Origin of the sequence: [Pseudopropionibacterium] massiliense (assembly GCF_900607225.1) — a bacterium.
Lineage (GTDB): Bacteria > Actinomycetota > Actinomycetes > Propionibacteriales > Propionibacteriaceae > Arachnia > Arachnia massiliensis.
Genome location: NZ_LR027842.1, coordinates 646,088 through 761,430, shown reverse-complemented (window position 1 = coordinate 761,430; position 115,343 = coordinate 646,088). Strand labels below are relative to the sequence as shown.

92 protein-coding genes, 4 tRNA genes and 1 pseudogene (1 of these 97 cut by a window edge) are annotated in these 115,343 nt (G+C 65.0%); 45 read left to right on the top strand and 52 right to left on the bottom strand.

The genetic code is table 11. The annotated features are described in order from the left end of the window. From E0E39_RS03160 to lanKC, 4 genes are all read right to left on the bottom strand, one after another. A protein-coding gene (locus E0E39_RS03160) for an ABC transporter ATP-binding protein (protein WP_165444618.1) crosses the window boundary here: on the bottom strand, positions 1 to 947 show its 5' portion. 754 nt of this gene lie to the left of the window's left edge; 947 of the gene's 1,701 nt are visible here — the first part of the coding sequence; it begins with the start codon at positions 945 to 947; its stop codon lies beyond the left edge, outside the window. 626 nt (positions 948 to 1,573) lie between these two features. Next, complete coding sequence (locus E0E39_RS16550; RefSeq protein WP_281275565.1) at positions 1,574 to 1,708, bottom strand: hypothetical protein; 135 nt, start codon at positions 1,706 to 1,708, stop codon at positions 1,574 to 1,576. Positions 1,709 to 1,973: 265 nt separating this feature from the next. Further along, positions 1,974 to 2,108 carry a hypothetical protein gene (locus E0E39_RS16545; protein ID WP_281275565.1) on the bottom strand — a complete coding sequence of 45 codons (135 nt, stop codon included), beginning with the start codon at positions 2,106 to 2,108 and terminating at the stop codon, positions 1,974 to 1,976. 82 nt (positions 2,109 to 2,190) lie between these two features. Then, positions 2,191 to 4,830, bottom strand: coding sequence for a class III lanthionine synthetase LanKC (gene lanKC, locus E0E39_RS03155; RefSeq protein WP_130873443.1), 2,640 nt, complete (start codon positions 4,828 to 4,830; stop codon positions 2,191 to 2,193). A gap of 1,213 nt (positions 4,831 to 6,043) precedes the next feature. Between lanKC and E0E39_RS03150 the strand changes: the two genes are divergently transcribed. Beyond that, entirely contained in the window at positions 6,044 to 6,355 is a 312-nt protein-coding gene (locus E0E39_RS03150) for a hypothetical protein (protein WP_130873442.1), read from the top strand. After that, positions 6,352 to 6,807 carry a hypothetical protein gene (locus tag E0E39_RS03145; RefSeq protein ID WP_130873441.1) on the top strand — a complete coding sequence of 152 codons (456 nt, stop codon included), beginning with the start codon at positions 6,352 to 6,354 and terminating at the stop codon, positions 6,805 to 6,807. Before E0E39_RS03150 ends, E0E39_RS03145 begins: the two co-directional genes overlap by 4 nt. A 153-nt stretch (positions 6,808 to 6,960) precedes the next feature. On the opposite strand, the gene rpoC is transcribed toward E0E39_RS03145, so the two are convergent. The 5 genes from rpoC to rplJ form a co-directional block, all read right to left on the bottom strand. Further along, entirely contained in the window at positions 6,961 to 10,911 is a 3,951-nt protein-coding gene (gene rpoC / locus E0E39_RS03140; protein ID WP_130873440.1) for a DNA-directed RNA polymerase subunit beta', read from the bottom strand. Positions 10,912 to 11,004: 93 nt separating this feature from the next. Then, positions 11,005 to 14,478, bottom strand: a complete 3,474-nt coding sequence (gene rpoB / locus E0E39_RS03135; protein ID WP_165444617.1) for a DNA-directed RNA polymerase subunit beta — start codon at positions 14,476 to 14,478, stop codon at positions 11,005 to 11,007. A gap of 222 nt (positions 14,479 to 14,700) precedes the next feature. Further along, complete coding sequence (locus E0E39_RS03130) at positions 14,701 to 15,357, bottom strand: YdcF family protein (protein WP_130873438.1); 657 nt, start codon at positions 15,355 to 15,357, stop codon at positions 14,701 to 14,703. Between the two features lie 93 nt (positions 15,358 to 15,450). Further along, positions 15,451 to 15,849 (bottom strand): 50S ribosomal protein L7/L12, encoded by a 399-nt coding sequence (gene rplL, locus E0E39_RS03125; RefSeq protein WP_130873437.1) that lies wholly within the window; start codon positions 15,847 to 15,849, stop codon positions 15,451 to 15,453. Positions 15,850 to 15,923: 74 nt separating this feature from the next. Beyond that, complete coding sequence (gene rplJ / locus E0E39_RS03120; RefSeq protein ID WP_130873436.1) at positions 15,924 to 16,535, bottom strand: 50S ribosomal protein L10; 612 nt, start codon at positions 16,533 to 16,535, stop codon at positions 15,924 to 15,926. 427 nt (positions 16,536 to 16,962) lie between these two features. On the opposite strand from rplJ, the gene E0E39_RS03115 reads away from it, so the two are divergent. The 3 genes from E0E39_RS03115 (at position 16,963) to E0E39_RS03105 (ending at position 21,418) form a co-directional block, all read left to right on the top strand. Continuing rightward, complete coding sequence (locus E0E39_RS03115; RefSeq protein ID WP_425470700.1) at positions 16,963 to 18,705, top strand: ABC transporter ATP-binding protein/permease; 1,743 nt, start codon at positions 16,963 to 16,965, stop codon at positions 18,703 to 18,705. Continuing rightward, positions 18,702 to 20,375, top strand: coding sequence for an amino acid ABC transporter ATP-binding/permease protein (locus E0E39_RS03110; protein ID WP_130873434.1), 1,674 nt, complete (start codon positions 18,702 to 18,704; stop codon positions 20,373 to 20,375). Before E0E39_RS03115 ends, E0E39_RS03110 begins: the two co-directional genes overlap by 4 nt. A 209-nt stretch (positions 20,376 to 20,584) precedes the next feature. Beyond that, entirely contained in the window at positions 20,585 to 21,418 is an 834-nt protein-coding gene (locus E0E39_RS03105; protein ID WP_130873433.1) for a DUF4261 domain-containing protein, read from the top strand. Positions 21,419 to 21,562: 144 nt separating this feature from the next. Here the strand turns inward: E0E39_RS03105 and E0E39_RS03100 are convergent, their stop codons facing one another. Continuing rightward, a complete protein-coding gene (locus tag E0E39_RS03100) occupies positions 21,563 to 22,618 on the bottom strand; it encodes an NAD(P)-dependent alcohol dehydrogenase (protein ID WP_130873432.1) in 1,056 nt (351 codons plus the stop codon). 539 nt (positions 22,619 to 23,157) lie between these two features. After that, the gene (locus E0E39_RS03095; protein WP_130873431.1) at positions 23,158 to 24,126 is read right to left on the bottom strand and encodes a helix-turn-helix transcriptional regulator; all 969 of its coding nucleotides are present in this window, start codon (positions 24,124 to 24,126) and stop codon (positions 23,158 to 23,160) included. 99 nt (positions 24,127 to 24,225) lie between these two features. Between E0E39_RS03095 and E0E39_RS03090 the strand changes: the two genes are divergently transcribed. Both E0E39_RS03090 and E0E39_RS03085 read left to right on the top strand, forming a co-directional pair. Then, positions 24,226 to 24,609, top strand: coding sequence for a VOC family protein (locus tag E0E39_RS03090; RefSeq protein ID WP_130873430.1), 384 nt, complete (start codon positions 24,226 to 24,228; stop codon positions 24,607 to 24,609). Positions 24,610 to 24,758: 149 nt separating this feature from the next. Beyond that, the gene (locus E0E39_RS03085; RefSeq protein ID WP_207302396.1) at positions 24,759 to 26,012 is read left to right on the top strand and encodes an ATP-binding protein; all 1,254 of its coding nucleotides are present in this window, start codon (positions 24,759 to 24,761) and stop codon (positions 26,010 to 26,012) included. A 369-nt stretch (positions 26,013 to 26,381) separates the two neighbouring features. Here the strand turns inward: E0E39_RS03085 and rpmG (E0E39_RS03080) are convergent, their stop codons facing one another. Together rpmG (E0E39_RS03080) and rpmB are read right to left on the bottom strand one after the other, a co-directional pair. Further along, positions 26,382 to 26,549, bottom strand: a complete 168-nt coding sequence (gene rpmG, locus E0E39_RS03080) for a 50S ribosomal protein L33 (protein WP_130873428.1) — start codon at positions 26,547 to 26,549, stop codon at positions 26,382 to 26,384. 1 nt (position 26,550) lies between these two features. Next, complete coding sequence (rpmB, locus tag E0E39_RS03075; protein WP_130873427.1) at positions 26,551 to 26,787, bottom strand: 50S ribosomal protein L28; 237 nt, start codon at positions 26,785 to 26,787, stop codon at positions 26,551 to 26,553. A gap of 84 nt (positions 26,788 to 26,871) precedes the next feature. Between rpmB and E0E39_RS03070 the strand changes: the two genes are divergently transcribed. Beyond that, positions 26,872 to 27,120: a type B 50S ribosomal protein L31 gene (locus E0E39_RS03070; protein WP_130873426.1), complete on the top strand. Its 249-nt coding sequence runs from the start codon at positions 26,872 to 26,874 to the stop codon at positions 27,118 to 27,120. Between the two features lie 395 nt (positions 27,121 to 27,515). Here the strand turns inward: E0E39_RS03070 and rplA are convergent, their stop codons facing one another. The 16 genes from rplA to E0E39_RS02985 all read right to left on the bottom strand — a co-directional run bounded on the left by rplA (position 27,516) and on the right by E0E39_RS02985 (position 36,077). Further along, positions 27,516 to 28,214 (bottom strand): 50S ribosomal protein L1, encoded by a 699-nt coding sequence (rplA, locus tag E0E39_RS03060; RefSeq protein ID WP_130873425.1) that lies wholly within the window; start codon positions 28,212 to 28,214, stop codon positions 27,516 to 27,518. Positions 28,215 to 28,298: 84 nt separating this feature from the next. After that, positions 28,299 to 28,727, bottom strand: coding sequence for a 50S ribosomal protein L11 (rplK, locus tag E0E39_RS03055; protein ID WP_130873424.1), 429 nt, complete (start codon positions 28,725 to 28,727; stop codon positions 28,299 to 28,301). Positions 28,728 to 28,823: 96 nt separating this feature from the next. Continuing rightward, on the bottom strand, positions 28,824 to 29,624 hold the full coding sequence (gene nusG, locus E0E39_RS03050; RefSeq protein ID WP_425470591.1) for a transcription termination/antitermination protein NusG: 801 nt from the start codon (positions 29,622 to 29,624) through the stop codon (positions 28,824 to 28,826). Then, entirely contained in the window at positions 29,602 to 30,075 is a 474-nt protein-coding gene (gene secE, locus E0E39_RS16250) for a preprotein translocase subunit SecE (protein ID WP_130873422.1), read from the bottom strand. Before secE ends, nusG begins: the two co-directional genes overlap by 23 nt. Before the next feature lie 75 nt (positions 30,076 to 30,150). Continuing rightward, a tRNA-Trp gene (locus tag E0E39_RS03040) sits at positions 30,151 to 30,223 on the bottom strand. 89 nt (positions 30,224 to 30,312) lie between these two features. Further along, the gene (locus E0E39_RS03035; RefSeq protein ID WP_130873421.1) at positions 30,313 to 31,335 is read right to left on the bottom strand and encodes a UDP-N-acetylmuramate dehydrogenase; all 1,023 of its coding nucleotides are present in this window, start codon (positions 31,333 to 31,335) and stop codon (positions 30,313 to 30,315) included. Continuing rightward, a complete protein-coding gene (locus E0E39_RS03030) occupies positions 31,328 to 31,741 on the bottom strand; it encodes a MaoC/PaaZ C-terminal domain-containing protein (protein ID WP_130873420.1) in 414 nt (137 codons plus the stop codon). Before E0E39_RS03030 ends, E0E39_RS03035 begins: the two co-directional genes overlap by 8 nt. After that, complete coding sequence (locus tag E0E39_RS03025; protein ID WP_130873419.1) at positions 31,734 to 32,165, bottom strand: FAS1-like dehydratase domain-containing protein; 432 nt, start codon at positions 32,163 to 32,165, stop codon at positions 31,734 to 31,736. Before E0E39_RS03025 ends, E0E39_RS03030 begins: the two co-directional genes overlap by 8 nt. Before the next feature lie 70 nt (positions 32,166 to 32,235). After that, a complete protein-coding gene (gene rpmG, locus E0E39_RS03020) occupies positions 32,236 to 32,406 on the bottom strand; it encodes a 50S ribosomal protein L33 (protein WP_014847298.1) in 171 nt (56 codons plus the stop codon). Positions 32,407 to 32,457: 51 nt separating this feature from the next. Further along, a tRNA-Met gene (locus E0E39_RS03015) sits at positions 32,458 to 32,533 on the bottom strand. A gap of 36 nt (positions 32,534 to 32,569) precedes the next feature. Beyond that, a tRNA-Thr gene (locus E0E39_RS03010) sits at positions 32,570 to 32,642 on the bottom strand. Between the two features lie 140 nt (positions 32,643 to 32,782). Next, positions 32,783 to 33,643 carry an N-acyl homoserine lactonase family protein gene (locus tag E0E39_RS03005; protein ID WP_207302394.1) on the bottom strand — a complete coding sequence of 287 codons (861 nt, stop codon included), beginning with the start codon at positions 33,641 to 33,643 and terminating at the stop codon, positions 32,783 to 32,785. 5 nt (positions 33,644 to 33,648) lie between these two features. Continuing rightward, on the bottom strand, positions 33,649 to 34,647 hold the full coding sequence (locus E0E39_RS03000) for a CPBP family intramembrane glutamic endopeptidase (RefSeq protein WP_130873418.1): 999 nt from the start codon (positions 34,645 to 34,647) through the stop codon (positions 33,649 to 33,651). Next, positions 34,644 to 35,309 carry a DUF3887 domain-containing protein gene (locus E0E39_RS02995; RefSeq protein WP_245988177.1) on the bottom strand — a complete coding sequence of 222 codons (666 nt, stop codon included), beginning with the start codon at positions 35,307 to 35,309 and terminating at the stop codon, positions 34,644 to 34,646. The genes E0E39_RS03000 and E0E39_RS02995 overlap by 4 nt, the downstream gene beginning before the upstream one ends. A 154-nt stretch (positions 35,310 to 35,463) precedes the next feature. Further along, positions 35,464 to 35,856, bottom strand: a complete 393-nt coding sequence (locus E0E39_RS02990; RefSeq protein WP_130873417.1) for a type II toxin-antitoxin system VapC family toxin — start codon at positions 35,854 to 35,856, stop codon at positions 35,464 to 35,466. Beyond that, the gene (locus E0E39_RS02985) at positions 35,853 to 36,077 is read right to left on the bottom strand and encodes a type II toxin-antitoxin system Phd/YefM family antitoxin (RefSeq protein WP_130873416.1); all 225 of its coding nucleotides are present in this window, start codon (positions 36,075 to 36,077) and stop codon (positions 35,853 to 35,855) included. Before E0E39_RS02985 ends, E0E39_RS02990 begins: the two co-directional genes overlap by 4 nt. 287 nt (positions 36,078 to 36,364) lie before the next feature. On the opposite strand from E0E39_RS02985, the gene E0E39_RS02980 reads away from it, so the two are divergent. The 15 genes from E0E39_RS02980 (at position 36,365) to E0E39_RS02910 (ending at position 48,455) form a co-directional block, all read left to right on the top strand. Then, positions 36,365 to 37,060: a DNA alkylation repair protein gene (locus E0E39_RS02980; protein WP_130873415.1), complete on the top strand. Its 696-nt coding sequence runs from the start codon at positions 36,365 to 36,367 to the stop codon at positions 37,058 to 37,060. A gap of 157 nt (positions 37,061 to 37,217) precedes the next feature. Next, positions 37,218 to 38,291 carry an NAD(P)H-dependent glycerol-3-phosphate dehydrogenase gene (locus tag E0E39_RS02975; protein WP_130873414.1) on the top strand — a complete coding sequence of 358 codons (1,074 nt, stop codon included), beginning with the start codon at positions 37,218 to 37,220 and terminating at the stop codon, positions 38,289 to 38,291. Between the two features lie 46 nt (positions 38,292 to 38,337). Further along, a complete protein-coding gene (locus E0E39_RS02970) occupies positions 38,338 to 40,215 on the top strand; it encodes a BglG family transcription antiterminator (protein WP_130873413.1) in 1,878 nt (625 codons plus the stop codon). Positions 40,216 to 40,219: 4 nt separating this feature from the next. Continuing rightward, positions 40,220 to 40,687, top strand: coding sequence for a transcriptional regulator GutM (locus E0E39_RS02965; protein ID WP_130873412.1), 468 nt, complete (start codon positions 40,220 to 40,222; stop codon positions 40,685 to 40,687). Positions 40,688 to 40,792: 105 nt separating this feature from the next. Continuing rightward, the gene (gene srlA, locus E0E39_RS02960) at positions 40,793 to 41,377 is read left to right on the top strand and encodes a PTS glucitol/sorbitol transporter subunit IIC (protein WP_130873411.1); all 585 of its coding nucleotides are present in this window, start codon (positions 40,793 to 40,795) and stop codon (positions 41,375 to 41,377) included. Further along, the gene (srlE, locus tag E0E39_RS02955; RefSeq protein WP_130873410.1) at positions 41,370 to 42,398 is read left to right on the top strand and encodes a PTS glucitol/sorbitol transporter subunit IIB; all 1,029 of its coding nucleotides are present in this window, start codon (positions 41,370 to 41,372) and stop codon (positions 42,396 to 42,398) included. Before srlA ends, srlE begins: the two co-directional genes overlap by 8 nt. A gap of 34 nt (positions 42,399 to 42,432) precedes the next feature. Continuing rightward, positions 42,433 to 42,795: a PTS glucitol/sorbitol transporter subunit IIA gene (locus E0E39_RS02950; protein ID WP_130873409.1), complete on the top strand. Its 363-nt coding sequence runs from the start codon at positions 42,433 to 42,435 to the stop codon at positions 42,793 to 42,795. After that, a complete protein-coding gene (locus E0E39_RS02945) occupies positions 42,788 to 44,116 on the top strand; it encodes a sn-glycerol-1-phosphate dehydrogenase (RefSeq protein WP_130873408.1) in 1,329 nt (442 codons plus the stop codon). Before E0E39_RS02950 ends, E0E39_RS02945 begins: the two co-directional genes overlap by 8 nt. Positions 44,117 to 44,258: 142 nt before the next feature. Further along, on the top strand, positions 44,259 to 44,945 hold the full coding sequence (locus tag E0E39_RS02940; protein WP_130873407.1) for an LppM family (lipo)protein: 687 nt from the start codon (positions 44,259 to 44,261) through the stop codon (positions 44,943 to 44,945). A gap of 55 nt (positions 44,946 to 45,000) precedes the next feature. After that, entirely contained in the window at positions 45,001 to 45,360 is a 360-nt protein-coding gene (locus tag E0E39_RS02935; RefSeq protein WP_130873406.1) for a GntR family transcriptional regulator, read from the top strand. Beyond that, positions 45,357 to 45,746 (top strand): ATP-binding cassette domain-containing protein, encoded by a 390-nt coding sequence (locus E0E39_RS02930; protein WP_130873405.1) that lies wholly within the window; start codon positions 45,357 to 45,359, stop codon positions 45,744 to 45,746. Before E0E39_RS02935 ends, E0E39_RS02930 begins: the two co-directional genes overlap by 4 nt. Before the next feature lie 88 nt (positions 45,747 to 45,834). Then, complete coding sequence (locus E0E39_RS02925; RefSeq protein WP_130873404.1) at positions 45,835 to 46,431, top strand: hypothetical protein; 597 nt, start codon at positions 45,835 to 45,837, stop codon at positions 46,429 to 46,431. Positions 46,432 to 46,492: 61 nt separating this feature from the next. Continuing rightward, positions 46,493 to 47,170, top strand: coding sequence for a hypothetical protein (locus E0E39_RS02920; RefSeq protein ID WP_130873403.1), 678 nt, complete (start codon positions 46,493 to 46,495; stop codon positions 47,168 to 47,170). Then, positions 47,167 to 47,832, top strand: a complete 666-nt coding sequence (locus E0E39_RS02915; protein ID WP_130873402.1) for a hypothetical protein — start codon at positions 47,167 to 47,169, stop codon at positions 47,830 to 47,832. Before E0E39_RS02920 ends, E0E39_RS02915 begins: the two co-directional genes overlap by 4 nt. Next, positions 47,829 to 48,455 (top strand): hypothetical protein, encoded by a 627-nt coding sequence (locus tag E0E39_RS02910; protein WP_130873401.1) that lies wholly within the window; start codon positions 47,829 to 47,831, stop codon positions 48,453 to 48,455. The genes E0E39_RS02915 and E0E39_RS02910 overlap by 4 nt, the downstream gene beginning before the upstream one ends. Here E0E39_RS02910 and E0E39_RS02905 read toward each other — a convergent pair. Beyond that, positions 48,408 to 49,709 (bottom strand): hypothetical protein, encoded by a 1,302-nt coding sequence (locus E0E39_RS02905; RefSeq protein ID WP_130873400.1) that lies wholly within the window; start codon positions 49,707 to 49,709, stop codon positions 48,408 to 48,410. The genes E0E39_RS02910 and E0E39_RS02905 overlap by 48 nt on opposite strands. Before the next feature lie 9 nt (positions 49,710 to 49,718). After that, positions 49,719 to 51,386: a bifunctional metallophosphatase/5'-nucleotidase gene (locus tag E0E39_RS02900; RefSeq protein WP_130873399.1), complete on the bottom strand. Its 1,668-nt coding sequence runs from the start codon at positions 51,384 to 51,386 to the stop codon at positions 49,719 to 49,721. A gap of 97 nt (positions 51,387 to 51,483) precedes the next feature. On the opposite strand from E0E39_RS02900, the gene E0E39_RS02895 reads away from it, so the two are divergent. Beyond that, positions 51,484 to 52,275: a carbon-nitrogen hydrolase family protein gene (locus E0E39_RS02895; RefSeq protein WP_130873398.1), complete on the top strand. Its 792-nt coding sequence runs from the start codon at positions 51,484 to 51,486 to the stop codon at positions 52,273 to 52,275. A 33-nt stretch (positions 52,276 to 52,308) separates the two neighbouring features. On the opposite strand, the gene E0E39_RS02890 is transcribed toward E0E39_RS02895, so the two are convergent. Then, positions 52,309 to 52,959: a response regulator gene (locus E0E39_RS02890; protein WP_130873397.1), complete on the bottom strand. Its 651-nt coding sequence runs from the start codon at positions 52,957 to 52,959 to the stop codon at positions 52,309 to 52,311. A 211-nt stretch (positions 52,960 to 53,170) separates the two neighbouring features. On the opposite strand from E0E39_RS02890, the gene E0E39_RS15665 reads away from it, so the two are divergent. The 17 genes from E0E39_RS15665 to E0E39_RS02810 all read left to right on the top strand — a co-directional run bounded on the left by E0E39_RS15665 (position 53,171) and on the right by E0E39_RS02810 (position 88,604). Continuing rightward, complete coding sequence (locus E0E39_RS15665; RefSeq protein WP_165444614.1) at positions 53,171 to 53,347, top strand: hypothetical protein; 177 nt, start codon at positions 53,171 to 53,173, stop codon at positions 53,345 to 53,347. Between the two features lie 298 nt (positions 53,348 to 53,645). After that, a complete protein-coding gene (locus tag E0E39_RS02885; RefSeq protein ID WP_245988176.1) occupies positions 53,646 to 54,773 on the top strand; it encodes a sensor histidine kinase in 1,128 nt (375 codons plus the stop codon). Between the two features lie 945 nt (positions 54,774 to 55,718). Beyond that, positions 55,719 to 71,645 (top strand): non-ribosomal peptide synthetase/type I polyketide synthase, encoded by a 15,927-nt coding sequence (locus E0E39_RS02880; RefSeq protein ID WP_130873396.1) that lies wholly within the window; start codon positions 55,719 to 55,721, stop codon positions 71,643 to 71,645. Beyond that, the gene (locus E0E39_RS02875) at positions 71,642 to 73,498 is read left to right on the top strand and encodes a polyketide synthase (RefSeq protein WP_165444613.1); all 1,857 of its coding nucleotides are present in this window, start codon (positions 71,642 to 71,644) and stop codon (positions 73,496 to 73,498) included. The genes E0E39_RS02880 and E0E39_RS02875 overlap by 4 nt, the downstream gene beginning before the upstream one ends. Further along, the gene (locus E0E39_RS02870; RefSeq protein ID WP_130873394.1) at positions 73,495 to 73,734 is read left to right on the top strand and encodes an acyl carrier protein; all 240 of its coding nucleotides are present in this window, start codon (positions 73,495 to 73,497) and stop codon (positions 73,732 to 73,734) included. The genes E0E39_RS02875 and E0E39_RS02870 overlap by 4 nt, the downstream gene beginning before the upstream one ends. Before the next feature lie 27 nt (positions 73,735 to 73,761). Beyond that, positions 73,762 to 75,111, top strand: a complete 1,350-nt coding sequence (locus E0E39_RS02865; RefSeq protein WP_130873393.1) for an aspartate aminotransferase family protein — start codon at positions 73,762 to 73,764, stop codon at positions 75,109 to 75,111. Between the two features lie 13 nt (positions 75,112 to 75,124). Continuing rightward, a complete protein-coding gene (locus E0E39_RS02860; RefSeq protein WP_130873392.1) occupies positions 75,125 to 76,108 on the top strand; it encodes a hypothetical protein in 984 nt (327 codons plus the stop codon). Beyond that, positions 76,108 to 76,836, top strand: a complete 729-nt coding sequence (locus E0E39_RS02855) for a thioesterase II family protein (protein WP_130873391.1) — start codon at positions 76,108 to 76,110, stop codon at positions 76,834 to 76,836. The genes E0E39_RS02860 and E0E39_RS02855 overlap by 1 nt, the downstream gene beginning before the upstream one ends. 28 nt (positions 76,837 to 76,864) lie before the next feature. Then, positions 76,865 to 78,241, top strand: a complete 1,377-nt coding sequence (locus tag E0E39_RS02850; RefSeq protein WP_130873390.1) for an MFS transporter — start codon at positions 76,865 to 76,867, stop codon at positions 78,239 to 78,241. Position 78,242: 1 nt separating this feature from the next. Continuing rightward, entirely contained in the window at positions 78,243 to 78,731 is a 489-nt protein-coding gene (locus tag E0E39_RS02845) for a DUF6790 family protein (protein WP_130873389.1), read from the top strand. Further along, positions 78,728 to 81,121 (top strand): ABC transporter permease, encoded by a 2,394-nt coding sequence (locus E0E39_RS02840; RefSeq protein WP_130873388.1) that lies wholly within the window; start codon positions 78,728 to 78,730, stop codon positions 81,119 to 81,121. The genes E0E39_RS02845 and E0E39_RS02840 overlap by 4 nt, the downstream gene beginning before the upstream one ends. Before the next feature lie 11 nt (positions 81,122 to 81,132). Next, a complete protein-coding gene (locus E0E39_RS02835) occupies positions 81,133 to 81,894 on the top strand; it encodes an ABC transporter ATP-binding protein (protein WP_130873387.1) in 762 nt (253 codons plus the stop codon). Positions 81,895 to 82,038: 144 nt separating this feature from the next. Next, positions 82,039 to 82,260 (top strand): acyl carrier protein, encoded by a 222-nt coding sequence (locus E0E39_RS02830; protein ID WP_130873386.1) that lies wholly within the window; start codon positions 82,039 to 82,041, stop codon positions 82,258 to 82,260. Positions 82,261 to 82,269: 9 nt separating this feature from the next. After that, the gene (locus tag E0E39_RS02825; RefSeq protein ID WP_130873385.1) at positions 82,270 to 83,487 is read left to right on the top strand and encodes a beta-ketoacyl-[acyl-carrier-protein] synthase family protein; all 1,218 of its coding nucleotides are present in this window, start codon (positions 82,270 to 82,272) and stop codon (positions 83,485 to 83,487) included. Further along, entirely contained in the window at positions 83,484 to 84,173 is a 690-nt protein-coding gene (locus E0E39_RS02820) for a 4'-phosphopantetheinyl transferase family protein (protein WP_130873384.1), read from the top strand. The genes E0E39_RS02825 and E0E39_RS02820 overlap by 4 nt, the downstream gene beginning before the upstream one ends. Before the next feature lie 315 nt (positions 84,174 to 84,488). Beyond that, positions 84,489 to 86,753: a PKD domain-containing protein gene (locus E0E39_RS02815; protein WP_130873383.1), complete on the top strand. Its 2,265-nt coding sequence runs from the start codon at positions 84,489 to 84,491 to the stop codon at positions 86,751 to 86,753. A 165-nt stretch (positions 86,754 to 86,918) separates the two neighbouring features. Next, the gene (locus E0E39_RS02810) at positions 86,919 to 88,604 is read left to right on the top strand and encodes a PKD domain-containing protein (protein WP_207302393.1); all 1,686 of its coding nucleotides are present in this window, start codon (positions 86,919 to 86,921) and stop codon (positions 88,602 to 88,604) included. 59 nt (positions 88,605 to 88,663) lie between these two features. Here E0E39_RS02810 and rplI read toward each other — a convergent pair whose 3' ends face one another. The 7 genes from rplI to bluB form a co-directional block, all read right to left on the bottom strand. Then, on the bottom strand, positions 88,664 to 89,110 hold the full coding sequence (gene rplI / locus E0E39_RS02805) for a 50S ribosomal protein L9 (RefSeq protein ID WP_130873382.1): 447 nt from the start codon (positions 89,108 to 89,110) through the stop codon (positions 88,664 to 88,666). A gap of 15 nt (positions 89,111 to 89,125) precedes the next feature. Continuing rightward, positions 89,126 to 89,365: a 30S ribosomal protein S18 gene (rpsR, locus tag E0E39_RS02800; RefSeq protein WP_014847330.1), complete on the bottom strand. Its 240-nt coding sequence runs from the start codon at positions 89,363 to 89,365 to the stop codon at positions 89,126 to 89,128. A 101-nt stretch (positions 89,366 to 89,466) separates the two neighbouring features. After that, entirely contained in the window at positions 89,467 to 90,051 is a 585-nt protein-coding gene (locus tag E0E39_RS02795) for a single-stranded DNA-binding protein (protein ID WP_130873381.1), read from the bottom strand. A 99-nt stretch (positions 90,052 to 90,150) separates the two neighbouring features. Continuing rightward, the gene (rpsF, locus tag E0E39_RS02790; RefSeq protein ID WP_130873380.1) at positions 90,151 to 90,438 is read right to left on the bottom strand and encodes a 30S ribosomal protein S6; all 288 of its coding nucleotides are present in this window, start codon (positions 90,436 to 90,438) and stop codon (positions 90,151 to 90,153) included. 92 nt (positions 90,439 to 90,530) lie between these two features. After that, complete coding sequence (locus E0E39_RS02785; protein ID WP_130873379.1) at positions 90,531 to 91,283, bottom strand: SGNH/GDSL hydrolase family protein; 753 nt, start codon at positions 91,281 to 91,283, stop codon at positions 90,531 to 90,533. After that, positions 91,280 to 91,654, bottom strand: a complete 375-nt coding sequence (locus E0E39_RS02780; protein ID WP_130873378.1) for a rhodanese-like domain-containing protein — start codon at positions 91,652 to 91,654, stop codon at positions 91,280 to 91,282. Before E0E39_RS02780 ends, E0E39_RS02785 begins: the two co-directional genes overlap by 4 nt. A gap of 494 nt (positions 91,655 to 92,148) precedes the next feature. Then, entirely contained in the window at positions 92,149 to 92,781 is a 633-nt protein-coding gene (bluB, locus tag E0E39_RS02775) for a 5,6-dimethylbenzimidazole synthase (RefSeq protein WP_130873377.1), read from the bottom strand. A gap of 377 nt (positions 92,782 to 93,158) precedes the next feature. Here bluB and E0E39_RS02770 point away from each other — a divergent pair, with 377 nt between their 5' ends. The 3 genes from E0E39_RS02770 (at position 93,159) to E0E39_RS02760 (ending at position 95,663) form a co-directional block, all read left to right on the top strand. Beyond that, positions 93,159 to 93,983, top strand: a complete 825-nt coding sequence (locus E0E39_RS02770; protein ID WP_130873376.1) for a type IV toxin-antitoxin system AbiEi family antitoxin domain-containing protein — start codon at positions 93,159 to 93,161, stop codon at positions 93,981 to 93,983. Between the two features lie 580 nt (positions 93,984 to 94,563). Further along, entirely contained in the window at positions 94,564 to 95,406 is an 843-nt protein-coding gene (locus E0E39_RS02765; protein WP_207302392.1) for a transglutaminase domain-containing protein, read from the top strand. Then, on the top strand, positions 95,406 to 95,663 hold the full coding sequence (locus E0E39_RS02760; protein WP_130873374.1) for a hypothetical protein: 258 nt from the start codon (positions 95,406 to 95,408) through the stop codon (positions 95,661 to 95,663). The genes E0E39_RS02765 and E0E39_RS02760 overlap by 1 nt, the downstream gene beginning before the upstream one ends. A gap of 447 nt (positions 95,664 to 96,110) precedes the next feature. Here E0E39_RS02760 and E0E39_RS02755 read toward each other — a convergent pair whose 3' ends face one another. From E0E39_RS02755 to E0E39_RS02705, 11 genes and pseudogenes are all read right to left on the bottom strand, one after another. Beyond that, entirely contained in the window at positions 96,111 to 97,004 is an 894-nt protein-coding gene (locus E0E39_RS02755) for a hypothetical protein (protein WP_130873373.1), read from the bottom strand. Beyond that, the gene (locus E0E39_RS15660) at positions 97,001 to 98,584 is read right to left on the bottom strand and encodes an FtsK/SpoIIIE domain-containing protein (RefSeq protein ID WP_165444611.1); all 1,584 of its coding nucleotides are present in this window, start codon (positions 98,582 to 98,584) and stop codon (positions 97,001 to 97,003) included. Before E0E39_RS15660 ends, E0E39_RS02755 begins: the two co-directional genes overlap by 4 nt. Before the next feature lie 1,527 nt (positions 98,585 to 100,111). Beyond that, entirely contained in the window at positions 100,112 to 101,128 is a 1,017-nt protein-coding gene (locus tag E0E39_RS02745; protein ID WP_130873371.1) for a protein kinase family protein, read from the bottom strand. Beyond that, positions 101,125 to 102,387 (bottom strand): protein phosphatase 2C domain-containing protein, encoded by a 1,263-nt coding sequence (locus tag E0E39_RS02740; RefSeq protein WP_165444610.1) that lies wholly within the window; start codon positions 102,385 to 102,387, stop codon positions 101,125 to 101,127. Before E0E39_RS02740 ends, E0E39_RS02745 begins: the two co-directional genes overlap by 4 nt. An 84-nt stretch (positions 102,388 to 102,471) precedes the next feature. Further along, on the bottom strand, positions 102,472 to 103,206 hold the full coding sequence (locus E0E39_RS02735; RefSeq protein ID WP_130873369.1) for a vWA domain-containing protein: 735 nt from the start codon (positions 103,204 to 103,206) through the stop codon (positions 102,472 to 102,474). 514 nt (positions 103,207 to 103,720) lie between these two features. Further along, positions 103,721 to 104,816: pseudogene (locus E0E39_RS02730) on the bottom strand (ISL3 family transposase). Positions 104,817 to 105,436: 620 nt separating this feature from the next. Continuing rightward, entirely contained in the window at positions 105,437 to 105,856 is a 420-nt protein-coding gene (locus E0E39_RS02725) for a hypothetical protein (protein ID WP_130873368.1), read from the bottom strand. A 1,023-nt stretch (positions 105,857 to 106,879) separates the two neighbouring features. Continuing rightward, on the bottom strand, positions 106,880 to 107,800 hold the full coding sequence (locus E0E39_RS02720; RefSeq protein WP_130873367.1) for an aminoglycoside phosphotransferase family protein: 921 nt from the start codon (positions 107,798 to 107,800) through the stop codon (positions 106,880 to 106,882). Positions 107,801 to 108,155: 355 nt separating this feature from the next. Continuing rightward, positions 108,156 to 109,943, bottom strand: coding sequence for an AMP-dependent synthetase/ligase (locus tag E0E39_RS02715; protein WP_245988175.1), 1,788 nt, complete (start codon positions 109,941 to 109,943; stop codon positions 108,156 to 108,158). A 163-nt stretch (positions 109,944 to 110,106) separates the two neighbouring features. After that, the gene (locus E0E39_RS02710; protein WP_130873365.1) at positions 110,107 to 111,348 is read right to left on the bottom strand and encodes an ATP-binding protein; all 1,242 of its coding nucleotides are present in this window, start codon (positions 111,346 to 111,348) and stop codon (positions 110,107 to 110,109) included. 107 nt (positions 111,349 to 111,455) lie between these two features. After that, the gene (locus tag E0E39_RS02705) at positions 111,456 to 112,274 is read right to left on the bottom strand and encodes a MerR family transcriptional regulator (protein WP_130873364.1); all 819 of its coding nucleotides are present in this window, start codon (positions 112,272 to 112,274) and stop codon (positions 111,456 to 111,458) included. An 84-nt stretch (positions 112,275 to 112,358) separates the two neighbouring features. Between E0E39_RS02705 and E0E39_RS02700 the strand changes: the two genes are divergently transcribed. After that, the gene (locus tag E0E39_RS02700; protein WP_130873363.1) at positions 112,359 to 113,720 is read left to right on the top strand and encodes a glycoside-pentoside-hexuronide (GPH):cation symporter; all 1,362 of its coding nucleotides are present in this window, start codon (positions 112,359 to 112,361) and stop codon (positions 113,718 to 113,720) included. Between the two features lie 303 nt (positions 113,721 to 114,023). Here the strand turns inward: E0E39_RS02700 and deoD are convergent, their stop codons facing one another. Beyond that, positions 114,024 to 114,746 (bottom strand): purine-nucleoside phosphorylase, encoded by a 723-nt coding sequence (deoD, locus tag E0E39_RS02695; protein ID WP_130873362.1) that lies wholly within the window; start codon positions 114,744 to 114,746, stop codon positions 114,024 to 114,026. Positions 114,747 to 114,946: 200 nt separating this feature from the next. Further along, positions 114,947 to 115,028, bottom strand: a tRNA-Tyr gene (locus E0E39_RS02690). Positions 115,029 to 115,343: the final 315 nt, after the last annotated feature.

Here is a 115,343-nt window from a genome sequence, read left to right as displayed (position 1 = left end):
CCACCAACCTGAGCATCAACAGGCCTGATCTGGATCCGGGATGCGGGTTGGTCCGTCACCGCACGCAAATCAATGATCCGCCGCAACGCCCCCAAACACTCCGCCATATCCATCACGGTTCCCGCACTCCCGGTGATCGGGGTGATGATCAACATCACATACATGAAAAACGACACCAACTGCTCAACAGACAAAACCCCCGCCTGCACCCGCACCACCGCGATACACACAATCACCAACAACGTCGCCTGCACACAAATCGTCACCACCGGAGACATGAACGCATGCGCCCGATCTCCCCGATTCGCTGCCTCGAGAAGCTCCTGACTCGACTTGTCCAAACGCCGCACAGCAAACTTGTCAGCCACGAAAGCCCGCAACGTCAACACCGAATCCAACGCACGAGTCACCTCCGCGACATACGCCCCCTGAGCCTCCTGCCGATGAAACGAAAAAGACGTCAACCTGTTCGATATCACAATGATGAAAACCAAACACGTGACCGTCAAACCAACCGCCGAAATGGTGAGCACCGGATCCAACACAGCCATCTGGAACAACGCCCCCACCACCATCACAACCCCACCCAAAGCCTGCACAGGCCCCTGACTGAAAACCTTACTCAAATGCTCCGAATCAATACTGCACCGAGCAACCAGATCAGCCGTCGGATGCTGCACCAACTTGTCCGCAGGCACCCGCAACGCAATCGCAGCAGACTCATCCCGGAAAGCACGCACAGTACGATTACCAGCCTTCGCGCCCACAACATTCACAACAGCCGTGACCCCGGAAGCGAAAACAGCCAACCCAGCCAAAACCACCCCAAACGGAAGCGCAGCCAAAAAGCCCCCACCCTGCAACACCCCCACAATCGACCCCGCCAACAAAGGCTGAACCAACGACACAAGAGACGACAACACCGTCCCAACAAAAACCAGAACCAACGCCCCCGGCTCCAACCGCAAAACCCTCACCAAACGACGAAAACCACCCCTCGGCGGATCAGCAAGAAAAGCTGCAACCGGCCCACCACCCCGAGAGCGACCACGCGACCCCTCCTCGGGCGGCCGGACCCGAGAATCCGGAAAATCCCGAGCGATCTCAGGCAAAACCTGTCGCCGAGGCTCCGGCAATGCCCGCCGAGGCACAGCCCCACCATCGGACGGACCCATACGAGACAAATCCGACCGCCTCGCAAAACCCGAAGCCACCATCACTTCCCCCGCCTCCTCACGGCAACCACCACATCCAAACGACTCACCGATAGTGATATCCGCAAAGCCGTACAGCCATCTCCCCCAATTTCTTCAGCCAGAAACCGAATCCCGACAGCACGGGAGAAACAGTCTCTTGCCCCACAGCACCGTCTCGTTCAAGAATCAATTCGAGCGGCACTCATCAAACCAGAGACGGGGTGGTGGGCGACAGACAACCCCCACCCCCAACCCCCCGCCACATACGGGGCCCACCAGAACCGAAGCTCCAGCACACCACCGTCCGAGAGAACCAAGCGACACGACCACCCGGCCCCATCAACCCGATCCCTCAACTCCACAGGTGATGAACCACCTCACCACCACTCGCAGTAGTAGAAGCTCCTGTACGAACCGCCACCACCGCAGGCCCAGCCCCAGCTCCTGAAGGACCACTTGGTTTCCTGGGTCACCTCAACGGCGTCAGACTGAAGGTTGAGAACGTTGGCCATGATTTTCCCCTCCTCCCACATGCATCGACGACCACACAATGGGGTATGCTCTCCAGTGCTGCCTCGTTCAAGAATCAATTTCGAGCGGCACTCATCAAACCAGAGACGGATGGTTGGCGACCGGCGACACCCATCGCCAACCACCCGCCACATACGGGGCCCACCAGAACCGAAGCTCCAGCACACCACCGTCCGAGAGAACCAAGCGACACGACCACCCGGCCCCATCAACCCGATCCCTCAACTCCACAGGTGATGAACCACCTCACCACCACTCGCAGTAGTAGAAGCTCCTGTACGAACCGCCACCACCGCAGGCCCAGCCCCAGCTCCTGAAGGACCACTTGGTTTCCTGGGTCACCTCAACGGCGTCAGACTGAAGGTTGAGAACGTTGGCCATGATTTTCACCTCCTCCCACAGGTTTTCGGTGTTGGATTTGGACAGCTCACCGCACCCCATTTGGTGTTGTGGGGGTGGGGAGCTAGTGACTCGGTACGACCCCGACGAGGTCGCGTGTCTCCGAGCCAAGCTGTGAAACCGCCGGCTGGTGTAGCAGCGCGGCTGTGCGGGTGCCGACCGGCAAACCCACATAGGGGTGCCGTGACCGGTAGGCGTGCAGGGCCAACGCGACCCCGGCAGCACCGGTACCCAGATCAGAACTGAGACGAATCATCCCGTCACCGATCACACAAGCGTTTTCGCCGTGGGTCAGGAGGCTGTCGAGCAGCAGACCCGCTTGCCGATCGGCCTCTGCCCGATAGTGTTCTCCGGCGGCTGTCAGCGTGACCAGGATGCCGGCACGACCGTGATCCAAACCCGGGTAGATGTAGAACTCCGAAGAACAGGCCTTGATGATCCCGTCACGTTCCTGTGGGGTCAGCACCGGTTCACCGGTGATGCGTTCAAGCGCCGAAGCGATCAGCAGCAAACCCGCGGATCCCCACTCGATGTAGGGAAGCACCCGCTTCTTCTCGCGGTCATCAACCATCACCTCACCGGTAGCCATGGTCACGCACGCATCCAGATCCGCACGCACCCGGACCCTTGCCCTGGCAAGAGGTTCCTCAGCGCCGGTGACCGCATGAGCAACCAGGTCCGTCAACGCGACCCCGGTCAATCCCCAGAACAAACCCCGCCGACGACACAACGAAGTCCACGCCGACCCGTCCGGCGTGAGGCAGGCATCCAACCTGCGATACGCCGCAACCGCCCGATCCATCAGCTCTGAGTCCCCGACCGTTTTCGCGACCTCCAACGCGGCCAGGATCACTCCCGCCTGCCCCGCAGCCAGATCCAACCTGCGACGCCCCACAGCCCGCTCAAGCGCCTCACCGGCAGCGGCCACGGCATCCTGGTGGGCGTCCACCTCGCTGAGCGTCAACGCCACCCCGGCCAAACCATCCAACAACCCCGGCGCTTCCTGACCCGGCCACTCCCGAGCAGCCTTCCGCAACGCATCCACATCACTGTCGGCGGGTTGAGCACCGACACGCTGCTGAGCCAACACCACACCAGCACGCCCGGTCGTGATCACCTCATGACTACACGCCGTGAGCTGGCCGATATCACCGGGAAACGCCCCATCCGGACCGAACTGTCGTGACCACTCAATCCCACTCAACAACCCCGAAATCCCGGAATCCACACCCAACCGCCGTGACGGCACATCAACAGTGACATCACAGGCCGTCACCGGACGAATACCAGCCGCATAGCGGCCCTCCACCAACACCAGCTGCTCAGCCGCCCGTTCGCCGTACACCTCACGAACCCTCCGGCGACACCGATCCCAAAACGCCGGCGACACCGCCTCAATCTCAAAATCAGCGTGATACAACATCATGATGCAACGCGCCACCGCGAACCAGTCGGCCTGCACAGCATCCGCCGACTCGTCAGCACAATACTCAAACACCCTGACACCAATTTCACGTTCGGAGTCCACCCTGCTGGCATCCTCCAGATCGAGCATCGTCACCGTCCCGTCATCGGAGACCAACACATTCCCCGGATGAAGATCACCAAACACCCAACCACGCCGATGAATCGCCTCAACAATCGCGATGAGTTGATCCACAACAGCCACTGCCTGACGGGCATACCCCACGGGATCATTCTCCTGCAAATGAGTGTTCTGCACCATCCACGATGACAACGTCACACCGGGAATGTAATCCACCTCCAGGTAGCGGTGCTCCCACGCGGTGAACACCCCCCGAAGCTGCTGCACACCCTTCACCCCGACAAGATCCCGCAGCACCTCCTCCTCAACCAACTGACGCTGCAACGCGCACCGGTTCCTACCGTCCAACCCGGCATGCGGCCTGGCCTCCCGCAGAATCCTGAACTCACCGCCAGGCAACTCCGCACGATACACCCCACCCGCATTACTGAAACTCAACGGTTTGATACTCACGAAATCATCCAACCGGGACACACACGACTGCTGCGACGCCTCATACGCCGACCGAAGAAACTCCGGAACATCCACCCCATCAGGAATCACAACACGCGGGTCACGATGATCAGGTATCAACCGCATGGAACGGGGATCAACAATCGACTCAACCAGTTCATCATCCACATCAGGCATCTGCACACCCATAATCGCTCCATACCGAACGAACACAGGAGCATCCGGGACATACCTGAGATCAGACAGAATATACGGCCCCTCCTGCCCCCTCAACACACCAGCCAACACACCCAGCAACTCCCCCAACTGGTCATCATCATCCGGATAGATCGTGATGAACTTACCCGCCGCGCCACGAGCCTGATTCTTCGACGATGATTCCGTCAACTCCGCCAACGTCGGCAGGAACTTAAACGACACCCCAAAATCCACACACACCCTCGTGGTCCGAGCCAAAGTCTCCACAGCACACCCAGGCGTCGCCGACACATGAACCTTCCACCCCTGCATGCGCGGCTGCCAGTCCCGGGGCGTCCAGCCTTCCCAGCCCTTCCAGGACTGCACCAACCACCCAGCCGGCAACCCCACCGACTGCAACCGCCGATCCACCAAACCACCAGCCTGCAACTCGACAAACGGCCGCGGCCGACCATAAAAAGGCGAACCCTTCCTCAACCCCTGAAAATACTCGATACGCTTCGGCACAGGTTCCTCCCTAGAACACCTCACGGTACTACCGACCAGAATTTTTCATCCCGGATCGGATCACAACATCCACATTTTCCGTGGAAACACTTGGACGGCCAGCACAGAACTCAGCGACGTCCAAGATTTCAAGATTCAGAACGACAGATCAACAGGAGATTCAACACATTATCACCGACCGCGGCAAGCAACACACCGAACCCGCCACTCGGGATCGCGACTTCCCGACAAAGGCATCTCACCCGAGAATACAGATCGATGAGGAATCCCCGAGATACTGAAGGAGTTTTCCGCGTCCACGACACACTTCTTGGCAGCTAACTTACTTGACAGGGTACAGCGAACCTTGGTCCTGCACACATCTCAACTGCATGGTTTCAATGACGAACCCTGCAGTGCATCACACGCAGGATCCCCCGGGCAGCCATGATGGCGACTCACCCAAGAGAGTCAGCACACTACACGCCCAACGCAACTCGCCGCATATTCAATTCTTCATCCAGTTTTATGGTTGACGATTCAGCTTGTTCCATCATCGCGACGCAACGCTCCTGTCGACAGGATTTCAAGCCAAACAATGTTCACAACGGCCACCAAGACCCGTGGACCCCAGGAGGAGTTCCTCGCACTTCAGCTTTCCCCCATAGGAAAACACACCTCACGAGCCATGTCAACCCCTCCACTCCCGTCGCCGGCAAACCCCCGTGAAACCGGCCTTGTATCACACTTGCAAACTCGCGCGACCCCACCTCCGATTGACATTTCATCTTGCACTACAACTGACGCTCGAACCGCATCACAATCATTGAAGATTCACCAGCCATAAAACACTGAGAGTGTCGTATTTACGGACGGCAAGCCAAAGATATCCACCTTTTCGAAAAAACTCCTCCGACTCGCGCTTTCCCCCTAGAATACGCCTCGCAACCGCTTACTGCTCTTAGCAATCACCGGAGCAAACCGACATGCCTTCATGGGCGTATCCACCCGCGAGGTAAACCGCCCAAGGTTTTGTGCCGTATTTATTTGGGTTGCGATTCCTGAGGAGGATTCTGGAGTAACGTGAGTACATGGAGGCCTGCTCCGCAACCAACCCCGCTCTCACCCCGGCCGGGAGAGCTCTACCGGGTGGTCATGATCAGTGAACAAGCCTCATGGTGTGAACCGCATCAAGTTTTGTGCCGGTTCCTTTCGAGCGAGGAAGGATGGCGTCATGCCGAAACGACTCGATCCCGCTGTGAAGAAGCGGGCGTTACGACTACTACGCGGGTACCGTGAGCAGTACCCGTCGCTGACCGCTGCATGCGCCGCCGTGGCCCGTGAGGAAGGAATCGGGGCCGAAACCCTGCGCCGCTGGGCTATTCAGGCCGAGATTGATACGGGTGTCCGAGAGGGAATGACCACTCAGGCACGCGAGGAGATCCGTCGCTTGCGGCTGGAGAACTCCCGCCTGCGGGAGGACGTTGCGATCCTGCAAGCAGCAACAACTTTTTTCGCGGGGGAACTCGACCCCCACAATCCTTGATCATCGCCTTCATCGATGACATGCGACGCGAGGGGATCGCGGTCGAGTCGATCTGTCGGGTCCTGCGGGAGCAGGGATACGGGATCGCCGCAAGAACCTACCGGGCATGGAAAACCCGTAAGCCATCGGCCCGGGCGATCAGCGACCAAAAAGTGCTGGAGGCCATCCGGAACCTGGTCTGGACGACCGATGCCCATGGGCACGCGCGCCTGACGCCCGAAGGTTTCTACGGGCGCCGACGCATGCTGGAAGCGCTGCGACGGACAGGGGTGGATGCAACTCCGGGAGCGGTGGACCGAGCCATGCGAAAACTCGGTCTCAGTGGGACCCGGAGCGCGAAAGCTTCCCGGGTTCCGTATCCCGCCACCGCGGAAGAGACGAGCGAGTCGCTGATCCGCCCCGGAGGCTTGCCGCTACGGCCCGAGAGCAGAACCTCACTCTCATCCGTGTGAGACCTCGGAACAGTCCGCCACCCTCACGCAGAAACTCTCAGGAAACCAGCCGAGCCATCGAAGCCCCCGGCTCCTGGCACCCCGTACACACACCGTCCGACGAACGAAGCCGGGCGGGCATCACCATGATGCCCGCCCCGTGTGAGGGAAGGTTCAGCGAATATCGCCGAAATCGATGTCGTCCAGCGGAACGCCGGGAACATCCAGATCAGAACCGAACGAGTAGTCGTACGGGTCGTAACTGACGGTGTAGGCCTGCGATCGCGCATCCGCGGTGGGTTCCACCCGAATGTTGCGGTAGCGATCCAGACCCGTTCCGGCCGGGATCAGCTTGCCGAGGATCACGTTCTCCTTCAGACCGACGAGGGTGTCGGACTTGCCCTGGATCGCGGCGTCGGTGAGCACCTTCGTCGTCTCCTGGAAGGAAGCGGCCGACAGCCACGAGTCCGTCGCGAGGGAGGCCTTGGTGATGCCCATCAGCACCGGTCGGCCCTCCGCGGGACGCCCGCCCTCGGTCAGGGCCTTGCGGTTCGCGGCCTCGTAGGCCTGCCGGTCCACCAGCTCACCCGGCATCATCGAGGTGTCGCCCGAGTCGATGACGGTCACGCGACGCAGCATCTGGCGGATGATGATCTCGATGTGCTTGTCGTGGATGGGGGCGCCCTGCGTGCGGTACACGCGCTGCACCTCCTCCACCAGGTGCTCCTGGACCTTGCGCAGGCCACGGATGCGCAGCACGTCCTGCGGGTCCACCTGGCCGGCGGTGAGCTGCTGGCCGATGGTCACGTGCACCCCATCGCGGATCGCCACGCGCACCCCGTTGGCGTCCTCGAACTCCAACCGGGTACGACGCGCCACCGGGTATTCGAGGTCGTCGCCGCCGTCATCCCGCACGATGATGATCTTGCGACTGCGGTCGCCGTCCTCAATACGGATGACGCCATCGGCCTCGGCGATGGGGGCCTTGCCCTTCGGCTGGCGGGCCTCGAACAGCTCCACGACACGTGGCAGACCCTGCGTGATGTCATCGCCGGCCACACCACCGGTGTGGAAGGTGCGCATCGTGAGCTGGGTACCGGGCTCGCCGATGGACTGGGCGGCGACGATACCGACGGCCTCACCGACGTCCACGGTCTTCCCGGAGGCCAGCGACCGGCCGTAGCACATGGCGCAGGTGCCGGTGGCGGCCTCGCAGGTCAGCACGGAACGAACCTTGACCTGGGTGACGCCGACGGAGGCGAGCCGCTCGATCTCGGCGTCACCGAGATCGGTGCCCGCCGCGACGAGCACGTTGCCCTGGGCGTCGGTGATGTCGGTTGCCGCGGTGCGGGCGTAGACGGCGGTCTCCACGTCGGGAACGATGGAGACGGACGCCCCCTCCTCCAGCGGTTCCGCCTCCACCTGGACCTTCCTGCCGTCCTCATCCGTGACGATCTTGGTCCAGCGGGCAATGGTCTTGACCAGACCACGCTCGGTCTGGCAGTCCTCCTCGCGAATGATGACGTCCTGCGAGACGTCCACCAGGCGCCGGGTCAGGTAACCCGAGTCGGCGGTCCGCAGCGCCGTGTCGGCCTGCCCCTTGCGACCGCCGTGGGTGGAGATGAAGTACTCCAGCACCGACAGGCCCTCGCGGAAGTTCGACTTGATGGGCCGGGCGATGATGTCGCCCTTCGGGTTGGCCACCAGGCCTCGCATGGCCGCGATCTGGCGCATCTGGGTCATGTTGCCGCGGGCGCCCGAGTTGACCATCACGAAGATCGGGTTGGTCTGCGAGAAGTTGTCCTTCATCGCATCCGTCAGCTCCGCGGTGGCATCGGTCCACAGCTCGATCAGTTCCTGACGGCGCTCGTCCTCCGTCACCGAACCGCGCTCGTACAGGGTGTCGATCTTCGCTGCCCTGGCGTCGTAGGCGGCCAGAATCTCCGGTTTGCTCGGCGGGGTCTGGACATCCGCGATGGAAACGGTCACGCCGGAGCGCGAACCCCACTGGAAACCCAGGTCCTTCAACCCGTCGAGGGTGCGCACGGTGTCGATCAGCGGGTAGCGTTCGGCGAGGTCGTTGACGATCTGGCCGATCTGTTTCTTGCCGACCCGCTCGTTGACGAACGGGAAGTCCGCGGGCAGGGCCTCGTTGAACAGGGCCCGGCCGAGCGAGGTCTCGAGGATGACGGACCCGTCCGCACGCACCTTGTCGGCGTACCCGGCAGGCGGCACGATGCCGTTGAGGCGCAGCTTGATCGGGGCGCCGACGTGCAGGTCGCCACGGTCGTGGGCCATGATCGCCTCGGCCACCGAGGAGAAGGCGTGACCGGCCCCCTTCTCGCCCTCCTGCAGCATCGTCAGCCAGTACATGCCGATGATCATCTCGTGGCTGGGAACGGTCACGGGGCGGCCGTCGGCAGGCTTGAGGATGTTGTTCGTCGAGAGCATCAGCACCCGCGCCTCCGCTTGGGCCTCGGCGGACAGCGGCAGGTGAACGGCCATCTGATCGCCGTCGAAGTCGGCGTTGAAGGCCGCGCAGACGAGCGGGTGGAGCTGGATCGCCTTGCCCTCGATCAGCTGCGGCTCGAAGGCCTGGATGCCGAGGCGGTGCAGGGTTGGTGCGCGGTTCAGCAGCACCGGGTGTTCGGCGATGACCTCCTCGAGCACGTCCCACACGATGGGGCGCTGCCTCTCCACCATGCGCTTGGCCGCCTTGATGTTCTGGGCGTGGTTGAGGTCGTCCAGGCGCTTCATCACGAACGGTTTGAACAGCTCCAGGGCCATGGCCTTCGGCAGGCCGCACTGGTGCAGTTTCAGCTGGGGGCCGACCACGATCACGGAGCGACCCGAGTAGTCGACGCGCTTGCCGAGCAGGTTCTGGCGGAACCGGCCCTGCTTGCCCTTGAGCATGTCCGAGATCGACTTCAACGGACGGTTGCCCGGCCCGGTGACGGGACGGCCGCGACGCCCGTTGTCGAAGAGCGAGTCGACGGCCTCCTGGAGCATGCGCTTCTCGTTGTTGACGATGATCTCGGGCGCACCGAGGTCGAGGAGACGCTTGAGCCGGTTGTTGCGGTTGATGACGCGACGGTAGAGGTCGTTGAGGTCCGAGGTGGCGAACCTGCCACCGTCGAGCTGCACCATGGGACGCAGGTCCGGCGGGATGACGGGAACGGCGTCGAGCACCATCCCGGAGGGATCGTTGTTGCCGCTGAGGAAAGCGGCGACCACCTTCAGGCGCTTCAGAGCGCGAGTCTTGCGCTGCCCCTTGCCGTTGGCGATGGTCTCACGCAGCTTCTCGGCCTCGGCCTGCAGGTCGAAGGTCTCGAGGCGCTTCTTGATGGCCTCGGCGCCCATGTAGCCGGTGAAGTACTTGCCGTAGCGCTGCTTCATGTCCCGGTAGAGGATCTCGTCGCCCTCCAGGTCCTGCACCTTCAGCGACTTGAACCGGTCCCACACCGCCTGGGCGCGGTCGATCCGGCGCTGGTACTGGTTGCGGAGCTGCCCCGCCTCTTTCTGCGCACCGTCGGAGACCTTGCGCTTGATGTCGGCCTTGGCACCCTCGGACTCGAGCTGGGCGAGGTCCTCCTCCAGCTTGGCCAGACGGCTCTCGATCTCCGAGTCCCGATTCTTCTCGAGCTGCTTGATGTAGGCCTCGTGACGGGCCTGAAGGCTCGGGAGGTCGCGGTGGCGGGCCTCCTCATCCACGTGGGTGATCATGTGCGCGGCGAAGTAGATGACCTTCTCGAGATCCTTCGGCGCGATGTCCAACAGGTACCCGAGACGCGAGGGAACGCCCTTGAAGTACCAGATGTGGGTGACGGGCGCGGCCAGCTCGATGTGACCCATGCGCTCGCGGCGCACGTTGGATCGGGTCACCTCGACGCCGCAGCGTTCGCAGATGATGCCCTTGAAACGCACCCGCTTGTACTTGCCGCAGTAGCACTCCCAGTCCCGGGTGGGGCCGAAGATCTTCTCGCAGAAGAGGCCGTCGCGCTCCGGTTTGAGGGTGCGGTAGTTGATGGTCTCGGGCTTCTTGACCTCACCGTGGCTCCACTCGCGGATCTGGTCGGCGCTCGCCAGTCCGATGCAGAGCTTGTCGTAGACGTTCACGTCCAGCATTGGTTCTCTTTCCCCCGCCGCCCCGGCGGGTGCCTGTGCCTGAAATCTGAGAGGTTTTACTGGTGCCGGGTCACCGGCGTGACTGAGTCAGACTCAGACTTCGGTGACGTCGAGGAAGTGGTCGCCTCCGGGACGTCTTCCGAGATCGATGCCGAAGTCCTCGGCGTTGCGCAGGTCGTCCTCCGAGTCCCGCAGGTCGATGACGCGGCCGTCCCCGGAGAGGACCTCCACGTTCAGACACAGCGACTGCATCTCCTTGACGAGCACCTTGAAGGACTCCGGGATGCCTGGTTCGGGGATGTTCTCGCCCTTGACGATGGCCTCGTAGACCTTCACACGGCCTGGAACGTCGTCGGACTTGATGGTCAGCAGCTCCTGGAGGGCCCAGGCGGCACCGTAGGCCTCGAGCGCCCACACCTCCATCTCGCCGAACCGCTGGCCACCGAACTGCGCCTTACCGCCCAGCGGCTGCTGGGTGATCATCGAGTACGGGCCGGTGGAGCGGGCGTGGATCTTGTCGTCGACGAGGTGGTGCAGTTTCAGCATGTACATGTAACCGACGCCGGTCCTCTCCGGGTAGGGCTCGCCGGAACGACCGTCGAACAGCTGGGCCTTGCCGCCGCCGTCGATGAGACGTTCCCCGTCGCGAGTGGTCAGCGAGTTCTCCAGCAGACCGGTGATCTCGCTCTCGTCGGCGCCGTCGAAGACGGGGGTCGCGACCCTGGAATCCGGGTCGACGTGGCCGAGCCCGACCTCGCGCAGCCGATCAGCCCAGGCCTCCTTGACCTCCGTGATGTCCCAGCCGGTCTTGGCGATCCACCCGAGGTGGTTCTCCAGAACCTGCCCGATGTTCATCCGGGACGGGACACCGAGAGGATTGAGGACGATGTCGACGGGGGTGCCGTCGGCCAGGAAGGGCATGTCCTCCACGGGGAGGATCTTCGAGATCACGCCCTTGTTCCCGTGGCGGCCGGCGAGTTTGTCCCCATCGCTGATCTTGCGTTTCTGGGCGACGTGGACCCGCACCAGCTGGTTGACCCCGGGCGGCAGTTCGTCGTCGTCGCGGGTGTCGAAGACCCGAACCCCGATGACGGTGCCGGATTCGCCGTGCGGCACCTTCAGCGAGGTGTCACGGACCTCACGGGCCTTCTCCCCGAAGATCGCGCGCAGCAGGCGCTCCTCCGGGGTCAGCTCGGTCTCGCCCTTCGGGGTGACCTTGCCGACGAGGATGTCGCCGGCCGAGACCTCGGCGCCGATGCGGACGATGCCGCGCTCGTCGAGGTCGGCCAGCATCTCGTCGGAGACGTTGGGGATGTCGCGGGTGATCTCCTCGGCGCCCAGTTTCGTGTCGCGGGCGTCAACCTCGTGCTCCTCGATGTGGATCGAGGTCAGGACGTCGTCCTGCACGAGACGCTGCGACAGGATGATCGCGTCCTCGTAGTTGAGGCCCTCCCACGGCATGAACGCCACGAGGAGGTTCTTGCCGAGCGCCAGCTCGCCCTGGTCGGTGCAGGGACCGTCGGCCAGCGGGGTACCGACCTCGACGCGGTCCCCCGTCGCGACCAGCGGACGCTGGTTGATGCAGGTGCCCGCGTTGGAGCGCACGAACTTCTCGAGCCGGTACGAGGAGTAGGTGGCGTCGTCGTTGGCGATCTCGATGATGTCGGCCGTGACCGAGGAGACCACGCCGGCCTTCTTCGCGAGGGTCACGTCACCGACGTCCACGGCCGCGCGGTACTCCATGCCGGTGCCGACGAACGGGGCCTCGTTGCGGATCAGCGGCACCGCCTGGCGCTGCATGTTCGCTCCCATCAGCGCCCGGGATGCGTCGTCGTGTTCGAGGAACGGGATCAGCGCGGTGGCCACCGAGACCATCTGCCGGGGTGAGACGTCCATGTACTCGACATCGGCCGCCGGGATGGTGTCGACGTCACCGTGCTTGATGCGCACCAGGACGCGTTCCTCGGTGAGACGGCCCTCGGCGTCCAGGGCCGCGTTGGCCTGGGCGATGGAGAACCGGTCCTCCTCGTCGGCGGTCAGGTAGTCGATCTGGTCGGTGACCTTGCCGTCGATGACGCGCCGGTATGGGGTCTCGATGAACCCGAAGGCGTTGACGCGGGCGAACGAGGCGAGCGAACCGATGAGGCCGATGTTCGGGCCCTCGGGGGTCTCGATGGGGCACATGCGGCCGTAGTGCGAGCTGTGGACGTCGCGCACCTCCATGCCCGCGCGGTCGCGGGAGAGGCCACCCGGGCCGAGCGCGGAGAGCCTGCGCTTGTGGGTCAGCCCGGCGAGGGGGTTGTTCTGGTCCATGAACTGCGACAGCTGCGAGGTGCCGAAGAACTCCTTCAACGCCGCCGTCACGGGGCGGATGTTGATGAGGGTCTGCGGGGTGATGGCCTCGATGTCCTGGGTGGTCATGCGGTCGCGGACGACGCGCTCCATGCGCCCCAGGCCGGTGCGCAGCTGGTTCTGGATCAGCTCGCCGACGGTGCGAAGCCTGCGGTTGCCGAAGTGGTCGATGTCATCGGCCTCGACGGGCAGGCCGTTCAGCTCCTCCTTGTGCTCGTGGAGGGCCACGACGTACTTGATGGCCGCGACGATGTCCTCCATGGTGAGGACCTGGCTGTCGAAGGGCAGGTCGAGTCCGAGCTTCTTGTTGATCTTGTAGCGGCCGACCTTCGCCAGGTCGTAGCGCTTCGGGTTGAAATAGTAGTTCTCCAACAGCGCCTGGGCGGCGTCGCGTGCCGGGGGCTCGCCGGGACGCAGCTTGCGGTAGATGTCCAGCAGTGCCTCGTCCTGGGTGTTGACGGTGTCCTTCTCCAGCGTCATGCGCATGGACTCGAACTCACCGAACTCCTCGAGGATGCGGTCCTCGCTCCAACCGAGGGCCTTGAGCAGGACCGTGACGTTCTGCTTGCGCTTGCGGTCGAGGCGCACGAAGACCATGTCGCGCTTGTCGATCTCGAACTCCAGCCAGGCGCCGCGGGAGGGAATCACCTTGCAGGAGTAGATGTCCTTGTCGGATCCCTTGTCCGGGGTGATCTCGAAGTAGACGCCCGGGGAGCGGACGAGCTGCGAGACGACGACGCGCTCGGTGCCGTTGATGATGAAGGTGCCCTTGTCGGTCATCAGCGGGAAGTCGCCGATGAACACGGTCTGCGACTTGATCTCGCCCGTCTCGTTGTTGACGAACTCGGCGGTCACGAACAGCGGGGCGGCGTAGGTGACGTCGCGGTCCTTGCACTCCTCGATGGAGTGCTTGGGCTCCTCGAAACGGTGGTCGCGGAAGGACAGCGACATCGTCTCGTTGAAATCCTCGATGGGGGAGATCTCGGAGAAGATCTCCTCCAGCCCGGAGCGGGTGTTCACGTCGGTGCGGCCAGCGGCCAGGCGCTCCTCGACATCGGCTTGCCAGGCCTCGTTTCCGATGAGCCAGTTGTAGGAGTTGATCTGAAGATCGAGCAGGTTGGGGACCTCAAGCGGTTCGTGGATCTTCGCGAATGAGATCCGACCACTGGGCAAGACGACATTGGTGTTCTTCAACGCAGAGCGCGAGGCGGCCAAGATTCGGTCCTTCCGGGAACGCGGCTGGTTCGTCGCACAGCAAAGGACCCGCGTCAAATCACGGGCACGATTGCAGAGCAGGGCAACAAACCACTATAGGCCACGAAACCTTCGGAAGCAAACGCACGATGCGAAACCACCGCAGTGAACATGGTAGCGGACCAGGGCTCCAGTGCAACGCGGTCGTCCCGGGGCCTGCCGATCCGGTCCGCGAGGCCCGCATCACCCGAACCGGCGCGCCAGCCAACCGCCCAGCACCCGGCCGACAAAACCGGGGGTTTCCCGTCCGGGACGATCCCGGCGCCTGCCCCGGAGCAGACGCAGCAGGTCCCCCACCCCGATGACGGCCGAGAGCACCCGCAGCGGGCCCAGCTCAAGGGGGCGGTAGTCCTGCGCCGCGACGAATCGCTGGCGGATTCCCGGCTCCAGGGCCGCGAGGTGAAGCCGCAGTTTCAGCCCGTGCAACGGGTTGGAGGCGACCGCTACGCAGCGGGCCGGACCCAGCAGCGGCAATACCCGCCGGGCGTTCTCCCACGTGGTTCGCGACTGCGTCTCGGTGATGATCTCGCCGGTGAATCCCCGGCGACGAAGCTCGGCGGCCAGCAGATCCGCCTCCGCCACCCCGACCCCGGCGGGATCCCCGCCCGAGGCGATGATGCAGGTGTCCGGTCCCAGAAGCCCGGCCGTTCGCAGCGCGACACCGACCCGCCACCGATTGACCCCGTTGATCCGCGACGGATCCTCGTTGCGGAAACCGGGGAGCACCACCACGGCCTCCCGGGTGGCGCTCCCCACGAGGCATCGCGCCGCCACGGCTTCAACGATCTCGGCCGCGGCCCACAGACCCACCGCAACACCCCAGGCCAGTCGACATCCCATTCCTCGACCGTACCCGCGATACACACGACAGGAGGCCCACCCCTGACACGGGGCGGGCCTCCTGGGCGATCGAAGCCGGTTTCCCAGCCGGGATCACTTGAGCTCGACGGAGCCGCCGGCAGCCTCGAGGGCAGCCTTGGCCTTCTCCGCGACATCCTTCTCGACCTGCTCGAGAACAGGCTTCGGGGCGGACTCCACCAGGTCCTTGGCCTCCTTCAGGCCGAGGCTGGTCAGGGCGCGCACCTCCTTGATGACGGCGATCTTCTTGTCGCCACCCGAGGTGAGGATGACGTCGACCTTGCCGGAGTCGGCCTCCTCCGCGGCACCGGCGTCGCCGCCGCCTGCCGCGGGGGCGCCGGGAACCACGGCGGCGACCGGGGCGGCGGCGGTGACGTCGAAGGTGTCCTCGAACAGCTTCACGAACTCGGACAGTTCGATGAGGGTCATCTCCTTGAAGGCGTCAAGGAGCTCTTCCTTGGTGAGCTTCGCCATGATGGGCGTTCCTTTCGATCAAGCATCGCAAGCAGTCACGCTGCGACGGATTTCTTTTCCGCAGCGGATGCTGCTCAGGCCTCGTCGGCCGGGGTGACGCCGCCGGCGGCGGCGTCCTCGTTCGTGGCCTCGGTGGCAGGCGCCGAGCCGGCTCCACCGATCAGGTCCGGGTTCTCCTCGGCGGCGCTCTGCAGCGCGCCGAACAGGCGGGCACTCTTCGACAGCGGAGCTGCCAGGGTGCCTGCGGCCTTCGCCAGGCTGCCCTTCATGGCGCCAGCCATCTTGGACAGCAGGACCTCGCGGGATTCGAGGTCAGCAAGCTTGAGGACCGCCTTGGCGTCGAGGAACCTGCCCTCGAGAACGCCTCCCTTGATAGCCAGGAACGGATGTGCCTTTGCGAAGTCGCGCAGCCCCTTGGTCACCTTGGCGATGTCGCCGGTGATGAAGGTGAACGCGGTTGGTCCGACGAGCGTCGACTCGATGCCGTCGATACCGGCTTCCCGGGCCGCGAGCAGGGCCAGGGTGTTCTTCGCAACGGCGTAGGTGGCGTCCCCACCGAGGGACCGGCGCAGATCCTGCAGGTCCTTGACGGTGAGACCGCGGTACTCGGTCAGCACCACGGCGGCGGAATCGGTGAACTTCTGTCCCAGCTCCGCTACCTTGGCAGCCTTCTCCGGCCTCGCCATTGGGTCTCCTTCCATAACTGTTGTCGCCCTCGACCCCAGAAGATGAAGAAACCCCGACGCCGGCGGCGCGGGGCGGGCAGGAAAGATGCCTGCTGGCTTGCGGTCACCTGCGCGGGCTCCCCGTGCGGGGGAATTGAGACTTGCGTCACCTGCGGTCTTCGGCGTGCAAGATTCTAGGCGAGAACCCGACGGGCCACAAATCAGCCTCCGGGACCCCACCGATCAGACGGCACCGGGCCGAACCCGATCATCCGCCCGTCTCGAACACACCTCGTCGACCGGGAGCGACCGGCCACACACCTCGAACGGCGCCCCACCCTCAAACCCCAGAGGCCGCGGACACTCCGAGGTGTTGGCACGAGCGACCACATCGGCTATCTTTGAGACACCGTGTTGCAGGAGGTTAAGCATGCCTAATAAACATGAAATGGGCAATGCATCCGTTTCGAAATCCGGGAAGCGTGCGACGTGGTTGGTCGGCGCCCTCCGGATCGGATCCGCGGCATTCACGGGAACGGCCCTCGTGATCATCGGACAGGCCTGGGGAGATGCGCTCGGGGGACGGCCCGTGGATGCGGCCACCTGGCTGTGGGCCGGGTTGATCGCCTTGGCGGCGGCCTGCTGCGCCTTCGCCGAGGTGGTGTTCGGCGGCTGGTCGGCCCGCCAGGAGGAACGCCGTCTCAGGGCCCGGTTGCTGGATGCCCATTTCCGTGCCGCCGTGCGTCCCACGACCCCGGCCGACGATTCCGCCACGACGGCGCCCCACACCGCCCCCGGCCCCCGGCCGTGGCGCGGCCGCGGGCACCGCCGCCCCGCCCCCGCGGCAAATCCTTCCCCCGCCCAGCTGGTGACCCTCATGACCGACAACGCGGAGCGCATGTCCGAGTACCGCCAGGTCTACCTGGGAGCGACCCTCGCTGCTCTGGCCATCCCCTTCCTCACCCTGGCCTACGTCACCTCCCTGGACCCGCTGCTCGGTCTCGGGATCATGGCCGTCTGCCCCCTGGTTCCCCTGGCGATCTGGGGATTCATGCGGCTGTTCCGCAAGGTCTCGGCGGCCTCCCGCAAGGAACGCGGCCGCCTGGCCGTGCAGTACCTGGACGCGTTGCGCAACCTGATCCCCATCCGCCTGCTGGGCGCTGGCAGGCGGACCGAGGAACGGCTGCGCGCCCAGGGCGAGGCCAATCGCCGGGCCATCATGCGGCTGCTGGCGGGCAACCAGGTGGTGATCATCGTCCTCGACGGCGCCTTCTCGCTGCTGCTGATCTGCTGGTCCGTGCACCTGATCGGCTCCCGCCTCGCGGCGGGCGCGATCACCCCGGGGCAGGGCCTCTCGGTGGCCCTGCTGCTGACCCTGATGCTGGAGCCCCTGGTGCAGGTGGCCGGGTTCTTCTACATCGGCATGGGCGGGGTGGCCTCGCAGCGCGCCATCGAGCGGCAGCTGTCGCACGTCCCCGCCGAGCGTCCCGCCGCGGCCTCCGGGGCCGCGCCGACCGAATCCGCCATCAGCCTGCGAGGCGTCCACCACGACTACGGGCGCGGGCCCGTCCTGAACGGCCTCGACCTCGAGGTGCCCCGCGGGGCCAAGGTGGCGATCATGGGGCCCTCCGGGGCCGGGAAATCGACGCTGCTGTCACTGCTCCGGGGCACCCTGCCCGCCCAGCGGGGAGCGGTCGTGCTCGACGGCCGGGACCTGGGTGCGCTCGAACCGGAGCAGGTCTGCCGCATCTCGGCCTGCGTCGCGCAGTCCACGTGGCTGTTCTCGGGCACCGTCGCCGACAACCTGCGCATCGCGAACCCCGGGGCCACCGATGACGAGCTGTGGGAGGCGCTGCGCCGCGCCCACGTGGCCGAGGATGTGGAGCGGATGCCGCAGGGCCTGGATTCCGACGTCGGCGAGCGCGGTCAGCTGATCTCGGGCGGGCAGGCGCAGCGCCTGTCCCTGGCCCGGGCCTTCCTGTCGGGTCGCCGCATCCTCCTTCTGGACGAGCCGACCAGTCAGGTGGACGTGGTCTCGGAGGCGGCCATCATCGAGGCCCTGGCCGGGATCGGTCCCGAATGGACGGTGCTGATGGTCACCCATCGCCGTTCCCTCCTCTCCATCGCCGACGCGGCCCACGAGCTGCGCGACGGCGTCCTGCTACCCCTCGAAACGGCGGTTGCCCGATGAAGACCCCGAACACCCCTGGACTGATCCGTTGGCTGACCGGCATCACCCGCCCGGTCCATCCGCCGCTGCTGGTTTCCTCCGTGCTGCGCTGCATCAACCTGGGCCTCGAACTGGTGCTGTTCGGGCTGGCCGGGCTGCTGGTCGCGTCCTTCGCATCCGGTCACCCCATCGGCGGACTGCTTTTCTGGATCGTGGTGGTCGCGCTGGCCAAGGCGCTGGCCTACTACGCGGAACAGTTCACGGGTCACTACGTCGCCTTCAAGGCCCTGGAGCTGCTGCGCGGTCACGCCTTCGCGTCGCTGTGGCCGAAGGCCCCGGCCGTGGTGCTCCGGAACCGTTCCGGCGACCTGCTGCCGACACTCACCCGCGACGTGGACCGCATCGAGGTGGTCTACGCCCACACCTTCGCGCCGGTGGTATCGGCCTTCGTGGTGCCGGCCGCCGCCCTGGTGACGGTGGGGTCGCTGGCCGGCTGGGGCCTGGTCGCGATCCCTGCGGCCTGCATCGCGGTCGCGTTGCTGGTGGTGCCGTTCGTGGGGTTGCGACGGTCGCTCCGTTCGACCGCGGAGGGGCTGCGGCTGCGCGGGCAGCTGACCGCGCACGCCACCGATTCCGTCTACGGGATCGACGAGGTCCTCTCCTACGGCCACCAGCGCAGCCGGGTCGAGGAACTCGACGCACTCGGCACCCGGGTGCGCGATGCGGCCCTGCCGCCGCTGGTCTTCAAGGGTCTGCGGCGCGGCGCGAACCTGGCGCTGACCCTGGTCTCCGCGGCCTCGGTCGTGTGGACCGGGATCTCGGCGCACCTCGATCCGCTGCTGGTGGCCGCCCTGGCGGCCGCGTCGCTGCGGTTGTTCGAGGGTCCGCGGGGCGTGGAGGACGCCGTCGGGTACCTCGACCACTCGCTGAGCGCGGCGAGGCGGCTCTGGGAACTGTGCCACGCCCCCGAGGCGGTCTCGGACGGCCCGCGAGAGCTGCGCCTGGACGCGTCACCGAGAATCGAGTGGCGCGACGTCGACTACCGCTACCCGGGTGCCCTGCCCGGCAACCCGGCCCTGTCCGGGGTCTCGGTGACCGCGAACGCGGGCGGGCGGACGGTGTTCGTCGGTGCCAGCGGGTCGGGCAAGTCGACGACCGCGCAGCTGCTGCTCCGCTACGACGAGCTGGCCGGCGGCGACATCCTGATCGACGGAACCTCCGTGCGCGAATACACCCTCGACTCCCTGCGCCGCGCCATCGTCCTGGTGCCGCAGCGCGGGCAGGTGTTGGATGCCACCATCGCCGAGAACCTGAGGCTGGGCGCACCCGAGGCCACTGACGAGGACCTGTGGCGGGTCCTGGCGGGCGCCGAGCTGGCCGACGAGGTGCGGGCCATGCCGCAGGGTCTGGCGACCCGGACGGGCCGCGACGGGCGGGAGCTCTCGGGAGGGCAGCTGCAACGCCTCTGCCTGGCCAGGGCGCTGCTGGTGAACCCGAGGGTGCTGGTGCTGGACGAGTTCACGGCCAATCTGAACACCGACCTGGAGGCCCGCATCCGGACCAACCTGGAGCGCGACCTCCCCGGGTTGACCGTCATCGAGATCACGCACCGCCTGGAGCACCTCGACTCGGCGGACCGGGTCTTCGAGTTCGACCGGGGACGGGTTGCCGCCCGGACCGTACCGCGGTGAACGCTGATCCCTGATCAACGGCCGGCAATGCCCGCCCTGGAGCCCTCCCCGGCCCGCATCTCTCCGTGCCCGGTGGCGCCGAGCAGGGGCAGGGTTCGGGTGATGTGGTCGAGGGGCATGGGCTTCCTTCCGGCCGGGGCAGCATGCCAGCGGTTTCAGCCGGAGGGGTGCGCCACGCCCCGGGACCCTCCATCTGTTAGGAAGGGGGCATGCAGGATTCCCGCCGCTTCCCACCCGACCCGTTCGTCATGGAGGGCATCTACGCAGCCCCACCGGCCATCGACGTGGGCGCCTGGCGCGAGTACCTGTCCCGCGAGTTCGGTCCCACGGATGTCATCGGCGACGGCGGGCCTCCCGTCTTCTTCGCCTTCCCGGAGCACCGCTTCGACTACGCGGACCGGTCGGGAGTTCCGGCGCAGGCCTTCCTCGCCACGTCCAAGGACTTCTCCGATCCCTCCAGGTACGAAACGGCACTCCAGCAGAGCTGGGACTTTCCCGACGTCAAGGACGTGCTGTCCCAGGGCCGTCACTTCCTGTCCACCTTCGAGTTCCTGGCCCGCGCCTTGGCCTTCGAGGACCGGCTACGGCTGTTCCGCACCCTCGCCTCGGCCCTGGTGGAGCTCACCGACCCGATCGCCCTGTACTCCGGCGCCGCCGATGCCTTCTTCGAACCCCGCCGATGGCTGGAGGTCCAGCGCGAGGGCTACACCTACTACGGCTTCTTCAACGTGCGGTTCTTCAGGATCAGCAACGGTGACGACGAGTTCCTCATGGACACCCGCGGTCTGGGCATCTTCGGGGTGCCCGATCTCCAGTGTCATTTCCGGGGGCTCGACCCGGACGGGGTCTCGGGGCTGCTCTACAACACCGGCATCTACCTGATGCGCGAGGGCGACGTGATCGACGACGGCCACACCGTCCCGGGCATCAAGGAAAACAGCCGCTGGCGCTGCCAGCACGAGAAAGCCATGATCGAACCCGAACGGGAGGTCCTGGACATCTGTCCGGAGGCCCCCTACGCCGCCGGGAACCGCAACCCCTGACGGGCTCCGCGGATGGGGCGCCGTCCGCAGAGGACCGGTTGGGCCGACCCGCTGAAACGTGCGGGTCGGACCAACCGGTTTCCGGGGTGCTCGTCTCGGGCCCGGATCGACGGGCTCCGGGAAGCCCCTCGCCGGGAGGGGTCCTCAGACCAGGATGACGGGTTTGATGAGATCGCGCGGCTTGGTGCGCATGAGCTCCACGCCGTCCTCGACGTGCTCGATCCCGGTGAAGCGGTGGGTGATCATCTTCTCGGGGTGGATGCGCCCGGCCAGGACGAGGTTGGCCATCCTGTCCATGCGGTTGCGACCGCCGGGGGTCAGGCCACCGACGAAGTGTTTGTGGCCCATGCCCACCAGGGTCGACTCGCGGCTGATCTTGATGTTCTCGCCCTCCCCCAGGTAGTTGACGTTCGCGACCCGACCGCCCACCTTCAGGATGTCGAAGGCCTGCTGGAAGGTGTCGAGGTCTCCGCCGGCGACGATGACCCGGTTGACGCCCTGGCCCTTGGTGGCCTCCATGATCTGTTCCACGATCCCACCCTCGCGGTAGTTGATGATGTCGGTTGCGCCGTATTCCTGGGCGACCTCGATGCACTTGGGCCGCGACCCGACGGCGAACAGGCGGCCCGCGCCGAGAACGGACGCGCTGGCCACGGACATCAGGCCAACCGGTCCGATACCGATGACGGCGACGACGTCGCCGGGCTCGATGCTGGCGAGCTCGGCACCGTGAAGCCCGGTGGTGACCATGTCGGAGAGCATCGCGCCGACCTCGGGGGAGATCCCCTCCGGCAGGAGGGCCAGGTTTCCGTCGGCATCGTTGACGTGGATCAGCTCGGCGAAGACGCCGTCCTTGGTGTTGGAGAACTTCCAGCCGCCGAGCGGGACACCGGAGTGCATGGCGTAGCTCTCCTGGGCGGCCACCGAGGACCAGTCGGGGGTGATGGCGGGGATGATGACCCGGTCGCCGACCTTGAAGTCCTCGACCATGGATCCCACCTCGACGACCTCACCGACCGCCTCGTGGCCGAGCATCATGTTGTGACGCTCCCCCACGCCGCCCTCGTAGACGGTGTGGATGTCGGAGGAGCACGGCGCCAGCGCGATCGGACGGCAGATGGCATCCATCGGCCCGCACTTCGGGTCCTCCTTCTCGATCCATCCGACCTCGCCGATCCTGAGCATCGCGTAGCCCTTCATTTTGCCTCCTTGCATGGGGTTGGAACGATTTGAACTTCTTCTTCAGCGAGAGGTCGCGGCGACAGGCCCGGTTGCTGTGGCCGCCCTGGTGACGCGCCGGGCCACATCGCCCCGGGGATGCACACGTTCCCGCGCGCCCTTCGTCATGCAACTCTGCCGGTCCACCACCACGACGGTCCCCGCCACACCGCCCCTGCCCGGGAGACCTTCAGGCCCTACCATCATTACAGCGTGACTCCCCGGCGGCAACTCTTTATGGCACATTTTCCGATCGGAATAAGAAATCGGAATGGAAATCTCCGGGGCCGAGGATTACGGCGTCCTCCATGGGACACGATGGGACCCACACGACAAGAACGCCAACCCGGAGGCGTGATATCCCAGCAGTTCACCGAATCGAATCCCGGGGATTGCGTCGATTGGGCGCCGAGCACCCACCGGGCCGCGTTGCCGTCCTTGACCCCGAGGATTCGTGAGAGCCTGATCACAGGCTTTCGGGGAGGGTTCAGGATGCCGACCCGGACGTGCCTCCGGGTGGCTCAGCGATGGTAGAGACCCGCGATCCGGTCGAGATGGGCCAGCAGTTCGGCCCTGATCTCCGACGGCGCTTCGACGCGGATGCCGGGGCCGAGACGAAGCAGGATCGTGAGCGCGTGGAGATCGTCCATGAACTCCAGGCTCACGGGACACCACTCCCCCTCGGGCGGATCGTCACCAGGTTCGGTTTCATCGACACGGATCGCCCACTCCCGGGCATCCTCCCACCGGTCCGCCCGGAGCCACCCCGTCACGACCACCGGTGTGAACCGGTTGAGGAAGCGAACACGATGCCGCTTCCAGGCCGCTGCGACATCCACCGCGTGGTCCGTGCATGGCGTTGCGAGCAGAGTGGCGGTCCTGATGCGGGCCATCTTGAGGAATCGCACGCGTTTGTCGCTGGTCGCGCACAGGTACCAGTCACTGCCCGCGCTCACCAACCCGTGCGGCTCCACCACCAGGTTCTGCACGGCCGCTCGGGAGGACCGGTAGTCGAGGCGCACCTTCTTCCGCGCGAACACGGCCGTCTCCATCGTTGCGAACGCCTCACCGGGTTGCAGGGCATCGGGTTGGGGCAGCCAGCCGTTCGGATCAATCACGATTCGCGACGCCGCGGCCGCCGCCCGGTCGCGATGCGCGTCCGGGACAGCGGCGAGCAACTTGCGAACCCCCGACACGAAGGCTGCGCTCAATCCCATCGCGTCCGCACCCCACGACGAGAGTGCCGCGAAGAGCGCCCGGCTCTCGTCCTCACTCAACGCGGTCACATCGGTGCGATACCCCGGCAGCAACCTGACCCCACCCCCGGGACCGCGCTGGCAGTACACCGGGACCCCGGCAGCCGACAACGCCTCCACGTCCCGCAGGATCGTGCGGCGCGAGACCTCCAGTCGTTGCGCCAGTTCCCCGGTCGAGAGACCGCCGTGGGCGCGCAACAACCAGATCATCGACAACAACCGGTCCGCCCTCATGGATCCGAGACTGTCACACGAACATGACAGGGGATGTCACCCACGGCCCGTACCTTCTCGGACAACCGACCAGCGCCCTGAACGGGAAGGAAACCTCTCATGACCGCATTCGCCCCCACCAGCGTCATCCTCTACGTCGAGGACGTGGATGCCAGCACCGCGTTCTATCGCCGGGCCCTCAGCAAGAAACCCGTCGAAACCTTCGAGGACTTCACGGTTTTCGCCCTGACCGAGGACGTCACCCTCGGCCTGCAGGCGCGTGGAGGTATCGATCCGGCGGCCGTCGGCACCCCGGGCAGCGTCGAGCTGTCCATGAGCCAGGCCACCCGCGAGGACGTCGACCGCCTTCACCGTTCCTGGAGCGGCTTCGGATTTCCCATGGCGCTCGAGCCCACCGAGCTCGCCTTCGGCTACACCTTCGTCGCCACCGATCCAGACGGACACCGCCTCCGCGTCTGCGCCACCGACACGACGAATCTCTGAAGGCGTCGCGACACCCGGTGACCCATCCTCCGGCATGGGATGGCGTACCCCGATGCGCCTCCGAGGGTCCGGAATCGCGCATCACCCGGAGATCCTCATCCTGCTGGATGTCGACTGGATTGCCTGCTGGATGTCGACTAGAGGTGGTCATGTATCTTCGCCGCACCGTGGACGAGCTGCTGGACACGTTCCTTCCCCAAGCGCCCGCCATTGCGCTGGACGGGGCGAAGGGGGTGGGGAAGACCGGCACGGCACTTCAGCGCGCCACGAGGGTTTTCCTCCTGGATCGCCCGGACCAGCGCGCCCTCGTCGAGGCCGACCCCGACGGGATCCACAGGCCGGGAACGACGTTGCTCGATGAATGGTCCCGGATGCCCGAGGTCTGGGATCTCGTGCGCAGGGAGGTGGACAACGGAGCGGATCCGGGCAGTTTCCTGCTCACCGGCTCCGCCACGCCCGCCACTGCGCAGGGGACCCACAGCGGCGCGGGTCGCATCCTGTCGCTGCGCATGCGCCCCATGGCCATCCACGAGCGTGGGCAACTCCTCCCCACCGTCTCGCTCGCCTCCCTGCTGACGGCAGAGCCGCCCTGTTCGGCCGAGATCGGGGGCCACACGTCCTACTCCCTGGTGGACTATCTCGACGCCATTGAGGCAAGCGGATTTCCCGGCATCATGGGCCTCGGCCCCGACCCGCGAACCGAACAACTCGCCACCTACATCCAGCGCGTGATTGATCGCGACCTGCCGGATCTGGGCTATGGCGTGCGCCGACCCGAAACGCTGCGCCGCTGGCTCGCGGCATACGCCGCCGCGTCCTCGACCACCACCAGCTACTCCAAACTCCTTGACGCCACCACCGGCGGCGATGGCCAGCAACCGACCCGGGACACCACCCAGGCCTACCGTGATCGCCTCACCCAGCTCTGGCTGCTCGACCCGGTTCCGGGTTGGAGCCCCAGCCGCAGCCCCTTCGCAAGATTGCAGCAGGCCCCGAAACACCAACTGGCCGACCCCGCCCTGGCGGCCTCGCTGCTGGGCGCGACCGCCTCCTCCATGACCACCCCCCGCCATTCCCACCTCGCCGGCCCCTTGTTCGAGGCCCTCGCCACCCTCACCGTGCGGGTGGCAGCCGAGGCGGCACGGGCCCGGGTGGGTCATCTACGCACCCGCAACGGCGATCACGAGATCGATCTGATCACCGAGGCCCGCGACGGGCGCATCGTCGCCATTGAGGTCAAGCTGGCCGCCTCGGTGACGGACTCGGACGTTCAACACCTCACCTGGCTGCGCTCCCGCCTGCCCGAGGACGTGTCCGACCTGGTGATCCTCACCACTGGCACCACCGCCTACCGGCGGAGAGATGGTGTGGCGGTGATCCCCCTCGCGCTGCTCGGGCCGTAGGCACACCGCCTCACGCCTTCATCCCGAGCACCTGCCCGCCTCTCCCGGCCTCGACGCCGGGCCCATTTCTCACCGGCCACCGGCGAGCCTGCCGAAGCAACCCACAGAGACCAGCAAACCTGCGGGATCAACCACAGCAAAACGACGACCTGAATCACAGCAAACCTGCGGTTTCATCGTCGGTGACGAGTTACCTGGACGCTTTGGCCAGGCTGTTCCTCATGCTGCTCGTGGGGCCGCGGGAGGCCAACACCCGGAACGAGAGATCGGACGGGCGAAGGTCTCCGCACTGGGCTCCGGGCCGGCCGCATGGTTGAGCGACACAGCCGCCTGCACCTTTCGCTCTGGGCAGTCCTGAGAGCCGGGCCGTCAGCGGGTCTCCTTGAACTCGACGTGGCGCCGGACGATGGGGTCGTACTTGCGCAGCGAGATCCGGTCGGGATCGTTGCGGCGGTTCTTCCGGGTCACGTAGGTGTAGCCGGTTCCCGCGGTGGAGCGCAGCTTGATCAGCGGGCGCAGGTCGTTCTTCCTGGCCATCTCAGAATTTCCTTCCCCGGGCGATGAGGTCCGCGACCACCGCGTCGATGCCCCGGGCATCGATCACCTTGATGCCCTTGGCGGAAACCGTGAGCCTGATCCGCCGCCCCAGCGACGGCACCCAGTAACGCTTCTTCTGGACGTTGACGTTGAAACGGCGGTTGGTCTTCTTCCTCGACCAGGGGACGTTGCGACCGAAACCGGGCGCGGCCCCCGTGACCTGGCAGTGACGCGACATGGGACTCCTCGGGTTGCACGAACTAACATCGATAATGATAATGAGTCGCAATAGAACTTCCAATCCGACCCGCGAAGGCCCACGATGAAACCAGGCATCCACCCCGACTACCACCCCGTCGTCTTCCGCGACATCACCACCCGGGTCATGTACCTGATCCGATCGACGATGACTTCCAGGCAGACGATCGAGTGGAGCGACGGCAACACCTACCCCCTGGTCGACGTGGAGATAACCGCCGACAGCCACCCCTTCTACACGGGCAAGGCGCGCAGTCTCAGCATCACGGGACGCGTCGAGAAGTTCCAGCAGCGCTACGGCAGGACGAGGTGACCCCGCCAACCCTCGCGGAGGACACCCCGGCGGCGCACCACGGAACCCGCCCCGAGAGGAACACGCCGACCGGAGCGTCCGTCACCAACAACTCACAGAGCGGTTCGATCAGCTCCTGGACCGGGTGCATGCCGAACTCACGGCCTCCGGCGGCGCCCTGGACTTCGATGCCCTCTACGACCCCGGGACGGGGTTGCCGCGATGATCGTCGACCCGTCTGCGATTGCCGCCATCCTGTTGAAGGAACCGGAGGGCAGCGGCTTCCGTGAGCTGCTGGGCAGGCGTGGCGGTCGATTGTCCATCTCATCCTGATCTTCCCGGCCCGCTCATTTCCTGCCCGGGCGACGGTGAAGGGGCGGACACCGGGTGGTGCCCGCCCCTTCACCGTCAGTGGCTCACTCAACCGGTTTGGTGACCGTGCCGTCGACCAGAACGCTGGGCGACATGGTGGCGGAGATCGCGACCTTCTTCACGTAGCGCCCCTTGGACGCGGCCGGCTTGAGGCGCAGGATCTCCTCCAAGGCCGCGAAGTAGTTCTCGACGAGCTGCTGCTCGGTGAACGAGGCCTTGCCGATGATGAACTGCAGGTTCGCGTGCCGGTCCACCCGGAACTCGATCTTGCCGCCCTTGATGTCGGAGACGGCCTTGGCCACGTCCATGGTGACGGTGCCGGTCTTCGGGTTCGGCATCAGGCCACGCGGGCCGAGGATGCGACCCAGCCGGCCGACCTTGCCCATCATGTCCGGGGTGGCGACGACGGCGTCGAAGTCGAGGTAGCCGCCGGAGATCTTCTCGACGAGGTCGTCGACGCCGACCTCGTCGGCGCCCGCTGCGATCGCGGCCTCGGCCTTCTCACCGGAGGCGAAGACGAGGACCCGAGCCGTCTTGCCAGTGCCGTTGGGAAGGTTGACCGTGCCGCGCACCATCTGATCCGCCTTGCGGGGATCGACGCCGAGACGCACCGCGACCTCGACGGTCTCGTCGAACTTGGCCGAAGCCATTTCCTTGACCAGCTTCACCGCCGCCTCGGGCGTGTGCAGCTGGGAGCCGTCGCGCTTGTCGGCGGCGGCCTTGTAAGCCTTGCTGTGTTTCATCTTCTGGTTCCGTTCTCTGTCGTCAGCCTCGCGGGCTGATCCACCAGTTCTGGTCCGGGATTCGTCTCCCTGCCAGGGGGTGCGTCACTCGACGGTGACGCCCATGGAGCGGGCGGTGCCCTCGACGATCCTGCTGGCGGCCTCGACGTCGTTGGCGTTGAGGTCCGGCAGCTTCATCGTGGCGATCTCGCGCACCTGGTCCTTGGTGAGTTTGCCGACCTTGTTCTTCAGCGGGTTGTCCGAACCGGACTGGATTCCGGCGGCCTTCTTGATGAGTTCGGCAGCGGGCGGGGTCTTCGTGATGAAGGTGAACGTGCGATCCTCGTAGATGGTGATCTCGACGGGGATGACGTTGCCACGCTGGGACTCCGTCGCGGCGTTGTACGCCTTGACGAACTCCATGATGTTGACGCCGTGCGGGCCGAGGGCGGTACCGACCGGCGGTGCAGGGGTGGCGGAGCCGGCCTGCAGGGCAACCTTGACGAGGGCTGCGACCTTCTTCTTGGGAGGCATGTTGGGTCCTTATGGGTTTGGGTTTGAAACGGTCACGCCGGGTTCACCCGGGTCGCGACGCAACGCGCCATTGTAGGGTCCCGGACGGGCGGGAACCTAACCGACCTTCTCGACCTGCTTGAACTCCAGGTCGACGGGGGTCTCGCGGCCCAGGATCTCGACGAGGGCCCGGAACCGCTGCTGGTTGGCGCTGATCTCGGTGATCGTGGCGTGCACCCCGGTGAAGGGGCCGTCGGTCACCATCACGGAATCGCCGACCGCGAAATCGACGATCTCCACCTTCTTCTTCGCGCGCGCCACGGTGGCGGAGGCCTTGGAGGCCGCCTTCGCGACGACGGAAGGAGTCAGCATGCTGACCACCTCGTCCAGGCTGAGCGGGATGGGGGTCTGGCCGTGGCCGACGAAACCGGTCACGGAGGGAGTGTGGCGCACCGTCGCCCACGAGTCATCGGTCAGCTCCATCCGCACCAGTACGTAGCCGGGCAGTACGCAGCGAGTGACTGTCTTGCGGGTGTTGTTGCGCACCTCGACGACCTCCTCGGTGGGAACGATCGTCTCGAAGATGTAGTCCTCCATGTTCAGGGAGGCGGCGCGGGAGTCGAGGTTCTGCTTGACCCGGTTCTCCATGCCCGAATAGGTGTGGATGACGTACCACTCGCCGAACTTGGACTCCAGCTCCTCACGGAGCTTCGCGACGGCCGCTGCGGTGGCGTCGTCGGTCTCCGGCTGTTCGGGCTCGTCCTCCTCCGCATCGTCGGCGAGGGTGATCTCCTCCTGGGGCTCGTTCTCCTCGTCGAGCGGGCCGAGGTCGATCTCGACCTCGTCGCTGGAGGTGGGCAGCTCCCCCAGGTCGATCTCGAAGTCGTCGGTGTTCTCACTCACTGGGGGTTCCTCCAAACAGGCTGAGCAGGGCCCAACCGAAGCCGTTGTCGAGAAGCATGACGTAGGCGATGATGAACAACACGAACAGCAGGACCGCTGAGAACAGCACGGTGAGCTCCCCCCAGCTGGGCCACACGACCTTCTTGAGTTCGGCCGCGGACTGGCGCACGAACTGCACCGGGTTCTTCGCCCTGTAGGGGTCGTGCTCCCCGCGTTCCGAATCTCGCCTCTTCTTGGTGGCGGAGGTCTTCTTCACGGGGGCCTTCGCTGTCCTGCGTGACACCACCTTCGACGTTTTCCCGTCGTCCTCCGCGGACTCGTCCTCCTCGGCGTCGTCGTCCTCCGCGCCGTCCTCGGAGGTCTCCTCGTCGAACTGGTCCTCCAGATCGGCGATCACCTCGTCGTCGGCGACGGGGTCAGCCTCGGGGAGGTCGTCCCCGTCCTGCCGAGTCTTGTCGTCGCTCACGCGCGGTCCCTTTCGGTCAACAAACGAAATGCCTGCCCACCCACTGGGTGGCAGGCGTTGGAAGCATCTGCTTCGCAGGGCAGGAGGGACTCGAACCCCCAACCTGCGGTTTTGGAGACCGCTGCTCTGCCAGTTGAGCTACTACCCTTCGACGCGGCCGCACACCTTGTTCAAGGCGCGACCAGCCTCGCCAGACCCATACCCTACCGCATACCCGGCACGGTCCGAAATCCCTGATCAGATGCTCACCCCGACGAGGTTCACCTCGGGGACCAGGGTGATGCCGAAACGTTCCCGCACGCCGTCGCGGATCTCGCGGGCGAGGGCGAGGACGTCGGCGGTGGTGGCGTGCCCGCGGTTGGTGAGCGCCAGCACGTGCCGGGTGGACAGTCTCGCCGGACCGGTTCCGTGGCCCGCGGGGAATCCGGCGTGCTGGATCAGCCAGGCGGCGCTGGTCTTGATTCCCTCCCCGGCCGGGAAACGGGGAGCCTCCGCGGGCAGGGAGACCGCCTGCTCCGGGGTGAGGACCGGGTTGGTGAAGAAGGAACCTGCGGACCAGGTGTCGTGGTCGTTCTCGTCCAGGACCATGCCCTTCCTCCGCCGAATGGCGAGCACCGTCTCCCGCACCCGGGCCGCGGGGGTGCGCTGCCCCACCTCGACGCCGAGGGCGCGGGCCAGTTCGGGGTAGCGGACGGGTTGCCCCATCTCCCCCAGCGGCAGCTGGAAGTCGACGCGCAGAACCAGGTGGCGTCCCTTCTCTCGCTTGAACCGGGAGTCGCGGTAGCCGAAACCGCACTCGGCGGCCGCGAAGGTGCGGATGACCCCCTCGGCCCGGTCCCAGGTGCGGACCCGCTGGATGAGATTCGAGACCTCGGTCCCGTAGGCGCCGACGTTCTGGATCGGGACGGCCCCCACGGACCCGGGTATCCCGGAGAGGGTCTCCGTCCCGGACCACTGCGAGGTCACGGCCCGGGCGGCGAGATCGTCCCAGACCTCCCCCGCGGCGACCTCCAGCTGGGCCCCGGAACAGTCCGCGGTCTCGATGCGGACCCCCCGGGTGGCGATCTTCACCACGGTGCCGTCGAAGCCCTCGTCGGCGATCAGAACGTTGGAGCCGCCGCCGAGGACCAGGACCGGTTCGCCCCGGGAATCGCAGTCGGCGACGGTGTCGATGAGCTGCTGGTCGGTCTCGGCCTCGACGAAACGCCGCGCGGGCCCGCCGAGCCGGAAGGTGGTGTGGTTCGCGAGCGGCTCAGTCAATGCGCACCTGCGCCTTCGCGGCCCCCAGCACCGCGTCGTCCCCGCACGTGGCGGTGAGGTTGACGGTGGCCACCCCGTCGGCGATGGCGGTGACGGTACCGGTGAAGCGCACCAGTGTGCCCTCGTCGGTGTCGGGAACCACCACGGGGCGGGTGAACCTCACGAAGTAGCGTCCGATGCGGGCCGGGTCGCCGATCCAGCGGGTGACCAGACCGAGCCCGGCGCCCATCGTCCACATGCCGTGGGCCAGCACCCCGGGCAGGCCGATGGCGCGGGCGTGGCGGTCGGAGAAGTGGATCTCGTTGAAGTCGGTGGAGGCACCGGCGTAGCGCACCACCACCGACCTGGTGACCCGGATCTCCAGGGCCGGTAGTTCCTGCCCCACCTGGATCTCGCGTTCAGTCACGGGGGGCCTCCTCCTCGCGGGTGTGCATCAGGGTGGAGCGGGCGTCGCAGACGGCCTCGCCGTCGACGGTCAACGCCACCAGGATCGTGACCACGTCGAGGTTGCCGCGGTTGCGGACCCGTTCGATGGTGAGCCGGGCCACGACGTCGTCGCCCTCGCGCAGAGGACGGTGGAAGTCGAATGCCTGGTCGGCGTGGACTGTGCGGTGCAGGGCCAGGCCCAGTTCCTCGTCGCCGAAGAGGGAGTCCCACGCCTGGGCCGCGATGACGGCGGCGAAGGTCGGCGGGGCGATGGGATGGTCGCCGGAGTAGGCGGGGTTGTCGTCCTGAATGGCGCGCGCGAACTCTGCGATCTTTGCGCGGCTGACGCGATAGGCGGGCGCCGGAGGATAGGTCCGGCCCGCGTGCTCAGCGGAAATCGGCATGGGGGAAGGCTACCGGGAAAATGGTGAGGGCCGCCCCTTGCGGGTGCGGCCCTCACCGGAAGGGTGCGGCTCAGCGGGTCTCGCGGTGCGCGCGGTGGGTGCGGCAGCGCGGGCAGTACTTCTTGAGCTCGATCCGGTCGGGATCGTTGCGGCGGTTCTTCTTGGTGATGTAGTTGCGTTCCTTGCACTCGGTGCAGGCAAGCGTGATCTTCGGACGGACGTCCTGCCCCTTCTTGGCCATGATCAGTTTCCCTCCGTGTCGTGGCGCGGATGCGCGCCGGTCTCGGCTTTCTGGTGACGAGGGCGGGACTTGAACCCGCGACACAGCGATTATGAGCCGCTTGCTCTACCGACTGAGCTACCCCGTCGAATGTTCTCGCCCAAGAGCTCCCGGACAAGAACAGAGCCCCCATGCGGAATCGAACCGCAGACCTTCTCCTTACCATGGAGACGCTCTGCCTACTGAGCTATAGGGGCCAGCCGTCGGCACACTCTACACGGCATTTCTCGAGAAGCACAAGTTAACGTGATGCCCACCAGCTGCTCCCGCGAAGCCCAGACAGGCCGCAGCGGACCGACCGCCGTGACTCGCCCCGCCGCGGGACGTCCCCACCCGCTCAGAACTCGATGACCCGCGGCCGCTGTTCCGGGTCGTGATTGGCGATGAGCGCCCTGACCCGCGGGTCCCCGGCTGCAGCACGCACCCAGTCCAGGGATCGCTGGGCCAGCGCGGCGTCGACGACGACGGAGGGCCGCAGTCCCTGTTCGAAGGAGGGACGCCCGTAGCCGGCGTCGCTGGACAGGATGACGACGTCGCGCGGGTCCTCTCCCAACAGGGAGTCCTCGCCGGGCGACGAGTCCCCGGCTTCTCCTCCCCGGAGGATCGTGGCGCACAGCCCCCATGCGTGTCCGGGGACGGAGACCATCAGGACGGCGCCATCGCCGAAGACGTCCCACGCGCGCTGGACGGGTCCCAGCCTCGTGTTCCAACCGAAGGTCTGCAGATCCACTCCGGCCCATTCGTGGGGAAGATACCGCGCCCGGTCCTTCTCCGCGGCACGCAGCTCTGTGGCGGCGACCATGATCCTCGGGGCGTCCCGCACCAGGCGCAATCCGTCGGCGTGGTCGCAGTGGAGGTGACTCAGGAGCACCAGGTCGATGTCCCGGGGACGCAGTCCTCTGGCCTCGAGCTGTTCGTGAATGGCCTGCCCCTCGGGCAGACGAGCCCTGTTGACCAGGTACTGGTGGCGAAGATTCCTCACCTGTCCCGGCCACGTGCGGTTGTCCGTGTGCCGGCCGGTGTCGATCAGGACCAGACCACCGGGAGCCTCCACGAGGTAGCAGGAGACGGGGACCTCCACCAGATGACTCCGCCCGCGGGCCAGGTGTGTCCAGGCCAGTGCGCGATCAGTCGTCCGGTGATAGGGAAGGGCTTCGTCGACGATCACCGTTCCCGTGTGCAGGATCTCCAGCTTCACGGGTTTCACGGTACGACGTTTCCGCTGCATCTCCCGGCGATCCGGGGAGAGTTTCCCCATTCATCGTTCAATTCCGCTCGTCTCTGACGATCGCCCCGGTGCCCCGTTCCCAGCACGAGGACGGCCAGAGCTCCGAAGAGCACCGCCGCGGGCCATCCGATCAGGCCCACCAGCGCCAGGTCCAGCCCATCCCCGGGCGCCACCAGCATCGCGGGCAGGGCCGCGAAGGTGTTGAAGGCGCCGTGGGTGACGGCGGCCGGGATGACGCTGCCGGAGCGGACGCGAAGCCAGGACAGCAGCGTGCCGAGGCCGGCGCACAGGCATGTGAACAGGGCGATGCCGGCCACCGCCGGGAGCCTGCCGCCGTACTCGTAGCCCATGACGATCAGGGGCGCGTGCCACAGACCCCAGATCGTGCCGGTGAGCGCGATTCCCCTCCCCGGTCCCAGGGGCTCGAGGGCCGACTGGAGCCAGCCACGCCACCCGGTCTCCTCGCCCAGGGCGACCAGGCCGTTGACCGTGTAGGCGGCGAACACGTTCGCCACCACCGTGAGCACCCAGATCACCGCAACGGGTGGCAGCGGCCCGTCCGGGGCGATGTCGCGCAGGCGGTTCGTGAACGAGGTCAGGGCCCAGTCCGGGCTGAACCACCCGGCCCCGACGACCAGCGCCAGCAGCAGGGCGAGCGCGGCCACCACGACGCCGACCCCGATCGTCGCGAAACCGAGGATCCGGGGCCACCCGCGACCTCCCCCGGGACCGGGGGATCGCAGGGTGAGTCCGCTCGCCCGCAGCCAGGACTCGTGGGTGACGAATCGGCAGACCACCCAGGAGGCCAGGGCGGGGGTGAACATCCGGAGCGCCAGCATCCCCTTGGCATGCGGTGTCCCCAGCCCGCCGGTCGCGGCCATCACGCCGTCCAGGAACAGGGCCACCCCGAAGCTCACCAGCAGGAACACACCGAGCGCCCGGGTGGGGACACCCCGCCGCCCGCCGGTGGTCATTGCGGCTCCTCCCCTGCAAGCGCCTGCCCCGAGGGCAGGAACCACAGGCCGACCATGTCGCCGTCGCGGTTGTAGCTGACGCGGGCCACGAGGTCGGCGGCCTCCATGTGGAGGGGTTCCTCCACCACGATGACCCCGCCCGACAGGGCCAGGGGGGTGGGGGTTCCGCGTCGTTCGAGTTCTCCGCCCAGCGCGATCACCTGCGCCCAGGCGTCGGCCAGTCTTTCGGCGTCGAGCTGCCACCCGGCGCGCGGTCCGGCCAGGTCGTGGGCCCTCTGCCATTCGTGTTTCTCGATGGCATCCAGAAACGCTTCCGCCTTCTCGACGACGGCGCGTAGTTCGGAATCGGTGGGTTTCTTCATGGGCTTTCCTGTTCGTGGGTCGGTCGGGTTGCCGAAACGCTGGAAGGCCGCCTGGCGGCTGGTGCCCAAGGCATCGCCGATGGCCTGCCAGGTGACCCTTCTCCTGCGGGCCGCGGCGACGAGCCGGGCCAGGATCTCGTCGGTCAGGGACTGGAGCGAGCGCGCGGCGGCCAGGGAGTGGGTCACCTCACCCCCCGGGGCGTCCGGATCGTCGGCGGCGGCGAGCTCGGCCGCCACCAGGGAGCTGACCTTCCGAAGGCGCTTCACGAGCTCTTCGGTGGTCACATCGTCGGTCGACATGTGTAAAGACTAAGTTTACATCCTGGCGTCTGTCAAGATCCTCTTGACAGACGCCGGGATGCGTTCAGCCGGATCGCCGGGCCTCCTGAAACCCGCTCCCGGCACGCCGACCCACGGATGACCACCGGGTCCCGCACTATCGGACGGGCAGCGTTCACCAGAGCACCCGCAACCCGGGAAGTTCCGAGAAGACGGGATCGACCGTCACCAGGATCAGGGATTCCCGGATCGCCTGAGCGGCGAGCATCCGATCGAACGGGTCGCGATGCGCCCACTCGAGCCGGCCGCCCAACCGGGCGTGGTGCCACGTGATCGGCAACATCTCCGCGCCGAGACGCGCGACGTGATCCTCGAGCACATCGAGCCACGGCCCCGCGCCGGGAAGTTTGCCGATGCGGTGCTTGGCGAACAGCTCCCACGCGCTGGCCGCGGAGACCACGAGACGGTTCGCCCGGTCACGCGCCACCTCCAACGCTTCTCCTCCCAGCCGGGCAGGCTCGTTGACCGCCCACACGAGGGCATGGGTGTCGAGCAGATAGCCGTTCACGCCCCCTCCCAGGCCCTCAACTCCTCGTCGGGCAGCTCGTCGAAGAAGGTGTCCGGCAACCGATAGCCCCCGAACCCCAGTTCACGCTCACCGGCGTCAACCGGCACCAGCCGCGCGATCGTCCGCTCACCCCGGGCGATGTTGATGACGGAACCCTTCTCCACCTCGACCAGCAGAGCCGACAGGTGCGTCTTCGCCTCCTGGACCTTCACCGTTTTCACGGGACCGATTGTCCCTCTTCTGGTTCATGCTGGTCAACCAACCTGGTCAGCCGTTCGAGCAACGTGAAACACAACCCCTTTCGTCCCCACCCACACTCCCGAGCGCCGGTCCTCCCGCCATCCGCTGGCCTTCCCGCCATCCGCCGGCCCAACCGTCGAACGCCAGCGCTACAGCGCGAGCAGACGACGAGTGGGCAAGCGAAACCGTCCGGTACCGGCCCTTTGGATCCTCGCCGGCAGCTCGTCGGAGAAGACATCACTCGATGTCCGCACGCTAGATTGGCCCCATGGACTCCGTGCAGCTCGTCGACGAGATCCGCGGCGCGCTCGCCGCCGCCGGTGATCCCGGGAAGGCCGCCCGGGAGCAGGCCTACATGAAGTCGGCGCTGCCCTTCCACGGGGTGCGGCTGCCTGAGGTGCGGCGCATCACCAGGGGACTGCTGAAGCAGCACCCCTTGGCCGGCCGCGACCAGTGGGAACGGGCCATCCGGGAGCTGTGGGACGGGGTCACCCACCGGGAACAGTGGTACGCGGCGCTGGAGATCGCGGGACACCGCAGCGCCCGCGACTGGCAGGACCTCGGCGCCCTGGAGCTGTACCGGCACCTCGCCACGACCGGGGCGTGGTGGGACGTCGTCGACGGGATCGCCTCCCCCCTGGTGGGGGACGTGGTCGCGACCACGTCCGGGGCGCGGGCCGTGGTGTGGGGCTGGGCCACGGATGACGACATGTGGCTGCGGCGCGTCTCCATCATCTGCCAGTTGCAGCGCAAGGCCGCCACCGACCTGGACCTGCTCGGCCACGCCGTCGACTCCAACCTGGAGGGGTCGCGGCACGGTTCCGAGTTCTTCATCCGCAAGGCCATCGGCTGGGCGCTGCGGCAGCACGCCCGCGTCGACCCGGACTGGGTGCGGGCCTTCGTCGAGACGCGCGGGCCACGGCTGAGCGGACTGAGCCGCCGTGAGGCCCTCAAACACCTGTGACCCCACTGCCCCGGGCGGGATGACGACGGATTAGGCCGCTTCGTCGCAACCCGCGTGCAGAACCCCGGCCCAATTCCCGTGGCTTTTTCCCGGCTGCGCCGACTAGCGTCGGAGAAACCAGCCGATCCGCGCAAGGCAGCGCGAGGAAGAAGGAACCATGGCAGTCATCACCGTGCTTGGCTCGGGAATCATGGCCACCGCCCTGGCCACCCCCCTGACCGACAACGGCCACGAGGTGCGCCTCGTCGGCACCCACCTCGACCGGGAGATCATCACGTCCATCCAGGAAACGGGGGTTCATCCGAACCTGGGCCTGAAGGTGCCCGAGGGGGTGACCGCCCATCAACTGGAGGACGCCCCGAAGGCCTTCGAGGGGGTCGATCTCGTGATGAGCGGGGTCAACTCGTTCGGGGTTGACTGGGCCGGCGACCAGTTCGCCTCCCTGCTGCGCCCCGGAATGCACGTGATAGCCCTCGCCAAGGGAATGCAGGCCGACGACGACGGCAACCTCACCATCCTGCCCCGGGCACTCGCCTCCCGCCTCCCCGAGGAGCTGCGTTCCCGGGTGAGCGTCTCCGCGATCGCGGGCCCCTCCATCGCGGGCGAGGTGGCGGTGCACCGCCACACCAGCGTCGTGTTCACCGGCGATGACCCCGAGGTCCTGGCGCGCTGGCGCGAACTGTTCGCCACCGACTTCTATCACGTGTGGACCAACACCGACTTCGTGGGCGTCGAGGTGTGCGCGGCGACGAAGAACTGCTACGCCTTCGGCGCCGGTTTCATGCAGGGCCTGCTCGATGCGATGGGCGAGGCCGCCGGGGACCGGTACGTCAACTACAACTACGGGGCGGCCCTGTTCGGGCAGGCCTCCGTGGAGATGATCCAGTTCATGGAGCTGCTGGGCGGCAAACCCACCACCCCCATCGGGCTGCCCGGGATCGGCGACTGTTTCGTCACCTCCATGGGCGGACGCAACGTCAGGTGCGGCCGGCTGGTCGGGTCGGGGATGACCTTCAGCCAGGCCCGCGCCCAGATGCCCGGCGTGACCCTGGAGGGTGCCGCGGCCATCGTCGTGATCGGCCGGGCCGTGGTCCGCCTGACCGAACGCGGCATCGTGCCCCCGGAGAGGTTCCCGCTGCTGCGTCACCTCTACGAGGTGGTCGGCCTGGACCAGCCCGTGGCCGTCCCCTGGGACAGCTTCTTCGGCAGCGACGGTTCCGGTCAGGCCTGATCCCAGACCCCCATCCACCCAACGACGAACGAGCAAAGGAGCCGAGGTGAGCAGGGCAGCACAGATCCTCAACGCCTTGGAGTCCACGCGCGCCACCTCGCCCGATGAGTTCGCCGCCCTGCTCGGGGTGAGCCGCCGCACCGTCGCCGGGGAGATGGCCTCGCTGCAGGACCTGCTCGGCCAGGCCGCCTCCATCACCCTGGTGGAGGGTCGCTACCGCCTGCTGGTGGCCGACCCGCCCCGCTACCGGGCCGTCCGTTCCAGGCTGGCCTCCAGCACCTCCTTCAACGACCCGGCCGCCCGGGCCTCGTTCATCGTCGCCCGTTTGTTCCGCGCCACCCGGCCCGTGAGGATCGAGGAGCTGGCGCAGGAGATGTCGGTGGGCCGCACGACGGTGGTGGCGGATCTCAACCGGGTACGGGAGCACGTCGGCGAGTGGGAGCTGGAGATCGAGGGGCGCCCGCACGTCGGCCTGGTGCTGCGCGGCCCGGAGCTGCAGCAGCGCCTGCTGATCCTGCGACACCACTACCCCACCGCCTACGACCACCACCCGAGTTGGCAGCGGATCGAGCAGGCGGTGGCCGGGCTGATCACCGATGCCGGGCTGGATCCCGTCCACGTCCCCGAACTGACCCGCTGGGCCGTCGTGGCCACGGACCGGGTCCGCCAGTCCCGCCCCCTGGGGACCTTGCCCGCCCGGTACCGGGAGCTGCCGGGCACCCCCGCCCATGCGCTCGCCGAGCGGCTCGCCCGACGCCTGGCCGTCGACGGGGTTGAGCTGACCGGCGACGAGGTGACCTTCCTGGCGCTTCCGATCGCGGGCATGCGCGCACCGAGCGACAGCGAGCTCACCGACGGCCTCGGCGACCACGGCGGACCCATCGAGGAGCTGGTGGAACGGGCCCTGGGGGCCATCCACGCCGAGATGCAGATCGACCTGACGGGCGCCCCACAGCTCGCCGAGTTCACCAGGCACCTGGCCTACATGATCAACCGGATGCGTTACCGGATCTGGGTGGACGACTCGGGGGTGGCCAGCATCGGCCAGGAGTTCCCCGTCGCCCACCGCATGGCGACGGTTGCCGCGCGGGTGATCGAGGAGCGGGTGGGGCTGCCCGTCGACGGCTCGGAGCTGGGTTTCCTGACCGCCTACTTCCAGGTGTTCCTGGAGGCCGTGGACCGCAACCCGCGGCTGTCGTTGCGGGTCGCGGTCATCACCTCGACGGGCCGGGTCACGGCCGAGCTGGTGAGGCTCCAGCTGTCCAGGCTGCTGCCCTCGGCGACCCAGTACCTGCTGCTGCCGTCCGCCGTCACGGAGGACGAGCTGACCGGGGTCGACCTGGTGGTCACCACCGATGACCGTCCGGTTTCCGCCCCGGTGCCGGTCCTGCGCGTGGGTCACATCCTGGATCGCCGCGCCCTGGCCCGGGAACTGGACCGCCACCATCTGCGGCTCCCCGGTTCGGACGGCGGCATCCTGGCCGGCGCCCTCGACGAGCAGCACTTCTTCGCGCTGCCGCCCGGCACCGACTACGCGGACGCCGTCGACTACATGACCGCCCATCTCGAGGCCCGTGGCCTGGTGGAGCAGGGCTTCGGGGAACGCATCCGGGAACGCGAACGGCTCTCCCCCACCCAGCTCGACTCCTGGGTCGGGTTCCCCCACACCACCCTCACCACCGGCTCCGGCGTGCTGCTGGCCGTCGGCGTGGTTCCCCGCCAACCCGACGAGGACGGGGTGCGGCTGATCATCCTGCTGGGGGTTCCGCAGGACCCGCGCCGCGGCGAGAGCGTCCTCGTGCCCGTCTACGACGCCGTGCTGCGGCTCGGCACCCGCCGGGACCTGCTGACCCGGATCTCGCACCTGACCACCTTCGAGGAGTTCTACTACTTCCTCGCCACCAATCCGCTCACAGAAAGCTGAGACGATGACGTTCTGGATCTTTCTCGCGGCCCTGGGCGCCGCCTGGGTGCTGCAGTCCTACCTGTCCTTCAAGCAGACCCAGTCGTTCACGAAACTGTTCGTCGCCATGCGCCGCCGCGGGCGGGTGGTGATGGGACGGTTCAAGGGCGGCATCGTGCAGGGCGCGATCGTCCTGTTCGGCATCGACGCCGACGGCGTGATCACCGAGGGCCACCGGCTGAACGGGGTCACGGTGATGGCCCGGTTCCGCGGGTTCGAGGATTTCACGGGCCAGGGCATCGCCGACATCGACCCGGCCGACGCCGCCCGCCACGGCAGGCAGGTCCGCCACGCCGTCGCGAACGCCCGCGAGAACTACCGGATCATCACCGCCGGCGGCCAGGCCCCCGAGCCGCCGAGCGCACTGGCCCGCACCGTCGACCGGGTCAAGGGCACCTTCCGCCGCAGGACCCCGAGGACGGCCGCGGACTGACGGTCCCCTCCCTCTCCACCTCTTCACGCCCCGGGCACGGCAGCCCGGGTTCCCACCGGGGCCTGGCAGGCCTGTCATGCCCGAAAACACCCGAAAGGAGTTGAGATGTCCGACTTTCTGAACTGGATGGCCGCCGCCCAGGACGGGATGGTCCTGGCAGCGGAATGGTTCGTCGGGCTTTTCCGGAAGGGAGCGGAAACGTTCCTGAGCTGGATGACCAACATCGTGCCGCTCGTCCTGATGCTGCTGATCGCCATGAACTCCCTGATCGCCCTGATCGGGGAGGAACGCATCAACAGGCTCGCCGCGAAGGCAGGCCGCAACGTGATCAGCCGCTACCTGATCCTGCCGTGGATCGGGGCCTTCTTCCTGACCAACCCGGCGGCCTTCACCCTCGGCCGTTTCCTGCCCGAGGCGTACAAACCCGGCTACTACGCCTCCGTCGCCCAGATGGTGCACACCAACAACGGCCTGTTCCCGCACAACAACCCGGGCGAGCTGTTCGTGTGGGCGGGCATCGCGCAGGGCATCATCACCCTGCAGCTGCCCACCGGCGACCTCGCCATCCGCTACCTGCTGCTCGGCGCCGTCCTGAACTTCTTCGGCGGCTGGGTGACGGATTTCACCACCGCCTACGTCGCGAAACAGCAGGGCGTCACGTTGTCGAAGGAGGTGCACGCTCATGTCTGAGTTCCGCACGATCACCGTCTCCAAGGGTCCCGGCGGCTACGGTGGCCCCCTGACCATCACCCCGGACGAGAAACGCAACAAGGTCGTCTACATCGTCGGCGGCGGGCAGAAACCCGAGGTGGTCGACAGGATCGCCGAGCTGTCCGGCGCGGAGCCCGTCAACGGGTTCAACACCCGGGTGCCCGACGACGAGCACTTCTGCGTGGTCATCGACTGCGGGGGTTCGCTGCGCTGCGGGCTCTACCCGAAGAAGGGCATCCCCACCATCAACGTCGTGCCCACCGGCAAGACCGGTCCCCTGGCCCAGCACATCCACGAGGGCATCTACGTCTCCGCCGTCGGGGTCGACCAGGTGCGTCCCGCGGATGCCGACGAGGCCGCCGGGGCGCAGGCCGCGGCGGCCACCACGCCGGCGGAGAGGTCCGTTCCCACCCGGGAGGACGGCCGCCCCATGAAACTCACCGAGCAGATGGCCACGAAGCAGAAGAAGTCGCTGCTGGAGAAGATCGGACTGGGAGCGGGCAAGGTCATCGCGGTGTTCTACCAGGCCGGCCGCAACGCCGTGCAGATGATGATCAACACCATCCTGCCGTTCATGGGTTTCGTCGCGATGCTGATCGGCATCATCCAGGCCTCGGGTCTGGGCGACTGGTTCTCCCACCTGCTGACCCCCCTCGCCGGCAGCTGTTGGGGCCTGATGGCGCTGGGTCTGATCTGCTCCCTGCCCTTCCTGTCGCCGCTGCTCGGCCCCGGAGCGGTCATCGCCCAGATCATTGGCACCCTCATCGGCGTGGAGATCGGCAAGGGCAACATCCCGCCCCAGCTGTCGCTGCCCGCGCTGTTCGCCATCAACACCCAGAACGCCTGCGACTTCATCCCCGTCGGCATGGGGCTCGCGGAGGCGGAACCCGAGACCATCGAGGTCGGCGTTCCCGCGGTGCTGTACTCGCGGTTCCTCAACGGCGTTCCGCGCGTCGCCATCGCCTGGCTTGCCAGCATCGGCCTCTACCCGCAGTCCTGACCACCCGACCAGAACAACCTGAAAGGATTTCCCCATGGGCTACTCAACCACCATCATCGAAGTCGGGCCGGATGCCAGTGACTTCCTCGCGGAGCAGATGGCCATCACCTTCGCGGGCAACGCCCCCGAGGAGCTGCGCTCGTACTGCTTCGTCATCGACGCATCGGAGCTGACGAGCCCGCTGGCCGTCGGCCAGCCGGTGCTGATCGGCGACCAGGAGTGGCGGATCACCGCCATCGGGGATGTCGCGGAGAAGAACCTGGGTGCGCTCGGACACGTCACCCTGGTCTTCGACGGCGCCTCGGAGCCGAGACTGCCCGGCGCGCTGCACCTCGGTGGATCGCATCCCGAGCCCGCCCTGGCCGCGGGCACGCGGCTGGTGATCGGCAATGCCTGACGACATCCTGCGCGACGCGCTCGCCCGCGCCACCGACACGGTCGCCGCGTCGGTGGGCCGCGGGGTGCTGTCATCGGCCGGCGAGCTGATCACCACCCACCTCGGTTCCGGGCCCTTCAAGGTCATCGCCGACGAGAACACCTTCGATGTGGCCGGGCAGGCCGTCCAGGAGTCGCTGCGCGACTCAGGGGCCGCGGTCGCCGAACCGCTGGTCTTCCCGGGCCGCCCGGTGCTGTACGCGTCCCAGGACAACGCCGACCGGATCCGGGAGTCACTGGGGGACGCGGTGCCGGTGGCGGTCGGGGCGGGAACCCTCAACGACCTGGTGAAGCTGGCGGCCTTCGAACTGGGCCGGGACTACGCCTGCGTCGGCACCGCCGCGTCGATGGACGGCTACCCCGGTTCCGGGGCGCCAATGAGCAGCCAGGGGGTGAAGGTCACCCGCGCCTGCAAGGCCCCGGCGGTGATCGTCATGGACCTGGACGTCGCGGCGGCTGCCCCGGCGTACCTGACGGCCTCGGGCTATGGCGACCTGGCGGCAAAGATCCCCGGTGGCGCCGACTGGATCCTGGCCGACGTGACCGGGGTTGAACCCATCGACGCCGATGTGTGGCGCCTGGTGCAGTCGGGGGTGGCCACGGCCCTGTCCGATCCCGACGCCCTCGCAGCGGGGCAACCCGACGCCTTCCGGGGGCTCGTGGAGGGGCTGTGCCTGTCCGGGCTGGCGATGCAGGCCTACGGCGGGACCCGCCCCGCCTCGGGAGCCGAGCACTACTTCAGCCACCTGTGGGAGTTGGCCCACCTGGGCGCCGATCTCGATGTGCCGTTGTCGCACGGGGCGAAGGTGGCCGTCGGCTCCTTGGCCATGTGCGCCTTCCACGAGGCCCTCATCGGCCGGGACCTTTCGGGGATCGACGTCGACGCCGTCGCGGCGCGGCGTGCGCCGTGGCCCGGGATCGAGGCCGACATCCGGCGCCGTTTCGAGGGGGCCCTGGCCGATCACGCGGTGCGCGAGACACGAGCGAAATACCTCGCCGGAGCGGAGCTCGCCGACCGGCTGAGGCCGCTGGCCGCGGGATGGCCCGGGGTCACCGAGCGGCTGCGGGCACAGCTCGTCCCGACGGCGCTGCTGGCCGACCGGCTCCGCCGCGCGGGCGCCCCGTCGCGCCCGGAGGACATCGGGGTGACGCGCGAGGACGTGCGGGCCCTGTTCCCCAGGGCCATGTACTACCGCTCCCGCTACACGGCCCTGGACGTCGCGTGGGAGCTGGGGCTGTTCGAGGACCTGGTGGCGGAGGTTTTCGAGAGAATCTGGGTCTGAGCCCACCCGTTCACGAAACGCCGTGGAACCGGTACCCGACACATGAGCGTCGCGAGAGCCGTTCCCCACGGCGTTTCGTGCGTACGGTTGGACAAATCGCGAATCACGTCCAACACGTCTCTCCTGCCGGTAGATTCTCGTCATGACGAAACAACGACGATTCGGCATCCTGTTCCTGCTCCTTCCCCTCCTGCTGGGACTCACCTCCTGCGTCAGGTATCGGGTGGAGTACGACATGGTCGACAAGGAGCATGTCAGGTTGAACTGGAACATCGGGGTCCGGAAACCGGAGAACGGTGTACACGCTCCCGGAGAAATCACGGTGGAGAACATCTGCCAAGCGGTCGTGGAACACGCGCAAACCCCGGAGGAGCTCGCGCAGGCCCCGTACGAGGACGACCTGTTCCACGCCTGCCGGTTCACGGGCGAGCTGCCCATCAACCACAAGAGACTGATTGGTCCGGCTCCTGACCAGGCCCAGATCATCACCTACGACGAGACCAGAAGGGAATGGACCTTCAGGTATTCCAGCGGATCCGGTGGCGCCTCCACGGAGTCGGCGAGCATGTTCACCGACTTCGAGGTTCGCGTGACCTTTCCGGGTCGCGTGCTGACAGCCAGCGGCAGCGGCAGGATCGAGGGCAACACCGTCACGTGGTCCGACCCGAAGGACATGTACCTCAGGGAGGGTCTACGGGCCACCGCATCCGCCGACCCGGACCTGAACTGGCTGTGGCTCACCCTCGGGGCGATCGCGCTGGCGGGCGCCGGCATCGGAATCGTGCTCGCGGCGCGGAGGCGCGGGCGGCCCCGGCCGCCGGTTTCTTGACCTGGACGAAACCACCTAGTAGGTTAGTTAGTTCACCAACTAACCAGGAGGGTTAGTGTTCGACGACTCCACCCCCATCTTCATGCAGCTGGCCGACCAGCTGTGTGCCGAGATCGTCGCGGGCACCTACCCCGACGGCGCGAAGGCGCCGTCGATCAACGAACTCGCCGTGTTCCACCGCATCAACCCGGCAACCGCGAACCGCGCAATCGCGTTGCTGGTCGAGCGGGGCGTCCTGATCAAACGCCGCGGAATCGGGATGTTCGTCGCCGACGGTGCCAGGCTCCGCCTGATCGAGCAGCGACGCCAGGCCCTGGTTGACCGGTACGTCCGACCGCTGATCGCCGAGGCGGCAACCCTCGGCATCGGCGGGCGGGAATTGATCGCCCTCATCCAGAAAGAGGTCAGCCCATGACCGCCGCCATCACCCTCGACGGCGTGACTAAACGCTTCGGCACCGTCACCGCCGTCGACGACCTGAACCTGGAGTTCCGCCAGGACGTCGTCACCGGTCTGCTCGGACGCAAAGGCGCCGGGAAGACCGTGACCATGTCGCTGGTCACGGCGCAGGAACGCCCCACGTCCGGAACCATCCGGGTGCTCGGGCGCAATCCGCGCGAGAACGCCCCGTCCTGGCCCGCACCTGTTTCATCCGCGACACCCAGCGTTACCCCGACGAGTACCGGCTGGAACACATCCTGCAGCTCGGCTCCGCACTCTACGAGACCTGGGACATCGGCCTGGCACATCGGATCGCCGGGGAGTTCGGCATCCCCCGCAAACGGACGCTCAAGAAACTAACTGTCGCGCGGCCAGCTCTCCGCCCGCCATCCTGATCGCAACGGCCTCCCGCGCCCCCATCACGATCTTCGACGAACCCTACCTCGGCATGGACGCCACGGCCCGCACCCTGTTCTACGACATCCTGCTCGCCGACTGCACCGGGCATCCCCGCACCATCATCATCTCCCTGACGGCCTCCGCCATCACCGCTCCGGCCACCTGCTTCCCCCTGGCGACCGCCGTCGGAATCACCCGGCGTGACGTCGTCCTGGGAAACCTGCTCCACCATCTCCAGGCGGTCGTCCACAACACCCTGCTCCTGGCCTGCATGCTGGTGCTGGAAGGTGTCACCGGGGGCTGGTTCATCGGTCAACCCATCTTCGGAACGGGCCTGTTGGATCACGGGGGCTGGTCCACCTTCTGGTGGCTCACCCCGCTGTCGCTGCTGACGACGATGGCTGTGGGGGCGTCGGTGGCCGCAGCCTGGCTCTGGCGGGGAACGCTCGGCCTGCTGCTCCACGCGGCAACCACCATGATCATCCTCATGACCGCCGTCTGGCTCATCAGCCTCTGCTGGGACTGGGCCCGGTTCGCTGCACACTTCCACACCGGCTGGTTGGGGGGCTCCATGGCCCTGGTCACCGTTCTGGCGCTGGCCGGCACCGCCGCACTCATCCGCAGGGCGAGCGTCCGCGGCAGCTGACCGGACTCGGCGGGTGGGCCACCCCGGCCCGCCCGCCGGACGGGGTCGTAGAATTCTGTGCGTGGCGATGCAGCAGGCTCCTCAGCACGGCCGGGAACAGGATTCCGGCGATGAACCGCTGCCCACGCCCACGGCGCACACGACCAAGCGCCGGTCCCGTGCAGGCCTGGGAGTCCTCACCGCTCTGATCATCATCGGGGCCATCAGCCTGCTCGGCGGCTGGGACGTCATCCTGGCCGAACGTGGCGAATCACTCGCGTCCGTGTCCCCCGGGGAAGTGGCGCACGCGGATCCCTTCGACGTGACATTCCTCAAGGCCTTTCACACCACCGATCTGGATCCGGTGATCCGTCCCAAGAGCGGAAAACGCCTGCTGCTCATCTCCCTGGATGTGGTCAACACCGGCAAAACCAAGGTGAGCTCGGCACTGCTCACCCGCGCGCTGGATCCGGATGTCCCCCTGGTCACGATGAACGACGAACCTGACGGCCCGGCCGATCTGGCAGAGCTCTACCGCTTCCAGGACACCCAGAAGCAGGGGAGTTTCCAACCCGGCCTTCCCCAACGTCTCCTCGCCGTCTGGTGGCAGAACGAGGCGGAACCCCTGCCGACGGAGGTCACGGTGACCCTGTCCGGATACACCTATCGTGAGTCCTTCCTGGGCAGCGATAAATCCTGGTCCGGACGGGAGGCGAAAATCTCTGTCACCCTTCCCGTGGAGGAGCTGAAGAAGAGATGACCACAATCGACCGAGAAATTCCCGGACCGCCCCGGAGAATGCATCCGGACCCGGATCAGGAATCCCCGTCCCGTCGACGCCGGTTGCCACGCTGGGTGACGGTCCCGGCCCTGGTCGTGGCCCTGCTGTTCGGGTCATGGGCGGCGAGCCACCTCCCCACCAGCGAATCCGTCAGGAATGCACCGTTCTTTCGCGCGGGCATGATGGACCAATCCGTGGAGCTGCGCATGGGATCGGTGAAGGTGACCCGGGTCCGCTCCGCGACAGAGGTCCAGTCCGGGCCGGATGTGGCCAAGACTTCGGGAATCTGGTTGGTGGTCGACGTGGACTTCACGCCGAAGGACGAACCTCATTCGCTCCTGACGCCTCAGTTGTCGGATTCACAGGGACGCGACTTCGGTGACTTCCAGGCCATCACCGTGCCGCCCTGCGGCCCGGGGCAGCCCGGCATGGTCCTGGGCTGCACCTTTGCCCTCGAACTACCGACGGACGCCCTGCAGGGTGCCGTACTCCTCCTGTTCCTGGAGAAGACCCTCCTCACCTCCGCCCCTTTTGACGTGGCGAGCATAGATCTGGGCATTGACGAATCCCGGGCGGAGCAGCTCGCAGCGGGCACTGGGCGCATCACCGTTGACCCCCCGCGTGTGAAGGGCAAGGCGTGAGATCCCCATGGTGGGCCCGCAACCTCGGGTGGGTGATTGCCCTGCTGCCCCTTTTGGTGTGTGCCCTGCTGGCCTGCTCCCAGCGCCTCGTGAACCTCTACCTGCCCTGGGATGATAACGGCCACCGCATCAGCGGACAGGACAGGAGGGGGGAACTGCACCAGGAGTTCGTCGTGACCGACACCGTGAACAAGACGAGCGCCACTGCCGAGATCACGGTCGCGGTGCAGGTGACGGATGTCCAGGTGGTCGAGAACGAGAACGGCAAGATCACGGCGGAGGAGGGAGCGCAGCTGTGGCAGGTGGACCTTGAGTTCACCGCGGAGCCGGATCAGATCCTGACGTACTGCAGCGTCCAGCTGGAGGCCGACGGGGTACGGTACGGCTTCATGGAGGCCAAGGTCCACAGCTCCCCGTACGCCGGCATAGCTCCGCTCTCCTGCGTACCCGAGGAAACTCCCGGGCCGTCGTTCAATCTCCTCACCTCGGAGGTCACCGAGACCACACCGCCTCGTCCGAGAACGTGGTCCAGGAGCCTCACCTTCGCCCTGCCCACGGACGTCGTCCCGCAGGCGCTACGGCTGTGGTGGCATCACCCGGTGTACCTGTACATCCCCTTGTAGGGCACGCTTCGGGACGGCGGCGGCACCTCCCGGCCCGCCGCGCGACGCATCGGCGAGCCGCCTCCCGCCGACCACGAGATTCACGGCAGCCGCCAGAAGGGCCATTCCCAGCACGGAACCGACGAGCTGCGACGCCGCGTCGAGGTAGGGAATCAGCACCAGGTGGCGCGTGGGTGAGCGAGGTCCGATCGCTTCGTGCAGCAACCACGCGACCCCGACCCGTGACTGGTTCACCACGACGAATGACAGGCAGAAGATCACGATGGGCGCAGGTCCGGCGACGGTGATCCGTGACAACGCACCCCAGAAATTGTGCAGCGGGGTGATGACCGGTTCGACGAGCTCGGCGAGCACCCGCCGTGAACGCTCCGAGAGCTTTCCCAGACGCATGGCCACGCCCTTGGGAGTGGGCATTTCGCTGCTCGCCAGGTCGGCCTGGTAATTCGCGGCTCCGATGGCGAGCCACGCCAGGGGGATCACGACCAGCGTGCTGAATCCACCGCCGAGACCCGCTGCCCATTCGACGGCGGCCCGAAGCGCATCCCCCACCGGGCCCAGCCATGCGGAGAACGCTTCCCACGCCTTTGCGAGGTTGTCAACGACGGCTCTTTCCCGAATCCACTGGAGGATCTCCTTGAGCTTCGACAAAAACGCTTTGGCGAGAGTGACGACCCACAGCGACTCCAGATACATGGCCCCCAGCGCCGCGACCGTGGACCGGCGGAAGATGTCGGTTATGGAGATGGTCTTGCGAAGGACCAGCGTCACGCCCACCAACAGCAGCAGGTACCACCCCTCCGCGTAGTCGAGCCGTGCCGCTGAATCGGCAACCACGGAGTTGGTGTTGTCGTCGTAGTAGATGTCCTGGATGTAGTAGCGGCTGTCTTCCGCCAACATGCCCTGAGCGGCGTACGCGGCTATGAAGGGAACCAGCACCCGGGCCGTGATCATGAAGTGGTAGTACCACCGCTCCAGAAACGTGGATCCCCGGTAGGTTCCTCGGAAGGCCGACAGCGTCTCCGATGTGACCCGCAGCATCAGCATCAGACTGATCAGGGTGCTCAACGGCGCCAACGGCAGAATCAACATCCCGACCGCCCCGTGGAACTTCGATCCCCACAGGGCGAGCCACAGGAACCCCATGCGCCCGATGATCCCGATCAGGCACAGTCCGACGAGCTGCGGCCAGTGGTCGCGCAGCACCCGGCCGGTGTCGGCCAGCAGACGCCCCCAGAAGACGAACCAGTCCCGCACGGATTCATGTTACTGAAGCGAGCCGTCATGAACGAGACGCCAGTTCTCCCTCTCCGGAACATCGATGCCATGGTTCGATGCCCAGTCGATGAGGAGCTGACGGATGTCGCGCATGTCGTTGTAGAGAACCGGCGCGTTCGCGACCTGCCGGTAGCCGCCGGCCCCGCTGAGTCGGTAGTGGTTCAGGGCGACCGCGAAACGGTCGTCATCGGCGACCGGACGACCGTCCGGGTGGGACAGGTTCCCGATGCGCGCCCCGACGGGCTCGTTCAGGTCGATCTCGTAGTCGACGCCCCACGCGATGTCGTACTGGTAGTCCCAGACCGTCTGGCCGTCGCGTTCGACACCGGTCATGGTGGCGGGGTCGAAACGCTGGCCGCGGGGCAGGTCGGCGTAGTAGCGAGCCGCGTGCTCCAGGTGGGCGCGCAGCTCGGCCCCGGTCAGCAGGACCGCCGCGAGGGTGTTGTCGAAGACGTAGAGGCCGGCGAGGTCACGGATGCTGACCCATCCCTCCGGGATGACGGCGGTCCGTGACGTGGGTGCGGTGAGGCTGATCACGGGCAGGTCCTCGTACGGCCCGCCGGCCAACGCCTCGGTGACGGTGGCGGCCTGGACACGCTGGATGAAGTCGATGGCACCGGTGGCGCGCCACCGGGAGTCGGCGGTGCCGAGTTCCCGCGAAGAAACCGCGACCTGCTGGTTCACGTACGCCCGCGTGGCCTCGTGGGCCTCGGCGACGGCACCGGCCACCCGGGCATCGGGCTTCTCCCCGCGCGCGTGGTGTGGGGTGGCGCCAAGCACCTTGACGCGCCAGGAAACTCCGTCGTGTTCGGCCTCGATGGCAACCTCCGTCAGCCCCCCGGCGTGGGCCCGGGGCTGGGTGAGCAGGACCGGGCGGCCCGTGGCCTGGCAGGTCACCCACTGTTCCGGTTCGTCGCGATGCGTGTGCCCGATGACCATGACGTCGATGCCGGGCACCCGTTCCGCGATCTCGCGCGCCGGGTTCTCGGCGGGTGCGTCGGCGTTCGTGGCGTAGGTGGTGTGCCCGATCCCCGCATGGCACAGGACCACGACCATGTCGAACAGGAAATCTCGGCGCAGCGTGGCAACCCACTGTGAGGCCTCGGCCACCATGTCGGCGACATCGACCTTCCCGGCGAGCTGTTGACGGTCCCAGATCATCGCGCCCGGAGTGGTCAGTCCGAGCACCCCGATCCGGATCTCCCGTCCGTCGATGTGGCGGATCACGGGAGTGAAGGCGGGGAAGACGGGCAGCCTGGAAGTGGCATCGAGGACGTTGGCGCCGAGCAGCATCGGATCGAGCTGTTCGACGAAGGAGTCGAGGAAATCGAGGCCGTAGTTGAACTCGTGGTTGCCGATGTTGACCGCGTCGTACCCCATGACGTTGAGCGCCACCGCGAGCGGATGCCCCATGCCCTCCGATCCCGGCTCGCTCCGGGCGAAGAAGGTGCACAGGGGGTTTCCCTGGATGATGTCGCCATTGTCCACCAGCACCACGCTCTCCGCCCCACGCTCGGCCCGGACACGTTCCACCACGGTGGACAGCTGGGCCAGGCCCGCTTCCTCCTCCCCCACCCGGGGCTGGTCGCGGTAGTAGTCCCAGTTCAGGACCGCGCCATGAACATCGGTTGTGGCCAGCAGGGTGAGTCGCGACATCTGGGCTCCTTCATTCAGGGTCGCAGCGAGCCTATCGCCTCCGTCGGATGAGGACCCCGGGGTTGTGCAACGGATGGTGCACGGTCACAGTGGAAACATGCGTTTCGCTCTGGCACAGCTCCGTTCCACCGTCGATCCCCGGGAAAACCTGGCCCTGGCCGCCGACCTGGCCCGCCGGGCCTCCCGGAACGAGGCCGACGTGGTGGTGTTCCCGGAGGCAACCATGTGTTCCTTCCAGCAGGATCCTGCCCGGGCCGCGGAGTCGTTCGACGGGCCGTGGGCCTCGGCCGTGCGACGCGTGGCCGGTGACCTCGGAATCACCATCATCGCGGGCATGTTCACCACGGCGCACGGCGCCAGGGTGCACAACACGCTCCTGGCGACGGGCAAATCCGAGGGTCGCTACGACAAGATCCATCTTTTCGACGCTCTCGGTCATCGCGAATCAGAAACCGTCGCACCGGGGCGGCGGTCGACGGCGATCGAGGTCTGCGGGCACGGGCTGGGGCTGGCCATCTGCTACGACGTGAGGTTTCCCACCCATTTCATCGACCTGGCGCTGGGAGGAGCAACGGTCATGGTGGTGTGCGCGTCCTGGGCGCCCGGTCCGGGGAAGCTCCACCAGTGGCGAACACTGGTGACGGCCCGGGCCATGGACTCCGTCTCGTTCGTGATCGCGGTGGATCAGGCACTCCTGGGTGATGTGGAGACCCCCGCCGCCGGTCCGACAGGAATCGGCCACTCCATGGCGGTGGATCCCACCGGGCAGGTCCTGCTGGAGCTGGGGGCGAAACCCGATCTGGCCTTCGTCGATGTCGATCCGGAGCAGGTCGCCGTCATTCGCGAAAGACTCCCGGTGCTCGACGGGAACCCGGTCCGGCCACTGTGACGTCGTTCCGGGACGCTTCCGTCCGGGATTTCGTCAGCTTTCCACGAGGCCGTTCTGGTAGGCCAGGATCACGAGCTGGGCTCGGTCGCGGGCACCCAGCTTGGTCAACAGCCTGGAGACGTAGCTCTTCACCGTCGCGGGCGAGAGCGAGAGTTTCTCCGCGATTTCGAGATTGCTCAGGCCCTGCGCGATCAGACGGAGCAGGTCCCGGTCCTTCTCGGGCAGTTCAATGATGGCTTTCGAGGGACGGTGCCCGCGTTCATAGTTGGTCAGAACCCGAGTGATGAGGCTGGGTGAGAGCATGGACTCACCGAGGTGAACCTGCTGGATGGCGTGCATGATCTCGCCGCGGGAGCTGGTCTTGAGCAGGAACCCGGCAACCCCTGCACGCAGCGCGTCGTGGAAGGTGTAATCGTCCTCCAACGATGTGAGCGCGATGACGCGCGCCCGGAGCCCCAGATCAACGATCTGCCGGGTGGCCTGGATGCCGTCGAGCACCGGCATGCTGATGTCCATCAGGATCACATCGGGGTCGATGCGTTTGGCGGTGGAAACGGCCGTCAGCCCGTTCGGGGCCGCCCCGACCACGAGGATCCCGGGCATGGCATCCACTATGCGTTGGATGCGGGCACGCACCTGGTCGTGGTCCTCAGCGATCAGAACACGGATCTCGGCTTCGTTCATGTCACACAATCTAGCCGTTCGACCCAGACCGTCTGCTGCGTCGATCTCCCAAAGTTGACGTACGCGTGCCTCGATGCGGCGGGACAGGTTTGATTGGGATCAACGAAAACAGCCCACACCGAATCGATAGCGAAAAGGGATCTTCCCTTCTCCATATCGGGGACTGCTTACTGAAATTTAATCTTTATCCCTGTTCAAAGTAGAGCATACCATGAAGCACAAGATCACGATCACCCTCGCAGCCATGTTCACCCTCGCCACCCCCCTGCTCACCCTCCCGACCGAGGCCAGCGCGGCGCCCAGCACCACTGTCTCCAAGACCGTTCCTCCAACCAGCACCACCCCCGCATCCAATTTCCTCTGCCACATCTGGAGGGGTTACTGCTGAAGTCAATGAGGCGTGATCCACAGCCTCCCCGAAACTGGTTGAGCCGGACCGCGACGAAGGAGCGATCAACCTCGAAACCACCCGGCAGCCGCACAACAGAGGCCGCTGCAATTCCCTGAAAACGGTCGCCGGGGGTTTCGACACAGCCAGTCCGCAGAGCAACCAGGCCGGCTCAACCAGCTTTCGTTCCTCGAAAACTTGACCACACGCCCTCACCTGAACCCCCGGCCAGAGGAATGTGCCGGCGGGTACCCTACCCACGAATAAGCCTCAATGGCACAGCTGTATCATTTAACGGGTGAAGTTGCGACGCGCCCGCCTGGTCCTCTCCCTCATCAAGCAACTGCCCGTGGAGCCGGTGATCGGCGTTGCGCTATTTGCAATGACCCTGGGTACGCCACAGGGCACACCGGAGCCGACTTCCACAGGAGTTGCACTGGTGATGCTCGCAGCCTCTTTCCTACTTCCTTGGCAACCATTACCAGCCCTTGCACTAGCAATGTGCTACTTCGGCCTGTGGAGCACATTCAATATCCCCGGGGTATCCATGAATCTGTGCGGAGGAGCTTTCGTATACAACTGGTTCAAAAATCGCCGCACCGGTCGCTGGGCACTGGCCATCATCTACCCCTTGTTATTACTGATCACCTGGGAGATTCGCGATTCGTGGAACGACACTCTGATCAATCTCATCTTCTTCACCGGAATCACCCTGTTCGGCGGCGCCACCGGAGCGATCGCTCATAAGAGGCACGAGACCGAGGAAAGGGCTCACCGGGAAAGCGAGGAGGCCCTGCGATCGACCCGCCTCCTCGTGGCGAGTGAGCTCCACGACAGCGTCGCCCAAACCCAGACCTTGGTGGTGATGAGCCTCGAGGACCTCGCGGAGGATCCACGTCTCCCAGGGGAACTGTCTCCCGATCTTCTCGATGCGCTCGAGTTGTCACGCCGCGCGGCGACCGAGCTACGCGCCGCCATGGTGGCTCTTCGAAACGTCGATCAGGACTTCAGTTCTTTCGGACAGCAATCGAACCACTCCCTCGATACGCAGCTGACCCAGGCATTGAGCGCCCTTCGGGACAACGGATTCAATACAGAAACTCATGTCGACATCCCCGGCGACAAGCTCTCCCCCGACCTCGAATACGGCATGTCCAAGATTTTGGGGGAGCTCGTCGCCAACGTCGTGTGGCACGGGGCTCCGGGAACGTGCACCATCGAAGCCCGGGAAGACGACGGTTGCGTCATGCTGAGGGTGGTCAACGACATCGGCACCGCAGCTCCGGCGAAGAGCAACGGAGGCCACGGGCTGCTCGGCGTCAAGGAAAGGGTCAATCTGTTGAACGGCGCATATTCCTTCACCCCCAAGGGACATCAGTGGCATGCCGAGGTCAGGGTACCCCTGACCACCGGAACCAACGGATAGGCCGAGCACACGAGAAGAGCCACTCGACGCGGTCCTCTGCACAGAAACCCGAGCCGGGCAATGGGGCTTGTTCACAGGCGGGGGAACAGGCCAGCGCAATCCTCTGGCGAGGGCCTGTGGCCAAGATCTCGAAGAGTGGAGGCCGGTTGAGCCGGCCGCCTCGAAACCCCTGGCAGCCGTGTCCCGGAAATTGCGGCGGGCTCTAGCGGGGTTTCGATGTGGACCGCTCCTTCGTCGCGGTCCGACTCAACCAGCTTCGGCGGGGCTGCGAACAAGCCTCAATGATCGCATTTTCAATTTCTCTTCCCCTGTCGAGCGGAACCGGGCGAAACGTCTGACCATCCGCGTCAGGTAACCGCCCAGGACACGATCACTCCCCCGGGGAGCCACCCCTACCACCCTGCTTCACGCCCTGTTCCACCACGACCTCGCGCACCATCAACCACCGGCTCGTCCCCGAGATGCCCCACCCGCCCGCCGCATGCGCTCCTCACCATCACACATGAGGCCGTCAACTTTCGGGGTATTTGCTTTGACGCCGCTCGGACAGCTCCGTAATCTCATGGTCAAGAAATACAAATTCAAATGAACCCGGAAGACAACCCGACACACCTCGAGCGAGTCATGCGCAAACCCGAGTGACACCCACTCTCCTGCCGGATCAACTCCTCGACAGGAAAAGAAAAAATTTGCCGTTCAGAAGTCGATCGGACAGGAACACTCCCCTCTCGACCGTATATCTGGCGACGGAAGCCTTCACACGCTCGAGAAGTTGTCAGGCAACGCCTCATCCGTAATTGCCGCACCTGAAAATCGATCACAATACAAATTGTTTGATGGTTTCCTCGGTCTGGTCACAGCGCCATACCTCATCCTTCGATCAAACACACACCCAGCGATTTAGTCATTGAATGTCGCAGACGCCGTTTTAGGAGCCTTTCTCCCATGACCGAACCCACCCTTCCCATGTCCCCTGCCCAGCAAGGCATGTATTTCGACAGCCAGCTTCGGCAGTCCGCCGACTACCACATCGCGATTGAGCTGCGCACGGAGCATCTTTCCCGTTCACGTCTGACCCAGGCGGTCAGCGCAGTCATGGCGGAGCAACCGGCATTGCGCGCGTCAGTGACCAGAAACGAATCCGGGCCCGTGTACATGATCGCCGAATCGGTCGAGGCACCTGTGCGTCACCACGACCTGACAGGTGCGGAGGAGAAGCTGGACAAGATCTTCCACACGGCCCGGAACACACCTTTCCAGCTGAACACCGCCCCCCTGTTCCGAGTGGTGGCAGCTCGTCTGTCCGACGGAGACCGTCTGCTGGTCGTGTGCCACCACCTCATCGCCGACGGACGGTCGGTGAGCATCCTCACCGACCGCATCATCGACATGGCCCGGGGAACCCGGGAGATCACCGCATCACACACCGACCAAGGGCTGTTCACCTATCAGAACGGTCAGCTCAGCCACCCATCGCCCGAGGCACTGGCCCGGCGCGAGAGTTTCTGGTCCGAGAACCTACCCCGCCACCGGGTCCCGCAACTCGATCACTGGTTGCTTGCCTCCCCACACGAGGATGCGGCCCGGGAGTTCCGCCTGACCGTGCCCCACGACACCGCCGAAGCCGTCCGCGAAACCGCGCAGGAGGCCGAGGTTTCCGAGTTCACCGTGTATCTGGCGGCCTTCGGGACACTGCTCGCACACTACGCCGGTGAGGACCAGGTCTCCTTCGCAAGTCCCTTCATGGATCGCCCTCACCTGGAGATGGAGAACAGCATTGGTTGTTTCATCCGAACACTCCCGGTACTGGTTGATGTCTCACCCGGTCTGAGGGTCCGCGACCTGCTGAAGCGTACGCGTTCCGAGGTGATGGGCCTGTGGCGAAACCTCGACTTCCCGGTCGCCCGCAAACTGTCGGGGCTGTCGAGCGCAGGCCTGTTCGACATCACCTTCATCCACGACGCCTACCCCGAGCTACCCGAGGGCGTCCTCGCGGCCACACATCCCGGCGAGGTTCACTTCCCCGGCCGGCTCACCGTGACCATCGAACAGCTCGGCAGCAACACCGACATCGTGATCTGGTACAAGGAATCCGCGCTCACCACCGAGCGTGCGACACGGTTCGCCGAACGCTTCCTGGCCCTGGTCCGGCAGATCCCCACACACCTCGACGCGCCCGTGACGGAGCTGCAGCCCATGTCCGCGTCCGAACGCAGCGACCTGCTGGCCGCCTCACGCGAAACCCACTACTTCGACTGGGACCCGACCGATCTGGGGACCCTCTTCCTCGACCGCACGAGTGCCGATCCGGCACGCGAGACGTGGCTCGACGAGACCCGTGGGTACACGAATGCCTGGGCCCATGACGCGGCCGTACTGGTACAGCGTCACGTCCTCGATGCCATCGGCTCGGACAAGCGTCCTGTCGCCGTGCTTCTGCCGCGCGGGGCAACCCTGCTCGCGGCCGTACTGGGAACGGTGTTGTCTGGACATCCGTACGTTCCCCTGTCCGAGCACATGCCTGCCGCTCGCATCCTGGACATGCTGAGCGACGCCGATGCGGCAGCCGTCATCACCTTCTCGGACCTGGACCTGGAGCTTCCGGACCATGTGACGCGACTCGACCTGGACACCTGTGACGACATCGTCGCACTGACCGGCGATCACCGCGACACCATCGCCGAAATCCCGGCCCCCGTCGACAGGGCACCCGAGGACCTGCTCTACATCGAGTACACATCCGGTTCCACCGGCCGCCCCAAGGGCGTGGCGATCACACATGCGAACGTTCAGAACACGGCGCTGGACCTGGAACGACGATTCCCCCTGGGACGCGACGACGTGTTCCTGCTCAAGACCTCGTTCACCTTCGACATCTTCGGAACCGAGCTCTATGGCTGGCTCGTCGGTGACGGGCGTCTGGCCATTCTCCCCGTCGGCCAGGAGGGTGACCCCCAGGCCTTGGCAAGGGCTGTCCGCACCTACGGCGTGACCCACCTGAATTCGTCCCCCACCATGCTGCGCGTCCTGCTCGCGACCATCGAGAGCACCGGTCGGCGTCACGATCTCGATGGCCTGACCCATCTGTTCTCTGGCGGAGAAGCACTGACCCCGGACATCATCGAACGTTTCCACGCCCTGGGACTCCCGTGCACCCTGGAAAACGTCTACGGCCCCACCGAGGCCACGATGTGGGCCACCCACACGCGTATCCACCCCGAGGACTCGGTGGCGAACGTTCCCATCGGCACCCCCCTGAACGATTATCGGATCTACGTCCTGAATCGCCGGGGCGAGCCGTGCGGCACCGACCTGCCCGGTGAGGTCTGCATCGCAGGGGCGGGTGTCGGTGTGGGTTACCTGAACCGCGAGGAACTCACTGCCCGGCAATTCGTGGACAATCCCTTCTTCGACGCTGACATCGATCCCGAGCACATGCGACGCATGTACCGCACCGGCGATCTGGGTTTCCTGCGTCCCGACGGTCGTTTCGCGTTCTCGCGCCGCATCGACCGCCAGGTCAAGGTCGGGGGTCTCCGCGTGGAGCTCGGCGAGATCGAGCAGGCCCTGCATCGCATCGACGGGGTCGTCGAGGCCGCGGTCCTGGTCGATGATTCGGCGGCGGAACCGCGACTCGCAGGCTTCTACGCGTCCGAATCCCCAATCCCGGCGGACCGGATTCGCGCTTCCCTGGGCAAGGTGCTGATCTCCCAGTTCATCCCATCGGTGCTCATGCAGGTCGATGCCCTGCCGACATCCGCCGCCGGGAAGCTGGATCGCGCCGCCCTGCGCACACTGCTCGATCAGCAGAATGACCACACAGATGCTTCCGTCACCACCACGGTTGCCGCCCGGCTCGCGGACCTGTGGCAGGACGTGCTCGGACGCCCCGTCACCGACCACCACCGCACGTTCTTCGAGGCCGGAGGCACGTCACTGAGCCTGATGCGGTTGCAACTACGACTCCAGGAAACCTTCGGGACCCAGATCGGCATCACCGACCTGCTCAGCCACCCCACCATCGCGACCCAGACCGAGCTGCTGAAGCCCCGGGGAGATTCTCCCGAAGAATCCACCGAGACCACCCAGCCCCTCGGCGACGACATCGCCATCATCGGGATCGGTGTGCAGGTGCAGAAGGCCGAGGACGTGCACGATTTCTGGAATCTTCTGGTCGCCGGTGAGGAAACCATCACCTTCCATGACGACGACGAACTGCGTCGCCTCGGAGTGTCCGAGAACCAGCTGCGCGATCCCACCTACGTCAAGGCCTCCGGCCGCGTCGAGGGAATCGACGAGTTCGACGACCGTCTGTTCCAGATCGCGCCGGCGGAGGTGGACGTCACGTCCCCCCAACTGCGTCTGCTGTACAAGTGTTTCTGGTTGGCCTGCGAGGACGCCGGTTACGATCCCCGAAAACTGCCGGGCCGAGTGGGGGTCTTCGCGGCGGGCAGCGACGATTTCGAATGGTATCGACGCACCCTCATGAATCCCACATCGTTCGGGGATGCATATCAGAACTTCACCCTGGCCACCAACCATTTCCTCAGCACCCGGTTGTCCTACCACTTCGACCTCACCGGCCCCTCGCTGTCCGCCCTGTCCGGCTGCTCCTCGTCGCTGCTGACGGTTCACCTGGCGGTTCAGGCGCTGCGGTCCGGGGAGTGCGAACTGGCCGTGGCCGGTGGCGTCACCGTGGAACTGCCCAACGGAGGTGGCTACCAGTGGAGTGACGGGATGATGCTGTCGCGCGACGGCCACTGCCGACCGTTCGACGCCGACGCAAGCGGCACGGTGTTCTCCAACGGCGCCGCCCTTCTGGTGCTCAAACCGTTGACGAGCGCTCGACGCGACGGCGACCCCGTCTACGCCGTCATCAAGGGGTCTGCGAGCGGCAATGACGGCCGGCGCAAACAGTCCTACACCGCCCCCAGCGAGGACGGGCAGTACGAAACCATCTCCGCCGCCTACCGCACTGCGGGCATCGATCCCGCCACGGTGAGTTTCGTCGAGGCCCACGGGACCGGGACGCTGCTGGGTGACCCCATCGAGGTGGCCTCGTTGGCACGGGCCTTCTCGACAGCACCGCCGGGGAGCTGCCTGCTCGGCTCGGTCAAGGGCAACATCGGGCACACGGACTCCGCCGCAGGTGCTGTCGGGCTGAGCAAGGTGGCGCTCAGCCTCAAGCACCGGTTGTTCCCGGGCACCCTCAACTTCTCCCGCCCCAACCCTCACATCGACTTCGGGGCCACACCCTTCGAGGTGTCGTCGACGAACCGTTCCCTGGATGGCGACCAGATCCGTGCAGGCATCAATTCCTTCGGAGTAGGAGGCACGAACGTGCACATGATTCTCGACGAGGCACCCGTCCTCCCGGAGACGGACGACCAGCCACACGCGTTGCTCCAGTTCTCCGGGGCCAGCCGGGAGGCCATGATCCGTACGGCCGAACGCATCGTGGACCACGTGGCAGCTGACGATTCGGTGAAACTTGCCGACGCCGCCGTCACCCTTCGTTCGCGCGCCGAACTGCCCTACCGCGGCACCTTGGTGGTCTCCCCTGATGAGCCCCGCGACACCGATGCGTGGATCGAACGTCTGCGTCACGGTGAACTGCCCGCCGGAGCGTCACGGCCCCGGCTCGCCCTTCTCCTCTCCGGTCAGGGCAACCAGTACCACCGGATGGGCCACGGTCTCTACACCAGTGACAGCTCCATCGGGGAGATGTTCCGTGGCTGGATGGACGATCTGATCGACATGCTGCCCCGGGACGATGCCCGCGACTTCCGCGACGTGCTCTATGCGGGCTCCGATGACGGCCGTATCCATCGCACCGAATGGTCGCAGTTCGCTCTGTTCAGTACCCAGTTCGCGCTGGCGAAGGTCCTCGAATCCTTCGGGATCGTCCCCGATGTTCTCCTCGGGCACAGCGTCGGCGAACTGACCGCAGCCGCCCTGGCCGGGGTGTGGAGCCCGGAGGACGCGGCCCTCCTGGTACGCGAACGCGGCCTTCTCATGCAGTCCCAACCTCCCGGGATCATGATTGCCACGCTTGCCCCTGCGGCACGTGTCGCCGAGGTGATCGCCGGAACACCGGACGTCTGGGTCTGTCTCGACAACTCGCCCGAACGTTCCGTTGTCGGCATGGCGCCACACGCCGTTGACCCCGTGCTGGCGAAGCTGGACGCCGCGGACATCATCGGCACCCGGCTGCACACGTCCCAGGCCTTCCACACCCCGATGATGGATGCTGCGGCCACCGCTTTCACCGCTGCGGTGGCGAAGGTGACCTCACGGGACCCCCGGCTCCCGATCATCTCGAACCGTTCCGGACAGCTCGTGCGTCCCGGTGACATGACCGATCCCGGCTACTGGGGCGACCACATCACGGGTACGGTGCGCTTCACCGACGGCCTCACCACGCTGCTGGCCGACGGGCCGCTGCTGGGGATCGAAACCGGCCCGGGCAACAGCCTGGCCACCTTCGTCACCCACGTCGGTGGCGCCGATCAGCAGGTGGTGGGTCTGCTGCGTCATGCTGCCACCGACGTGGCCGACGAGGCCCATCTGCTGGCTGCGCTGGGCGACCTGTGGATCGCGGGTCTGCCCCTGGACTGGTCCGAGCACGACACCGGCCGTCGCAGGTCGCTGCCCGGATACAGCTTTGACGCCCATCCACACCCCGTTCCCGGTGGTTCCGTCACCGCCACGCCCGTCGCCGCGCCGGTCCGGGAAACACCGAAGCCCGTCCACGCCACCCGACTCGACGCGTTCCGGGATGCCTTCCGTCAGGTGTTGGGCCACGCCGACGTGTCGGCCGACGACAACTTCTTCACCCTCGGCGGCGATTCCCTCAAGGCAACCGGTCTGACAGCCCAGCTCAAGGCCCTGCTCGGCGTGGACGCCACCGTGGCAGACGTGTTCGCTGCCCCCACCCCGGCGGCCCTCGAGGCACGTCTTCTCACGGAAACCGCCGTCACCCACATGGCCAAGGCACCCGAGGCGGCCGATCATCCCCTCAGCCCCGCACAGGAACGCATGTACCTGGCCGCCCGGCTCGACCCGGGATCCCTCACCTACAACATGGCATCGGCCACTTGGCTGAACGGCCTCCTGGATCGCGACCGGTTGCGTTCCGCGCTGGCACGGCTGGTGGAACGCCACGAGCCGCTGCGCACCACGTTCACGACACGGGACGGCGAGATCCGCCAAGGCCTGACCCGCATCGATCGGAACGATCTTCCACTGAACTTCATCCACGGCCACGCCACCCCCGAATCGGCCGGGGAGCACCTGGCCCGGTTCGTCCGCCCGTTCAACCTTGAGACGGGTCCCCTGTTCCGCATGGAGATCGTCGAGGACACGGACACGAGTCTGCTGCTGTTCGACCTTCACCACATCATCGGTGATGCCACCTCGGCAGAAATCCTCGCACGCGACTTCGGCGAGTTGTACGACATGGAACTGGCACCACTGACCCACCAGTACACCGACTACGTCCACCACGTTCGAGCCGCGGGACAGGATGAGAATCTCGCGGAGGCGGAGAACGCCCTGCTCACACAGCTGACCGATCCGCCCACCGCAGACGTGCTCCCTCCCGACCGTCCCCGGGCAGAACGTGCATCCGCTGCGGGTCGCGTCGCCTGGACGCTCAGTTCCGAACGAACCGCGGAACTGACCGAACTCGCCGAGGCCCGTCAGGCCACCCTCTCCATGGTGCTGCTGGCGGCCTGGGGCGCAGTTCTGTCCCGCTACAACGGGACCGAGGACCTGGTGATCGGCACCCCGGTCAGCGGGCGCACACTGACCGAGACCCGGGAAATGATCGGCATGTTCGTCAACATGCTTCCCATTCGTCTGAAACCGCGTTCCGACACGAGTTTCGACGACTACCTGGCAGGCACCCGCACCACCGTGCTGGATGCCCTGTCCGCCCAGGACGTGCCCTTCGACCGGATCGTGGAGAAACTCGGCCAGCCGAGAACGGCAGGACGCCACCCCCTGTTCGACGTGTCCTTCGACTACCACAACATGGAACACCACCAGCTCCGCATCGGCGGCCTGAAAGGCCAGCAGATCGAAACCGATCCCCTCGCAGTGGGTATGGACCTGGTCATCACGGCAACCGAGACCGCCGACGGCATCCAGTTCCTGCTGGACTACTCCTCCGACCTGTTCGACGCCAGCACCATCACGGGTCTGGCACACCATCTCGACGCCTTCCTGGAACACGTCTGCGCTGACTCCACCGCACCCATCGGTACCATCAGCATCTACACCGGGGCCGATCACGACGCCTGGTTGTCCCGGATCATCGGCGCCCCCTTCACAGCCATTCACGACCTGGTGGCCCGGCAGGCCGTTGAACGTCCCCGGGCCACTGCCGTGATCGACGGCACCGGCCGGTCCTACAGCTTCGCCCAGCTCGATGCCCACGCCAACGCCGTGGCCACCCGTCTTCTGGAAGCAGGGGTGAGAACCGGCGATCCCGTGGCCCTGGTCACGGTGCGCGATGCTTCCCTGCTCATCGCGCAACTCGCCATCTGCAAGGCCGGAGGGGCCTATGTTCCGCTGGACCCCACCCAGCCCGTCGATCGTCACGCCAGCATCCTCGATGACGCCCGGCCCCGCGTGGCCCTCGCCCCGGCCGGGTTCACCAGTACCGCAACAATCCCCACCGTGATCGATCTGGCCACGTGCACCCAGGCAGGAACGAAGCACTTCAATGGCCCCGAGGTATCGGCGGACAGCCCCGTCTACGTCGTCTACACCTCCGGCTCCACGGGACGCCCGAAAGGCATAGCCGTGAAACATCGCGGACTGGCGAACCTGTTCCAGGATCACCTGCGACGGAACATCTTCGCACCGGGTGACGTCATCATCAGCCTGGCCGATCCCACCTTCGACATCTTCGCCTTCGAAAGCCTGATTCCCCTGGCAGCCGGCGCCACCGTCCACCTGTGCCCCTCCGAGGACCAGAAGGACGCCTCCGCCATCGCCCGGCGGATCGCCGCCCATCGGGTGACCCACATCCAGGTTCCCGTCTCGAAGATGACGGCGTTGTGCGGCAACCGCCGGTTCCGCGACCAGCTCCCCCGCCTCCGTGTCATCGTGTGTGGCGGTGAGCACTTCTCCGAGAACCTGGCCGAGCTGCTGCACGACAACGCCGATGCACGGATCTTCAACATGTACGGCCCGACGGAGACCACCGTCACCACCACGGTGAAGGAGCTCGCTCCCGGCGACGCGGTCACGATCGGCTCGCCCATTTTCGGCTCCCACGTCCTGGTGGTGGGAGAAACCGGTATGGCGCAACCCGCCGGCGTCCCCGGCGAGCTGTGCGTCGCCGGGCAGGGGCTCGCCGCCGGCTACGTGAACCGTCCGGACGAGACGCGACATGCCTTCACCACGCTCCCGGAGCTCCCGGATCTCCCGGTGTACCGAACCGGGGACATGGGCGTTGCCCTGCCCGACGGCGAGATCGTGTTGAAGGGCCGTACCGACCACCAGGTCAAGGTCAACGGCAATCGCATCGAACTCGGCGAGATCGAACAGGCCGCCATGCGCGCCCCCGGGATCACCTACGCGATCGCGCTCGTCGAGGACGGTGACATCGTGTGCTACTTCACCACCGACGAGTCCGCCGAAGACCCCGTGATCGCGATCCGTTCCGCGATCGCCACCTCCCTCCCGCGCTACATGACCCCCCAGCACTTCCAGCAGGTATCCGACATGCCCCGTCTCCCCAACAACAAGATCGATCGTTCGGCCCTCAGCACCCTCCGCCCCGACACCCGCCCGGCGACGAAAGCGCCCACCGGAACCGATGTCCTGGACGCCATCATGAGCGCCTGGACCCAGGTGCTCGGCCGCGGCGTGACCGCGGACGACAATTTCTTCGACATCGGCGGCAGCTCCTTCAAACTGATGCTGGTCAACAACCGGCTCAACGAGATTCTCGACCGCGAGATCCCGTTGGTGCAGTTGTTCGAGTACCCCACACCGCGGACGCTCGCAGCGATTCTCGGTAACGGTGGGGCGTCGGAACGGCCACGGACGGAGCCGACCTTCTCCCTGGAGGATCTGAGCGATGTCGAGGACCAGGACACCTCCGATGCCCCGACGTTCCTCGAGGACCGCAACACATCCGCTCCGCCCGTGAGCAGGCGCATCGCCGTTGTGGGGGTCGCAGGAACCTTCCCGGGCGCACCCTCCGTGAGGGAACACTGGAACAACCGCGCGAACGGCGTGGTCAGCATCCGACGTTTCACCCGGGACGAGCTGTTGGCCTCGGGCATCGACCAGACCACCGTCGATCATCCGGACTATGTTCCCGCCCGCGGCCACATCGCGGCCGACACCTTCGATTTCGACTTCTTCTCCTATTCGCGACGCGACGCCGAGACGATGGATCCACAGCTCCGGCTACTTCACGAAACCGCCTGGCACACGCTGGAGGATGCCGGCTACGACCCCCGACGGCTCCACGGTGACGTCGCACTGTTCGCAGGCAGCGGAACCAATTTCGCCTGGCTCACCGGTTTGCTGCAACAACATTCCGGGCCGATGGCCGCCTTCGAGGCGATGACCAGCAATGAAAAGGACTTCCTGGCCACCAAGGTCGCCTACAAACTCGACCTGACGGGTCCCGCGGTCACGGTACAGACCGCCTGCTCCACATCGCTGGTGGCCATCCATGAAGCGGTCTCGTGTCTGCGTCGCGGTGAGGCCGATATGGCACTCGCCGGCGGGGTGGCACTGAACTTCCCGCGCGTCGAGGGGTACGTGTGGCACGACGGCATGATCCTCAGCCCCGACGGCACATGTCGTCCGTTCTCCGCAGACGCCTCAGGCACCGTGGCTGGTCAGGGCTGTGGCATGGTACTGCTCAAGCCGCTCGACCGGGCGCTCAGCGACGGTGATCACATCTACGCCGTCATCGCGGGTTCAGCCATCAACAATGACGGTGACGCCAAGGTCGGTTACACCGCGCCCGGCGTGCAGGGTCAGGAACGAGTGATCCGAAGCGCACTCGCCGACGCGGGGATCAGCGCGGACGAGGTGGACTTCGTGGAGACCCACGGAACCGGAACGGCCCTGGGAGATCCGATCGAGTACACGGCCCTGTCCCACGTCTACGGCCAATCCTCGCCGTGCGCACTGGGAGCGGTGAAAGCGAACATCGGCCATCTCGATGCCGCCGCAGGCGTGGCCGGCTTCCTGGGCGCTGTCGGTGTCCTCCACCAGCAGCAGATCCCGCCGCTGGCCAATTTCACTGAACTCAACCGGGCCATCGACCCCACCGGACAGCTGTACGTCCCCGTCGGCCAGGCCGTGGCGGGCACGGTGCGCAAGGCAGCGGTCAGTTCCTTCGGCATCGGAGGCACCAACGCACACATCATCCTGGAACAGGCCCCACCCACCGATGACGGGGAAACCGCGCTGACCTCCTCGGTGATCCTCGGCGTCTCCGCCCGCACGGAGGAGTCCCGGCGCCGGATGCAGTCCGATCTGGTGGACGCGATCGGCTCAGGGGCCCCCATCAGGGACGTTGCGTACACACTCGCGACCGGCCGCAGCGAATTCGATTCCCGGGCAGCGGCTCTCGTTTCTCCCGGAGCCCCACTGACGTGGATGGATGCGGGCTCCCCCGCCGTGCTCGGTGAGGCCTCGGATGACATCCACCTCGTGGTCGCGGACCACCGCGGCACAGAGACAGAGGACGCCCTCGTCGACGCCTACCAGGAACAGGTCGAGCTGTGGTTGTCGCGATTCGACGCGAAGGCCCGCGCCGCCGTCCAGGACGCGCTGACAGGACACTCCGGGGACGGGATCGTCCATCGCATCGCCCAGTTCGTGCTGCGTGCCGCGCTGCTGTCCACCCTGGGGCCTGATTGCCTGACCGCCCGCCACGGACAGGACCGGCTCCTGCGTGTGGCCCACGCCCACGCGACCGGCATGCTTGATTCCTCCCAGGCACTGTCCCGGCTTCGTTCCCGTGACATCCCGGTTCCCGCTCTGCCACCCGCCGCGGATGGCACCACGGTGACCGGCCCGATCACCGGAGATCTTCTACGCACCCTGCTGGCATCCCTCTGGGTTCGAGGTGCCGATGTCGATCGCAACTGGTTCCACACCGGGGGTCGCAGGATTTCGCTTCCGGGTTATGCCTTCGTCCCGCAGCACCTCCCATCGGATGTACGCCTCGACCACATGCCGGGAGCCACGGAACGGACAGGAGCCACCCCCGCGACAGTACTCACCCCCACCGGCCCGGCTGAGCCGCAGGACGCAGGAGATGCCTTGAAAGCTGCCTGGGCCAAGGTCATCGGCACCGTACCGGAGGAGACGGATGACTTCCTCACCAGCGGAGGCGACTCCCTGACCGCCGTACACCTGTGTTCCCTGATCAAGGAGGCCACAGGTCAGGCCCTGAGCATTCGCGACGTCTTCGCCGCCCCGACCTTCGGTGCGCTGCGGGCCCGGCTGGCCGGATCGGTCGTGAGGAGTGACACCCCGGAATTCGCCGTCGAAGCGGTGCACGGGCTGTTCCCCGCATCCGCCGCCCAACGCAGAATCTATGCGCTCTGCTCGATGCGAAACGACACGACCGCCTACAACATGGCCATCGACCACAAGATCACGGGGCACCTCGACATCGACAGGCTCCGGCGGGCCTGTGCGGCGCTGGTGAGCCGCCACGATCAGCTGCGTGCTTCCTTCCACCTGGAGGGAACCGACCTCATGATGCACATCCACACCGAGGTCGCCGATGTCGTGACACACGAACGTGTGACGGCGCAGGAGGCCAGGCGGCGGCTCGCCGCTGAGCCCAGGACGTTCGACCTGACCCGGGCGTCGCTGTTCCGCGTGGAAGTGCTGACCGTCAGCGACACCGAGCACTACCTGCGGCTCGAACTGCATCACATCGTCGGCGACCAGACTTCGTTGGCGGTGCTCGGCAAGGACCTCACCGCGGCATGGGCGGGTCGCGAGCTGGACGTTGAACCGCTGCCCTATCCCACGTACATGGCTGCCGTGGCGGAACTCGAGGCATCCGGCGCCTTCGCCAAGGACGTCGCCTTCTTCACCGACATGATCTCCGAGGCCCCGCCACGTCTCGAGCTGCCATACGACCAGTCCCCTCCGGAAGAACCCACGTTCTCCGGGGACAGGCTGACGATCAACTGCGCCGTGGGCAAGGACTCCTTGGCCAGTCTGGCCTCGGTTTCCCGGGCCACCCCCTATGCAGTGTTCCTGACCGCGGTGACCAGGGTGTTGAGTCTGTTCAGCGGCCAGTCGGAATTCCTGCTGGGGACCGCGCTGGCCGGCCGGACGCTGGCAGGCGCCGAGAACACCGTCGGGATGTTCGTCAACACCCTGCCGCTGTGCATGAAGGACACACCCGGCCAGAGCGTGCGCAACGCCGTGCGAAACGCACGCGACCACGCGGCCGAGGTCCTCTCCCACCAGAACGCCCCCTTCGAGCAGGTACTCGCGGCCAGCGGAACACACGTCGGTGAACAGGCCCAACCGCTGTTCGACGTGTTGATCAGCTTCGTCAACATGGGCACCGAGGATCTCGAACTCGACGGGCTGACGCTGGAGGCCCTGCCACCGGGAGAACTGCGCAGCCGCTACCCCCTGTCCTTCAGCATCGCGGAACACACCGACCACTACAGCATCGATCTCGAATACCAGACGGAACTGTTCCGCCGGGCCACCATCGCCACGATGGCCGGCCACCTGGACCGCCTCCTGGTCGAGATGGCCGAGGATCCCGATCGCAGCCTGGCTTCCGCACCGCTGGAGTCCGCCGAGGAGCATGCCCGGCGGCGCGAGGCGATGACGGGAAGCGGGTCGCCCGTCACCACGGCCCTGGACACGCCCCTGCGCACGTCGTTCGCCCGTCACGCGAAGCTGCCGGCCCTGCGTTGGGAAGGCGAGGAATGGACCTACGCCGAGGTGGACGAAATCACCGACGCCCTGGCCGGCGGGTTGCAGCGGGAAGGGATCGAACCGGGAACTGTGGTGGGAACCATCATCGACCGCGGTCCCTGGCAGGTCTGGTCCCGGCTCGCGCTGGCCAAGTGTGGGGCCGTCGAGCTCCCCCTCGATCCCGGGGCACCGGCAAAACGGATCAACCAGACCCTGTCGGATGCCCGGGCCCGGGCGGTGCTGTGCAGCGACCCGCGGTCCCACATACTTCCCGAGGACGTGACGGCGTATCGCCCGGACCTTCTCTCCGGTCACTTCCAGCAGCCCGGCGGCCTGATTCCCGACAGCCCACTGATCATGATCTACACCTCCGGCACCACGGGACGCCCCAAGGGTGTGCTCGTCACCCACGGCGGCGTGCTGAGCGCCTGCGCGGACACGGGATACATGCACTACGGACCGGGTGATCGCGTGCTGCACCTGACCAGCTACACCTTCGACCCATCGATGTTCGACGTCTACAGCGCGTTGCTGTCCGGGGCGACCATTGTGATGGGCGGCCACGAGCACAACATGGACATGCACCTGCTGGCCGATCTGCTGACCTCGGAGAAGGTCACCAAGGGTTTGCTCATCACTGCCGTCTTCCATCTGCTGATGGCCGAGAACCCCGAGGCCGTGGCGAACATGTCGGCCCTGTTCGTGGGTGGCGAGGCCATGCAGCCATGGGCCGCCCAGCGCGCCTACGACGTCATGGGCCCGGGCCGGTTGTTCAACCTGTACGGCCCCACGGAGTCATCGATCGTCAGCACCTTCTTCCGCATGGACGAACGTCCTGAATTCACGCGTATGCCGATCGGGTTCCCCACGAACAACCGGGAACTTTTCATCCTGCATCCTGACGGCACGGATGTGCCCCGCGGCGTCCCGGGTGAACTGTGCATCGCGGGTGCCGGCCTGGCCCTGGGCTACCACCAACGCCCGGAGCTGACCGACGAGAAGTTCCCGGAATGCCCGGCGTGTCCGGGCAAGCGCATCTACCGTACCGGGGACCGGGTGGTCCTGGATGACGAGTACAGGGTGGTCTACCTGGATCGCGTGGACCGGCAGGTCAAGCACGCGGGCTATCGGATCGAACTGTCCGAGATCGAGATCGTGGCCCAGGCCCATCCCGGAGTGGTCGAGGCCGTCATCGTCCACACCAGCACGGGCGAGAACGACAGCCGCCTGCTCGGGTTCTACACCGGTGATGCCGATCCTTCCGATCTGCGCGCACATCTGCTGGCCTCGCTGCCCTCCTACATGGTTCCCCAGCAGCTGCGTCGAGTGGCCGGGTTCCCCCTGACCGGCCACGGCAAAGTGGACCGTCACCGTCTGCTCGCCCTGTGCGACACCATCCCCGAGGCGACCGGGCAACCCGCCACGACGACAGAGCCCTCCCCGGACGTGGCAACGGAGGCTGTTTCCCAGGACATCCTGGCCATGGCCAGGGCAACCTTCGGCATGCCCGAGCTGTCCGCCACCGCCAATTTCTTCGCACTCGGTGTCCAGTCGATCCAGGCCATCGCCCTGACACGCAAACTCCGTGAGACCGGCATCGAGGCCCAGGTCAGCGACATCTACCGCTACCCCTCGGTGGCACAGCTCACCCAGGCCCTCAGGGCATCTGATTCGTCCCCCAGCCCAACGGTTCCCGTCGCCCCGGCCGAATCAACTCGCCGACTGACCCAGCAGCACCTGGACCGGCTCGCAACCGACATCGTCATGGACGCCAGTGATCTGGCCGAGGCCTTCGCCTGCGACGCCCCGAGCTACCGATTCGATGCGGGAGTCCTGAGCCACCTGCACGCCTCACGGGCGTCGACCGGCGGGTTCGTCCACACCATCGGCGACACGGACGCCGTCACGCTCCTGGAAGCACTGGCTGACATCGTGGCCGACCACGAGATGCTACGGGCCCGTTCCACCGGTGATGGTTTCGACGTGATCTCCGCTGAAACGGTGGCTGATCTGCCCGTGCTCATCCGGGTTCACGACCTCAGCCGGATTCCGGCCGACCAGGTGATCGACATCACCAGTGCCGTGGCCAGGGACCTCACGAGCGCGCCTTTCGGCTCAGGTCTGCTGTGGCGCTGCGCAATCATCCTGGAACCCGAGAACTCGGCACGCCTGATCTGGGCGTTCCACCACAGCATTTTCGACGGCTTCAGCGCACAACTGCTGCACGACGAGTTGCAACACCGTGTCCTCGGGGACGAGGTTCCCCCGGCCCAGCGGTACAGCGCTTTCCTGACCGATCTCGCCGTGGATCACGACTGGGAGGACGAGCTGCGACGCTTCGACTACTCCCGCTGGTTGGCCTCCAGCGAGTCCGTGACCAGGGCGCTCCGCACCTCCGGGCCCCTGCCGCGTCGCCTGTCAGTGCCCTTGAACGGCGAGAACCCTCTCGATCTGGGCCTGCGTTCGGTCCATTCCCAACTGGCCGAGCTCAGCAACGAATCCGAGATCGCGGTGGGAATGGTCTCCGACTGTCGCCAATGGCAGGACACGAACTACTCGTCCTGCGTCGGGGAGTTCCTGGATGCGGTCCCGGTCATGCTGAACGGCGAGAACGACCAACCTGCAATCACCGCACGACTGGCGGACGCGAAGAACCAGGGCCTGCACTACCTGCACGCGCTGTTCACCACCACGCGTCGGGACGAAGAGCTCCTGGAGCAGCTCCGCTCCACATACCGCGGCGACGACGGAAAGCTCGGTTTCATCCTGGTCAATTTCCAAGGCCGCATCGACCCCGCCGATCTTCCCTCCGAGGATGTCGCTGGCCCCACGCTGGCCACGGCCCAGGTCAACCTCTGGTACGACGACGACGCGTTGCACGTGCAGTGGATCACCGATTCCGCGCAGCTGGTGGTAGGCGGTGCGGCATGAGCAGCGCACCGGCGATCGCCATCACCGGGCTGGCACTCCGTCTCCCCGGAGCCGAGACCCAGGACGAGTTCTGGCAGCTCCTCGCCGACGGGGTGGACAAGACGGCCCCTGTGAGTCAGCACCGACGCGACCTGGCATCGAACCAGAACTGGACGGACACCGTCGGCGAGCTGGACGACATCCAACGCTTCGACGCCGAGTTCTTCGGGATCGAGGCCGAGGAAGCCAGGTTCATGGACCCGCAACAGCGAATCCTGATGGAGGTGGCCCACGACGCCGTCTGCGACGCGGGGCTCGTGGAGCCTCATCGCCCCGCGGATCGTCGTTATGCGGTCTACATGGCACTCGCGACGAATGCCTACTACCCGTTGGTGTGCCAACACCTGGCACGCAACGGCCAGGACAGCGTCCATCCGCGCACGATCATGAACAGCATCAACAGCGCCGTTGCGGCCCGGATTTCCCACCAGCACAACTTCACAGGTCCGGTCATGTCCGTGGACACGGCCTGCTCGTCATTCCTGAGCGCGTTGGTGGAAGCGCTCGAGGCCATCGCGCACTCGCAGTGTGACGGCGCGGTGGTGGGGGGAGCCAACATCCTCAGCTCTGCTTTCTCGAGCATGTTGTGCAACGCGGGTGGGATCACCGCTCCCACCGGTGTGACACGCGTGTTCGACGCGGAGGCCAACGGCACCCTGATCGGGGAGGGCGCAGTGGTGGTGGTTCTGGAACGGGAGGACATCGCCCACCGCAAGAACCGCCACGTCTACGGCCGAGTCCTGGCCCACGCCATCAACAACGATGGCGCTTCACTCAACATCATGGCGCCCAATCCACGTGGTCAGGCCCGAGTGATCCGGGACTGCTACGCCTCTGGCGTGGACCACACCCGCGTCGGCTACATCGAAGCCCATGGCACGGGAACCCGGATCGGCGACCCCATCGAGGTCAATGCGCTGGGGCAGGTCTACCGGATTGAGGATTTCACCGATCGCAAGGTGGGCATCGGCTCCGTCAAATCGAACTTCGGGCACCTGCTGGCCGCCGCTGGCGGCGTCGGCCTGGCAAAACTGCTTCTCAGCCTTCAGCACGGCCGGATGGTTCCCAACCTCAACCTGCGCACCATCAACCCGTTGCTCCAGCTGGAGGAGACCCCCTTCGAGGTGGTGACCGAGTTGCGGTCGTGGGACCGGATTGATGACCAACCGAGGGTTGGGGCAATCACGTCGCTGGGACTGGGCGGCACCAACGTGCACCTGGTGGTGGCCGAAGGAACCACCCCACGCCACGGCACCGCGCTGAAACATCCCGTGCTCTGCCTTTCCGCGACCACCCCGGCCGCCCTCGAGGAACGCACCGCCGAGGCACATCGCCTGCTCGCATCCGGGGCCGATCCCTACAACCTCGCCATGACGTTCAGCCGGTTCCGGCCAGCCCATGAATGGCGCGCCGCACTGCGCTGGGACCCGACCGATCCGCAGGACGTCCGGGTCACGACCAGCAGGCCCCGGGCCACTGTCCGGAAGCTGCTGCTACGACCCACACCGGAAACCCTGGCGCGGGAGGACTTCTTCCGTCGGGTGTTCACCGGACGGGTGATCGTCTCCTCCGCCGCCGCCCGCCGCACCGATCTCGCGGTCGTCATCGGAGAGTCCGAAGAGAAAGACCTCCTCGCTCTCGACCCTGACCTGCCGGACATGGAAATAGCTACCCAGTTGTTCCTGAACGGCTGCCTGCTCGACTGGGAAGTTTTCTTCCCCGACGGCCAAGGAACTCTTCTCACCCTCAGCCCCTACCCCTTTGCGCACACCGCGCACTGGATTCCAGCACACCAACAAGGAGAACCATCATGAACAAGGAAACCATCAAGACCGTGTTGATCAACGAGATCGCATCCGAGCTCAAGGTCGCTTCCACGGATGTCGACGAGTACGCCAGTTTCACACGGATGGGAGTGTCCTCGGTGCAGGCACTCAAGATCATCAATCATCTCCGCAAGGAACTGTCCGTCAACATCAACCCAGTTGCTCTGTTCGAGTTCAACACCGTCGACGACATCAGCACCTACTTGGCCGAAGAGTTCGCCTGAACCGCGGTGAAAAGGAAAGGACAACCCATGACCGCAACAATCCAGCCGGCGACGATCAGGTCAACGAAAAACTTGGCCTACCACGAAAGACTGAAACGCCTCCTTCCCGGAGGGGTCCACTACAACTTCAACATGCCCTGGGAGGAGATTCCCATACATTTCGTCGGAGGTGACGGAAGCCGACTCACCGACATGGACGGCAATGAATACCTCGACCTCTATGCGCGTTTCGGCGCCATGATCCTGGGGCACCAGAACCCCGAGTACCTGGATGCTCTCACCGAGGCCATGCAGCGCGTGCTCTGCGTGAGTCACTGCGACTTCGACGCCGACGCACTGGAGATCATGCACGCCCACATTCCCTCGGCGGAGATGATCCGTTTCGGGCTGTCCGGCACCGAGATCCTCCAGACCGCGTTGCGACTGGCGCGGGCCCACACGGGACGCAATCGCTTCCTACGGTTCGAGAACCACTATCACGGCAATGCCGACAACATCATGGGTGGCCATGTGGTCGACCCCGGGCATCCGGTTCCCGTGGAATTCCGCGGCGACTACAAGGGCACCGCGGGACGAGCGAAGGACATCATGGCCGACCAGTCCTTCCTGCTGCCGTGGAACGACGCCGAACGTCTCCAGCAGTTCTTCGACGAGCACGGCCACATGCTGGCCTGCGTGCTCACCGAGCCCGTGTGCGTCAATGGTGGCTCCATCGAGCCCGCGCCCGGTTTCCTCGAACTGCTGCGAAAACTGTGCACCGAACACGGCGTCGTGTTGATCTTCGACGAGATGATCACGGGAATGCGACTCGGCGTGGGCGGCGCACAGGCCCGCTACGGTGTGACCCCGGATCTGGCAACCTTCGGGAAGGCCATCGCCGGGGGTGGTGTTCCCGTCTCCGCAATCACCGGGCGACGCGAGATCATGTCCTTGCTGGAGAACAAGAAGGTCATCCACGCCGGCACCTACAACGGCTATCCCCTGGGCAGCGCCGCGGTGCACGCAACGTTCGAGATCCTGTCCCGCAACGATGGCGAGGCCCTGCGCAGCATGCACGAACGCACCGAGATCCTGCACAGGATCCTGATCGATTCCGCCGAAACAGCCGGCCTGCCGCTCATCGTGCAGGGACCGGCCGGACTCGCTTCCTTCCACTGCGCGCCGAGACCTCTGCAGCACCCTGCCGAGTACGACTTCGAGGTGATGGCGAAGGACATCATCGTCGCCACCGCGCTGCAGCGTCACGGCGTGCTGGTCTCCAGCATCTCCCGTCTCTACCCCAACATCCGGCTGAGCGATGCGGACCTCGAGTACTTCGCACGCCGCGCTCCCCTCGCCCTGCGCGAGGCGAAGGCCACCATCGACGAGATCTACTGATCGAGGAGTTCCCATGTCCACGCCATCCACGCCCTCACCACGGTTGTCCCGGCGCCCTTGCACGTCCTACGTGGCGGTTTTCCTGGCGCTCACGATCGGCGCCGTGTGGGGATTGTGCCTGTTCTACCTGCTCAACCATGAATTCGCCGCGGCCGTCCTGGGGCCGCTGGTTCTGACCAACCCCGTCGTGATGCTCGTCCTGCACTCCCCTGCGCTCGCGGCTCTCGGCATCCTGCTCGCCTACGACGGAGCTCGCGGCGTGGCCAATTTCCTGCGAACTCTCGTTCCGCGTCGCCGTGACCTGCTGTGGTTGCCCATCCTGATCGCCGTCATGCTGGCCTACGTCTTCGCCGTCCGGCTCGGATGCGTTGCCGCGGGGATCCCCGTTCCCCCTGATCCGATGCCGCCGCTGGACATGCTGACCAGCTTCATCTCCCTGCTCTGGGGTGAGGTCGGCATGGTGGCCATCGGCATCGGTTGGTTCGGGGTCTTCCTTCCCCTCATGCACCGCCTCACGGGAAGCCATCTGTGGTCGGGCATCGCAACGGGTGGAGGAGTCGCCGTGTTCGTCGCCCCCGGCAATCTGTTCTCGTCATTCAACTTGGCCATAGCGTGGCCCCTCTACGCCCTGCAGCTGGTCATTCTCGGCGTGGCCATGAGCCTTCTGCTCTCCCGCATGAAAGGAAACATGCTGTTCTTCCTGATTCCCTTCTGGGTCTCGGCCTCCGGCAGCCTGTGGCGCACGTACTACTTCGCAGCCGCAACCCAGCTCGTGCAGATCACCCTGCTGCTGGCCCTGACCGGCATTCTGTATCTGGTGCTGTTTCACCAGGCCCGCGGGAACATGGCGGCTCCTCACACGTTCCCCGAATACCTTGAGCAGGATTACACCCTCCGCGAGGGGGCGGTCCTCCCGGGCAGGGGCAACAGGAGTTGCGAAACAGCCACCGGCTACACACCGGCGGCACGGAACCTCGCCACCGAAGGAGCGCTGTGATGGACAGCACCTTCTGGAACCTGCGTCGTTCCGAGACCGGGCGTCAACTCATCATGTTCCCGTTTCTTGGTGGTTTCGGGGCCTCCTACAACCGTCTCATCTCCGATCTGGATGGCGACTGGGACGTCTGGACCGCGAACCCACCGGGGCACGGACCCAGCCCGGTGCCGCCGCTGACCGATCTGGCCAGTCTGCGGACCCACTACCTGGGCGCGCTGCGCGACGTCCTGAAGCCGGATGCGGTGTTCTTCGGTCACAGCATGGGCAGCGTGGTCGCCTACCATCTCCTGGCCTGTATGCACCGTCTTGCGGCGTTCGCGGACCGCATGCCATCGGATCTGGTGCTGTCGGGTTCCTGCGCCCCGCATCAACTTCCGGTGGCGGGCAAGGCCGACCTGGCCGACACCGATCTCGTGCTCCATCTCGCATCCTTCGGAGCCATTCCCGATGAAGTGGTCAAGGACAAGTCCCTGATGGATCTGTTCGTGCCCGCCTTCCGAGCCGATTACAAGGTTCTCGAGGAAATGAGAACAACCCCCAGGGAAAATCTACCGATACGCGCCCGCCTCGTGTTCGGTGGACGGGACCCCCAGATTCCGGAGGGCACCCCTGCGGCCTGGCAGAAATACTTTGCCTCTCCTGTGAAAACCCACGTGTTGGAGCGGGAGGAACACATGTTCGTCCTCCATACCACCGAGGCCTTGAACCAGATCCTCAACAGGCTCTGACATCGCTGATCCACCGAAAGGAACACCCATGAGCGTCGCCACCCATTTACCCGAGGATGCTGAAATCCTGTCCGGCACCCCGTCACCCAGCCCACACACCGACACCCATTCCCACCGCAATTTCCGCAGCTTCATGGTGATCTGGGCCGCCCAGCTGGTGGCCAGGGTTGGAAACGGGCTCACGGCCTTCGGGCTCGGGGTCTACGTCTATCAGCAGTCGGGCCTGAGCACCGCCGTGTCACTCGTCACACTGGCTGCTTTCCTGCCGTCGCTGCTGTTGTCCCCGTTCGGGGGTGTGCTCGCCGACCGATATGACCGCCGCCTCCTGATGATCTTCGGCGACACCTTCTCCGCACTCGGCCTGCTCGCCCTGATCGTCGCCTTCCACACCGATTTCGCAAGCGTTCCCGTCATCTGCGCATGCGTGGCGCTGAGCTCGGTGTTCAGCTCTGTCATGGATCCCGCCTATCGGGCCACCGTCACCGACTTGCTCACCCCCGGGCAGTACGCCCGGGCCGGCGGACTGGTCCAGTTGGCCTCCGCTTCCCAGTACCTGATCTCCCCTGCCATTGCCGGCCTGCTGATGGCCTCCTCCGGGATCACGGCGGTGCTCACGATCGACATCGCCACCATGGTTCTGACGGTGGCGTGCATGCTGCTGGTGTGGCGAACCGTCAAAACCCCGCCCCGCCGCACGACAACCGGCTTCTGGGCTGACTTCCGGCAAGGAATCAGCTTTCTGCGCCAGCATTCTGGCATCACCGTGTTGATGGCCCTGATCACAGTGGTCACGTTCTGCATGGGCTTCCTGCAGACCCTGCTCACCCCGATGCTGCTCGATCTCACGGACGAATCCACGCTCGGCGTGGTCCGTTCCGTCGCAGCCGTGGGCATGGTTGTTGCGAGCCTGATCATCGGCGTGTTCAACATGAAGGGGGTCCACCTCACCTACATCACGTGTTTCCTGGCAGCAGGTGGTGTTCTCATCTTCTTCCTGGGAACCACCACCAGCGTTCTGGCCATCGGCGTGCTCGCCTTCGCCTTCTTCATGACCCTTCCCCCACTCAACACGAGCATCGAGGTCATCGCCAGATCCTCCATACCCAACGAAACCCAGGGCAAGGTCTGGGGTCTCATGGGCCTGATCTCCCAGCTCGGCTACGTCCTGGCCTATGCGGTCTCCGGTGTCCTCGCCGACAGCGTTTTCAATCCCCTGCTCCGCGAGGACGGCGCACTGGCGAACTCCCTGGGTGGCCTCATCGGAGTCGGCACCTCGCGCGGCATCGGGTTCATGTTCATGATCGTCGGAGTCCTCCTGATCGGCATGGCGGTTGCGATCCCCCGTGCCCGCAGCATTCGTTCCCTCCAGAGCAACCTGCCTCCCACCGAGAAGAAAGGCGCGTGACATGTGGATCCTCGTACTCATAGGGCTCGGCGTCATCACCGGCCTGGCGCAACTGGCCCTGGCCGGCTTCCCGTCCGGGACCGCCGTCATCATGCACACGCTGCTGCTGCACCAGTTCGCGGTGACCCACGGACTCCTGGCCGTCATCGGATTCTTCACCAACGTCATCACGCCCGGACAGACGGCGGAGAAACTCGGTTGGGCAACGAGCCCCTACCAGATCAAATACGGTTTCCAGCAGCTCGGCCTCGGGATCATGGGCGTACTCACCATCTGGTTCCAGGGCAATTTCTGGGCCGCCGCTCTCATCACCCTCTACATCTACGGTGCGAGCGGACTGTGGACCCACACCCAGGAAGTTGTCCGGAAACATCGCGAGAATGGCACCACGGACTGGGTGGAAATTGGCAACATAGTGCTTGACGTGATCTACCACGTCGTCCTGACGTGGATGTCCCTACTGATCCCCGGCGTCTGGAGCCTGGCATGAAAGACCGTTTGTATCTGCGGTACTCCCGCAACGACCTGAAAAGGAACTGGGGTGTCAACACGGCCCTGATGGCCATCCTGGTCCTCAGCGCCTTCCTCATGGCAACCGGCTGCATGGTGATGGAACGCCTCCTCGGCGGCATCGACCAGCTCTTCGGGGAGGCCAAACCACCTCATTTCCTGCAGATGCACACCGGGGACTACGACACCAAGGCCCTCGACGACTTCGCAGCCGCGCATCCCGAGATCGATTCGTGGTTCATCGAGGACATGGTGGGTTACGACTCCTCCTCCCTGACATGGTCCCGGTCCTCGACAGGTGAATCCGGGAGCCTGGCCGCGAGCCTCATCGACAACCTGTTCATCACGCAGAACAAGAAATTCGACCACCTGCTGGACGCCTCGGGCACCGTCGTGGAACCGGGCAGAGGAGAGATCTACGTCCCCGTTGCCTACCAGGACAAGTTCGGCCTCCGAGTCGGCGACACCCTTTCGGTCCAGACGGACACAGGGCCCCGTGACTTCACGATCTCGGGTTTCGTCCGCGACTCCCAGATGGCCTCCTCACTGTCCTCCGCGACCCGGTTCGTCATCTCGCCCGACGACTTCGCCGCCCTCGGTTCCGCGGGCGGGGGGAGCAGCGAGATCATCGCTGAGTACCGGCTCGCGGATGCGTCCAAGGCCAGTGCCTTGCAGACGGCATACGACTCGGACCACTCCCTTCCCCGCAACGGCCCGGCCGTCACGTTCGACATGATCCGCCTGATCAACGCGTTCAGCGACGGGCTCGTCGCGGTGGCGCTGGTCTTCGCCAGCCTCCTGCTGGTGCTGATCGCCCTGATCAACCTGCGTTTCGTCATCCGGGGAGCCATGGAGGACGAGGTCCGTGAGATCGGTGTCATGCGAGCCATCGGGCTCCCCGCGCGAGCGGTCACGGGGCTCTACCTGGGCAAGTACAGCATCATGGCGTTCCTGGCATGCGTCATCGGCGGGCTGCTCGGCATCCTCGCCACGAATCTGTTGACGGCCAGCATCGTCAAGAACTACTCCGCTTCGGCTCCCGGCCCGGCCACCGTACTGACACCCGTGATCGCCCTGGCACTGGTGTATCTCCTCGTCGTCGGAATCTGCCGCGGCATCCTGCGCGGGATCCGTCGCATCGAGGTGGTCAACGCCCTGGTGCACGGCAGCACCCTGAATGACCGGCAGACCGCGAGGAAAGCTGCGAAGCTGGCTCGCAGGGCGCGCAGCACCAGTCTGAGCGCAGGACACGGCAGCATCAACCAGCGCCTGTCCTTGGCGGATCTGCGCGCCGAGATGGGACAGTGGATCCTCATTCCCCTGGTGTTCTTCCTGACCTCACTGTTGCTGATCCTCCCCATGAACCTGCTCAGTACCTTCTCCAGCCCACGGTTCGTCACCTACATGGGGGCTCCCGAATCCGACATCCGCGCCGACGTGCAGTTCTCGAAAGAAGTCGAGGCCACACGTGGCACGCTCGTGAGGGCGTTGGAGAATGACCAGCGCCTCACCAACATCCGGACCTACGCGAACGTCCTGTACGAGACCCAGGGGAAAGAAGGCTGGGAGACGCTGCGCGTGGAGGTCGGTGACTACTCGGCCAACACCGTGAACTTCCTCACCGGCAGCCGCCCGGCCAACGGTCAAATTGCACTGTCCGTGCTGAACGCGAGGAAATACAACGTCAAGGCCGGTGACACCATGACCATCAGGCTCGATGGGAAACCGAGCACCGTCACGATCTCGGGCACCTACCAGGACGTCACCAGCGGCGGCCACACCGCCAAGATGCAGGGCGCCGTCACGGAGGGAGCAGCAAGCTACGTCATCTACGCCGAGACGGTCGGTGGCGCTGACCCCATGGCGATCGCGGCGGAATACGACTCACAGTACAAGCACGCGAGCATCGTTCCGATGCAGGAATACGTGAAACAGACCCTGTCATACGTGACCGACGCGTTCCGCAGCGCCGCTCTGCTGTCGCTCGTCTTCGGCCTGGCGGTGGCCGCCCTGATCACCGGGTTGTTCCTGAAGCTGCGGCTCACCCGGGAACGCCGTCGAATGGGTGTGCTGTCCGCGCTCGGGTTCTCCAGGAACGAGCTCATCAGCCAGGTCAGACTCAAGACCGTGCTCACCGTGGCGGTCGGCACCGTCATCGGCACGGTGTTCGCGGCCACTCTCGGGGAAGGACTGATCAGCGGGCTGATCTCGCTGACCGGCATCGGCCTGACCAGTCTGAGTTTCATCCCCGATCCGCTGCTGGTCTACATCGGCTACCCCCTGCTCCTCATCACGGTTGGCTTCCTCGCCTCCGTGCCGCTCACCGCCGGGTTGCGTCGCGGCGAATCCAGCGAATGGCTCAACAAGTAAGAGAGACGATCATGCCAACCATCACACTCGACTGCACCGAGATCACCAAGACCTACACCACCACCGACCCGCCGACCCAGGTTCTCCACGGGGTCGATCTCCAGGTGACCGAAGGAGAATTCCTGGTCATCATGGGGGCCTCCGGGTCCGGCAAGTCGACCCTGCTCTACAGCATCAGCGGCATGGACCGACCCACCACGGGAACGGTGCGTCTCGAGGGACGGGACCTGACCGGTCTCAACGACAAGGAGATGAGCCGGGTTCGTCTGACCCGCATGGGTTTCGTGTTCCAGCAGGCGTACTTCCTGTCCAATCTCACCATCCGCGACAACGTGCTGCTTCCCGCGCTCAAGGCCGATCCGAGAAGAGCCGGCGAAGCGGCCACCCGTGTGGATGCGCTGCTCGACCGGTTCGGTATCGGGCACGTCAAACAGCACGGGATCACGGAGGTCTCCGGCGGGCAGCTCCAGCGTGCCTCCATCTGCCGGGCGCTGGCTGGTGAACCGGCCATCGTGTTCGCCGACGAACCCACCGGAGCCCTGAACAGTTCCATGACGGTCGAGGTCATGGATGCCCTGTCCGGTGTCCATGCCGAGGGGCGAACCATCGTCATGGTCACCCATGACCCGGCGTGCGCGGCCCGCGCGGACCGGGTGGTGTACCTGAAGGACGGGCGACTCGTCGCCTCGCGTTCCATGAGCCGCTGGCATCCCGAACAGGCCACGCAGCGCGAGGACGACCTCCTGGCCTGGCTGCGAGGCCTCGGCTTCTAGACCCGGCCCCTACCAGGACACCCCGAACCACGGATCAGGAGCATCCCGCCCCTGACCCGATGGCCGGTTGCGCCCTCACCATCCGGAAAACCGCCGTGAGGGCACCCCTGACACCCACCCCCCACGACACGAGGAGAAACCATCATGACCGAAATCGACTTCATCACTGCACTGGCCGAATTCACCACCCGCACCCCGGAGACGCTCACCCTCGCCGATGACATGGACGCTGTGGGGCTCGATTCGATCGGAGTCTTCGAGTTCGCCATGAAACTGGAAGACGAACTGGGGCAGACCATTCAGTTCACCGACAACGTCACGACCGTGCAGGATCTCTTCGACTGCGTCGAAGAGGCTGCAGGCTGAGGAGCCCTCATGCATGACGTGGTCATCACCGGCATGGGCGTCGTGAGCCCTCTCGGCGCCACCACTGGCGAGTTCGAAGAAAACCTGTTCCAAGGACACCACGGCATCGTTGCCCTCCCCGAGGAACGAAGAGAGGGCCTGAACGTTCAGGTCTACGCTCCTGTGGCGGGATTCGAGCCGGAGAGCCACTTCTCGGCCTTGGAACTTCGCAGGCAGGATCCCTACACCACTTTCGGCCTGGCCGCTGTTCGCGAGGCCGTCGCCCAAGCAGGTGTGCTCGGGCAGGTCGATCCGTTCCGGCTCGGCGTCTATCTCACCTCGGGCCTGGGAGGCGCCACCACAGTCGTGGGCGAGTGCGACACCCTGCGACGAACAGGACCTCACCGGGTCTCTCCCCTGTTGATCCCCAAGTGGACAACCAACGCCCTGGCCGCAATGGCGGCCATCGAGTTGGGGGCACACGGCCCGTCCCTGGCCCATGTGGCGGCATGTGCGTCGAGTGCCATGAGCATCGGTGAAGGCGCACGAGCCATCCGTCACGGCTATGCCGATGCCATGGTGTGCGGTGGGGCGGAGATGCTGGGAACCCGACTGGCCATGGCTGGATTCCAGAACCTGCGAGCGCTCACCCCGGTCGGTGATCCCGATCGTGCGAGCCTTCCCTTCGACAAGGCCCGGACGGGTTTCGTCATGGGCGAGGGTGGTGCGGCCGTGGTCCTGGAACGGGAGGACCACGCCAGGGCCCGCGGCGCCACGGTCCTGGCACGGATCACGGGTTACGGAAACACCACGGATGCGTTTCACATCACGGCCCCGTCCGACGACGGGGCAGCCGTGGACCGGGCCATCGACGACGCCCTGGCAGAGGCGGGTCCCGGTTCGGGGACCGTGCACATCAACGCGCATGGCACGGGCACCGTCAAGAACGACCGCATGGAGTCCCGGGCCATCGCCCGGGCGTTCGGCCCCGGCTCCCCCGTGACCTCGACGAAATCAATGACCGGTCACCTCATGGGTGCGGCAGGAGCGCTGGAGACGATCGCATCGATCCTCGCCCTGCTGCGTGACGAGGTACCGCCCACGGTCGGCACATCAGAGCTGGATCCACACATCGACATCGATGTTGTACTGACGGCCTCCAGAAAAACCACACTCGCACGCGCTGTCTCCCTGTCACTGGGTTTCGGGGGACACAACACGTGCCTGATCCTGGAGAAGGCGACATGACGGTCGATCTTGTCATCACCGACGCCGACGCGCTCGATGCGCACTCGTTCAGAATCCTGAAATCACTGCTGCCACACGAGCGACAGGAACGAAGCGACCGCTACGACCGGAGAGTGGACCGCTACACGAGCGTCGTGGTGTTCGCACAGCTTCAAAAACTGTGGGCGGAACGCCACCGTGGCCCGTTACCGGAGATCACGGTGGGCAGGTTCGGAAAACCGAAATTCAGCACGAACACCGGCCTGCACTTCAGTTGGTCCCACGACTCGGCGTTGTGCGCCTGCGCACTGGCCCCGACGCCGGTGGGGGTCGACATATCGGGCCCCGTCCCGTTCGAGCAGGATCTGTTTCATTACATGGCGGCACCAAGAGAACGCCGCCTCGGGGGGCATCTGCAGCGCAAGAATGATCTCAGCGCACTGTGGACCCGGAAGGAAGCGACGGTCAAACGCACCGGCCTGGGGCTGACAATGCCGCTGCGGCAGGTCGACACCACAACGGCGGAGGACATTCTCACCTTCACCTGCGAGGCGATGGACTTCCAGGTCAGCCTGAGCGTCCAAGGCCTCACCATGGATGCGCTCCGGGACCTGTTGCGGGTGCGGTTCCTCACCCCACGGCCTCCTGCCACATGGTGCGAGGGGCCGCAGCATCCTCTCCGCCAGCTGACCCCCACCCTGATGTGACACCACCGAGGCCGGGACCACGAAATACCGGCCCCGGCCCGGGATCCTTCCAACACCGGTCATGAAATGTGCAGCGTCCCGTCTTTCTGAAGTTCTTTCCGATCCGTTCCCGCCGCACCCTTTTCCTGCTAGCGTGTTGCAATGGCAAGTCGCAGTGCGGTCGTTTCGCAGAAGAGATGGCCACATGGCAAACTCGCCACGCCGTCTGGCCTGCATCGCGAGGCTCATTGCGCTGTCGGCTGAATGTTCAACAATTTCGAGCAGGTCAAGCGGAACTTCCAGGACAAAATTTCATGATTCAATGAAAGGGATGTCATGAAGAAGCACATCAAACCATGGCTGGTTCTGGGCGCCGCGTTCTTATTGTTACTCGCCGGCTCAACGCCCGCCCACTCGGAGGGTCAGAAGCCCAAGAGCCTCTCGATCGTCCACCTCGGTGACTCCTATTCCGCCGGGAACGGGGCGGGAGATTATCACGGTCCTGCCGATTGCCGGCGCAGCGGTCGGAACTGGGGGGCCATCTTCGCTTCCTGGGTCAACTCGCAGGGTATCGCGGCCAGTTATCAGAATCGCGCCTGCTCGGGAGGAACAATAGGAGATCTGTTCTCCTCCCGCACCCTACCCAAACAGTCCGCCAAGGGGGTGAGCGCCAGCTCCGTGGAGGACGCCAAGGCCAAGCTCGAGTCCTCCGACGCCTGTTCCACCCGAGCCGTCGGCGACGACTTCCTGTCGGTCGACTACCACCTGAAGAAGAACAACAGTTGGTGGCCCTGGGCCAAGGACTACACCTACGAGTGCCAGATAACGATTCGTGCGCAGGCGGATTTCGTCGGTCCCCAGACCGATCTCGTGCTGCTGACGATGGGAGGGAACGACCTCGGGTTCTCCCACCTGATGAGCAACTGCTTCGGCCCCAAGATTCCCTTCATCCTGGACGGCGCCCACGCCGTGAAGTGCCGTGACGACATCGCCTCCGCCAAGACCAACCTTCCGAGCACGTTGAACAAGCTCAAGGAGAACATCGCCCAGCTGATCACCACCCGGATGACAGGGAGCACGACCTCCAAGGTGGTGCTCCTGAGCTATCCCCTCCTTTCCACGGACCGGGCCTACGTGTTGAACAACGACGGTGTCCGCTTCGACGCCTCTCGCGGAATCAGGGAACTCGGCCAGTTGGCGATCACCGAGCAGAAACGGGTCATCGGTGAGCTCGAGGCCACGTTCCCCGGTCGCGTGACGTTCGTCGAGGGCGCCCCGGCGGCCTTCGCCGGACACGAACCCGATCCCCGGGCGTTCACGGAGAATGATTCCCGCTGGATCAACGAGTTCCTGGAAACCGAAGGGGACTACGGCTCCGACAACAAGGTCAAAAGCAACTTCTCGAGGACACCCTCGGACTGGTACCACCCGAACCTGATCGGGCATCGCGAGATGTCCAAGCTCACCCAGAGCGCTTCCAACACGACCAGCGCCCAGGAGATCGGCGACCGCCGCGGGAACATGGACATGGCTTTCGTCATCAACGCCAACAGCCCCCTCTCGACCCAGATCGATCAGGTCCGGGCAACTGTCTCCTCCGCCACCAACAAGGTCGCCGCCGAGACGAGTTCCGCCCGCTTCGCGCTCATCGCCACGGACACCACCGGCCAGCACCGGGTGGCGCAACCCTTCACAGCGGACACCACCACCTTCCTCGATGCGGTCACGAAGCTGGATCCCACCCAGGCCGCCACGGGATCCGCGGAGGAATCCACCGCTTCCCTGGACTGGCGTTCCGGGGTGCGTCACACCACGGTCATGGTTAGCGGCGAGAGCTCCGTGGAGGAGTCGCGCGCCAAGAACATCGTTCCCACGGCGGATGCGGGTTCCACCACACAGGTGCTGACCATCGACACCGGAGCCGGCGCATCGCCGCAGGAGACCTCCGGGAGCCAGGGAGCCGAGACCAGCACTCTCACGGTGACGGATGGTGCCGAGCTGGAGAGCACGACCACCGCGAAGATCGACGCTCTGCTCGATGCCCCGGTTGCCACGCTCCAGGGACCGTACATGGGAAAGATCGGTGAGGATCTGGAACTGGATGCCCGCGGAAGCTACGCGTTCGACGGTCAGGTGGCCCAGTTCGAGTGGGACTTCGACGGGGACGGGAACTACGACACGACGACCACCACCGGTTCAACGACCCATGCGTACACGGATGCGGTGGACAACGGTTTCGTGAAGGTCCGGGTGACCGACAGCAACGGTCGCCAGTCCATCACATCCGCTCGTCTCGACGTCACCCAGGACGGCGACACCGTTCCGGACGAGTTCGACAACTGTCCGACGGTCTCGAACCCGCAGCAGGAGGATCTCGACCACAACGGGGTTGGAGATGCCTGCCAGGATTCCGGCACGTGGAGCGCTGAGGAACCGCCGGGCGCGGAGGAGCAGACCTCCGCCGAATCCTCCTCGTCCAGCCCTGCGTCCTCCGACTCGGCTGCGCAGCCGGCCACGCCGGTGTCCCTCGCCCCGGAGGTTCCGGCGCAGGACAGGCCCATGACCCCGAACCATCCCGGTCTGCCCCGCACGGACGCATAGACCACAGGTGTGGCCCCGGTCCCGCTCAAGGGCCGGGGCCATGATCATTCATCATCCGCCATCACGCACGCCGTGATACTCTTGCCGCCGCCGATCAGGGCATCGGCAGTCGAGTGACCACAAAGAAGGTCCTGTCGATTCGGCCTCTCGAACGGAGGGCAGCGGATGCGAGGTCTCGGAACGTGGCTGACTCTGGGGGTTGTTGTTCTCACGCTGCTCCCACCAGCGGCACCCGCGCATTCCGACACGGAAGAACCCCGGAGCCTGTCCATCGTGCACCTCGGGGATTCCTATTCCTCGGGAAACGGCCTCGGAAGCCACCAGGGTCCTCCCTCCTGCCTGCGCAGCAACAACAACTGGGGTTCCCTGTTCACATCCTGGGCCAATTCGCAGGGTGTCGCCACGAGTTATCAGAACCACGCCTGTTCCGGCGGTAACATCGACGACCTGTTCTCCCCGCGCGTCCTTCCCAGGCAACCCGCGAAAGAGGTGACCGCCGATTCCATCGAGCAGGCCCGGAAACGGCTGGAGGAGGCCGATGCCTGTTCTGCCCGGTCGGCGGGCGATGATCTCCTGTCCGTCGAATACAACCTGCGCAGGAGTGACGCGCCGTGGCAGTGGACGGAGCACTACGTCTACGAGTGCGAGATGACCATTCGCGCCCAGACGGATTTCGTCGATCCCCGAACGGATCTGGTGCTGTTGACCATCGGCGGGAACGAGCTGGGGTTCACCGACATCATCATGAACTGTTTCGGCCCACGGATTCCCGGCGCGTTGGAGGGAGCGAACGGGCCGAGGTGCCGCGAGGGCATCACGGCAACCCGGGAGGGGCTCCCTGCGATGCTGGATCGGCTCAAGTCGCAGATCGCCCGGCTCATCACGGAGCGGATGACCGGCAACCCGGGGTCGCGGGTGCTTCTGGTGGCCTATCCCCTGCTGTCCCTGGACCGTCCCTATCTCCTGCCCGATGGTGCGGCACAGTTCGACGCCGCCCGGGAGGTGCGGTCCCTGGGGTGGGCTGCGATCAGGGAGCAGCGACGAATCATCGGGGAGCTGGAGAACCGTTTTCCCGGCCGCGTGAGGTTCATGGAGAAGGTCGCGGATGCCTTCGACGGGCACGAACCGGATCCGCGCGTGTTCACCAGGAACAAGCACCGCTGGATCAACGAGTTCCTGGAATCCTCGGGTGACCACGGACAGAACGGGGGAATCAGCGGGTCCCGGTCCGGGTCCAGCACCGACTGGTACCATCCCAACCTGGCAGGGCATCGCCGGATCGCCAGGCTCATGCAGGATCCGGAGAACCTGGCCAGTGCACGCTCCACCGCTGAGATGCCCGAATCCCCCGTCGCGACGCTGCAGGGCCCGTATACGGGAAAAGTGGGCGAGAACCTGGTGCTGGATGCCCGGGCGAGCCACACCTCACGGGGAGGGAGCACCCGGTTCGAGTGGGACTTCGACGGCGATGGCACCTTTGACGCGGCCACCGGCGACGGACGCGTGCTGCGCAACTACTCGCAACAGATCAGCGGATACGTCCGGGTTCGAGTCACGGATGACTCGGGCGCCCAGGCCACGGCGTCCGCGCTGTTGGACATCACCCGGGACGGCGACACCATCCCCGACGAGTTCGACAACTGCCCGGAGGTTTCCAACCCGATGCAGGAGGACCTCGACGGCAACGGTGTCGGGGACTCCTGCCAGGACCCCGCGGAATGGGGAATCACCGCCCCCTTGGGAAGCGGGGAGCAACCGGTCACACCTCCGGCCGAGGAACTGCCCGTTCCGCCCCTGCCCAAGCCATCGGTTCTCCCGGCATCGCCCGGCCTTCCCGAAACCGGGAGTTGATGGCACGGGGGTCCGGGTTCCTGAAGGAACCCGGACCCCCGTGCTGGTTTTCCCCGGTCTCAGGCGGGAACCACCTCGAAACCGATCCGCGCGGTGACAGCGGGATGCAGCTTGATGGATGCGACGTGGTTGCCGACGGTCTTGACCGGCTTGGCGAACGACACCGACCGCTTGTCGATGGCAGGGCCGCCGGCCTTCTTCACGGCCAGGGCCACGTTCGCGGCTGTGACGGCACCGAACAGCGAACCCGACTCGGCGGCGCGGGCCGGAACCTTGATGGTCAGTTCCTCGATCTGGGTGCGGAGCTCCTGCGCGTGTTCGACGCCGCGGACCTCGCGGGCGTCGCGGGCGCGTTTGATGCCCTCGATCTGCTTCTCGGCGCCACGGGACCAGACGATGGCCTTGCCCTGGGGGACGAGGTAGTTGCGGCCGTAGCCGTTGCGGACCTCGACGATGTCGCCGGCGATACCGAGCTTGTCGACGGTGCTGGTCAGAATGAGCTTCATCTGTTCTTCCTCCGATCAGCGGGCGGTCGAGGCGTAGGGCAGCAGGGCCACCTCACGCGCGTTCTTGACAGCGAGCGCGATCTTGCGCTGGTCCTGGACGGACAGCCCGGTCACACGACGGGCGCGGATCTTGCCGCGCTCCGAGATGAACCTCTTCAGCGTCGCGATGTCCTTGTAGTCGATGTTGGCCACGCGAGTGGTCTTCACCGGCATGATCTTCTTCTTGTTCACAGACTTGCGCTGTGGACCGGCCATTGTGGTGCTCTCCTAGTCTTGCGGGCCTTTCCGGCCCAGTGGGAAGCCCGTCGTGAGACGGAATGTGCCAGCCGACCCGGCGGGTCGGTTGTGCGGGTGGATCAGAACGGGGGTTCCTCCGCGGCCGACTGGTTCCACGGGTCGTTACCGCCCCGGTTCCCGCCGCCGTAACCTCCGCCGCTGCTACCCCACGGATCGTTGCCCTGGCTCTGCTGAGGCTGGTTGCCGTAACCACCCTGCCCCTGCTGGCCCTGGCCGCCGTAGTTCTGTCCGCCACCCTGGTTCTGGTTGCCCTGCCAGTTCCCGCCGCCCTGGCCCCCACCACTGGTGCGGGTGACCTGCGCGGTGGCGTACCGCAGGGAGGGACCGACCTCGTCGACGTCAATCTCGAACACCGTGCGGCGGTCGCCCTGCTGGGTCTCGTAGCTGCGAGACTTCAGCCTGCCGTGCACGATGACGCGCATCCCCTTGGTGAGGGATTCGGCGACGTGTTCGGCGTACTGGCGCCACACGGCGCAGTTGATGAACATGGCCTCGCCGTCGCGCCACTCACCCGTTTGTCGGTCGAAGGTGCGGGGCGTCGAGGCGACGGTGAAATTGGCCACCGCGGCACCGCTGGGGGTGAAGCGGAGGTCCGGGTCTCCGGTGAGATTGCCCACCAGCGTGATCTGGGTTTCGCCTGCCATGTTTTCCTCCGGGATCGGACTTGTCTTTCGTCAACACTATGGCCGCCCGGCCCGACAGAAAATCCTCAGGGTCGGGGATTCGGCATCAGTGTTGAAAGCTCACTTCTCGAGGCGGAGCACCTTGGTGCGGACGATCCGCTCGTCGATGCTCATCAGGCGGTCCATCTCCTGGACCAGCGCCGGGGTGCAGGTGACCTGCAGGACGGCGTAGCTCGCCTCGGATTTCTTGTTGATGTCGTAGGCCAGACGCCTGCGACCCCAGTGGTCGACATTGTCGACCGTGCCACCACCGGCGGTGATGACCTCGAGGTGCTTCTCGATCAGGCCCGGAACCTGGCGCTCGTCGACGTCGGAATCGACGAGGACCATGATCTCGTACTTGCGCATGGGTACTGCCCAACCTCCTTCGGACTGGCGGCCACGGGTCGTTCCCGCGGCAGGAGGGCACGACCGACCGGGTGGTCGGCCGGGGGTTGAGTTTACCCGAGCGGCCCCGTCGCGGGGAAACCTGACAGACCCGGGTGTCCGGACGATTCGATCGCCTCCCAGAAGAGGTCGGCCCAGGCCCGGTAGCCGGCGTCATTCGGGTGGAACCAGTCCGCCGCGGTGTTGGTGTGGTAGCGCAGCGGCCCGAGCTCCCGGGTGGCCTCGTGGACGTGGACCCGGTGGTGTCCGTGGAGGGCAATGAGGTCGGTCACCGCGTCGTTGAACCTCTCCGCCCGCCTGGACAGCACGGGTAGCGTGAACCAGGGCACGTCCGCGACGAAACTGCCCGGGGGCAGTTGGGTGAGGATGTCGACGAAGTGTTTCTCGAAGGATTCGAGGGTGTTTCCCGGTAGCACCACGTCGTTGCCCCCGATGTCCAGGGTGAGGATGTCGGGTGCGCGGTCGAGTTCCGCCAGCCGGGGCAGCTGGTATCGGACGACGTCGCGGCTGGTGGCCATCGACACCGACAGATTCGTCACCACCACCTCCCGTCCACTGGCCCGCGCAATCCGTTCCGCGAGCAGCGCCACGTAGCTGGCCTCCACCCGGCTCGCCCCCACCCCCTGGGCCGCGGAATCCCCGAGCGCGACGTAGTGGATCGCGTCCCCGGGAACGTCGGTGGCCGCTCGGCGCCAGTGCTCGGCGTAGTCGACGGCGTGACGGTTGATCGTGGCGCGCCCCGCGACGTAGGCCACCCCCGCCATGATCCCGGCCGCCGCGAGGGCGGCACCCACCCAGCGTTTCATCGGCGGCGGTAGGGGCCGGGGATGATCGGGTTGCCGTCGCGGCCCCAGGCGATCAGCCCGCCCGCGACCGACTCCGCGAGGATGCCCTTCTCCCGAAGCTCCGCCGCGGCGATGGAGCTGCGCAGCCCGTTGTCGCAGATCACGACGACGGCGGAGTCGCGCTCGGCCAGGGGGTCGCCGCCGTGGATGGCGTCGAGGGGATGGTCGTGCAGGTCCTTGGGATCGACCGGCCGGGCGCCGGGTGCGTGCCCGGCCTCGTACTCGGCCTTGGAGCGGACGTCTATCAGAACGGCGCCCTTGCTGAGCGCCAGCACCGCGTCCTCGACGCTCAGCCCGGAGGAGCGTTTGCTCAGGAAGTCGAACAGACCCATGCGGTCAATGATTCCACGGCTCCCCAGGGCACTGACCGAGCCATGCCGGTCCGGCCGGGAGATGGTCACGGCGGGACGCGGTTCCCCTCCCTATTCTGTGCGCGAAATGCGGAAGAAAACCGGTTCAACGTCACCACACCTCCAGAAGCTGTTGTTGCGCACACCCTCTGAGCCCGCCCGGCGTTGAACCGTCGAACCTCCGCGATTCGTGCACGGGGAGAAGGACGTGAACCGCTACAGCTTTGTGGTCGGGTCTACCTACCGGGCGCCGGATGGTTTCGACACGGGCTGCTCGTTCCTAGCACCCCGGCTCAACCAGCTTTACCCCCGAAGCTGGTTGAGCCGACCCGCGAGCGCCAGCGAGCCGGTCGAGTCGAAACCACGGCGACCACCCCCCAAGGCCCTGAGGTCGGGTCTGTTTCTTGACCGCCGGTGGCGGTTTCGCCACGGGCCGCTCGTTCCTTGCGACCCGGCTCGACCAGCTTCAGGGGAGGTCACCATCGGTCATGATGGACGACCTCCTCCAGGGCGATGCGGTGATTCCAGCCGAAACGGATCAGGTCGGGGACCTCCTGGAGTTTCGTCACGCGACCCACGCACAGCCAGCCGACCGGCCTCACCTGTTCGGGCAGCCCGAGCAGCTCCTTGAGGAAGGGTTCCTGGTAGAACGACACCCACCCGACCCCGAGGTCCAAGGCGGTGGCCATCAGCCACAGGTTCTGCACGGCACACACCACCGAGAACACCCCGGCATCGCTGATGGTGTGGCGTCCCAGGACGTTGGGCCCGAAGCGTGTCGAATCGTAGGTTGCGACGATTCCCAGCCCGGATTCGCGGATGCCCTCGATCTTGATGGGATTGAACTTCTCCCGCTGTTCCCCGTCGAGGGAGTCGGCGTAGTCCTGTCGGCACTGCGCGACATGCTCTGCGAAGGCGTCCAGGGTAGCGGGGTCGCGGACGACGACGAAGTCCCAGGGCTGGCTGTTGCCCACGCTCGGGGCGGCGTGGGCCGCGTTCAAGAGGTCGGCGAGCTCCTCCTCGCCCAGGGGGTCGCCGGTGAACTCGGCGCGCACATCGCGGCGGCGTTTGATGATCGTCTTGAGAGCTTCCTGGCAGTCCAGATCCATGCGGAAGACCCTAGCGACGCCTTTCCCGCGGCCTCGGGGAGGGCGGTCAAACCATCTCCTGCGTGATCGTCCTGGCACCTCGGCCGGGGCGCTGACGCCGCTCCGGCGCCTCGTACATGCCGTCGGCAAGTTCCCTTGAAGCGTTCCCCACCTGTCGGCGACGCACCTTGAGGATGTGTTGTCGAGGGGACCGTGGTCCGCCGAGGAGAAGCGGAAAACACAGGAAACACATCGGGCAGCGAGTCGCTGTGGGTGAGGGACCTCGGCTGATGATCAGAAACGCTTCGACCGGTCCAGTTCCTTCGTGGATCGCTCCCAACCATCCCCTGATGCAAATTTCCCTTGGAAACTAACAATTGGGAAGTTAGTATTCAAGCATGAAGTCACGTGTGGCGCTGCAGCAGCTGGCGGAGGTGACCGAATCCCAGTGGGGCATGGTCACAACCGCCCAGGCCCGCGCGCAAGGCATCGACCACATGACCCTCAAGCGGCTCAACGATGACGGCCACCTGGCCCGGCTCATCCACGGCGTCTACCGCAGCACCGGCGCCCCGACTGCGGAGCACGAGGAACTCCGGGCGGCGTGGCTCGCGACCGAACCCCGCAGGCTCGCTCTCGAACGCCTCCGAGACGACCGCCCGGGGATCGTCGTCTCCGGGGAATCCGCTGCCCAGCTCCACGGCATCGGAGACCTCCGGGCCACTCGGAGCGAGTTCACCTCGCCGACACGGCGACAGAGCCAGCGGCTCGATGTCCGGTACCGCACCCGGGACCTTCCCCGTGAGGACATCACCGTCCGGGACGGCCTGCCCGCGACCACACGAGAACGCACCATCGCCGACCTAGTCGAGGATCGGCAGGACCTCAGCACCGTCGCAGACGCGCTCCGAGACGCCACCCGGCAGTCCGCCCTGGACACCGAACGCCTCACCGAGCTCCTGGCTCCCCTGGCGCGCCGCAACGACTGTGCGGCAGGTGACGGCGCGGCGCTGCTGGAAAAGCTCACCCGGTCGGCGGGAATCGACGAGAACAGCTGGGCCAAACGCATCGCAGAAAACGGACCCCTCATGGCAAAGATCCTCAGCCAGCACATCGCCCACCCCTCCCCCAAGATGCAGGAAACCCTTGAACCTTATTCACGGAACCCTTTTGGCCGTACGCTGACCAAAGGTTTTACTGGCGGATGCGTCGCCTGTGAATAAGCCTCAAGAATATGACATTATAAGATTGAACACTGACTGCAATAAGAGTAGACTTCACTCCTCGCTCGGGTACCACACATCAGGATTCGAGGAAAGCGAAACAGCAACTTAAATCACAATCCAAGTTTTTCGCTGCCACCCACAAAAACCTATAGCAGTCCAGCTACTTCGAGATGGTCGTCTTGACCTTCAGGGAATCGCCAAGATTTTCATGCGGGTCAGCAGTGCCCCAACCCGTCCCCCGCTACTCGCCTGGTTGCGATACCTGCCACGCTCGCTGAGGGCCGGCACACCGCCCCCTCGCTCACACGGCGGTTCCCCACCTGCTGCTGAACAGCGGCTCTTCGCGGACCTCACCTCCGCTCTGAGCGACGATCCTTCAGGCGAGACAAACTTGCCAGAGGAATGGCGCCAAATGGTTGCGGAGATACACTACACTGGTTGGATGTTGCCAAAGGTCCTCGTTAAAATAGACGTGGGATTGGCTGTAGGCTTATTGTGTGGGTGAGGATGGCGTCGGTCGTCAGTCCAGAGCTTGAACGGAGGTCCTGTATTGCAGACAACACGTCTTGTCTCCCTCGTGCCGACGATTGTCAGGCCCAAGACCAAACTTCTGTACCTTGACGGCTGCCGAGCCTTGGCAGTGCCGGTCGCGGAGAAGCCGAGTCACGTGAGCCAGTTGGACTGGGAAGCGCTCTGTCGAGTCAACGACGCCATCGTCAAACGCGTTCGCTACGATCACGATAGGGCACTCTCGACCAACCCGCGCAGGTTACAGACTCCCCAAGAGACCCTCGCGCGGGGGTTGGGTATTTGCATGGATTTCGCTGCTTTGTTTGAGGCATCCGCACGACGTGTCAACCTCAAGGCAAAGTCCGTTATCAGCGATTCGATGAACCACGCTTGGAATATGGTTCACCTTGGGGGAGAGTGGTGGAACGTCGATGTCACTTGGAACGCGGGCGGCATCTTTGCGAGCGGCTCACAGATTCCTGAGTCAGCTAGGACCGACCCCGATTTCCGGCGGCGATACTTGCTCACGAATTCTGACTCAGAAGCTACGCTGTTGACCCTCGGTCTACTCGGGCAAACGCACATGGCGAAGGACATTCGCGACATTGACTTCACACGAACCTTGCACGCCCTAGCGCTTATCGCACGAATAGAAACTCTTCTCGACGACGAAAATCCGCGTATTTCGGACACCCGACGGGTTGGCACTAACTCAAACACAGGCCGTCCAGTGAGGATTCCGACCGGAGACCGCGAAGAACAGATTGCGCGGCTATATGAGGAGTACCTACGCCTTGAAGAGAGCTACCCGCTTGCCGTCTCGTTTCGTCTTGGTATCCGCTCCTCCTACAGAGCAACTGACAATTTATCGAAGCGGCAACAAGGCACTACCGGACAAAGGAGAACCTGATGGTTAGCGGAAACCCTGCCGAGCTGCGGAACACTGCCGCCAAAGCTCGAAGCGCACAGCAGTCACTCGACTCCGATCTGCGTGCTGTAGAAAGTGCCTATAACTCTCTACGGTTCGATGTTCCAAATAAGAGCAGGATCGACGATCTACTAAGAGATGCTCGACAAAAACTCAACACTGCTAAGGAAGGACTTGGTGAGTTTGAAAAACGACTCACATCCGTAGCTCAACAACTTGAGAACATCAATCGCGGGTGAACACGTCACCGGCTAGCGGTGTGGCCTACGGACCAGTTCAGACTCTAGCGAGCGCATTGTGCCCATAACCAAGTACTATGAGGCATTAAGAGTTTGGACTGGTACACATTTCATGGACAGCGAGAGTTATTCACAATCGCCTTCGAACACGACTTGACTAGAGCTTCACTATTCGGAAGACAGCCTGTGAATAAGTCTCGCCGTGTTCCCCTTTCTCTGATTGACGCAATAAGCGCTTCGCCTAGTTAAGCAGGCGAAGCGAGCATTCAAGCTCAGTGCCGAGCTCGGAGACTTGGGTCGATAAGTTGCGAAGTTCAGTCCTCATTGCCTCGATCACGCGTTGATCAAACTGGGGACGGGACTCGTCCGCGAAGGTGGAGCGTGTTTGCTCGGCACGGGCCTTTATCTGTTCAGCGAGGGACCAAAGGTTGCTGGATTGCTGACTGACTAGGGGCATGGAGCACTCCTGGTCACTCGCGCGGGAACATACTGCCGCCCGAACTGGCTTGCGACGAATATACGGTGTCTTCCGTTCGTAATCGCGTATGAACCGTCAGGACGTAGTTCAAGTCGGATTGCGTCACCGCCGAAGAATCCACTGAAGGTATCCGACAGGGACCTAGTTCCATAGCTCCCGTTGGCTTGGTCGGTCGCAGCGAAGCTCGATGCCGTCGATCCGCTGGCAAGCCCGGGTAGCACCTGAGTTTCGAGCAAATCGAATGCGTAGTCGAGGTCTTCGATTGAGTATCCCTTGCCGAAGTCTTGTGGTCCGTTGATTGGGTTCTCAGTCTGGTCGATTTGGGCGACCGGGACCATCGTGAATCCAGGCGGCAGACCGGGGACGGAGCGTGCCCCTAGCCCTTCTGATCCGGGTCCGCTGGTCAGCATAGAGCCGATGCTGGCGGCTGCACTAGTTGGTCCTGTTCCTCCGGCGTTTACTGCGTTGACTTTATCGAGTTTGAAACTCAAGTAGCGTTGTCCCTCGGCTTGGATGCCTTCCAAGCGCTTGAGCGATGCACGAGATCGTGATTCAAAGGCTGAGGCGGCCTGTGAGGCCTGCCTTTGCGCACTCAGCGCAGCGGCGAGACGACGTTGCGCCTCCGCAAGGGCTGCCGCTTCGACGAAGCAGTCGTTCCGGTCCGAACGCCGACACGCGTGTAGCGCATTCTCACATTGGTGCACCTTTGCTTGACGTACTTTGACTGCACCGTCGATTGTCAACAGCATCCGTCTCATCTCATGCATTGTCGAGCGGTGCGCGTCTATAGCCTTGATCAAGGTCGCTTTGAGGGTCAGCTGAAGCGCCCGGAGCGTTTGTGGATCGACGACAATCTTACTCATTGCGCGATCCGCGCCCAAGCTTTTGCGTCGAACGGCGCGAACGATACTGCCTTTGTCTTCTCGCCTGTCTGCTCCCATAGGAGCAGTTCATCCCCGACAAGCCGCTCAGCTTCATTGGAGCCGAGCAGCTGATAGCTACTGTCAGCGTCCATTCGCGCGAAAAGACGGGCGCCGAATTGGCACAACATGTCGGCTTTGGACAGTATGCGTGAAGCGGCGGCGCCTGTATCACTGTGCAACACGACATGGACGCGCCCAGTAGCGGCTACCTCGAGCAGTTCTGACAGTTTGTATGCAACATCCCTGCCATCAATTAGGTCTCGGCTACGGTGGGTGTTAGTCAGGAATAGGACCCTCCTAGTGGATGCCCTTGTACCGCTCTGCTGGGCAAGCATGCGCGCTTCGTCGAGATACGACTCAAACAGGTTCCTTCGTGCGAACCTACGCTGAGGGCTGGCGATCACCTTCTGTATCTTTCCCAACGCAATGTCAAACGGCGTCTGCATGTCTCCGAAATCGACAACATCGAAGGAAATTTTCGCTACTACACAGGTTGCAAGCATCGCCGATAGAGTTCCGATGCTGAGAGAAGAGACGCCTCCTCGGCCAGATCCCGCAACGACCAAGAGATGTCCGTCATCGCTGGGAGGAAGGTGAGCCATCACCGATTCTGAGACACCCATCCCCCTCGCAACCAGCAGCTGTAGCCCGTTGGCTCCATCAGACTTCGCACTCAACTTTGTCGGAGGCCGCAGCCGTGAGAAATCAAGCACCTTTGGACGCCGAGGATTAGATGCCTTCAACGCGAGCGCCTTGACTGTCTTGTGAGCTGAGGCCTTTGTTTCGTTGGTGACCTGGATTTCTCGCTTATCAATGCCAGGCCGCTTCAGAATAGCTTTTCCACTACCTTTGCCTAGTCTGGCGGCGTCGAGGTCTTGTGGGCCCAAGAAGATGCGCGAGTCATCTTCACTGACGCGTAGCACGATTTTCGAGCCGATCATGTTTGTGACCGCCGCAGGCAGGTGCCTAATGCCTTGGAGGCTCTGGGTGGCAAGAACCAGATGGACGCCGAACGCGCGCCCCTCTCGAATCGTACGGTCCAGCAGATCTGATGCGCGCATCGAGGTATCGTCGCTTCCCGTGTTAAGGAGTAACTGGAACTCATCAATAACCGCGACAATGCGAGGTAGCGGACGGACACCCGGAACGGATAGATAGTCATCGAGTTTGTCGGGATTGGCCCCACTAGGTGTGCGCGTATTGCGGAACAGCTCACCACGCTCAGCAATCTGTTCAATCAGGTCTTCAAGCACGAGGATCGTCGACTCGGGCGGTGAATTGACGGTGATGACCTTGGCATGGGGTAGTTTGCCCATCGCGTAAACGTTGAACTCGACTCCCTGTTTTGGATCAAGGAGATACAGTTCGAGGTCATGTGGCGAGTAGTTCCGGACAAGGTCGCAAATCAGCGCATGTAGTAGTACGGATTTTCCCGTACCTGGCTGGCCGCCGATGATGAGCCCCGGCTCGCTACCGGCAGATTCGAACACCACCGTAGCGACGTCACGATCCCCTGTCACACCGATTGCTGCCTCTACGCCTTGGGCTGCACTCTTGCGCCACCAGGTTGACGGATCGTCGGGGCTAGCGTCACGTCCGCGGCCCGGCATCGCTTGAAGGCGTTTTGCTGTGGCCGCTGGGCTGATGCTCCGGGGCTTGGCTCCCGAGACGTCTCTGTCTAGGCGAGCAACTAGGCGCCGCACTTCCGACGAAGTCGAGGGAGACCACGGGGACCCGCGCCAGAACACGATCGGCCTGAGCAAAATGTACCGACGCCAGTCCTTCGACCGTATGTTGTCCACGGTAACCTGACTAGACCCGCTAGGGAGCGTTGGTAGGACACCTCGCATCCTAGGGATCATCTTGGCTGGATCATCCCAGACCTCGTTGCGCAACACAGGCAAGCCGAATGAATACCTGCTTGGGTCCGATGAGAGGATGAGCGTGAACACCCCACATGTTGGACCGGCTTTTACTAGCGTGTCGAGCTTGCGCATCACGTCATCGTCAACTCGCCCTGTCGGGAAGTCCATAAGCACAAGAAGGTGGTATGCCTCCGCGACTTCCCCCGCTGCACGGTTGTACTCCTCCAACGAGCTATGACGCGAACCAAGGTACTGCTGCGTAACACGTGCCACGTGGCGCGTCAGATCATCGAGAAGTGGCTCTAGATCGGCCGCAACGACGCGCACATCGGCGATGACTGCACGTGTCGCATCACCCAAATCACTCAGGAACTTCAGCGAAGCACCAACCTTGACTGGGTCAAAGAGATGTACCTTCAACTGCCCAGCAGGCAATAGCGCTAGAAGTCGTACGACCGCGGACTCCACTGATGTTCGATGATCGGTGGCAAGCCCTCCATCTTGGACTAGGTCGACCAGCGTGGCGAAGGGACTGGCTGATGTCAACCCCGCTGCCTTCTGTGTCGTCAAACCCGACACTGCCGCGCTTCCTAGGTGCGGCACTACGACGTCAACTGCCCATGCAGCTTCGCCAACTTGGATTACGAGTGGCCCTTCGCCCGGGTTTGCCCGATCCAGATCGTGTGCGAAGTCTTGGATGCCAGCAATGAGCTCCGGTGGCTGAGAAACCGGACTAGCGACCTTGGCAGGCAGAGCCCGGCTCCAAGTATCTGCAACTGACCGTAGCTCATCGACCAGCAGCCCCTCAAGTTCGAAGAGCCGCTGACTTACCCACTGGCTCTCCCTCTGACGGAGAGCTTCTTTACCAGACTGGAACCAAGGCATCCGCCCAGTCCGTAGCCGTTGCATTAGGTCAGACGGCGGCGAAACCGAAGAAAAGCGCTGGGCTGGGGGAATTGTGCCGCTCCATCTCGACGCGAACGCCTGCAAGATGGCATCACGCTCAGCAATGATGGCGTCCATCGAATCGGCTCGCGCATCGAGCTGTCTTGTCACCTTCGACAAGTGCGCCTCGATGCCACTTACTGTGCCCACCAGCCCTCGACGGATGGCCGCTATGTAGTCATCCGGCGTTTGTTTCTTGACCCAATAGGCCAATGTGGGAAGGGCCACTCGTGCCTACTATCCGGAGAACGCCGCAAGTACATCGCGAGCGGATGGACGATTGTTGGGATCAGCGTCAAGCATGCTTCGAAGAAGCCTAGCACGCCTCGGGTTAACAAGTCGCTCTATATTCGAGGTAGCCGTAGCCGATACATATACGGTCTGAGTGTCGTCTTCGTTGGGGTCTCGGGGGGTGTGAAGAAGCCTCAGCGCCAAGAGCCCTATTTTGAAAATGTCAGACTTGGTGGTCTGGATGTTGGCTGCGGCACGCGCGCGACTGACGTCATTCTGGGATGCCCCTTTCGCGATCAGTTCGTCGCGCAGAATGGCCGCTGCCCGAACCTCGGGTGGAAACCAGTTCGGCGTGTGCATTTGCCGGATAGGAGGAACTCCGCCCGTGAAGCGGAAAGCGTCCACATCAAGGAATTTCGGTGTGAACTTTCTTCCGCTGGAGGCGATGCCCTTCGCGGGATTGGTAATGACGAGATTCTTCGGGCTGAAGTCGCCGATTACCAACCCATTCCTATGCAAGAAGTCAACGATTTTAAGAACATCCAAGATCAGGTAGAGTCGATCCTTGGGTGTTGCGGCGGGGATTCCACGCTCAGGCTTCTTGGACTCGGGCGTCATGAGGTACTGTACCTCAAGAAGAGTCCTTTCACTCGGACCGACGCCACCAAACTTAAGGTCGAAGAAGAATGGCTCTGGGATGAGCTTCATGAGAATACCTTGAGCAGTACCATTCTCAACCACTAGACCTTGCGGCCAGACGGTGTAGCGACGGACGAAGCGCTGATCCTCGGCGCTCATGGAATCCGGGTGCAGAATGAGCTGGGGCATCGTAGTTGCCAAGGAGTAGCCCGATTCATCAAGAATGTCCTTGTGGTATCGCTTGAAGACGTACTGGCCTTCGGCTCCTGGTATGGGTGGTGGAGAAACCAGCTTGAAGACTGTGGCCTGCCCACCTCGGCCAAGTTTTCTCATCGATCCGAGGGCAGACTTTTGGATGGTGACATCCGCTGGGGTGCGGCTCATGCTGTCGCCCAGACGATTGCGGCGGTTCGATCGTCGTCTGCGTTTGTGTTGACGAACGAGGAAGTGTAGAGAAGTTGAGTGGTGTCAAGTGGCTGCTGCCACGCGTCGAAGAGGTACCGCCCGACGGGGCGCGCACCTTCTCCTATCACATCACCAAACCCATCGGTGCAGAGAATGATCACCTGGCCGGGGCGCAGTTCCCAACTTTCGACGTCAGGGTGCTCCCCGCCGATCGGTAGTGGGTCACTAACGGAGTTGTCTACGGTGCTCGATGCAGGGTCCTTCCCGCTATCAAGAAGACCCCAGCCTTGGACGGGATCAAGAACATACAAGCTTCCATCGCCTGAAATCCGGACACGCCATACTCGCAGCGAGTCGTCCTTCCGGGCGTTGGGGGTGATGAGCAGATCGCAAGTAGTAGACATGAGGCGCGCAATGGTACGATCTGAAATTTCTTGCACGGTGTCATCCGGTCCGACTTGCTGCTGCGCTCGGCGCTTGCCGAGTGTGCGGATAGCTTCTCGCACTTTCCTGCCCACTTCTGACCAAGAGACATCTGCGGGGTCCGAGGCAGCGAGTGCCCGGACTGCCTCCGTAACTGCGACTCGCGTGGCTTCGGACGCCGCCACGTGGGAGAGCTTCCCCTCGGAGACACCGTCAGCAATTCCGATCACTACCCATGAATCATCAGAGCCGATCGCGTAAGCATCCTGGCGCGGGATGCCGGACAGGTGATGGCTGGCGCCCTTGATGCTGACTACCCCGATGCTGACGGAGTCACTCACGATGCCAGAGTCGACAATCGAATCCGGAACGAACGCTCCAGCGAGTTTGCTCCCAACCGAAGGCAAGATTCGGAGCATCGCTCCAACATCGCCTACCTGCACCCTGCCGCGATAGACGCCTTCCTGCACACTGATGTCATCTGGGGCCGCAGGCCGCATCCACCGGAGTTTCTCCCGCGTGTCCACAGGTAGTAGTACTGCTTCGGGATCATCTTCCCCAGACTGCGGGGCTCCTGCTGTCTCTATCTCGGCCCTCGCGTGGATTGTGGATTCCTCCTCCAGTTCAGCGGAGTTGAAGGGTTTTTGGATCTCATCAAACTTATCGAAAGGTGGCTTCTTGTGAGAAGAATTCGGTTGATTCGGACTGTCCGGTCGAAAAACATGTTCTGGAATATTCGCTCGGGATTCCTGCGCAAAAGCTTGGATCCGCTCCTGAGTGGGAGTTTCCGAGTCGAGGATCGGATTGTCCGACATTGCTCTCCCTTCCATTTTTTCCAACCCGTTTCTTCGAAGGGCGGCGTTGGATCGACTCCCCAACATCCGAGTCCCCAAGGCAATTTAGGACTCGATCTCAAGCAGGAAATCTTCGTCCGCAATCGCGTCGTCGTCCCACTTGAAGCCATCGTCGGCCTCGGATGCGTCGCCGCTGCTGACCTTGGCTGTGCTGTTTACGATGCTCAGCATCAGAATCTCGATGAATCCTTTGAAGGCCTCTGAAGCACCCGACCCATCTGCTGTGAGGAAAGCGCGCCCCTTGCCAGCAGTGTATGTTTCAACGACCTCTCGGGGCACATTATGCCCAAGGCCGAACACGGAAAGGTTGGGGCGACGATCGAAGCTCGGGTTGGTCAGCTCTGCGAATGCAGATGTGGGGTCGTCAAGGGGCTCCCCATCTGTGATGAGAAACACTGCTGGTCGGTATACCTTGTACCCGTCGGCCTTCAGCGATGAGTAGTCTGCCTCGAGTTGGGACCGCAGAAGTCTGAAAACCTCGGAGAAGCTCGTACCGCTTGAGGCCTCGAACGTGTGCTGAGCCAAGTTGGTGCCTCTCGCAAGCGGCGAGACTACTTGCGCACGATCATTGAACCCTATAACGCAGAATCTGGCACGCGCATCCGCCAAGGGGTTCTTGACACAGGTTCGAATGATGATCGGGATCAGCGAGTTCGCTGCATCGATCGCGTTGTTCTCGGTGGGTGACATCGACCAAGAGTGGTCAACGGCGATGTACACGGGGAGGATGTACTTCGCGTCCGCCTCAAGTGCTTCGAGTTGCTGGGTCTCAGTGGACACGCGCCTACCTCCGGTTGCTGGGGTCCAGTCGTGCACGCCACCCACAGGCGCTGTGCACGTCAATACTGCTGTGTGAACTTGACGGATGTCAAGCCTAACCAGGAAGATGACTGTGCGTGAACGAGGATGTTCAAGCGCCAACCCATGGGCGCTATGTCTTCATCGTCATCGAGGCTAGACAGGTCTTGAAGGGGCTCGGCTGGACAGCAATGGCCAGAGCACCGTGGCGACGGGGCTATCTGTAGCTTGCGCTGTTCGCTGGACCCCGCTCGAGCTGAATCATGCGGTCGGTGCCAACCGCCGACCAGATTCGACGCAAGTGTCGACGATCGGGGCAGAAACCGCTTCGCCTGGCGTCACCGCAGCGGTGATTGACCAGCTGACGGAACCCCAAGGACTCGTCTCACCATCCAGACGACCGAGGCGCGCTTCTATTGCGCAGTTCTCACCAAGACCGAACTCAATGACGCGCTGAGCAAAGAGAAAACCATACAGCTCAGGGTCTTTGGGGGGCTCATCCGATTTGAGGGTGTAGTTGGGGCCTGAAACTGCCAGTTTCGAGGAGGCAGCGGGCGATGTAGTGGGTCAGGTTCCGGAACCCGAGAGCGGAGCCGCGGAGGTGTTCGAGGCGGCCGTTGAGTGCTTCGGTGGGGACGTTGCTGGTGCCAGAGTGGTCGAAGAACGCGAGGATGTCGGTGGCGCGGCGTTTCAGGGTGCGGCCGAGCCGGACCAGTTCAGTCAGCTGGGCGGGGACGCCGGTGGCGATCACCTCAATCACGCTGGCCATGAGGTGACTACCAAGTCCGGGGTCGGTGCAGCGGTAGGCCTGGACGAGGTGTTGGTAGATGCCCCAGGTGGCTTCGACCTCGACATGGTCATCACCGGCGAACAGGTCTTCGAGTCGGGTGGCTTGTTTGTCGGTGAGCAAATCAGCCCCGGTGAGTAGGGTCCGGCGGGCCTGATACAGCGGGTCACCGCGGCGGCCCCTGTGGCCGCACGTGTCTTGTTGGACGCGTTGGCGGCATCTGTCGACAGCCTCGCCGGCGAGCCGCACGACGTGGAACGGGTCCACCACCGCTGCCGGGTCAGGGAGCTCTTCGGCGGCGGCGGTCTTGAAGCCGGTGAACCCATCCATCGCCCTCGATCTTGGCCCCGGTCCGCCAAGCGGCGGGCCGGGCGGAGAGCCAGCGTTTGAACACCTGTTTCGAGCGGCCCTCGACCATGTCGAGCAGCCGTGCCGGGCCAGTGCCTTGAGCTACGGGAATCAGATCGATGATGACAGTGACGAACGAACTTGTCATCGCCGCGGGTGTGACGCCAGCAATGCTCATCGACCCCCAGCACGGTGACCCCGTCGAACCGAGCAGGGTAATCGATCAACACCCGCTTGCCTTCAGCAATGATCGCTTCATTGGCGATGTCCCACACGACACCATGTCCCGAACCAGACCGCGACCGCCGCAATTCCGACACCAGTCATCAGCATCGACGATACGGCACTCCAACACCGCCCGGCCCGGAGTCACGTGTTGACCGGTCACCTCCAACCCGAACCCATCAAGCCGACAGAACATAGTCAGACCAAGCGCGCTGAAGATAGCGTTGAACACGCCGAGGTCTTCCAGATAAGTAGTGTGAGAGTTCCCATCCTCGGGAAGCCTCGACCCCTCACCCAGCAGCCACGCCGGAACCCCTACCTACCACCCTCGTTTGGGAAGATCCGGTTTGGCTCTTCACAGAAGTGAGTGGATCAGGGGTTTGAATCCGCCCGTGTCGGGGAGGCACCGGGCGGTGTAGTTGACGATGCTGCGGAAGTCTTTGGCTGTGCCGCGGAGGTGTTCGAGTAACCCATTCACGGTCCAGACGGCAGAACGTATCGAGGCAGGGTGGGGTAGCGTTTCGCACAAGGGCCCTTGGGTTTTCAGATGTGGCGTAGACACCCTCATCCTGCCAACCCGAGGGCCCGCCTCACGTCACCAGGCCCGTCCGAACTCCAGCCCCACCACCCACCGCCTTCTGTGAAGAGCCGCTTATTCATAGAGCATAGGCGAAGAAGAGCCCCATGATGGCCTGCACTGTGATTTCGAAGGTGCTGCAGAGGCGGCGACATTCGGCGCGGATGAACACATCAAGTCTTGAGATTAGCAATGACCTACTCAATGAGATAACTGACACGGTTTGACTGAGGGCTTCACTAGTCGGAAGGCATCCTGTAAATAAGTCTTAGTAGTCACGATCGGCTCATTCGAGTGAATAGCTGAGCGAGCATATATCCTACTACACCAAATGCCGGGGCAAGGTCCCACATCCAGAGTTCTCCACCTTTTGAAGTCACAAGCCAGAAGAACCCGACAACACCGCCAACAGTGAAGAGAAACGGCAGCCAAGCGAACCTTTCATCGGCAATCCCAATTATCAGATTGAGAACGAGCACGAAAACGCAAATAAGTACCAAGATAAAGGCAAGATGGCCATAAAGCGTTTCGGGAGCATCCCGGGCAGTTCTCCCATCGTTCTCACTGGCGGCGAAAACCGCGGTTCTGAGGCCAGGGATGACCAGTAGGCCGAAGGACGCCACAGCCGGAGTGAGGAGCCACAGAGGAGCAAACAATCCAAGCATGCCCCCAAATATCTTGAAAGATTCCTTCACGGTCCGTCCGTACCCTGGATGGTTGGCAGTCGGGGCAGGCGGCGGGGGCGGACTGGGAAGGCTTGGTCGTGTCGGAGGAGTAATCGGTGTCGATACGCGGGAAGGCGGACGCGAGGTTACCTTGGGTTTGGATGCGCCGACCAAGTAGTTCGTTGCCCGAGCGGAAGAGGTTGCCCGAGACTGATATCCTGTGCGCCCACTATCGGGGTGCTTATGATGAGTATGAACGACGATACTCTTGTCTTTGCTCGTGAGGCTAGAGAATGCTCGACCGGTCGAGACGTCTCCGTAGATGTGAACCTCAGTGCGCTGGATATTAGGAATAGCAGCTTGGGCATGGTACAGACCGTCGAGGACGCTGGCCCACGCCGCTGACCCGGGTTCATGTGTTGGCCTCGGCATCGTGATCTGCGGCGTCGACAACCGTGCCTCCTGAGCTGGGACCACTGTGATTGCCTGCGCTCCATCAACAACAACGGCCGATACTGCGCTACCTGTCTCTCCCGCCATACGCCGAAGCCGCGACCAGTCGGCATGTTCGCTGAACCCCGCCGTAGCAACGAGTACATAGTGAGTGGCTCCGCGCAACTGTCCAGGCATCATCCTCCCTGCGTTGGCTTGACTTGCGCATTATAACACGGGATCTAGCGTTGATGCCCTGTGCGCCCCGGATCATGGACTGCACCTCGGCCAGGGTTCCATGTCAGTGGGCCAAGAATACAGGTGTTGCTATGAATAGGCTAGCCTCGTCTGCCCCCTACTAGAGTTATTCTTCGCAGCTGCGAACGCTGGCCAGAGCATCTCTGGAGCGCTGCGCATTTCATGGGCAGTGACGAAAAACAGGTTTAATCGAACATGCGAGACACAAGTTTATCATTATGTCAGCTTCCAAGACTTGGCCTCAAGTGGCGGAAACAGCGAGTAGACGTTCGTATACTTCCACCACTTGAGACCAAGGTAATCCCTTGCGCCGCTAACCCTTAACTCTGCCGTTTCGTTGTCGATCGAACTTATGCATCTCGATCATGCACCCGCCAACATCGACCTGGCGATGTCCCAAGAAATCTCCGCTCGGGCCTCGTAGCCATGTTCTTGAAACCACATCGCGTCATCCACACTGCGCACGAGACACCACCGGCGCACGGTCATTGGCTCCAGCTCAGCCATTCCGGCGAACCGTTCCACCCGTTGCCGCACCGTGGCGTTCGTTTCGTCGCCGCCCCGGATTTCGCTCCAGCGGTTGCGCAGCAGCGGAACGACCTCATACGCGGGGTCGCCTTTCAACGGCTTCGGGTCAATGGCGGCCCACGAGTCTTTGCCACGACCAAGGATGTTGGCGTAATGGAAATCACCGTGCAGCAGCGATGACTCCGAAGGCAGGACGGCCAGCTCTGCGCACACATCGACGGCAGAGGAGACGAGTTCCTCGGGGCACGGTTTACCGAGCCGCCGCCACTCCTCGAGGAACTCCGTGCCCCACCGGGCAGCGATGTCACCGACGCTGCGAAGCCCAGCAGGCGCAGGAACGCGCAGTTCGCGAAGGAGGTCAGCGGCAGTGTCAAGCGCTTCCTGAATCGGGACGTCCAGAAGGACTCGCCGCTCATCCAGCCGCTCCAACAACATGGCTCCGGCCACCTCGTCGGCGCGCAACACCGAGACCGCTCCATGACCGCCCCACGTGCATAATGCAACGGACTCGAGCCGGGTCTCGTCGTCGACCCAACTCACTTTCAGGGCACCGCGTTTCCCGTCCTCGCAATGAACGGGCAGAACCACAGCGCACATCCCGTACATCGGCGGTCCCTCCTGACGAAGGCGCCACCTGTCGAGCAAATCCCCCACCGTGTACGGCAACGCCTCCAACCAGTCTCGGGCAGCCTCCCCTTCTCTGTTCAGGATCATGGCAGAAAACTCAGTCGAGATTTGAATCAATTTGACTCTCACATTCTGATTTGATTGAAGACAGCGCTCTCACTCATTTGCATTGAGCCCAAGAGGCCTGTTCACGAGTCATGGGTCGCCGCAGAACTCTCATTCGAGGCGAACTCGAGGACAGCTGTTCATGAAACCTGTGAAGGACCTCGTGGACCTTGTAGTCCTCATACTCACACAGACCATCGATGGCAGCAGACTCGAGGTGGTTTCGACTCGGACCGCTCCTTCGTCGCGGTCCGGCTCAACCAGCTTCATGCGAGACGATCGGAACGTTCCCGGCATTCGCGATCGCTTCGGCGGACTCAATCTGTTTCATGAGGGGTGATCTCCAGCTCATCCGGCGAGAACCCGTCCGGCTGATGGCTCAGTTGGAGCGCCGACGCCGTTCCAGTGCCTCGTACATGCCATCGATGAGTTCCTTGAAACGCTCCTCCACCTGCCGGCGACGCACCTTCAACGTCGGGGTGAGCAGGCCGTTGTCCGTGGTGAGGTCGCCGTCCATCAGTTCGGTGGCGCGGGGTTTCTCCTGGCTCGGGAGTTTGTCGGTCAGGGCGGTGACCCGTCGGCGCAACTCCTCGGCCAGTTCGTTGGACTTCAGCCAGTCGGCCACCTCACCCGGCCACTGCATCAGTTTTCCGAGCTCCTCCACGTGTGGCAGCGACGGTTTGACCAGCAGCGTCACGCAGGGCCGGTTGTCGCCGAGCAGGACGGCGTGCTCGAACAGCGGGTCGGCGAGGATGAGGCCCTCGATGGGCTGCGGCGCGACGTTCTTGCCGCCGAGAGTGACGATGATGTCCTTGATGCGGTCGGTGATGACCAGGAACCCGTCGACGTCGACGTATCCGGCGTCCCCGGTGTGCAGCCAGCCATCGGAGTCGATGGCGGCCGCGGTGGCCTCCTCGTTGTTCCAGTACCCGGCCATCACGTTCGGGCCGCGGAACAGCACCTCACCGTGTTCGCCGATGTGCAGCTGCCCACCCTTGAGAACCCGCCCCGTCGTGCCGATCTTGAACCCGCCCGGCGAGTTGAAGGTCACCAGCGGCGAGGCCTCGGTCAGCCCGTAACCGGTGTAGATGGGCATCCCGACCGCCGAGAAGAACTCCTCGATCTCCTTGCGCAACGGCGCCCCGCCGCACGCCAGGACCGCCTTGTTGCCGCCCAGGGCGACGCGGATCGAGGACAGGACGAGCCGGTCGGCCATGCCGAGCTGGGCGCGCCAGAACCACGCCGGTTTCCTTCCCTTGCGGTAGGCACGCTGGTTGCGCGCCCCCACCCGCAGCGCCCACTTGAAGATGCCGCGTTTGGCCCCCGAGGCCGCGACCTTCGCGTGCGCGGTGGCGAACACCTTCTCGTACAGCTTGGGGACGCTCACCAGCAGCGTCGGTTTCGCCTGCACCAGGGCCTCGGCGACGGTGCGGGCGTCGGGGACGTAGGTGTTCATGCAGCCCTTGAGCAGGATGATGCTGGTCCAGGCCCGCTCCAGCGCGTGCGAAAGGGGTAGGAAACACAGCGAGTGCTCCTCCGGTCCGAAGTGGAACAACTCCTCGATCGCCTCCTTCTGCGCGATCATCGCGGAGTGCCTGAGCATCACCCCCTTCGGATCGCCGGTGGTGCCGGAGGTGTAGATGATCGACGCCAGGTCGTCGGGGCCCGCCTTCGCGAGACGGGTCTCCAGGGCCCGGGCGTCGGGTTCGGCCCGGAAGTCGTCGTAGGTGATGACCCGTTCCGGCATGCCGTCCCAGGCCTCGAGGACCACCACGTGCCCCAGGTCGGGCAGGTCACCGGCCACCTCCAGGACCCGTTCGCACTCGCTGCGACCACCGGCGAACAGGATCCGCATCCCCGAGTCGGCGGCGATGTGGCGAATCTGCTCCGGGGTGGAGGTGGCGTAGATGGGCACCGGGATGGCCCTCACAGTGGCGGCGCCGAAGTCGATCTCCGACCACTCGGGGCAGTTGTTCGCGAACAACCCGATGCGGTCGCCCGGCTGGATTCCCCGGTTCAGCAGCCCCTGCGCCGCCTCGTCGATGCGTTCGCCGAACTCCCGGAAGGTGTGGATGCGCCAGTCGTCGCCGACCCGGATCCGGGTGGCTGGGCGATCGGCGTGCTCGGCGATGGCCGCGCGCATCTGCACGGCGAGGTGCTGGATCATTGGTCCTCCTGGTCGGGAACCAAGGATAGAGGGTCATGGCGACGGCGAGTCCCCTAGGACCTGTCGCGAAGAGTGTCGCCCGGGCGAGGATGCTCCGGACGGGACGTCGGATCGCCCGATCCGGTGCGCCGCGACCGGGCAGGACCTCCGCACCGGGACCCGGCTACGGGCACAGCCGATGGAGCCCGCACGTGACCGTGCCGTCGTCCAGGGTCAGGACCGGACCCGTTCCGGTGACGATCAGGCGGAACGACGGTTCCCCATCGATCTGTTCCAGCGCGGAGGTCAGGGCCCTGTGCCCGTTCGCGATCCGGGCCCCGGCCAGCTTGACCTCGACCGCACCCCAGCGGCCGTCGGGATGCACCACCACGGCGTCGATCTCATAGTCGTTGGAATCCCGGTAGTGCTGGATCCTTCCCCCGAAAGCACCCGCCAGCACCGCCAGGTCGTGGTGAACCGCGCTCTCGAACAGGGCGCCCGCGGTCGCCGGGTCCTGTCGCAACGAGGACAGTGGCGCCTGGAGGGCGACCGCGGCCAGCGCGGGATCGGCCAGGTGCAGTTTCGGGGAGGTCCGGAGCCTGGCCCGCGAGCGCAGCTTCGGCGCCCAGGGTTGTTGCCGCTCGACGACGAAGATCCGGGCCAGCAGGTCCACGTAGCGGCTGACGGTCGCGGCCGAGAGGTCCGGTGCGATCGGCGCGAGATCCCGGGCCAGGGTCTGGAAGGAGACGGCGGAGGCGCTGCTCGCGGCGATGGCGGTGAGCAGTGCCTCGACCACCGCGGGGGAGTTCCGGATCCCCCCGAGCCTCGACAGATCGGTGCGGATGACCTCGTCCAAATAGCCACGCAGGAGCAGGGTCGCGTCCTCGGGCGGGGCCTCACGCCAAGCCGGGAAACCGGGGCGCAGAAGCCGGCCGAGAACCTCCTCGAAGGTCAGCGCATCCGGTTCCCCCGCCGGCCGCTCACCTTCGAAGAGCCCCGACAAGGAGACCGCACCGGACCCGGGGTCGTGTTCCCACCAGGAGAGGGTTCGCATCCGCTGACGCATGAAACGTCCGGCTCCCGTGTGCCGGGTGTGATCGTCCGCCGGGGTCGCAGATCCGGTGAGGATGAACTGCCCGGGGGTGGATTCCCGGTCGACGGCGCGCCGCACCTGGTCCCAGACCTCGGGAATGATCTGCCATTCGTCCAGCAGGCGGGGACGGGCACCGATGAGAAGCTGTCCCGGGGCGAGATCATTGAGCGCCCGCGCGGCGGGATCGTCCAGGAGCACCGACGATCCCGCCGCTTCCAGGGCGGTTCTGGTCTTCCCGCAGGCGCGCACGCCCTCCAGCATCACCGCTCCGGAGATCCTGAGCGCGCGCCTCATCGCGCCGTCCATCACGCGTGGAAGATACGCCCCGGTCATCGTCCACCTCCCTGGCCTTGACTCCGCAGACATTTTAGGCATCAGTTTGCAGACATTCCAGGCATCAGTTTGCAGACGTTGTGGACGTGGATTTGCAGAATCCGTTCTCAGGCGACCGGGATGCAGACCTCGGTGAGGTACTGCGCCGGGTCCTCGGCCTGGACCGGACCGACGATGTAACGGTTGTACATGGGACCGGTGATCGTCAGCCCGGAGCGGGTGATGTACTCGGCCAGTTCCTCGTTGACGGAATCGAACTGGTCGTAGCCGCCGCGGAAGGCCGCCACCGCGACCTGCTGTTCCGGCAGCTCCCGGATCACGAGCGGTTCGGACGCGACGGCGCCGGGGGCGACGGGTTCCCAGATCTCGATGTCGATGTCGGATTCGCGGTACTCGGGGTCGTGGAAGGTTGCCCCGCAGGGTTCGCCGGTGTACGCGAGTCCCTGCGCCTCGAACGCCTCCATGAGCCTCGCCCACGCCTTGGGTTCGTCGGTGTAGGCGTCGATCTTCGTGCGCAGGGCGGCGACGAGCTGCGCGGGACGGGTGGTGACGGTGATGTCGGCCATGGTGGCCCTCCTCGTGGTGTGGGAGATGAGTCGGTCGATCTCGGCGATGCGGTGGCGGACCGCCTCGGCATCGGCGATGAGTTGATCGCGCTGCACGGCAAGTGCGCGACCCAGCGCCTCGGGGTCGTCGCGTTGCGGGAGCAGGACGGCTATGGCGGAGACGGAGAACCCGACGTCGCGCAGCTGACGGATCAGCGTCGCGTCGCGCACCTGTGAGGAGGCGTAGAACCGGTGGCCGGTGAATTCGTCGGTGGCGGCCGGGCTCAGGACGCCGTTGGCGTCGTAGTAGCGCAGCATCCGCACCGACAGCCGGGTGAGGGTGGAGAACTCCCCGATGCGGATCAGTCTCGTCTCGGTCATGGCACCATCGTGGAACCTGACACCGTGTCAGGGTCAACCGGGCCGGATTCCGCATCACGACCACGACCTGCAAGACTCTGCGCCATGAATCCGGCTCCCTGGCGCAATCGGCTGAGTTTCGGGCTGGGCACGCTCGGCCGCGACATGTCGGCCGCGCTGGTCAGCATGTACCTGATGTTCTACCTCACCGAGGTGCTGCACATCTCGCAGTCGGCGACGGCGGTGGTGACGGTGGTTCTGGTGGCGATGCGGATCTTCGATGCCCTCAACGATCCCTTCATGGGCGTCATCGTCGACAACACCCGCTCCCGGTTCGGCAAGTTCAAACCGTGGATCGCGCTGGGCGCGGTGCTGTGGGGGGCAGCCACGCTGGGGATCTTCGTGGACCTCGGGCTCTCGGGGGTGGCCTTCCTGGTGTGGTTCACCGTGGTCTACCTGGTGTGGTCGGTGGCCTACACCATCAACGACATCTCCTTCTGGGGCATGCTGCCCGCCCTCTCCCAGGACCTGAAGGAGCGGGAACGCATCGGGGTGATCGCCAGGATCTGCGCCAACCTCGGTTTGTTCTCGGTGGTGGTGGCGGTGGTGCCGGCGACGAAGGCACTCGGCGGGCTGCTCGGCAGCGAGCAGCTGGGGTGGCTGGCCTTCGCGGCGCTGCTGGTGGTGCTGATGCTGGGTTTCCAGTCGTTGACGCTGCTGTTCACCAGGCAGCAGGTGACGGTGGCCGCCTCGCAGACCCCGTTCCGGGAGCTGGTGCGGGTGATCGGCCGCAACGACCAGCTGCTGTGGGCGGCGGGGGCGATGCTGTGTTTCATGGGCGGCTACATGACCGTCACGAGCCTCGGCATCTACTACTTCAAGTACGTCTACCGCGACGAGGCGACCTATTCGGTGTTCGCCGCCATCCTCGCGGTGACGCAGCTGGCCGGATTGGCGCTCTTCCCGCTGGTTCGGAAGTTCCTGCGTCGTTTCCAGATCCACACCCTGGCCACCCTCCTGTGCCTGGTGGGGCTGGTGGTGTTCTGGTTCGCGGGTTCGTCGCTGACGGTGGTGGCGGTCGCGGGGGTGCTGCTGTTCACCGGGCAGGCGTTCATCCAACTGCTGATGCTGATGTTCATCGCCGACTGCGTCGAGTACGGGCAGTGGAAACTGGGGCGCCGCAACGAGTCGGTGACGTTGGCGGTGCAGCCGTTCATCTACAAGGCCTCGAACGCCATCGGCAGCGGTTTCGTCGGCCTGGCGCTGCTGGTCTCCGGGATCAGCGGCGCCCGAGTGGTCGAGGACGTGACGGCTGCCGGCGTAGCCGCGTTCAAGTCCGTGATGCTGCTGATTCCCATGGTGCTGATCGCAGCGAGCTGGCTGATCCTGCGCGTCGGGTACCGGCTCGACGAGAAACGCTACGCCGAGATCCTCGCCGAACTGGACGGCAGACAAGCCGCCGCCTGACGAGCGCCCCATCCCTCCCGAAGCCGGTTGAGCCGGGACGCGACGAAACAGCCACCCGAGTCGAAACCACCCACACCCGACAAGCAGACCCGGCCACGGTCACCACGGTTTCGACACGACCCACTCGCTGGCGCTCGCGGGTCGGCTCAACCAGCTTCACTACTTCCAAGCCGGTTGAGCCAGCACGTGAGCGCCAGCGAACGGCTGAGTCGAAACCACTGACGCCCGGTAACCAGAACCCGACCCCAGCCACTCGAACACGCGCGAGCGAGCAGGGCGGCCCAACCGGCTTCGTGCGACGCCCTACCCGCGGGCCAGCAGGGCGGCCACCGCTATCTCGAGGGCGTCGTCGAACATGGTTTCGCGTTCGGTGGCCGTGAGGTCGGCGGAGTGGTCGAGGAGGTGGTCGGAGACGGTCAGCACCGCCAGGGCCTCGGCGTTGTTGCGGGCAGCCGCCGCGTACAGACCCGCGGCCTCCATCTCGACCGCGAGGGTTCCCAGCCTGGACAGCTCCGGGATGATGTCGGTGCGGGGGTGGTAGAAGTAGTCGCTGGTGAACACGGCGCCGACGTGAACCGCTCGGTCGCTGCCCCGTCGCGCCTGCGCCACGGCGGCGGCGAGCATGTCGAAGGTCGGCGCCAGCGACAACGTCACCCCGGGCACTGCGACGGTGGCAACCGAGGAGTCGGTGTGCGCGGCGGAGGCGATCACGACGTCGCGGACGTGCACCCTGGGTGAGAAGGCCCCGCAGGTGCCGACCCGGCAGATGCGCCTCACCCCGTGACGGGAGAACAGTTCAGTGGCGTAGATCGACATCGACGGAACCCCCATCCCGGAGGCGGTCACGGTGGCGGGAACCCCGTCGAGGGCGCCGGTCCAGGTTCCGATGCCCCGGACGTCGGAGACCAGCCGGGCACCGTCGAGCCGGTTCCGGGCGATGTGTTCGGCGCGACGCGGATCACCGGGCATGAGGACCAGGGGGGCGATGTCGCCGGTTTCACGGGAGAAGTGCGGAGTTGATGACATGGCAGGAGCCTAGCCACGTACGATGACCGGATGGATGCCCCCTGCGACGTGGTGTTGAGACCACCGGAGATCTCCGACGCCGAACCCCTGCACCTGCTTTTCCGGGATCCCGGGTGACGGCGAGGCCCGCTGCCATCGTCGCGGGGCGGGTACCGGGTCGTGAGAAAGTTCAAGCCCCGGATCCATCCGATCCGGGGCAGTGGCAGGTGTTGGATTTGAACCAACGTAGGCAACGCCGACGGTTTTACAGACCGCTCCCTTTGGCCGCTCGGGCAACCTGCCGAACGCTGGCCGACCAGCGACGGAAAGAGTATCAGTGCTGGGCGGATACGTCCAACCCGAGGGTGGCCACGGGCTCCCGTGAAAAGTTTTGAGGCCGCGGTGGAAGATTTTGTACCGTACACCCCACACTTTCTTTCCACATGACATAACTCGCGGGCTGCGGGGCGGTGGGGCGGCGGGGGGGCGCGGAAGCCGGAAAGGAAGAGATCCTGAGGAAGGCTCAGAAGGATAGCCGCTTCGCCGCTTCAGAACTCGTATGGCGGAAATTGCCTGAGCGGCTCATGAAGGTCCTGTCAGACGACCCCACTGATGATC

Coding starts and splice junctions, on each gene's coding strand:
- rplA (WP_130873425.1), bottom strand. CDS start 28,214: ATGAAACACAGCAAGGCTTACAAGGCCGCCGCCGACAAGCGCGACGGC.
- E0E39_RS16550 (WP_281275565.1), bottom strand. CDS start 1,708: ATGGCCAACGTTCTCAACCTTCAGTCTGACGCCGTTGAGGTGACCCAG.
- E0E39_RS02785 (WP_130873379.1), bottom strand. CDS start 91,283: ATGAAACGCTGGGTGGGTGCCGCCCTCGCGGCGGCCGGGATCATGGCG.
- E0E39_RS02835 (WP_130873387.1), top strand. CDS start 81,133: ATGCCAACCATCACACTCGACTGCACCGAGATCACCAAGACCTACACC.
- E0E39_RS02900 (WP_130873399.1), bottom strand. CDS start 51,386: ATGTCGCGACTCACCCTGCTGGCCACAACCGATGTTCATGGCGCGGTC.
- rplJ (WP_130873436.1), bottom strand. CDS start 16,535: ATGGCGAGGCCGGAGAAGGCTGCCAAGGTAGCGGAGCTGGGACAGAAG.
- E0E39_RS02995 (WP_245988177.1), bottom strand. CDS start 35,309: ATGTCGACCGACGATGTGACCACCGAAGAGCTCGTGAAGCGCCTTCGG.
- E0E39_RS02825 (WP_130873385.1), top strand. CDS start 82,270: ATGCATGACGTGGTCATCACCGGCATGGGCGTCGTGAGCCCTCTCGGC.
- bluB (WP_130873377.1), bottom strand. CDS start 92,781: ATGGATCTGGACTGCCAGGAAGCTCTCAAGACGATCATCAAACGCCGC.
- E0E39_RS02810 (WP_207302393.1), top strand. CDS start 86,919: ATGCGAGGTCTCGGAACGTGGCTGACTCTGGGGGTTGTTGTTCTCACG.
- E0E39_RS02890 (WP_130873397.1), bottom strand. CDS start 52,959: ATGAACGAAGCCGAGATCCGTGTTCTGATCGCTGAGGACCACGACCAG.
- E0E39_RS02850 (WP_130873390.1), top strand. CDS start 76,865: ATGAGCGTCGCCACCCATTTACCCGAGGATGCTGAAATCCTGTCCGGC.
- E0E39_RS02950 (WP_130873409.1), top strand. CDS start 42,433: ATGGGCTACTCAACCACCATCATCGAAGTCGGGCCGGATGCCAGTGAC.
- rpmG (WP_014847298.1), bottom strand. CDS start 32,406: ATGGCCAAGAAGGGGCAGGACGTCCGTCCGAAGATCACGCTTGCCTGC.
- E0E39_RS02815 (WP_130873383.1), top strand. CDS start 84,489: ATGAAGAAGCACATCAAACCATGGCTGGTTCTGGGCGCCGCGTTCTTA.
- E0E39_RS02795 (WP_130873381.1), bottom strand. CDS start 90,051: ATGGCAGGCGAAACCCAGATCACGCTGGTGGGCAATCTCACCGGAGAC.
- E0E39_RS02980 (WP_130873415.1), top strand. CDS start 36,365: ATGGACTCCGTGCAGCTCGTCGACGAGATCCGCGGCGCGCTCGCCGCC.
- deoD (WP_130873362.1), bottom strand. CDS start 114,746: ATGTCATCAACTCCGCACTTCTCCCGTGAAACCGGCGACATCGCCCCC.
- rpoC (WP_130873440.1), bottom strand. CDS start 10,911: ATGCTGGACGTGAACGTCTACGACAAGCTCTGCATCGGACTGGCGAGC.
- E0E39_RS02915 (WP_130873402.1), top strand. CDS start 47,167: ATGACCACAATCGACCGAGAAATTCCCGGACCGCCCCGGAGAATGCAT.
- E0E39_RS02880 (WP_130873396.1), top strand. CDS start 55,719: ATGACCGAACCCACCCTTCCCATGTCCCCTGCCCAGCAAGGCATGTAT.
- E0E39_RS02700 (WP_130873363.1), top strand. CDS start 112,359: ATGAATCCGGCTCCCTGGCGCAATCGGCTGAGTTTCGGGCTGGGCACG.
- E0E39_RS03105 (WP_130873433.1), top strand. CDS start 20,585: ATGCAGGATTCCCGCCGCTTCCCACCCGACCCGTTCGTCATGGAGGGC.
- E0E39_RS02855 (WP_130873391.1), top strand. CDS start 76,108: ATGGACAGCACCTTCTGGAACCTGCGTCGTTCCGAGACCGGGCGTCAA.
- E0E39_RS03000 (WP_130873418.1), bottom strand. CDS start 34,647: ATGACCACCGGCGGGCGGCGGGGTGTCCCCACCCGGGCGCTCGGTGTG.
- E0E39_RS16545 (WP_281275565.1), bottom strand. CDS start 2,108: ATGGCCAACGTTCTCAACCTTCAGTCTGACGCCGTTGAGGTGACCCAG.
- E0E39_RS02745 (WP_130873371.1), bottom strand. CDS start 101,128: ATGAGCCGCACCCCAGCGGATGTCACCATCCAAAAGTCTGCCCTCGGA.
- E0E39_RS02875 (WP_165444613.1), top strand. CDS start 71,642: ATGAGCAGCGCACCGGCGATCGCCATCACCGGGCTGGCACTCCGTCTC.
- E0E39_RS02865 (WP_130873393.1), top strand. CDS start 73,762: ATGACCGCAACAATCCAGCCGGCGACGATCAGGTCAACGAAAAACTTG.
- E0E39_RS02840 (WP_130873388.1), top strand. CDS start 78,728: ATGAAAGACCGTTTGTATCTGCGGTACTCCCGCAACGACCTGAAAAGG.
- E0E39_RS02705 (WP_130873364.1), bottom strand. CDS start 112,274: ATGACCGAGACGAGACTGATCCGCATCGGGGAGTTCTCCACCCTCACC.
- E0E39_RS02895 (WP_130873398.1), top strand. CDS start 51,484: ATGCGTTTCGCTCTGGCACAGCTCCGTTCCACCGTCGATCCCCGGGAA.
- E0E39_RS02830 (WP_130873386.1), top strand. CDS start 82,039: ATGACCGAAATCGACTTCATCACTGCACTGGCCGAATTCACCACCCGC.
- E0E39_RS02760 (WP_130873374.1), top strand. CDS start 95,406: ATGGTTAGCGGAAACCCTGCCGAGCTGCGGAACACTGCCGCCAAAGCT.
- E0E39_RS03130 (WP_130873438.1), bottom strand. CDS start 15,357: ATGGGATGTCGACTGGCCTGGGGTGTTGCGGTGGGTCTGTGGGCCGCG.
- E0E39_RS03110 (WP_130873434.1), top strand. CDS start 18,702: ATGAAGACCCCGAACACCCCTGGACTGATCCGTTGGCTGACCGGCATC.
- E0E39_RS02975 (WP_130873414.1), top strand. CDS start 37,218: ATGGCAGTCATCACCGTGCTTGGCTCGGGAATCATGGCCACCGCCCTG.
- E0E39_RS02755 (WP_130873373.1), bottom strand. CDS start 97,004: ATGAGTAAGATTGTCGTCGATCCACAAACGCTCCGGGCGCTTCAGCTG.
- srlE (WP_130873410.1), top strand. CDS start 41,370: ATGTCTGAGTTCCGCACGATCACCGTCTCCAAGGGTCCCGGCGGCTAC.
- E0E39_RS15665 (WP_165444614.1), top strand. CDS start 53,171: ATGAAGCACAAGATCACGATCACCCTCGCAGCCATGTTCACCCTCGCC.
- E0E39_RS03070 (WP_130873426.1), top strand. CDS start 26,872: ATGAAACCAGGCATCCACCCCGACTACCACCCCGTCGTCTTCCGCGAC.
- E0E39_RS03090 (WP_130873430.1), top strand. CDS start 24,226: ATGACCGCATTCGCCCCCACCAGCGTCATCCTCTACGTCGAGGACGTG.
- E0E39_RS02770 (WP_130873376.1), top strand. CDS start 93,159: ATGAAGTCACGTGTGGCGCTGCAGCAGCTGGCGGAGGTGACCGAATCC.
- E0E39_RS02740 (WP_165444610.1), bottom strand. CDS start 102,387: ATGTCGGACAATCCGATCCTCGACTCGGAAACTCCCACTCAGGAGCGG.
- rpmB (WP_130873427.1), bottom strand. CDS start 26,787: ATGTCGCGTCACTGCCAGGTCACGGGGGCCGCGCCCGGTTTCGGTCGC.
- E0E39_RS02965 (WP_130873412.1), top strand. CDS start 40,220: ATGACGTTCTGGATCTTTCTCGCGGCCCTGGGCGCCGCCTGGGTGCTG.
- E0E39_RS02870 (WP_130873394.1), top strand. CDS start 73,495: ATGAACAAGGAAACCATCAAGACCGTGTTGATCAACGAGATCGCATCC.
- E0E39_RS02845 (WP_130873389.1), top strand. CDS start 78,243: ATGTGGATCCTCGTACTCATAGGGCTCGGCGTCATCACCGGCCTGGCG.
- E0E39_RS02940 (WP_130873407.1), top strand. CDS start 44,259: ATGACGAAACAACGACGATTCGGCATCCTGTTCCTGCTCCTTCCCCTC.
- rplK (WP_130873424.1), bottom strand. CDS start 28,727: ATGCCTCCCAAGAAGAAGGTCGCAGCCCTCGTCAAGGTTGCCCTGCAG.
- rpsR (WP_014847330.1), bottom strand. CDS start 89,365: ATGGCCGGTCCACAGCGCAAGTCTGTGAACAAGAAGAAGATCATGCCG.
- E0E39_RS02820 (WP_130873384.1), top strand. CDS start 83,484: ATGACGGTCGATCTTGTCATCACCGACGCCGACGCGCTCGATGCGCAC.
- E0E39_RS03095 (WP_130873431.1), bottom strand. CDS start 24,126: ATGAGGGCGGACCGGTTGTTGTCGATGATCTGGTTGTTGCGCGCCCAC.
- E0E39_RS03115 (WP_425470700.1), top strand. CDS start 16,963: ATGGGCAATGCATCCGTTTCGAAATCCGGGAAGCGTGCGACGTGGTTG.
- E0E39_RS02945 (WP_130873408.1), top strand. CDS start 42,788: ATGCCTGACGACATCCTGCGCGACGCGCTCGCCCGCGCCACCGACACG.
- E0E39_RS02780 (WP_130873378.1), bottom strand. CDS start 91,654: ATGGGTCTGTTCGACTTCCTGAGCAAACGCTCCTCCGGGCTGAGCGTC.
- E0E39_RS02925 (WP_130873404.1), top strand. CDS start 45,835: ATGGACGCCACGGCCCGCACCCTGTTCTACGACATCCTGCTCGCCGAC.
- rplL (WP_130873437.1), bottom strand. CDS start 15,849: ATGGCGAAGCTCACCAAGGAAGAGCTCCTTGACGCCTTCAAGGAGATG.
- E0E39_RS02930 (WP_130873405.1), top strand. CDS start 45,357: ATGACCGCCGCCATCACCCTCGACGGCGTGACTAAACGCTTCGGCACC.
- E0E39_RS02710 (WP_130873365.1), bottom strand. CDS start 111,348: ATGACCGGGGCGTATCTTCCACGCGTGATGGACGGCGCGATGAGGCGC.
- E0E39_RS03085 (WP_207302396.1), top strand. CDS start 24,759: ATGTATCTTCGCCGCACCGTGGACGAGCTGCTGGACACGTTCCTTCCC.
- E0E39_RS02860 (WP_130873392.1), top strand. CDS start 75,125: ATGTCCACGCCATCCACGCCCTCACCACGGTTGTCCCGGCGCCCTTGC.
- rpsF (WP_130873380.1), bottom strand. CDS start 90,438: ATGCGCAAGTACGAGATCATGGTCCTCGTCGATTCCGACGTCGACGAG.
- rplI (WP_130873382.1), bottom strand. CDS start 89,110: ATGAAGCTCATTCTGACCAGCACCGTCGACAAGCTCGGTATCGCCGGC.
- E0E39_RS03025 (WP_130873419.1), bottom strand. CDS start 32,165: ATGCCGATTTCCGCTGAGCACGCGGGCCGGACCTATCCTCCGGCGCCC.
- E0E39_RS03100 (WP_130873432.1), bottom strand. CDS start 22,618: ATGAAGGGCTACGCGATGCTCAGGATCGGCGAGGTCGGATGGATCGAG.
- E0E39_RS02715 (WP_245988175.1), bottom strand. CDS start 109,943: ATGATCCAGCACCTCGCCGTGCAGATGCGCGCGGCCATCGCCGAGCAC.
- E0E39_RS03150 (WP_130873442.1), top strand. CDS start 6,044: ATGCCGAAACGACTCGATCCCGCTGTGAAGAAGCGGGCGTTACGACTA.
- rpmG (WP_130873428.1), bottom strand. CDS start 26,549: ATGGCCAGGAAGAACGACCTGCGCCCGCTGATCAAGCTGCGCTCCACC.
- srlA (WP_130873411.1), top strand. CDS start 40,793: ATGTCCGACTTTCTGAACTGGATGGCCGCCGCCCAGGACGGGATGGTC.